General features: G+C 57.7%; 82 protein-coding genes, 1 tRNA gene and 1 pseudogene. 52 read left to right on the forward strand and 32 right to left on the reverse strand.

The annotated features are described in order from the left end of the window. Window positions 1-299: 299 nt before the first annotated feature. The 4 genes from msrA (at window position 300) to AO068_RS12705 (ending at window position 3,527) form a co-directional block, all read left to right on the forward strand. Window positions 300-806: a peptide-methionine (S)-S-oxide reductase MsrA gene (gene msrA, locus AO068_RS12690; protein ID WP_024663355.1), complete on the forward strand. Its 507-nt coding sequence runs from the start codon at window positions 300-302 to the stop codon at window positions 804-806. A gap of 498 nt (window positions 807-1,304) precedes the next feature. Then, window positions 1,305-1,898 (forward strand): hypothetical protein, encoded by a 594-nt coding sequence (locus AO068_RS12695; RefSeq protein WP_058408536.1) that lies wholly within the window; start codon window positions 1,305-1,307, stop codon window positions 1,896-1,898. Between the two features lie 8 nt (window positions 1,899-1,906). Further along, window positions 1,907-2,473, forward strand: coding sequence for an ImmA/IrrE family metallo-endopeptidase (locus AO068_RS12700; RefSeq protein WP_058408537.1), 567 nt, complete (start codon window positions 1,907-1,909; stop codon window positions 2,471-2,473). After that, window positions 2,460-3,527, forward strand: a complete 1,068-nt coding sequence (locus tag AO068_RS12705; RefSeq protein ID WP_058408538.1) for a beta family protein — start codon at window positions 2,460-2,462, stop codon at window positions 3,525-3,527. The genes AO068_RS12700 and AO068_RS12705 overlap by 14 nt, the downstream gene beginning before the upstream one ends. Here the strand turns inward: AO068_RS12705 and AO068_RS12710 are convergent. After that, window positions 3,516-4,124 carry a sce7726 family protein gene (locus tag AO068_RS12710; protein ID WP_058408539.1) on the reverse strand — a complete coding sequence of 203 codons (609 nt, stop codon included), beginning with the start codon at window positions 4,122-4,124 and terminating at the stop codon, window positions 3,516-3,518. The genes AO068_RS12705 and AO068_RS12710 overlap by 12 nt on opposite strands. An 899-nt stretch (window positions 4,125-5,023) precedes the next feature. Here AO068_RS12710 and virB5 point away from each other — a divergent pair. The 3 genes from virB5 to AO068_RS12730 all read left to right on the forward strand — a co-directional run bounded on the left by virB5 (window position 5,024) and on the right by AO068_RS12730 (window position 6,526). Further along, window positions 5,024-5,788, forward strand: a complete 765-nt coding sequence (gene virB5, locus AO068_RS12720; protein ID WP_083509076.1) for a P-type DNA transfer protein VirB5 — start codon at window positions 5,024-5,026, stop codon at window positions 5,786-5,788. 1 nt (window position 5,789) lies between these two features. Beyond that, a complete protein-coding gene (locus tag AO068_RS12725) occupies window positions 5,790-6,113 on the forward strand; it encodes a hypothetical protein (protein ID WP_236717211.1) in 324 nt (107 codons plus the stop codon). 158 nt (window positions 6,114-6,271) lie between these two features. Beyond that, window positions 6,272-6,526 carry an EexN family lipoprotein gene (locus AO068_RS12730; RefSeq protein ID WP_058408541.1) on the forward strand — a complete coding sequence of 85 codons (255 nt, stop codon included), beginning with the start codon at window positions 6,272-6,274 and terminating at the stop codon, window positions 6,524-6,526. A gap of 5 nt (window positions 6,527-6,531) precedes the next feature. Here the strand turns inward: AO068_RS12730 and AO068_RS29255 are convergent. The 6 genes and pseudogenes from AO068_RS29255 to rpsU all read right to left on the reverse strand — a co-directional run. Next, window positions 6,532-6,632 (reverse strand): annotated as a pseudogene (locus AO068_RS29255) (integrase); the annotation flags it as partial. A gap of 127 nt (window positions 6,633-6,759) precedes the next feature. Continuing rightward, window positions 6,760-6,836 (reverse strand) — tRNA-Ile (locus AO068_RS12735). A 15-nt stretch (window positions 6,837-6,851) separates the two neighbouring features. Next, window positions 6,852-9,329 (reverse strand): bifunctional diguanylate cyclase/phosphodiesterase, encoded by a 2,478-nt coding sequence (locus AO068_RS12740; protein ID WP_161936586.1) that lies wholly within the window; start codon window positions 9,327-9,329, stop codon window positions 6,852-6,854. A gap of 276 nt (window positions 9,330-9,605) precedes the next feature. Continuing rightward, entirely contained in the window at window positions 9,606-11,456 is a 1,851-nt protein-coding gene (gene rpoD / locus AO068_RS12745; protein WP_002551876.1) for an RNA polymerase sigma factor RpoD, read from the reverse strand. A 67-nt stretch (window positions 11,457-11,523) separates the two neighbouring features. Beyond that, window positions 11,524-13,479: a DNA primase gene (gene dnaG / locus AO068_RS12750; protein ID WP_058408542.1), complete on the reverse strand. Its 1,956-nt coding sequence runs from the start codon at window positions 13,477-13,479 to the stop codon at window positions 11,524-11,526. A gap of 508 nt (window positions 13,480-13,987) precedes the next feature. After that, window positions 13,988-14,203: a 30S ribosomal protein S21 gene (gene rpsU / locus AO068_RS12755; protein ID WP_002551877.1), complete on the reverse strand. Its 216-nt coding sequence runs from the start codon at window positions 14,201-14,203 to the stop codon at window positions 13,988-13,990. A 198-nt stretch (window positions 14,204-14,401) separates the two neighbouring features. On the opposite strand from rpsU, the gene tsaD reads away from it, so the two are divergent. Next, window positions 14,402-15,427: a tRNA (adenosine(37)-N6)-threonylcarbamoyltransferase complex transferase subunit TsaD gene (gene tsaD / locus AO068_RS12760; RefSeq protein ID WP_058408543.1), complete on the forward strand. Its 1,026-nt coding sequence runs from the start codon at window positions 14,402-14,404 to the stop codon at window positions 15,425-15,427. A gap of 35 nt (window positions 15,428-15,462) precedes the next feature. On the opposite strand, the gene plsY is transcribed toward tsaD, so the two are convergent. After that, window positions 15,463-16,032 (reverse strand): glycerol-3-phosphate 1-O-acyltransferase PlsY, encoded by a 570-nt coding sequence (gene plsY, locus AO068_RS12765; protein ID WP_058408544.1) that lies wholly within the window; start codon window positions 16,030-16,032, stop codon window positions 15,463-15,465. Between the two features lie 74 nt (window positions 16,033-16,106). Here plsY and folB point away from each other — a divergent pair, with 74 nt between their 5' ends. After that, a complete protein-coding gene (gene folB, locus AO068_RS12770) occupies window positions 16,107-16,460 on the forward strand; it encodes a dihydroneopterin aldolase (RefSeq protein ID WP_002551880.1) in 354 nt (117 codons plus the stop codon). Then, the gene (gene folK, locus AO068_RS12775) at window positions 16,451-16,975 is read left to right on the forward strand and encodes a 2-amino-4-hydroxy-6-hydroxymethyldihydropteridine diphosphokinase (RefSeq protein ID WP_058400997.1); all 525 of its coding nucleotides are present in this window, start codon (window positions 16,451-16,453) and stop codon (window positions 16,973-16,975) included. Before folB ends, folK begins: the two co-directional genes overlap by 10 nt. A 95-nt stretch (window positions 16,976-17,070) precedes the next feature. On the opposite strand, the gene AO068_RS12780 is transcribed toward folK, so the two are convergent. From AO068_RS12780 to AO068_RS12830, 11 genes are all read right to left on the reverse strand, one after another. Continuing rightward, on the reverse strand, window positions 17,071-18,300 hold the full coding sequence (locus AO068_RS12780; protein WP_058408545.1) for a multifunctional CCA addition/repair protein: 1,230 nt from the start codon (window positions 18,298-18,300) through the stop codon (window positions 17,071-17,073). A gap of 96 nt (window positions 18,301-18,396) precedes the next feature. Continuing rightward, window positions 18,397-19,959 carry a SpoVR family protein gene (locus tag AO068_RS12785; protein WP_044321427.1) on the reverse strand — a complete coding sequence of 521 codons (1,563 nt, stop codon included), beginning with the start codon at window positions 19,957-19,959 and terminating at the stop codon, window positions 18,397-18,399. After that, window positions 19,956-21,227, reverse strand: coding sequence for a YeaH/YhbH family protein (locus AO068_RS12790; RefSeq protein WP_005757952.1), 1,272 nt, complete (start codon window positions 21,225-21,227; stop codon window positions 19,956-19,958). The genes AO068_RS12785 and AO068_RS12790 overlap by 4 nt, the downstream gene beginning before the upstream one ends. A 121-nt stretch (window positions 21,228-21,348) precedes the next feature. Beyond that, window positions 21,349-23,271, reverse strand: a complete 1,923-nt coding sequence (locus tag AO068_RS12795) for a PrkA family serine protein kinase (protein ID WP_002551885.1) — start codon at window positions 23,269-23,271, stop codon at window positions 21,349-21,351. Between the two features lie 284 nt (window positions 23,272-23,555). Further along, complete coding sequence (glpE, locus tag AO068_RS12800; RefSeq protein ID WP_004660117.1) at window positions 23,556-23,876, reverse strand: thiosulfate sulfurtransferase GlpE; 321 nt, start codon at window positions 23,874-23,876, stop codon at window positions 23,556-23,558. Beyond that, entirely contained in the window at window positions 23,873-24,769 is an 897-nt protein-coding gene (locus AO068_RS12805) for a symmetrical bis(5'-nucleosyl)-tetraphosphatase (RefSeq protein ID WP_058400995.1), read from the reverse strand. Before AO068_RS12805 ends, glpE begins: the two co-directional genes overlap by 4 nt. Then, complete coding sequence (gene apaG, locus AO068_RS12810; RefSeq protein WP_058401035.1) at window positions 24,769-25,149, reverse strand: Co2+/Mg2+ efflux protein ApaG; 381 nt, start codon at window positions 25,147-25,149, stop codon at window positions 24,769-24,771. The genes AO068_RS12805 and apaG overlap by 1 nt, the downstream gene beginning before the upstream one ends. 114 nt (window positions 25,150-25,263) lie before the next feature. Further along, window positions 25,264-26,070 carry a 16S rRNA (adenine(1518)-N(6)/adenine(1519)-N(6))-dimethyltransferase RsmA gene (gene rsmA / locus AO068_RS12815; protein WP_058408546.1) on the reverse strand — a complete coding sequence of 269 codons (807 nt, stop codon included), beginning with the start codon at window positions 26,068-26,070 and terminating at the stop codon, window positions 25,264-25,266. Then, complete coding sequence (gene pdxA, locus AO068_RS12820) at window positions 26,067-27,056, reverse strand: 4-hydroxythreonine-4-phosphate dehydrogenase PdxA (RefSeq protein WP_058408547.1); 990 nt, start codon at window positions 27,054-27,056, stop codon at window positions 26,067-26,069. Before pdxA ends, rsmA begins: the two co-directional genes overlap by 4 nt. Further along, a complete protein-coding gene (locus AO068_RS12825) occupies window positions 27,053-28,375 on the reverse strand; it encodes a peptidylprolyl isomerase (protein ID WP_058408583.1) in 1,323 nt (440 codons plus the stop codon). Before AO068_RS12825 ends, pdxA begins: the two co-directional genes overlap by 4 nt. Then, window positions 28,356-31,136: an LPS-assembly protein LptD gene (locus AO068_RS12830; protein WP_058408548.1), complete on the reverse strand. Its 2,781-nt coding sequence runs from the start codon at window positions 31,134-31,136 to the stop codon at window positions 28,356-28,358. The genes AO068_RS12825 and AO068_RS12830 overlap by 20 nt, the downstream gene beginning before the upstream one ends. A gap of 129 nt (window positions 31,137-31,265) precedes the next feature. On the opposite strand from AO068_RS12830, the gene AO068_RS12835 reads away from it, so the two are divergent. The 3 genes from AO068_RS12835 to AO068_RS12845 all read left to right on the forward strand — a co-directional run bounded on the left by AO068_RS12835 (window position 31,266) and on the right by AO068_RS12845 (window position 33,796). After that, on the forward strand, window positions 31,266-32,291 hold the full coding sequence (locus AO068_RS12835; RefSeq protein ID WP_058408549.1) for an aminoglycoside phosphotransferase family protein: 1,026 nt from the start codon (window positions 31,266-31,268) through the stop codon (window positions 32,289-32,291). 65 nt (window positions 32,292-32,356) lie between these two features. Next, entirely contained in the window at window positions 32,357-33,028 is a 672-nt protein-coding gene (gene murU / locus AO068_RS12840; RefSeq protein WP_058408550.1) for an N-acetylmuramate alpha-1-phosphate uridylyltransferase MurU, read from the forward strand. Then, entirely contained in the window at window positions 33,029-33,796 is a 768-nt protein-coding gene (locus tag AO068_RS12845) for a TerB family tellurite resistance protein (protein ID WP_058408551.1), read from the forward strand. Window positions 33,797-33,829: 33 nt separating this feature from the next. Here the strand turns inward: AO068_RS12845 and AO068_RS12850 are convergent, their stop codons facing one another. After that, the gene (locus AO068_RS12850; RefSeq protein ID WP_058408552.1) at window positions 33,830-34,816 is read right to left on the reverse strand and encodes an alpha/beta hydrolase family protein; all 987 of its coding nucleotides are present in this window, start codon (window positions 34,814-34,816) and stop codon (window positions 33,830-33,832) included. 78 nt (window positions 34,817-34,894) lie between these two features. Here AO068_RS12850 and AO068_RS12855 point away from each other — a divergent pair, with 78 nt between their 5' ends. From AO068_RS12855 to trpE, 9 genes are all read left to right on the forward strand, one after another. Further along, on the forward strand, window positions 34,895-36,943 hold the full coding sequence (locus tag AO068_RS12855) for a sensor histidine kinase (protein ID WP_058408553.1): 2,049 nt from the start codon (window positions 34,895-34,897) through the stop codon (window positions 36,941-36,943). Beyond that, window positions 36,940-37,569 carry a response regulator gene (locus AO068_RS12860; protein WP_044343665.1) on the forward strand — a complete coding sequence of 210 codons (630 nt, stop codon included), beginning with the start codon at window positions 36,940-36,942 and terminating at the stop codon, window positions 37,567-37,569. The genes AO068_RS12855 and AO068_RS12860 overlap by 4 nt, the downstream gene beginning before the upstream one ends. 315 nt (window positions 37,570-37,884) lie before the next feature. Next, window positions 37,885-39,009 carry an ABC transporter ATP-binding protein gene (locus tag AO068_RS12865; protein ID WP_058400987.1) on the forward strand — a complete coding sequence of 375 codons (1,125 nt, stop codon included), beginning with the start codon at window positions 37,885-37,887 and terminating at the stop codon, window positions 39,007-39,009. A gap of 82 nt (window positions 39,010-39,091) precedes the next feature. Further along, the gene (locus AO068_RS12870) at window positions 39,092-40,126 is read left to right on the forward strand and encodes a polyamine ABC transporter substrate-binding protein (RefSeq protein ID WP_002551900.1); all 1,035 of its coding nucleotides are present in this window, start codon (window positions 39,092-39,094) and stop codon (window positions 40,124-40,126) included. A 77-nt stretch (window positions 40,127-40,203) separates the two neighbouring features. Further along, window positions 40,204-41,451 (forward strand): ABC transporter permease, encoded by a 1,248-nt coding sequence (locus tag AO068_RS12875; RefSeq protein ID WP_058408554.1) that lies wholly within the window; start codon window positions 40,204-40,206, stop codon window positions 41,449-41,451. Window positions 41,452-41,462: 11 nt separating this feature from the next. Then, window positions 41,463-42,284: an ABC transporter permease gene (locus tag AO068_RS12880; RefSeq protein ID WP_016982689.1), complete on the forward strand. Its 822-nt coding sequence runs from the start codon at window positions 41,463-41,465 to the stop codon at window positions 42,282-42,284. 126 nt (window positions 42,285-42,410) lie between these two features. Further along, window positions 42,411-43,085 carry a ribulose-phosphate 3-epimerase gene (gene rpe / locus AO068_RS12885; protein ID WP_005733270.1) on the forward strand — a complete coding sequence of 225 codons (675 nt, stop codon included), beginning with the start codon at window positions 42,411-42,413 and terminating at the stop codon, window positions 43,083-43,085. Further along, complete coding sequence (locus tag AO068_RS12890; protein WP_058408555.1) at window positions 43,082-43,900, forward strand: phosphoglycolate phosphatase; 819 nt, start codon at window positions 43,082-43,084, stop codon at window positions 43,898-43,900. Before rpe ends, AO068_RS12890 begins: the two co-directional genes overlap by 4 nt. 69 nt (window positions 43,901-43,969) lie before the next feature. Then, complete coding sequence (gene trpE / locus AO068_RS12895; protein ID WP_058408556.1) at window positions 43,970-45,451, forward strand: anthranilate synthase component I; 1,482 nt, start codon at window positions 43,970-43,972, stop codon at window positions 45,449-45,451. A gap of 935 nt (window positions 45,452-46,386) precedes the next feature. Here trpE and estP read toward each other — a convergent pair. From estP to AO068_RS12915, 4 genes are all read right to left on the reverse strand, one after another. Further along, window positions 46,387-48,309, reverse strand: coding sequence for an esterase EstP (estP, locus tag AO068_RS12900; protein WP_058408557.1), 1,923 nt, complete (start codon window positions 48,307-48,309; stop codon window positions 46,387-46,389). A 105-nt stretch (window positions 48,310-48,414) separates the two neighbouring features. Next, a complete protein-coding gene (locus AO068_RS12905; protein ID WP_003316268.1) occupies window positions 48,415-48,657 on the reverse strand; it encodes a pyocin activator PrtN family protein in 243 nt (80 codons plus the stop codon). A gap of 121 nt (window positions 48,658-48,778) precedes the next feature. After that, the gene (locus AO068_RS12910) at window positions 48,779-49,027 is read right to left on the reverse strand and encodes a DUF1654 domain-containing protein (RefSeq protein WP_058408558.1); all 249 of its coding nucleotides are present in this window, start codon (window positions 49,025-49,027) and stop codon (window positions 48,779-48,781) included. Between the two features lie 151 nt (window positions 49,028-49,178). Then, window positions 49,179-49,790: a LexA family protein gene (locus AO068_RS12915; RefSeq protein ID WP_058408559.1), complete on the reverse strand. Its 612-nt coding sequence runs from the start codon at window positions 49,788-49,790 to the stop codon at window positions 49,179-49,181. A gap of 190 nt (window positions 49,791-49,980) precedes the next feature. Here AO068_RS12915 and AO068_RS12920 point away from each other — a divergent pair, with 190 nt between their 5' ends. From AO068_RS12920 to AO068_RS13040, 25 genes are all read left to right on the forward strand, one after another. Continuing rightward, a complete protein-coding gene (locus tag AO068_RS12920; RefSeq protein ID WP_058408560.1) occupies window positions 49,981-50,424 on the forward strand; it encodes a hypothetical protein in 444 nt (147 codons plus the stop codon). 272 nt (window positions 50,425-50,696) lie between these two features. Next, window positions 50,697-50,891, forward strand: coding sequence for a Com family DNA-binding transcriptional regulator (locus AO068_RS12925; protein WP_058408561.1), 195 nt, complete (start codon window positions 50,697-50,699; stop codon window positions 50,889-50,891). After that, window positions 50,891-51,742, forward strand: coding sequence for a putidacin L1 family lectin-like bacteriocin (locus tag AO068_RS12930; protein WP_058402099.1), 852 nt, complete (start codon window positions 50,891-50,893; stop codon window positions 51,740-51,742). The genes AO068_RS12925 and AO068_RS12930 overlap by 1 nt, the downstream gene beginning before the upstream one ends. A 234-nt stretch (window positions 51,743-51,976) precedes the next feature. Further along, a complete protein-coding gene (locus tag AO068_RS12935) occupies window positions 51,977-52,366 on the forward strand; it encodes a hypothetical protein (protein ID WP_003411734.1) in 390 nt (129 codons plus the stop codon). After that, window positions 52,347-52,685, forward strand: coding sequence for a hypothetical protein (locus AO068_RS12940; protein ID WP_058408562.1), 339 nt, complete (start codon window positions 52,347-52,349; stop codon window positions 52,683-52,685). Before AO068_RS12935 ends, AO068_RS12940 begins: the two co-directional genes overlap by 20 nt. A 45-nt stretch (window positions 52,686-52,730) precedes the next feature. Continuing rightward, window positions 52,731-53,321: a phage tail terminator protein gene (locus AO068_RS12945; RefSeq protein WP_058408563.1), complete on the forward strand. Its 591-nt coding sequence runs from the start codon at window positions 52,731-52,733 to the stop codon at window positions 53,319-53,321. Further along, entirely contained in the window at window positions 53,318-53,506 is a 189-nt protein-coding gene (locus tag AO068_RS12950; protein WP_057455684.1) for a DUF2635 domain-containing protein, read from the forward strand. Before AO068_RS12945 ends, AO068_RS12950 begins: the two co-directional genes overlap by 4 nt. An 18-nt stretch (window positions 53,507-53,524) precedes the next feature. Continuing rightward, a complete protein-coding gene (locus AO068_RS12955; RefSeq protein ID WP_058408564.1) occupies window positions 53,525-55,021 on the forward strand; it encodes a phage tail sheath subtilisin-like domain-containing protein in 1,497 nt (498 codons plus the stop codon). A 60-nt stretch (window positions 55,022-55,081) separates the two neighbouring features. After that, complete coding sequence (locus AO068_RS12960) at window positions 55,082-55,429, forward strand: phage tail tube protein (protein WP_003316279.1); 348 nt, start codon at window positions 55,082-55,084, stop codon at window positions 55,427-55,429. Next, on the forward strand, window positions 55,426-55,722 hold the full coding sequence (locus tag AO068_RS12965; RefSeq protein WP_016982695.1) for a phage tail assembly protein: 297 nt from the start codon (window positions 55,426-55,428) through the stop codon (window positions 55,720-55,722). Before AO068_RS12960 ends, AO068_RS12965 begins: the two co-directional genes overlap by 4 nt. A 130-nt stretch (window positions 55,723-55,852) precedes the next feature. Continuing rightward, entirely contained in the window at window positions 55,853-57,997 is a 2,145-nt protein-coding gene (locus AO068_RS12970) for a phage tail tape measure protein (protein WP_058408565.1), read from the forward strand. Continuing rightward, window positions 57,994-59,418 (forward strand): DNA circularization protein, encoded by a 1,425-nt coding sequence (locus AO068_RS12975; RefSeq protein ID WP_058408566.1) that lies wholly within the window; start codon window positions 57,994-57,996, stop codon window positions 59,416-59,418. Before AO068_RS12970 ends, AO068_RS12975 begins: the two co-directional genes overlap by 4 nt. Window positions 59,419-59,421: 3 nt before the next feature. Continuing rightward, window positions 59,422-60,549, forward strand: coding sequence for a phage baseplate assembly protein (locus AO068_RS12980; protein WP_058408567.1), 1,128 nt, complete (start codon window positions 59,422-59,424; stop codon window positions 60,547-60,549). Beyond that, window positions 60,546-61,058, forward strand: a complete 513-nt coding sequence (locus AO068_RS12985) for a phage baseplate assembly protein V (RefSeq protein ID WP_058408568.1) — start codon at window positions 60,546-60,548, stop codon at window positions 61,056-61,058. The genes AO068_RS12980 and AO068_RS12985 overlap by 4 nt, the downstream gene beginning before the upstream one ends. Continuing rightward, window positions 61,055-61,453, forward strand: a complete 399-nt coding sequence (locus AO068_RS12990) for a phage GP46 family protein (RefSeq protein ID WP_005743973.1) — start codon at window positions 61,055-61,057, stop codon at window positions 61,451-61,453. The genes AO068_RS12985 and AO068_RS12990 overlap by 4 nt, the downstream gene beginning before the upstream one ends. Next, window positions 61,443-62,483 (forward strand): baseplate J/gp47 family protein, encoded by a 1,041-nt coding sequence (locus AO068_RS12995; RefSeq protein ID WP_058408569.1) that lies wholly within the window; start codon window positions 61,443-61,445, stop codon window positions 62,481-62,483. The genes AO068_RS12990 and AO068_RS12995 overlap by 11 nt, the downstream gene beginning before the upstream one ends. Next, on the forward strand, window positions 62,471-63,070 hold the full coding sequence (locus AO068_RS13000) for a YmfQ family protein (protein ID WP_058408570.1): 600 nt from the start codon (window positions 62,471-62,473) through the stop codon (window positions 63,068-63,070). Before AO068_RS12995 ends, AO068_RS13000 begins: the two co-directional genes overlap by 13 nt. A gap of 10 nt (window positions 63,071-63,080) precedes the next feature. Next, on the forward strand, window positions 63,081-64,955 hold the full coding sequence (locus tag AO068_RS13005; protein ID WP_058408571.1) for a hypothetical protein: 1,875 nt from the start codon (window positions 63,081-63,083) through the stop codon (window positions 64,953-64,955). Between the two features lie 10 nt (window positions 64,956-64,965). Further along, window positions 64,966-65,511, forward strand: a complete 546-nt coding sequence (locus AO068_RS13010; RefSeq protein WP_057403247.1) for a hypothetical protein — start codon at window positions 64,966-64,968, stop codon at window positions 65,509-65,511. Between the two features lie 112 nt (window positions 65,512-65,623). Then, window positions 65,624-66,169, forward strand: a complete 546-nt coding sequence (locus AO068_RS13015) for a glycoside hydrolase family 19 protein (RefSeq protein ID WP_058408572.1) — start codon at window positions 65,624-65,626, stop codon at window positions 66,167-66,169. Continuing rightward, window positions 66,166-66,675, forward strand: coding sequence for a lysis system i-spanin subunit Rz (locus AO068_RS13020; RefSeq protein WP_004660754.1), 510 nt, complete (start codon window positions 66,166-66,168; stop codon window positions 66,673-66,675). Before AO068_RS13015 ends, AO068_RS13020 begins: the two co-directional genes overlap by 4 nt. A 412-nt stretch (window positions 66,676-67,087) precedes the next feature. Then, window positions 67,088-67,687 (forward strand): aminodeoxychorismate/anthranilate synthase component II, encoded by a 600-nt coding sequence (locus AO068_RS13025; protein WP_058408573.1) that lies wholly within the window; start codon window positions 67,088-67,090, stop codon window positions 67,685-67,687. Between the two features lie 21 nt (window positions 67,688-67,708). Further along, a complete protein-coding gene (trpD, locus tag AO068_RS13030; RefSeq protein ID WP_058408574.1) occupies window positions 67,709-68,758 on the forward strand; it encodes an anthranilate phosphoribosyltransferase in 1,050 nt (349 codons plus the stop codon). Further along, complete coding sequence (gene trpC, locus AO068_RS13035; RefSeq protein WP_054097258.1) at window positions 68,755-69,591, forward strand: indole-3-glycerol phosphate synthase TrpC; 837 nt, start codon at window positions 68,755-68,757, stop codon at window positions 69,589-69,591. The genes trpD and trpC overlap by 4 nt, the downstream gene beginning before the upstream one ends. A gap of 29 nt (window positions 69,592-69,620) precedes the next feature. Continuing rightward, window positions 69,621-70,316: a lipoate--protein ligase family protein gene (locus tag AO068_RS13040; RefSeq protein ID WP_058408575.1), complete on the forward strand. Its 696-nt coding sequence runs from the start codon at window positions 69,621-69,623 to the stop codon at window positions 70,314-70,316. Window positions 70,317-70,327: 11 nt separating this feature from the next. On the opposite strand, the gene crp is transcribed toward AO068_RS13040, so the two are convergent. After that, on the reverse strand, window positions 70,328-70,972 hold the full coding sequence (gene crp / locus AO068_RS13045) for a cAMP-activated global transcriptional regulator CRP (RefSeq protein WP_005743964.1): 645 nt from the start codon (window positions 70,970-70,972) through the stop codon (window positions 70,328-70,330). 210 nt (window positions 70,973-71,182) lie between these two features. Here crp and AO068_RS13050 point away from each other — a divergent pair, with 210 nt between their 5' ends. Both AO068_RS13050 and speD read left to right on the forward strand, forming a co-directional pair. Continuing rightward, window positions 71,183-71,605 (forward strand): OsmC family protein, encoded by a 423-nt coding sequence (locus AO068_RS13050; protein WP_057404116.1) that lies wholly within the window; start codon window positions 71,183-71,185, stop codon window positions 71,603-71,605. Window positions 71,606-71,847: 242 nt separating this feature from the next. Beyond that, window positions 71,848-72,642 carry an adenosylmethionine decarboxylase gene (gene speD / locus AO068_RS13055; protein WP_002551946.1) on the forward strand — a complete coding sequence of 265 codons (795 nt, stop codon included), beginning with the start codon at window positions 71,848-71,850 and terminating at the stop codon, window positions 72,640-72,642. Between the two features lie 76 nt (window positions 72,643-72,718). Here speD and coq7 read toward each other — a convergent pair whose 3' ends face one another. The 5 genes from coq7 to hemJ form a co-directional block, all read right to left on the reverse strand. Beyond that, window positions 72,719-73,366 (reverse strand): 2-polyprenyl-3-methyl-6-methoxy-1,4-benzoquinone monooxygenase, encoded by a 648-nt coding sequence (coq7, locus tag AO068_RS13060; RefSeq protein ID WP_058408576.1) that lies wholly within the window; start codon window positions 73,364-73,366, stop codon window positions 72,719-72,721. 122 nt (window positions 73,367-73,488) lie between these two features. Then, complete coding sequence (locus AO068_RS13065; protein ID WP_004660762.1) at window positions 73,489-73,827, reverse strand: histidine triad nucleotide-binding protein; 339 nt, start codon at window positions 73,825-73,827, stop codon at window positions 73,489-73,491. Window positions 73,828-73,930: 103 nt separating this feature from the next. Then, the gene (locus AO068_RS13070; RefSeq protein ID WP_002551949.1) at window positions 73,931-74,707 is read right to left on the reverse strand and encodes an SDR family NAD(P)-dependent oxidoreductase; all 777 of its coding nucleotides are present in this window, start codon (window positions 74,705-74,707) and stop codon (window positions 73,931-73,933) included. A 63-nt stretch (window positions 74,708-74,770) separates the two neighbouring features. After that, window positions 74,771-75,679, reverse strand: coding sequence for a DUF805 domain-containing protein (locus AO068_RS13075; RefSeq protein WP_058408577.1), 909 nt, complete (start codon window positions 75,677-75,679; stop codon window positions 74,771-74,773). Window positions 75,680-75,787: 108 nt separating this feature from the next. Continuing rightward, window positions 75,788-76,216 (reverse strand): protoporphyrinogen oxidase HemJ, encoded by a 429-nt coding sequence (gene hemJ / locus AO068_RS13080; RefSeq protein ID WP_058408578.1) that lies wholly within the window; start codon window positions 76,214-76,216, stop codon window positions 75,788-75,790. Window positions 76,217-76,349: 133 nt separating this feature from the next. Between hemJ and argC the strand changes: the two genes are divergently transcribed. Beyond that, window positions 76,350-77,384, forward strand: a complete 1,035-nt coding sequence (argC, locus tag AO068_RS13085) for an N-acetyl-gamma-glutamyl-phosphate reductase (RefSeq protein WP_058408579.1) — start codon at window positions 76,350-76,352, stop codon at window positions 77,382-77,384. Between the two features lie 99 nt (window positions 77,385-77,483). After that, window positions 77,484-77,834 carry an iron-sulfur cluster insertion protein ErpA gene (gene erpA / locus AO068_RS13090; protein WP_002551953.1) on the forward strand — a complete coding sequence of 117 codons (351 nt, stop codon included), beginning with the start codon at window positions 77,484-77,486 and terminating at the stop codon, window positions 77,832-77,834. 62 nt (window positions 77,835-77,896) lie between these two features. Here the strand turns inward: erpA and AO068_RS13095 are convergent, their stop codons facing one another. After that, entirely contained in the window at window positions 77,897-78,991 is a 1,095-nt protein-coding gene (locus tag AO068_RS13095) for an anhydro-N-acetylmuramic acid kinase (RefSeq protein ID WP_058408580.1), read from the reverse strand. Between the two features lie 3 nt (window positions 78,992-78,994). Further along, window positions 78,995-80,413 carry a peptidoglycan DD-metalloendopeptidase family protein gene (locus AO068_RS13100; RefSeq protein ID WP_058402085.1) on the reverse strand — a complete coding sequence of 473 codons (1,419 nt, stop codon included), beginning with the start codon at window positions 80,411-80,413 and terminating at the stop codon, window positions 78,995-78,997. Between the two features lie 201 nt (window positions 80,414-80,614). On the opposite strand from AO068_RS13100, the gene tyrS reads away from it, so the two are divergent. Beyond that, window positions 80,615-81,826 carry a tyrosine--tRNA ligase gene (gene tyrS / locus AO068_RS13105; RefSeq protein ID WP_058408581.1) on the forward strand — a complete coding sequence of 404 codons (1,212 nt, stop codon included), beginning with the start codon at window positions 80,615-80,617 and terminating at the stop codon, window positions 81,824-81,826. Window positions 81,827-81,885: the final 59 nt, after the last annotated feature.

Genomic DNA, 81,885 nt, shown 5'->3' on the forward strand with positions numbered 1-81,885 from the left:
CTTTTTGGTCGGCATACATGCACCTCTAGCTACATGTTATGCCCGAACACAAAATTTCTGACAGTCTCACTAAACCCGATCACTGAGTTGTCAGCGATCGAGCCATCTTGGAAACGCTGACTCAAGCGCTCAAGCCAGCGGATTCTGACCCAACTGTAGGCAACGGAGCAAGGCACCGAGGCTTCTGTAGGACGTGTACTCGTTCCGCAACACGATCCGGTTTTTTACTTCATCCGGCTTGGTATTGCCCGACATCACCCCATAACTATCCCTGTCTCCATGAACCGCAAGGACAGACTATGACCAACTCAACCGAAACCGCCATCCTTGCCGGCGGCTGCTTCTGGGGCATGCAAGATTTGTTGCGACGCTACCCCGGCGTGCTGCATACGCGAGTCGGCTACACCGGTGGCGACGTACCGAACGCCACCTACCGCAACCATGGCAACCATGCCGAAGCGATTGAGATCGTGTTTGACCCGGCGGTAATCAGCTACCGGCAGATTCTTGAGTTCTTTTTCCAGATCCATGACCCGAGCACGCCTAACCGGCAGGGCAATGATCTTGGGCCGAGCTATCGTTCGGCGATTTACTACCTGAGCGAACAGCAACGGGATATTGCCGAAGATACCGCGGCTGACGTGGACGCCTCCAAGCTGTGGCCGGGGCGTGTGGTTACGCAAATCGAGCCCGCCAGCGAGTTCTGGGAGGCGGAGCCGGAGCATCAGGATTATCTGGAACGGATACCGAACGGGTATACCTGCCACTTCATCCGGCCAAACTGGAAGCTGCCCAAGCGGGCTTGAACCTGAATCTCACCGGGAAAGGCCGGGGTAGGGGAGAGCGCAAAGGCTGACCTGTATCTGAGAGATACCACCCAACAAACACAAAAGCCGCGCAATGCGCGGCTTTCAAAGGTGGTGGGCCCACACGGACTCGAACCGTGGGCCAAAGGATTATGAGTTGACTCGCGATTCTGCAAGCCAAGCAAAATCTGGCGTACGTTAGCACAGATACTACGAGCTGAACCTCCCGTATTTACTGATGTTCAGTGTATTTTACGGAAAACTGCGATAGCTGGGAGGTGTACCCTCGGTGTACCGAATGAGGGTTGCAAGACACGCAGCACTACGCACGAAAATCTTCAAGCGAGATTCTTAGCCAAGCGCACCGTGTGGATTGCGTAGACAGCTGGATTAGCTCGGCGGTAGCATCACTTTGCTACCTAGGCGATGTGTGGTGTCGGGTAGCTGCTTCTCGACCAGCGTGGTGGGTGTTTTTGGCTAGAGTGAATGGATTTCCAGATGAAGGATCTACTTGCATCAACCGTTATATCGACATGTATCGCTTTAATTGTGGTGCTGGCCGTACTTCATTTTGCGCCAGTGTCAGATATTTTAATCAGCCACTCTCAATTCGTACACGCTCGAGAAATAAAAGAGCTTGATACTTATGAGCAGTTGGTTGTAGAGCGAATGATTAGAGAAAAGACTCTGATCTCAGTGGATACGCTCTGGTCTCTGCAAGTATCTTTTTATCAGACAATGGTCAGTGTTTTGATTGCTTTGAACGCTGCCATTGTTGGTGGCGCGTTTGTTATTATCAGGAGCTCCTCTAGGGCAGAAGTTGTTAAAGAGTCAAAGGCTCACTTTGATGAATTTTCTAATACTGGCGGGCTTGCAAAAATAGTGGAGCGAAAGGCGAAGAAGGAACTTAATAAACTGAATGCTATTTATGGCGATTTATTCGACGGGTTGTCTGAACAAGATGCTATAGTTTCCGATCATGAAGCTAGGATCAAGGTGTCCGAAGATGCTATAATCCAAGTTAGCAGTCGGCTGGCAGAGCTAGACAAAGCTGAAACTTGTGCCAGTCGCGACGGTAAGATAACAGAGTAGGTAGGTAAATGGCTTTCATCCGAAAGAGTGGTAAACCCAAGTCGGCCGATGCTTCGCATCAAGGTGAAGTGTCTTCGGCTGATGAGAGGTTTACAGTTGATCAGTTGCTCGCTCTTGCGAAGCAATATGAAGTCGACGTATCTCCTTTGGATGTAAAAGCGCTATTGTCCGCTTTGGGTATTAGGCTCTTAAGCGTACCTATGAGTGACGACGTTTCAGGAATGCTGAGTCTCGCTGATAATGGTAAGGATTGGGTGGTGAAAGTAAATGCGCTGCATCACCCCAATAGACAAAGATTTACTATTGCACATGAAATTGCACATTTTTCTCGGCACAGATTCCAGCAGGTTGAGTTCAAAGACCTAAATTTTTTCAGGAATGGCGAAAGCAACCCAATGGAGGTTGAGGCCAATCGATTCGCTAGCGAGCTTTTGATGCCAGAATCGGCTTTTAGAGATAAGGTTAAAGTACTCTCCGGGAGTATTGAAGAAATCGCACTATACTTTAAGGTTTCAACCTTGGCAGTGCGCGTCCGAGCGAAAAATTTAGGAATGAAGGGACATGGATTGGAATAGTTTTATATATTTTCCCGTGCTTAAGACCAAAGATGCTGAGTTGAGAGCTATATCGGCCATAGACGTGTCTTATAGAAAGGACATGCTGCCTACTTACGAGATAACTAAGTCTAGGATTACAAAGAAAAACTCTATTGGCGATATTGTAAGGCGGCTTGAACAGATTAAAAATATTCAGGGCAAACTTCCTTATATTTTAGATGTGACAACCGACCCCAAGCAAAAAAATTCCCAGATAGAAAGTATATTGTCGCCAATCAATGGCTACGAATCCTGGAAGAGTTGGTTGGAGCTGAATTGTGGAGAACAGATAGTTCCCATGATTCACGTTAACTTTGAGTTGGATGAAGATTTGAGTGAGGCCAAGGCCTTTGTCGCTTCTGTGACGGCGAAATATGAAAGGATGGCTTTGCGTCTTCCTGCTGATCTGGAAGATGATGAATACGAAGATATAATAATTGATATCGTTTCAGCGCTGAGTGGTACTCGACTCTATATTCTCTTGGACGAAGGCTGTATCAGAGATCGAGCTAAGTCTAGCTTGGCACCAGTCACAAGCAACTATCAGCGAGCTTTCAATAAGATTTCTTCGTTGCCAGCTGCTGTTGAATGGCTGGAGAAAGTTGTCTGTGTTGCTGGCTCGTTCCCCTATCAAGTGTCTGCTGAGGGTAAAGACGATGAAGGGAACTTTGAAATCTATGAGCATTCTCTCTATCTGTCTCTAAAGCATAATCGACCAATGCTTCAGTTTGGAGATTATGCTTCAATAAATGTGAAGCAAATTGAAATGCGAGGCGGCACTTTTGTTCCGCGAATAGATTTTTGCACTTCGACAAGATTTTATTATTATCGAAAGCGACGGGATGTTGGTTCGTATATTTGGTGTGCGAAGCAAGTTGTGAAGAGTCCAGACTATGTTTCAAATGGTAGCTGGGGCGACAGTGAAATATCAAGTGCCGCAGCTGGAAGTCCCTCAGGGATTAGTCCGTCTTTCTGGATATCGGTCCGAGCATGCAACTATATGATTCGTAGAGTTAAAGAACTACGAATCTAACTTGTTTGGAGCTAAGCCCAAAGAAAAAACATCATCCAGAGTAAGTAGTCCGCCAGTCTCGTTTTTTATGTGATTGGTCTGGCTCCTATATTTTTGGATGATGTGTCGTCTGAATATATTTTTAATATCATCTTTTTTGTTAAGGCGAGAAATTTCTTCGCAAGTTTCAAGCTTTGACTTTTTTATAATTTTAAATTCTTTGCGCAATGTTTCAATAGGCATCGCGTCTAGCGTCACAATGGTGTTTGAGTTTTTTATTTGCTTGGGTTTTCGTATGCGCTTGACTCCGGAAGTTGAGCATAAATATATTCCGATCTTTTCAGGGGTAATCCTTCTTATCGAGGAAAGGTTTTTTGCATCGCATACTACATATACGTAGTCAAATAGCTGCTCATATGATTTAAGTTGCTCTGCCAATCTGTCTATTCGATCATAGGCGGATTTTATTTCATACCCTATGATCATTCCATCTTTCGCGGAAATAATGTCTGCACGTCGACGTCCAAAATGAAATGGATATTCAAAAAAAACAACGTCCGCACCTTCTTGTTTCAAAAGGTGATATCCAACAAGACGTTTTATTTCGGCTTCTTTCATATCATTCGATTTTTTAGGCTCTGTGTGTTTCAGAGCGCTGTAATTACAAGGCTTGTAGATTCTACACCACTTAACAGGTTTGGTCAGTAATTACTTTTCTGAACCGGATGTTGGCTTTTTATGGTTTGTAACTATGTTGGTTATGCCTGCGTCAGTTAAGATGTTCATGAGAATTGCCATTTCGTGTTCGGTACCTTTTGTTAATATGTCTTTGTATAGCTCAAGTGCGTATTCGTTATCTCTAGTGAGTACTTTTATTAAGTATTCTTGATGAGAAATATCTAGGGGGTGTTTCATGGTTAAGGGCTCGTGGTTATAGTCTGCATAATATTTAATGCGGCGGGTGGCAAGGTTTGATTTTGCCCATGTGGATGATCACCAGGACGCCGACACCCCTAGCTAGCTCAGCAGCGGACTTATGACCACAGTGGGACATCGTTGTTTCCTGACCGGCGCATACGTGCATATGTCCGCTCGTATGACGTGTTTGGGGAGATTCCTTTCCTCAAGTGTCGTGTGATCTAGCTAGGCATTTGCTGTTGATTCCGCTTCAAGAGGCGGCGGCGGCTTCGGGCCTCGCAGAGCAAGATGCCGTCGAACCGCAGGTGAGTAAGGGGCGGTGGTGGGGGGCGTAGCTGCGAAGCAGCGTAGGCCCACAACACACATCTTGCCGTCTCGTTGTAAGCGATTAAAGGAAATTTAAAACGCAAAATCTACCGTCTGCATTAATTTTCACTTAATTGCTTAAAGTTGCCTTAAGTTTCTTAAAGTTTCCTTGAGTTGCATATAGTTGCGTAGTCACCCCAAGAACGGCAACGCCGTGCCGGGTGCGATTCCTAAACAGATCGACAGGCCGGACAGACGGCCCAGCGCTCACCATTTCTAATGGAGAGGTGACTATGGATCTGTTTAAGTGTCCGGCTCGTATGGGCAAGCAGCCGCTTCGTATTGCTGCCGCATTTTCATCGTTGATGTGTGCGCAGCAGTGCTTTGCACAAATTCCTGTAACCGTTACCAGCCAGGTAACCGAATCCCCGATGACTATCGCTGAGTTTGCTTCTAACTCCACCCGTTGGAGCCAGCGGGTTCAACAGATGGCTTCTCAGATTGACCAGATGAAGCAGCAGTACGGGGCGATCACTGGCTCGCGAGGGCTCGGAAGAGTGTTCGATGATCCTCAGCTCCGAGAGTATCTGCCTCAAGAATGGCAAGCGGTGTATGACTCAGTGAAACGTGGCGGTTATACAGGCCTAGATGGCCGTGCGGAGACGATCTATGCAGATAACAAGGTGTTCGATGCATGCCAAAGTTTCGCTCAGGATGAACAACGTACTGCCTGCCAGGCGCAAGCCGTAAAACCATCACAGGACAAGGCTTTCGCATTGGATGCTTATGATCAAGCCAAAGGTAGGCTGCGTCAGCTCGATCAGCTCATGGGGAAAATTGATAAAACCCAAGACCCCAAAGGCATCGCCGAGCTACAGGGGCGCATTGCTGCAGAGCAAGCAATGATTCAAAACGAGCAGACCAAGTTGCAGATGTTCCAAATGGTGGCTCAGGCAGAGGACAAGGTACAGGAGCAGAGGCAGCGTGAATTGAATGCCCAGATTCTTGATAAGCGAGGATTCAAAACTCGCACCATGCTGAACCTGGGGGGAAATTGAAATGGTTTCGTACGCTCACATCCTCCCGATCATCGTTTGCTTCTTCATTCTCACGTCATTACGTAGATTCTGGTTGTCTATCGGCAGGTTCGGCGCTGTGAAAGAGGTGTCGCGGCGTGCCCCAGAACTGATTCAGAGTGATCTGCTCGCCGCCGCTGCGGCAGTGATGCCATTCCTCTTGGCGCTTGCTGATTGGCTCCAGATTGTCCCGCTTCGAGCAACAGGCCCGATTTCATCAACGCTTGCAGTTTTGATTTCATTTGCCTGCGCGCTTGCCTCGGCTCTTTTGGTTTCGAAGGCCGAAGCTCGCATTGCTGGTAGTTGAGCTGGTACAAGAGAAAGTGCCCTGCGCACGCTTGCCGCTTTGTAGATTATCGATACTGCCGAACTCGCTTACTCCCCTAAATACGCAGAACAGTTTCGAGCTAAGGCGCGTTGCGCATCGCCCCGGAACCTGAGCGTTGTCGAGCGGGAGGATCAGGAATGATTACCTCTCGTTGGTTGGTTTTGTTTCCCGTACTGCCAACAGGGTGCGGAGCGGATGAACCTGTCCGCTCTGTCGATTGGTACAAGGCTCATAACGCGGAAAGGGCGATCCATATTTCGGAATGTGAGCGTGATCCGGGAAGGCTTGCGTTGACGCAGAATTGCGTCAATGCCAAACAGGCCGAGAATGTGCTGCGGCTTGCCGAGCCAGGGTTCCGTAAGCGCGAGACTTTAGATTTGAAGGAGCAGTGACTATGCGCATCGCGCTTGATGCGGAAGGTTTTGGTTACTGTTGCCAGCCGGTTTTGCGGATCAAAGCCTTCCAAGTGCCGGAAGGAGTTTTGACTAATGTTGCCATCTGAAAGGACTCCAAAGGTGTACTGGCGCACCAGCACTGTACCGATTTTGTACCCTTGGACCATAGGACTGTATCAGTGGAGAACCACCCAGAAACGCGAAAGCCGCGCAATGCGCGGCTTTGGATGTGGTGGGCCCACACGGACTCGAACCGTGGACCAAAGGATTATGAGTCCTCTGCTCTAACCAACTGAGCTATGGGCCCTCAGTAGGCCGCGGATTATAACGGCGGTTTCGCGGCTGTGCTATCCGAAACGTCCGAAAGATTCATAAGAAGAAATCTCGCGCTGAATTCTTCGGGTTGAAGGGGCAGGCTGATGATGTAGCCCTGGATCTGTTCGCAGCCCTCGCGGGTCAGGAATTGCTGCTGTTCGCTGTTCTCTACGCCTTCTGCTATCACGGTCAGTTGCATGCTGCGCCCAAGGGCGATGATGGCGCGGACGATGGCGGCGTCGTGGGTGTCTTCGGGTAGGCCGCGAACGAAGGACTGGTCGATTTTGAGGATGTCCAGCGGCAGGCGTTTCAGGTAGCTCAGGGAGGAGTAGCCGGTACCGAAGTCGTCGATGGCCAGTTGCACACCGAGTTTCTTCAGTTTGTGCAGCACTGCCAGCGCTTCCTGGGTCTGGCTCATGATGAAGTTTTCGGTGATTTCCAGTTGCAGGCAGCCTGGCTCCAGGCCGTTGTCGGCCAGTAGTTGTTCGATGTGTTCGACAAGGTTCGTCTGGCGCAGTTGAGCGCCTGCAAGGTTGACTGACACTGGGCCGAACGGCTGGCAGGTTTTGCGCCATTTGCCCATCTGTTGGCAGGCCTGCTCCAGCACCCATTCGCCGATTTGCAGGATCATGCCGTTTTCTTCGGCCAGCGGTATGAAATGTTCGGGTGGCACGTCGCCGAAGGTCGGGTGGTTCCAGCGGATCAGCGCTTCTGCGCCTATCAGCGTGTGGGTCAGAAGGCTGATTTTGGGCTGGTAGGCCAGGGACAGCTGATTGCGGTCCAGCGCTCTTCTCAATTCCTGTTCAAGGGCAATACGTTCGCTGGCCTGTGTGGTCAGGTCGCAGGTGTAGCTTTCGACCCGATTGCGGCCCTTGGCCTTGGAGCGGTACATGGCGGCGTCGGCGTTTTTGACCAGTGTTGCTACGTCGGTGCCGTCAGTCGGGAAAACACAGCTGCCAATGCTCGGGCTGATGTAGAGCTCATGTTCGCCAGCTTCAAAAGGCGTGTTGAAGCAGGCCAGCAGTTTGTTGGCGATGGCTTGTGCGTCGCTGGGCTGCAGCAGGCCAGGTAACAGAACGATGAACTCGTCACCACCAAGGCGCGCGACCGTGTCTACATCGCGCAGGGTCTCCTTGAGCCGGTGTGCGATGCCCTTGAGCAGCAGATCGCCGACCGGATGGCCCAGGCTGTCGTTGATGTGTTTGAAGCGGTCCAGATCGAGGAACAGCACTGCGCCAAGGCTGCCGGATTCTTCGCTGTGCAGTAATGCCGATTGAAGGCGACTCTCGAACAGGGTTCGGTTGGGCAGACCGGTGAGCGGGTCGTGGTGGGCCTGGTAGTCGAGGCGCGCCTGGGCGTGTTTGAGGCTGGAGATGTCAGCGAAGACGGCGACGAAATGGGTGGTGAGGTTGGCTTTGTTGCGCACTGCATTGATCGTCAGCCAGCTTGGGTAGAGCTCGCCGTTCTTGCGTCGGTTGCTGATCTCGCCCTGCCAGTGGCCATCGGCTGCAAGTTGATGCCACATTGAGGCATAGAACGCGCTGTCATGCTGGCCTGAGGCGAGCAGGCGAGGCGTCTGGCCGATGGCTTCGCTCTCGCTGTAGCCGGTAATCTCAGTGAAGGCACGGTTTACTGCATTGATGCGCTGGTTGGTGTCGGTAATGAGCACGCCCTCGGCTGTGCTCTCGAACACCGTTGCAGCCAAGTGCAGTTTTTCCTGCATTTGTCTGCTTTCGGTTATATCCCGTGCAATCGTCAGCAGGCAGTCGTCGCCTGCGATGACGATCGGGTGCGAGGACAGTTCGCACAGTTTGATACTGCCATCAACATTACGAAGCCGGGCCCTGAAGTCCCGGACGGAGCCGTGCCGCTTCAGTTGCTCAATGAGCCTGGAGCGGTCGCCCAGATCCACCCAGACACCCAGGTCGAATGTCGAGTGCTCAAGGCAGTACGCTTCGCTATACCCCGTGATGCGGCAGAAACCTTCATTCACCTCCAAAAGCATCCCGTCCTGCTGGCGGGTGATAGCCAGCCCGTCAGGCGAGGCATGAAAAGCCTTGGCGAATTTTTCTTCGGAAAGTTGAAGTTGCTGCTGGGCCTGCTTGCGCTGGGTGATATCACGCACTATCACCAGTACGGCTGGCGTCGAGCTCTGGTCGAAAGGCTGGGCGGACATGAGCCCGGAAAAGGTTTCGCCGTTCTTGCGCCGAAAGGGTATCTCCAGGTTATGAATGTTGCCTGTCTGCAGTTGCTGCAAAACTTTTGGGCCTATACCTGGCACTGCCCACAAATCCAGTTGGGTGGGCGTTTTCCCAATCACTTCGTCAAGGGCGAGGCCGGTCCGTTCAACGAATGCCGCGTTGGCATCCATGATATGCCCGTCGGCAAGGCTTGCGATAATCATGGCATCCGGGCACTGAGCAAAGACCGAGGCGAATTTTCCCTCGGACAGGCACGACGCTTCCCGGTCATTGGTATCGATTATTACTTCACGCATATGCGGCTTACGTCCGTGTTTGACTATCGCTGATATTGTTGTGGCGTGAATTTGTAACAATCACTGGTCAAGGCTGGACTGAGAAGCGCTTGTGTCCTGTGTGATACATAGTTGTAGGTCAATTCGTTAGGGCCTGCAATTAGACCGACGTCTGACATCTGTTTGATTTGATCAATTGACGACTGGACCTGCAAATCCGGATTTCTTTTCCCGGAAACGCAAAACCCCCGGCAGGCCGGGGGTTTTGTTGACTCGCTGGTGCGATTACTCGTCGAGGAACGAGCGCAGGTGCTCGCTTCTTGTAGGGTGACGCAGCTTGCGCAGTGCCTTGGCTTCTATCTGACGAATCCGCTCGCGGGTAACGTCAAACTGCTTACCGACCTCTTCAAGCGTGTGATCGGTATTCATGTCGATGCCGAAACGCATACGCAGAACCTTGGCTTCACGGGCGGTAAGGCCCGACAGCACTTCGCGTGTCGCTTCTTTCAGGCTTTCAACAGTGGCGACATCGATTGGCGACTGCATGGTCGAGTCTTCGATGAAGTCACCCAGATGCGAATCTTCGTCGTCGCCGATCGGGGTTTCCATGGAGATCGGCTCTTTTGCGATCTTCAATACCTTGCGGATTTTGTCCTCAGGCATTTCCATGCGTTCGCCCAGCTCTTCCGGGGTCGGTTCGCGACCCATTTCCTGCAGCATCTGCCGGGAAATACGGTTGAGCTTGTTGATCGTCTCGATCATGTGCACCGGAATACGAATGGTGCGGGCCTGGTCGGCAATCGAGCGAGTGATCGCCTGACGGATCCACCAGGTGGCATAGGTCGAGAACTTGTAACCACGACGGTATTCGAACTTGTCCACAGCCTTCATCAAGCCGATGTTGCCTTCCTGGATCAGATCGAGGAATTGCAGGCCACGGTTGGTGTACTTCTTGGCGATGGAGATCACCAGACGCAAGTTCGCTTCAACCATCTCTTTCTTCGCGCGGCGGGCCTTGGCCTCACCGATTGACATGCGACGGTTGATGTCCTTGATCTCGGCTATTTTCAGGCCGGTTTCTTCTTCCAATGCCGACAGCTTCTGCTGGCAACGCTGGATGTCAGGCTGCAGACGACCAATGGCTTCGGCGTATTTGCTCTTGCCCTTGGCCAGTGCGTCAGTCCAGCTTTCGTCAACTTCGTTGCCCGGGAACTGGCGAAGGAAGTCGGCGCGCGGCATACGTGCATCACGTACACACAGCTGCATGATGGCGCGTTCCTGAGCACGAAGACGCTCAAGAGCACCCCGCACACGCTCTACCAGACCTTCAAACTGCTTTGGAACCAGTTTGATCGGCATGAACAGTTCGGCAAGTGCAACCATTTCGGCAATGGCGTGCTTGTCGTCGCGACCGAATTTCTTCAGCGCCTTGCGGGTGATTTCCATTTGATCGGAAACCGCACCGAAGCGCTGCTGGGCGATGACCGGATCGGGACCGCTTTCGACTTCGTCTTCGTCGTCGCTGGCGTCTGCCGATTCTTCCTCGTCGTCATCGGTGCCTTCGGCCTTGACGGCTTTGGGGTCGACAGGCGGAGGTACTTCGGCAGGCGGCGCAATGCCGTCGTCCGGGTCGATATAGCCGCTCAGAACATCGGAGAGGCGACCGCCTTCACTGGTGACACGTGTGTATTCGGAAAGAATATGGTCAACCGTGCCAGGGAAGTGCGCAATTGCGCCCATCACTTCACGGATGCCTTCTTCGATACGTTTGGCGATTTCGATTTCGCCTTCACGGGTCAGAAGTTCAACGGTGCCCATTTCACGCATGTACATACGAACGGGATCGGTGGTACGCCCGATGTCGGTCTCTACCGCTGCCAACGCTGCAGCCGCTTCTTCTGCGGCTGCCTCGTCGGTATCGGCGTCGGCCAGCATCAAGGCGTCCGCATCCGGAGCACTCTCGTGTACCGGGATCCCCATGTCGTTGATCATGCGGATGATGTCTTCCACCTGCTCGGGATCTGAAATATCCTCGGGCAAGTGGTCGTTGACCTCTGCGTAAGTCAGATACTTCTGCTCACGACCCAGGGTGATCAACTCTTTGATACGAGATTGCTGTTGCGCTTTTCCGGACATAACACCCTATCCACTGAAGGTCTTGGCGGGCAAAAAACAAGCCGAGGATTATACCCGAGCTATGACCTCACGCGCCAGTTGAGGTCGGGGTTTGTGCGGGAACATTGCGATTTAGCAGTTCCCTAAGCTGAATTTTCTCTTCTGCGCTCAACTCGGTTTGACGAGCCTTGCTGATCAGATGTTCCAGACTGCGCTCGCGTTGGCGAGCGGATAAGCTAGTTATAGTGTCGAAAAACTGTTGTTCAAGGTTGTCGGCCTCAATCAGCCATTCCTTTTCTGCCAGAGCGCGCAACAAACGGCCCTGTTCAGTCCCGTGCCACCTCGCTATCAACTGTAACGACCGCAGGTTGGGATTCTTTTGCCTGGCTTCGATAAGGGCGACCAGCAGTTGCGCGTTAGATTGGTCTTCTGCAGCGAAATGGCTGGCATTTTCGACCTTTTCGGCCAGTTCAGGGTGATGCAGCAATGTTCTCAGTGCGGCCTGCATGGGTGGCTCGACAGCGGTCGGTACACGCGGCGTTCGAGGTTCGAAGTCCTGGCGCTTGCCTTTTTTGCCCCAGGATTTGTTGTCCCATTTTTTTTGATTCTGACCGCCGGTTTTCTTTGGCGTCCATTCCTGCTGTGGCTCATAACCGCCTTGAGACTGGTAATCGGCAAAGTCAGGCATGGCGTCGTAATCGACATAGGGGTCGTAGCTCGGTGGCGCATCCACCGGCGCGCTCTGTACCAACTGACTGACGGCCTCGCCGGTAAGCCCGGTAATTTCGGTCAGGCGTTTGCGCATCAGAATGCGCAGGTTCGCCCCAGGCACTTTATCGATGAGTGGTGCCGCGAGGGTGGCCATGTGCGCCTTGCCTTCCAGCGAGCGCGGGTCAGACTCTTTGGTCAGTTGCTCGAAAAAATAATCGGCCAGTGGCTGGGCGTGCTGATTGATGCGCGCCTTGAACGCGTCGGTGCCTTCGGAGCGCACCAGCGTGTCCGGGTCTTCGCCCTCGGGAAGAAACAAAAAGCGCGCCCGACGCCCGTCCTGCAGGTTCGACAGGGTGGCTTCCAGTGCCCGCCACGCGGCATTGCGCCCGGCCTGATCGCCGTCGAAGCAGAACAGCACGTTGGGCACGACCCGGAACAGGCGTTTCAAATGCTCCTCGCTGGTCGCGGTACCCAGCGTGGCCACGGCATTGCGTAAACCTTGCTGCGCCAGGGCGATGACGTCCATGTAGCCTTCAACGACGATGATTTCATCGAGGTTGCGATTGAATTTGCGGGCTTCGAACAGCCCGTACAGCTCCTGGCCCTTGTGGAAAACCGGTGTTTCCGGCGAGTTCAGGTACTTGGGCTTGTCATCACCCAGTACGCGACCGCCAAAGGCGATGACGCGTCCGCGCGAGTCGCGTATCGGAAACATCACCCGGTCACGGAAGCGATCATAGCGTTTGCCGGTTTCGGCGTTCTCGATCAGCAGACCGGCATCGATCATGACCTTTTGCTGCAGTGAGTCGCTGCTCAGGTGCTTGTACAGGTTGTCCCAGCCTGGCGGAGCAAAGCCCAGACCAAAGTCTCTGGCGATTTCACCGGACAGCCCGCGGCCTTTGAGGTAATCCACCGCTGCCTTGCGCGATGGATGGCTTTTCAAGGCCTGGCGATAGAACTCGGCGGCGGCAGTCAGCAGCGGGTAGAGCGGGGAGTCGGTTGGCTGGCGGGGCTTCTGGCCTTTTACGCCCTGTTCGCGAGGCACTTCCATGCCTGCTGCTTTGGCGAGGTCTTCGACAGCCTGGGGGAAATCCAGATTGTCGTGATCCATGATGAAGCCGAGCGCGTTGCCGCCAGCGCCGCAACCGAAGCAGTAATAGAACTGTTTGTCCGGGCTGACGCTGAAAGAGGGTGTTTTCTCTTTGTGGAACGGGCAGCAGGCGGTGTAGTTCTTCCCGGCTTTCTTGAGCTGCACGCGCGAACTGACTATATCGACAATGTCGGTGCGGTTCAGAAGGTCGTCGATAAAGCTCTGGGGAATCAGCCCGGCCATGGCGTTCTCATCATTCAAGCGTGGTGCAAAAGTATCGGGAGACTCTACGAGCGTTCCGTCAGCCTGTCAGCCGTCTTTTTGAAGACGTGGGCAATCAACGGGCACGTCTTTGCATCCGATGGGCGGTGTGGGCCTGAAAGGGGAATAAACTTGAGCCTGCGGGCAGGTCATAAGGCTTCACGCTGGGTGTCCACCTGAGGGTGACAAAACCCGGTTACATAAGCCTGGGTGCCACGGAAGACGCTGCCTTGGCTGAGCTTCTTGCGAAGTCATCAAGGCATACTCGTCTTGTCATCGGCCGTCTGCTGCCCGAGTGGGCATGGCCAATGTAGCCTGTGAACAGGCTGGACGTGCTTGATTGAATGTCTGAGTCGCATCGGCGGCCTGGACGGGGTCAATCAATCTAGCTAACGCGCAATCCAGTTAACGCAAAAAAGCGAAGCTGGAACTGCCGACAGCCCGGCTGGTTGGCCGGGCAAGGCAGAAGCTTGCGACGAAGGTCTGTAAATTAATACAGACGAACGGCGCGGCGCTGTTCGCGCTGGACTTTCTTGGCGTGGCGTTTGACAGCAGCTGCTGCCTTGCGCTTACGCTCCGAAGTCGGCTTCTCGTAAAATTCGCGGCTACGAACTTCAGCCAGAACACCGGCTTTTTCGCAGGAGCGCTTGAAACGACGCAGAGCTACGTCGAAGGGTTCGTTCTCTTTAACTTTGACGGCTGGCATCCAGAGCTACCTTCATTCATTACCGGGGTCAACGCTTAGTGCAAACACTGCACAAAAGTACGTCGGTTTTTAAGGGTTGCGGATGTTAACCCCTCATTGAGAGGAATGCAAAGCCTCTGATCGAAAACCGCTGGTCGGCACCTCGGTCGACGACTATTATGCGCGCCTTCAAATCTGCCCCCTACAAGGCGCAACCCCATGCTAGTACTGGGATTAGAAACCTCCTGCGACGAAACCGGTGTCGCGTTGTACGACAGCGAACGCGGTTTGCTCGCGGACGCATTATTCAGCCAGATCGACCTGCATCGGGCCTACGGCGGTGTGGTGCCGGAACTGGCTTCGCGCGATCACGTCAAGCGCATGCTGCCGCTGATTCGCCAGACACTGGCCGAGGCGGACTGCGTGGCCACTGACATCGACGCCATTGCCTACACGGCCGGACCGGGTCTGGTAGGTGCATTGCTGGTCGGCACCTCGTGCGCTCAGGCGCTGGCATTCGCCTGGGATATCCCGGCGTTGGGCGTTCACCACATGGAAGGCCATTTGCTGGCCCCGATGCTGGAAGAAAACCCGCCACAGTTCCCGTTCGTCGCGTTGCTGGTGTCCGGTGGACACACGCAACTGGTCCGCGTCGATGGCATCGGTCAGTACGAACTGCTGGGCGAGACGCTGGATGATGCAGCAGGCGAGGCGTTCGACAAGACCGCCAAGATGATGGGCATGCAGTATCCAGGCGGCCCGGAGATTTCCAAGGCGGCGATGCAGGGCGTGGCGGGGCGTTTTGTCTTTCCCCGACCAATGACCGATCGCCCCGGGCTGGAATTCAGTTTCAGCGGCTTGAAAACTTCTGCGCTCAATACCTGGCAGCAATGTCAGGGCGCTGGAGACGACAGCGAGCAAACCCGCTGCGACATCGCTCTGGCGTTCCAGCAGGCGGTAGTGGAGACTTTGACCATCAAGTGCAAGCGTGCGCTCAAACAGACCGGCCTCAAGAGCCTGGTTATTGCGGGCGGCGTCAGCGCCAACAAGGCATTGCGGGCTTCGCTGGAAAGCATGCTCGGCGACCTGCGCGGCAATGTTTACTACGCACGACCCGAGTTCTGTACTGATAACGGCGCAATGATCGCCTTTGCCGGCTGTCAGCGTTTGCAGGCAGGGCAGAAGGAAGATTTGAGCATCAGCGTGCAGGCGCGTTGGCCCATGGAGCAGTTGCCGGGGCTGTGAGGGCAGGCGAGGGTGAAATGATTTCAGGTTGCCCCTCAGAAATGTCGTTCGCGCCCGGCGAGCAGGTCGCGTAGATTGCCGCGATGGCGCCAGACGATGAGCAGCGTCAGCACGCTCATCGGTAACAGCGCATGAGGTTCTTGCCATGCCAGTAATGGCAGGGTCAGCGGTGTGGCAATCAGGGCGGCAAGCGAGCTGGTGCGGGTCAGGTAGAGCGTCAGCAGCCAGGCGACTATCGCCAGGGCAGCGGCGGGCGGGTACAGGCCCAGCAGCACACCGGCGGCGGTCGCTACGCCTTTGCCGCCGCGAAAGCGGAAGTACAACGGGAACAGATGGCCCAGCACTGCACAGACGCCGATCCAGCCTTGTTGCGCGATGTTCAGGTTCCAGGCGCTGGCGATCAGGATCGGCAGCAGGCCTTTGCAAAGGTCGCCAAGCAGGGTCAGGATGGCCAGTTTTTTTCCGGCCAGACGCAGCATGTTGGTAGCACCGGCATTGCCCGAGCCACTGGCGCGCGGGTCTGGCCTGCCGCTCAGGCGGCTGAGCAGAATGGCGAAGGACAGCGAGCCAAGCAGGTAGGCGAAGGTGGCCAGTAACCAAAACATGCTAACCATTCCGGGCGAGGATGCCCTGATTCTAACGGCGCATCGCGCCCTTGTCGTGCAGTGGAGAGTAGTGCTTGGACAGAGTTTTCATCGAGGGCCTTGAGGTTGATACGGTCATCGGCGCCTATGACTGGGAGCGCGGCATTCGTCAGTGCCTGCGTCTGGACCTCAGCTTCGCCTGGGACAATCGCCCTGCAGCGGCAGGCGACGACCTGAGCAAGGCCCTTGACTACGCCAGTGTTTCGACACGTATTCAGGCTTTCGCCGAGCAGGCTCAGTTTCAGTTGGTAGAGACCTTCGCTGAGCGGCTGGCTGAAGTGCTGATGAGCGAATTCAATATTCCCTGGCTGCGTCTGAAACTGACCAAGCCGGGTGCCGTAGCCGCCGCTGCCGGTGTGGGCGTGGAGATCGAGCGCGGATGTCGCTGACGCGGATTTTCCTCGGCCTGGGGAGCAATATCGAGCGCGAACGTCATCTGCATGCCGGGCTGGATGCACTGGATGGCTTTCTGACTGACCTCCATTGCTCGCCGGTTTTTGAAAGCCATGCGGTGGGCATCAAGAGCGGTCCATTCTTCAATCTGGTGGTGTCGGCGCTGACCGACCTGCCGTTGATGGAGCTGGATCGCCGCCTGAAATTCATCGAAGCGGACAATGGCCGCTATGCCCCGGATCGCAAAGGGCTGCCGCTGGATATCGATGTGCTGTTGTATGGCGAGCAGGTCGGCAATTTCGACGGGCTGATTTTGCCCAGAGCGGAGATTCTGAAGAATGCCTTCGTGCTGTGCCCATTGGCATTGATTGCCCCTGAACGCCTGCATCCGGGTGTCGGTATTGCCTTCAGCAAGCTTTGGGCTGACGCGCAGATCGATCAGCAGCTCTGGCCGGTAGCGTTTGAGTGGCGCGGAGTGGGTCTTACGCCTGAGAGTCTGCTGCGTAGCTGAGTCGGTGTGTGGCTCTCGGGTGCTGAAGACCGGACGCAGAGCGTCCAGGGCTGCGCTACCACGCGGAGCGTGGAAGCGATAATAGTCATTTAGAGTCAGGCGACGTGCTCTGCCTTGTAGATTTTCAGCGCCTTGAGCCGTTCGTTCTTTAGCGCGTCGCCCAGTTCCTTGCCCTTGAGGCCTTTTTCCAGCAGCGGCTGTACTGACACCGTTCGAGCTGCCTGTGCTGCACCGCGCAGGTAATCAGCCTGTGGATAACTGCGTTGTTCGAAGCCGTGACGTCCTCGCGCGTCCATCTCGCACGCCGCAATGAACTCTTCAAAACGCTGCGGGCGGCGGTAGACGTCGAAACTTTGCAGCAGCTCCAGCAAAGTCGAGGGTTTCAGTTCCAGCGCCCGATGGCCGTGGGTGTGGTACTGGCCGACCAGTAGCGCCAGTTCCTGGCATTCCCTGGGTACCCGAAAACGCTCGTTGACCGCTTTAATCAGGCGCAGGCCGGTATGTTCATGGGCGATGTGCCTGGGCCATTCGGCTTCTGGCGTCAGCCCTTTGCCCAGATCGTGCAGCAGGCAGGCCCAGCGTACGGTCAGCGGGTGTTTGTGAATCGCAGATTGCTCTAGGACGCTGAGGACGTGTACGCCGGTGTCAATTTCCGGATGATGCGCAGCGGGCTGCGGCACGCCAAACAGCGCTTCAACCTCGGGCATCAGTTCCTTGAGCGCGCCGCAGTCGTGCAGTACCTGGATGAACACCTGAGGCTGCTCTTCCATGAGTGCGCGTGAGATTTCCTTCCAGCTTCGCTCGGCGGTCAGCGCCTTGAGTTCGCCGGATTCACTGAGCTGGCGCATCAGCCCCAAGGTCTCGGGTGCGATGGTGAAACCGTAACGTGCGTAGCGCGCTGCGAACCGGGCCACGCGCAAGACCCTAAGCGGATCTTCGGCGAATGCGGGGGAAACGTGGCGCAATATTCGCGCTTCAAGGTCTTTCTGACCGTTGTACGGGTCGGTCAGGTTTCCGTCCTTGTCTTCGGCCATGGCATTGATCGTCAGGTCGCGCCGAATCAGGTCCTGCTCAAGCGTTACCTCGGGGCTTGCATGAAAAACAAAGCCTCCATAGCCCACGCCGCTTTTGCGCTCGGTGCGCGCCAGCGCGTATTCCTCATTGGTCAGCGGGTGCAGAAACACCGGGAAGTCTGTGCCGACCGGGCGATAGCCCTTGACCAGCATGTCCTCAGTGCTCGCGCCGACCACGACCCAATCGATATCAGTGACAGGTTGACCCAGGAGGCGGTCGCGTACAGCACCGCCCACTTTATAAATCTGCATAAAAAGCCTCCGTAAGCGCGACAGGATAAACCTTGTGCCGTGCTTGCGGAGGCTAAAGCTGCATGAGCAGCCGTTTAAACAGCTTTTCCCTAACGCCTAAAGATGGACGACCGCCATATCAAGCCGGGGATACTCACTGTCGGCATGCTCGCCTTTTGGAGGTACGTGATGAGTCTTGACCACTTGATCGCCCTGCAGGGTTTCCAGATGGATATCAAAGCCCCATAGCCGGTGCAGGTGCTTGAGCACCTCGTCAGTCGAATCGCCCAGCGGTTTTCGATTGTGCTGTTGGTGGCGCAGGGTCAGCGAGCGATCGCCTCGGCGGTCGATGCTGTAGATCTGCACGTTGGGCTCCCGATTGCCCAGGTTGTATTGCGCAGCGAGAATCTCGCGAATGGTCCGATAACCGTTTTCATCATGAATGGCAGGCACCAGCAGGTCTTCCTGCTGGTCGTCGTCCATGATGCTGAACAGCTTGAGGTCGCGAATCACCTTGGGCGACAAGTATTGGAGAATGAAGCTCTCGTCCTTGAAGCTGGTCATCGCAAACTTGATCGCCGTCAGCCAGTCGGTGCCGGCAATTTCCGGAAACCACTGCCGGTCCTCATCGGTAGGGTTTTCGCACATCCGGCGTATGTCCTGATACATGGCAAAGCCCAGCGCGTAGGGATTGATGCCGCTGTAGTAGGGGCTGTCAAAACCGGGCTGGAAAATCACGCTGGTGTGCGACTGCAGAAACTCCATCATGAAGCCGTCGGTGACCAGGCCTTCGTCGTACAGGTCGTTCATCAGCGTGTAATGCCAGAACGTTGCCCAGCCTTCGTTCATCACCTGGGTCTGGCGCTGTGGATAAAAATACTGCGCGATCTTGCGCACGATACGCACCACTTCGCGCTGCCAGGGCTCTAACAGCGGCGCGTGTTTCTCGATGAAATAGAGAATGTTTTCCTGCGGCTCGGCAGGAAAGCGTGCGTTGTCCTCTTTGCTGCCTTTTTCAGCGTTCTTCGGAATCGTGCGCCAAAGATCGTTGATCTGGCGCTGAAGATGTTCTTCCCGATCCTTCTGACGCCGCCGTTCCTCTTCAGCGGAAATCGGATACGGACGCTTGTAGCGGTCCACGCCGTAGTTCATCAACGCGTGGCACGAGTCGAGTAAATCTTCCACGGCGTCGATGCCATGCCGCTCCTCGCATTGCATGATGTACTGCTTGGCGAACACCAGGTAATCAATGATTGAGCTGGCGTCGGTCCAGGTGCGGAACAGGTAATTGCCCTTGAAGAAGCTGTTGTGGCCATAGCAGGCGTGCGCAACGACCAGTGCCTGCATGCAGATGGTGTTTTCTTCCATCAGGTAGGCAATGCACGGGTCCGAGTTGATCACAATCTCGTACGCCAGCCCCATCTGGCCACGCGAATAGGATTTTTCAGTGCTGAGGAAGTGCTTGCCGTAGGACCAGTGATGGTAGCCCAAGGGCATGCCCACCGAGGCGTAGGCATCCATCATCTGTTCGGCAGTAATCACCTCAATCTGGTTGGGATAGGTGTCCAGAGCATACCGCTCGGCAATTCTGCCGATCTCACGGTCGTAGGCCCGGATCAGTTCAAATGTCCACTCTGACCCCGTGGAAAGGGGTTGGCGCTTCTGCTCTCTGGCGGTCATGACACTAACCTTCGCTGGAAGAGTTCGCGGAATACCGGATAGATATCACCGGCAGAGACCAGCTGCTGCTGGGCGAACGTGTCGGCGTAGTCTTCACCGATGCGCTCGTATTCGTACCACAAGGCCTGGTGCTCACGCGGCGTGATTTCCACGTACGTGTAGTACTGCACGAAGGGCATGATCTGTTTGGTCAGGATTTCCCGGCAAATGGGCGAATCGTCGTTCCAGTTGTCTCCGTCCGAGGCCTGTGCCGCGTAAATATTCCAGTCGCTGCTCGGGTAGCGTGCGGCCATGATTTCCTGCATCAGTTTCAAGGCGCTGGAAACGATGGTGCCGCCGGTTTCCCGGGAATAGAAAAACTCTTCCTCGTCCACTTCGCGGGCGCTGGTGTGGTGGCGAATGAACACAACGTCGATCTTGTCGTAATTACGCTTGAGAAACAGGTACAGCAGGATGAAGAAGCGCTTGGCGATGTCTTTGGTCGCCTGGGTCATGGATCCGGAGACGTCCATCAGGCAAAACATGACTGCTTTGGAGCTGGGGTTGGGTTGTTTGACCAGCAGGTTGTACTTGAGGTCGAACGTGTCGAGGTACGGTACGCGACGAATACGTGCTTTCAGTCGATCGATTTCTACTTCCAGTTCCTGAATATCGCCGAAGTTGTCGGGTTCTTCGCGCTTCATACGCTCAAGCTCGACAGTGGCCTCTTTGAGTTTTGCCCGGCTGCTGCCGGACAGCGCAATGCGTCGCGCATGCGCCGAGCGCAGGGTACGGATGATGTTGATGCGTGAAGGGTTGCCCTCGTTGCTGATACCCGCGCGCACGGTCTTGAAGGTGTCGGTACCGGTCAGGTTGCGCTTGACCAGGTTCGGCAGCTCCAGGTCTTCGAACATGAACTCGAGAAACTCTTCCTGAGTAATCTGAAACGAGAACTCATCCATACCTTCGCCGGAGTTGCCTGCCTTGCCAGGCCCTTTGCCGCCACCGCCGCCTTGAGGGCGAGCGATGTGCTCGCCGGTGGTGAACTCCTTGTTGCCTGGATGAACAACGGTCTGTTTGCCGCCACGACCGTGATGCAACACCGGTTCGTCAATGTCGCGTCCGGGAATACTGATCTGCTCGCCGTGTTCCATGTCAGTAATGGAGCGCCGGCTGACCGCTTCCTCCACTGCCTTTTTAATGTGGTCACGGTAACGCCGCAGAAACCGCTGCCGGTTTACCGTGCTCTTGTTCTTGCCGTTGAGACGTCGGTCGATCACATAGCTCATAGGCTCCTCCGGGGAGCTTCAAGTTGTAAGCTTCAAGCTGCAAGCGAGCGCGCCATCGATCCCGGAGCCGGGCCTCGATCGCTTTTCGCCTGCAGCTGATAGCTTGAAGCTTGCAGCTGCTTTATTGCGATTTCCGCACGCGCAGATACCATTCGGAAAGCAGACGTACCTGCTTGTCCGTGTAGCCCCTCTCGACCATTCGTGTGACGAAGTCGTTGTGCTTCTGCTGATCCTCCTTGCTGGCCTTGGCATTGAAGCTGATGACGGGCAGTAGGTCCTCGGTGTTGGAGAACATTTTCTTCTCGATCACCACGCGCAGCTTCTCGTAGCTGAGCCAGGTCGGGTTCTTGCCGTTGTTGTTGGCGCGGGCACGCAGCACGAAGTTGACGATTTCGTTGCGGAAATCTTTCGGGTTGCTGATGCCGGCCGGTTTTTCGATCTTTTCCAGTTCCTCGTTCAAGGCCACGCGGTTGAGAATCTCGCCGGTTTCCGGGTCGCGGTATTCCTGATCCTGAATCCAGAAATCTGCATACAGCACGTAGCGGTCGAAAATGTTCTGACCGTACTCGCTGTAGGATTCCAGGTACGCCGTCTGGATTTCCTTGCCGATGAACTCGATGTAGCGGGGTGCCAGGTATTCCTTGATGAAGCGCAGGTAGCGTTCACGCGTCTCTGCCGGGAATTGCTCCTGTTCGATTTGCTGTTCCAGTACGTACAGCAGGTGCACCGGGTTGGCAGCAATTTCGTGTGGATCGAAGTTGAAGACCTTGGACAGAATCTTGAACGCGAAGCGGGTAGAGAGACCGTTCATGCCTTCGTCGACGCCCGCACTGTCGCGGTATTCCTGGATCGACTTGGCTTTGGGGTCGGTATCTTTCAGGTTCTCGCCGTCATACACGCGCATCTTGGAGTAGATGTTGGAGTTGTCCGGCTCTTTGAGGCGCGACAGCGTGGTGAATTGTGCGAGCATCTTCAAGGTGTCAGGTGCGCAATGCGCTTTGGACAGCGAGCTGTTGAAAAGCAGTTTGTCGTAAATCTTGATCTCGTCGCTGACACGCAGGCAGTACGGCACCTTCACGATGTAGATACGGTCGATGAAGGCTTCGTTGTTCTTGTTGTTGCGGAAGCTGTGCCATTCCGATTCGTTGGAGTGCGCCAGCAGAATACCGGTGAACGGGATGGCACCCAGTCCCTCGGTACTGTTGTAGTTACCTTCCTGGGTCGCGGTCAGCAACGGGTGAAGGACCTTGATCGGTGCCTTGAACATCTCGACGAATTCCATCAGGCCCTGATTGGCCCGGCACAGTGCGCCCGAGTAGCTGTACGCGTCGGCGTCGTTCTGTGGGAATTCTTCCAGTTTGCGAATATCGACCTTGCCGACCAGCGCGGAAATATCCTGGTTGTTTTCGTCGCCGGGCTCGGTTTTCGCTACGGCGATCTGGTTGAGAATCGAAGGGTAGAGCTTCACAACCTTGAACTGGCTGATGTCGCCACCGAACTCGGCCAGGCGCTTGGTCGCCCAAGGCGACATGATAGTGCTCAGGTAGCGTCGCGGAATTCCGAAGTCTTCTTCCAGAATCGCGCCGTCCTCAGTGGCGTTGAACAGGCCCAGAGGCGACTCGAAGACTGGCGAGCCCTTGATGGCGTAGAACGGGACTCTTTCGATCAGTTGCTTGAGCTTTTCAGCCAGGGACGACTTACCGCCGCCAACCGGGCCGAGCAGGTAAAGGATTTGCTTCTTCTCTTCCAGGCCTTGGGCGGCATGGCGGAAATACGAAACAATCTGGTCGATGCATTCTTCCATCCCGTGGAAGTCGGCAAAGGCTGGATAGCGGCGTATCACCTTGTTGGAGAATATTCGCGAGAGCCTGGAGTTGGTAGAGGTATCCACCAGTTCGGGCTCGCCAATGGCCAGCAGAAGACGTTCTGCGGCAGAGGCATAGGCGCTGCGGTCCTGTTTGCAGAGCTCCAGATACTCCTGTAGCGAGAGCTCTTCTTGCCGTGTGCTTTCGAAGCGTTGTTGGAAGTGGCTGAATATACTCATGACGTCACCTCGCTCGATACGTGGAGCCGGCGGCGGATCGTCAGTCGATGCTGGCAGCGACCGCAATGCGGCCGCTGTTTCCCCCCAGAACACCTTAAAAGTAACTACCGATGACCCACGCGCCGGTGTACCGGCTCTCCCCTGAATACGGATGGCCTAGGCTAAGGATAGTTCGGATTCGGAAAGATAAAGAAGGGATGCGCGAGAAGACTGGCTGACCGTTCGTCAGATGGCTCGCGAGCCCGCGTAGAACGCGGGATCAGCTGTCATAAAAATATTTTTTATCAGCCTTGCACGGTTTCGTCAGGGTAAGTGGCGCGCCACAGCTCAAAGCCGCCGTCCACGCTGTATACGTCGGAGAAACCCTGGCCCACCAGGTAAGCGGCAGCGCTCTGGCTGGAGTTGCCGTGGTAGCAGACAACGACCAGCGGCTTGTCCAGATCGGCCTTGGCAATGAAGTCGGCAATCGAGTGATTGTCCAGATGCACGGAGTCAGGAATGTGATTGCTTTGAAAAGTCTGCGCATCACGAACATCGACCAGCACTGCACCTTGCTCGCGCAGTGCCTGTGCCTGTTCAGGTGGAATACGTTTGAATTCGGTCATTGCCTGGGCTCCTGAGCCTGGGGGTTAGTGGCGGTGCCGGCCTGTGCGCTTGTAACAAGCCCGTTGGCGGCCTGGCCGACAGCATCGCAATTGCATTGGTGACGTTCAAGGGTATCAACGTTGAGCAGCGTCATCGAGCCGCCCCAGACACATCCGCTGTCGAGGGCAAAGACGCCGGGCTCGTTGCAGCGACCCTCAAGCGCCGCCCAGTGGCCAAAAATGATTTTCAGCTCACGGGTCTTGCGTTTCGGGTGGCTGAACCAGGGCGCATAGCCAGGTATGGCGGTTTCAACGCCTTCCTTGCTCTTCAGGTCGAGCTTGCCGTCGCTGGTGCAGAAGCGCATACGGGTGAAGTAGTTGGTAATGACCCGCAAACGCGTGACGCCTTGCAGGTCGTTGTCCCACTTGGCCGGCTCATTGCCGTACATGCCGTCGAGAAAAGCGCCATACAGCTGGTCGTCCTGAAGTGCATGCTCGACTTCGGCTGCGTGCTTCAAGGCCTTTTTCAGCGACCACTGCGGCGCGATACCGGCATGCACCATGGCGACGTTGCGTTCTGCATCGTAGTGCATCAGCTTTTGCCGACGCACCCAGCCGAGCAATTCGTCACGATCCGGCGCTTCAAGGATTTCGCGCAGCGTATCGCCTTTTTTGAGCAGTTCGTGTTTACGGGCGACGGCAAGCAGGTGCAGGTCATGATTACCCAGCACACACACCAGCGATTCACGGAGGCCGTACAGGTAGCGAAGTGTTTCCAGCGATTGCGGACCACGGTTGACCAGGTCGCCCACCAGCCAGAGTCGATCATGCTCGGGGTTGAAGTGGACGTGCTCAAGCAGGCATTGCAGAGGTTCAAGGCAACCTTGCAGGTCACCAACGGCGTACACCGCCATCAGTGCAGCGAACCCGGGACGGCCAGACGAAAGGGCTCTATGACCGCCTCAAAGCGTTTACCGTCTTCAGCCAGCATCTGATAAGAGCCCTGCATATTGCCTACCCGGGTGGTCATTACCGTACCGCTGCTGTAGGTATGGCTTTTACCGACCTCGATCAACGGTTGCTGACCGACCACGCCCTCGCCGCGCACCTCTTCGACATGGCCGTCGCCGTCGGTGATAACCCAGTGACGCGACAGCAGCCTGGCAGGTAATTTACCGTTGTTGTGCACGGTGATGGTGTAGGCGAAAGCGAAGCGGTTCTGCTCGGGTTGCGACTGTTCCGAGAGAAAGCGTGTGACGACGCTGACGTCGACCTTGTAACGAGAATCGGGCATGCAATAGGCCTTGAAATCCATAACGAAAAAAAGGGCGTGTGCGGCAGGTAGACAAGTCTAGGACAAGTAAGCGGGAAATGACGACTGACAGTGCCGTTTACTTGTCCTCAGGGTTCACTCTGTTACAGCTTTTTCGCTGAGAGTGTCTGCCAGACGGACGAATGCAGCCAGATCGAGCTGCTCGGGACGCAAGCTGCCGTCTACTCCGGAAGCGGTAATCTCGTCGCTGGTCAACAGCAGCTTGAGCGTGTTGCGCAGGGTCTTGCGACGCTGGTTGAACGCTTCACGCACGATGCGCTCCAGCACACGGTGATCCTTGGCAGGGTGCGGCAGTGTTTCATAAGGGACGAGGCGCACAATGGCCGAGTCCACTTTCGGCGGCGGATTGAACGCCCCCGGTCCTACGTTGAACAGATGCTCCACGCGGCAATGGTACTGGACCATGATCGACAGGCGACCCCAGTCACCGCCGCCCGGACCTGCAGCCATGCGCTCGACCACTTCCTTCTGCAACATGAAGTGCATGTCGCGGATCAGGCTGGCGTTTTGCAACAGATGAAAAATCAACGGCGTCGAGATGTTGTACGGCAGGTTGCCCACGACACGCAGGCTGCGCGGTTCGGCGCCCAGACTGTTGAAGTCGAACTTCAGTGCATCACCCTGATGCAGGTTGAAATTCGGCTTGTTGCCAAACTGGCCGGTGAGGATCGGGATCAGGTCCTTGTCCAGCTCGACCACGTCCAGCTGCGCGCCGCTGTTGAGCAGCCCTTCGGTGAGTGCGCCCTGGCCCGGTCCGATTTCCAGCAGCCGGTCTTCAGATTTTGCACGAATGGCGCGCAGGATTTTGTCGATAACGCCTGCGTCGTGCAGGAAGTTCTGCCCGAAACGCTTGCGCGCCCGGTGTTGGTATTGCTCGGTCATGAATGGGTCTCGGCCATCTGGTAGGCGGTTTGCAGTGCAACGTGCAGGCTGCCGGTATCAATGTTCGCGCTGCCAGCCAGATCCAGCGCCGTGCCGTGATCGACAGAAGTGCGGATGATCGGCAGGCCGAGCGTCACATTGACTGCTGCGCCGAAACCTTTGTATTTCAGCACGGGCAAGCCTTGGTCGTGGTACATCGCCAGCACTGCGTCGCAGTGCTCCAGATATTTGGGGGTAAACAGAGTGTCGGCAGGCAGTGGGCCGCGTAAGTCCAGGCCCTCGCTGCGCAGGCGCTCCAGAGTCGGTTCGATGATGTCGATTTCCTCTCGGCCCAGATGCCCGCTTTCGCCAGCATGAGGGTTGAGGCCGCAGACCAGAATACGCGGGTGGGCAATGCCGAACTTGTTCACCAGATCGGCATGCAGGATGCGTGTCACGCGCTCCAGTCGGTCCGGTGTTATGGCATCAGCCACTTCGCGCAACGGCAGGTGCGTGGTCACCAGTGCCACGCGCAGGTCGCCGGTCGCCAGCATCATCACCACCTGTTCGGTGTGGGTCAGTTCGGCAAGAAATTCGGTGTGTCCGGAAAAAGCGATACCGCCGTCGTTGATGACGCCTTTGTGCACCGGGGCAGTAATCATCCCGCTGAACAGCCCGTCGAGACAGCCTTGGCCAGCGCGAGTCAGGGTTTGCAGCACGAACGCTGCGTTGGCCTTGTTCAGCACACCGGTTTCTACCGCAACTGCCAGGGGCGTATCCCAGACATACAGGCTGCCGGCAGGCGCAGGCAGGTCGGGAAGCGAATCAGGGGTGACGTCAAGCAGACTGACCGCCACACCCAGTTGCGCGGCCCGCTCAAGGAGCAGGTCACGGCTGGTGATGGCAATCAGAGGGTATGGCTGAGGCTGCGTGGCGAGCAGCAGGCAAAGGTCAGGACCAATGCCGGCCGGCTCGCCGGGTGTCAGGGCGAAACGCTTGGGTTTCACTGCGCAGCCTGGGTCGCGCCAGGGAGTTTGATTTCAACATAGGCTTCGTCACGGATCTGACGCAGCCAGGTTTGCAGCTCTTCGTCGTACTTGCGGTTACGCAGTACGTTCAACGCCTGCTGTTCACGAGCTTGGTCGGTAGCGTCCGTGGAGCGACGACCGAGTACTTCGAGAACATGCCAGCCATACTGGGTCTGGAACGGTTTGGACAATTCGCCTTGTGGCGTTTCGTTCATGACCTGACGGAATTCCGGAACCAGAGAGTTCGGATCAACCCAGTTCAGATCGCCACCATTGAGTGCCGAGCCCGGATCTTCCGAAAAGCTTTTCGCCAGTTCGGCGAAGTCTTCGCCATTCTGGATGCGGTCGTAGATTTTCTCGGCAAGACGCTTGGTCTCTTCTTCGTTACGGATTTCGCTCGGTTTGATCAGGATATGACGCACATGCACTTCATCACGCATTTGTGCCTGCCCCTGGCCGCCACGTTTTTCCAGTAACTTGAGGATAATGAAACCGCCCGGCGTGCGCGCTGGAGGCGTCACGTCGCCGACAGGCATCGCGCTGAGCATGTCACCGAACGGCGGTGGCAGTTGCGCAGCCTTGCGCCAGCCCATGTCACCGCCTTCCAGTGCATTTTCGCTGGAGGAACTGGTGGCTGCGAGTTGGGTGAAGTCAGCACCTTTCTTCAATTGGTCATAAATGCCCTTGGCTTTGACCGCAGCAGCCTGGATGGCATCCGAAGAGGCGCTGTCAGGCGTTGCGATCAGAATGTTTGCCAGGTGGAACTCTTCAGACAACTGAGCCTTGCCCTGATCAGAGGCGAGGAAGTTTTTCACTTCCTGCTGGGATACCTGGATACGTTCGGCCACCCGGCGCTGACGCACACGGCTGATGATCATTTCCCGGCGCACCTGCTCGCGTGCATCGTTATAGGACAAGCCGTCATGAGCCAGTGCGGCGCGGAACTGCTCCACGCTCATGTTGTTGCGCTGGGCAATGGTGCCGATGGCCTGATTGAGTTCGTCGTCGGAGACACGAATGCCGGACCGTTCGCCCATCTGCAGCTGCAGGTTTTCCAGAATCAGACGATCCAGAACCTGCCGTTGCAGATCTTTCGCAGGAGGTACGCCAGAGCCGCGCTTGGCAATGGTTTGCTGAACCTCACGTACACGCTGGTCCATCTGGCTTTTCATGATCAAGTCGTTGTCGACGATGGCCACGATACTGTCCAGAGGTTGAACCGCAGCATGCACTGCACCGCTCAGGAGTAACGCGCCCAGCATCAGCGGGCGCAGACAATCAGAAAGCTTGGTCTTCACGTTCACGATAACCTTGAATGCCTTTGTCGAGGAAGCTGTCTACCTTGGCGCCAGTTACACCGCCGAGCCCCTTCAACACGATTTGTAGGAATATGCCGCGGTCGCCTTTCTCGTTCTGAGGCGCTGCCTGGCTGAACTCGTCGTAATCGACCCAGTAGCGGTTGACCAGACGCATTTTCCAGCAGCAGTTGTCGTACTCGAACCCGCCGAAAGCTTCGATGGTGCGCGCACGGTTGTAGTCATACTGCCAGCGGCTGATCAGGCTCCACTGCGGCACGATTGGCCAGATGACCGAGAAATCGTGCTGCTGGATCTTGTAGTAGTCCTTCACGTAGTTGGCATCGCCCGGACGTCCGTAGTCGCCACCGCCCACGATCCAGCGGCCAGTGCTTTCGTCGTAACGAATCTGGTCGTTGCGATAGCGATAGCCGAGGTTGACGATCTTGTTCGGGTTGTCTTCAGGCTGGTAATGGAACATTGCGCTGCCCGAACGGGTGCTCTTGCTGTCCGGATCCCAGTTGAAATCGGAGTTGAAGCGCCAGTCGCGGTTGAAGCGGTATTCGTATTCCAGTGCATAAGGCGAAACGTTGGAACGCGCATCATCACGGTCAGCGAACACCACGCCAGGCAACTGCACCTTGCGGTCTTCGAAATACAGCGCCTGACCGATGCTGAAGCGTTGGCGTTCAAAGCCGTTGCTTTCAATCCAGCGGTTGGTGATACCCAGCGACAGCTTGTTCTCGTCGCCGATGCGGTCGGAACCGGTGAAGCGGTTGTCACGGAATAGCGAGGCATAATTGAATGTGCTTTCGCTGGTGTCGAATACCGGGATGTCAGTCTGGTCTTTCTCGGGTACATAGAGATAGAACAGGCGCGGTTCCAGGGTTTGACGGTAATCCTTGCCGAACCAGTTGGTGTTGCGGTCGAAGTACAGGCCGCTGTCGACGCTGAAGATCGGCACGCTGCGGCTTTGACTACTGCTGTATTCCTCGCCAGCCAGAAGCGAGCTTTTGCCCTGACTGTCCAGGTCTAGCGCGTACTGGGTGTAGACGTACTTAAGCTTCGGTGTCAGGAAACCATAGGTCCAGTTCATTGGCAGGCTGACGGACGGCGCCAGATTCAGGCGGTCCCCGTTTGCCCGGGCAAGGCCGGAGATGTTGTTGTCCAGGCGTGTCTCGGAGTTGCCATCTTCATCAATGAACGCGCCGCTGCGCAGATCACGTTCAAAACGGACAGCTTCTGTCTGATAATCGAACTTCAGACCACCCGGGTTGTACGGCAAGGTGCCGTTAAGCGTCAGCTGTGGCAGGCGGTTATAAGGTGTGATGTTCGCGACCGTCGCCAGCTTGTAAGCCTGGGCGTTGAGCGTTGCCACGTAACTGTCGCCACGGTAGGTCAAAGAGCCCTGCTGGTTGAGGAAATCCGTCCGTTTAACGCCGATCTGATCGGTTTCCAGATCCTGGAAGTAATACGGGTCGCTGATGTCGGTGTAATCAACCTGGGTCAGCCAGCGCGTATCAAGTCCGCCCTTGTGCTGCCAGTTGATCATCCAGCGAGTCTTGTCGTAGTCCGACTGCAGCTTGCGGTCGTCATTCTCGTCGTTCAGGTACGCGCCGCCAAACTGGCCTTCGCTGCCTTTGGTCAGGTAGCGGAACTCGCCTTCCATCAGCAGGCCGCGGTCAGCCATGTAACGCGGGTACAACGTGGCGTCGTAGTTCGGTGCCAGGTTGAAGTAGTACGGAGTAACGAGCGTGAAACCGTTATCGCCGCCTGCCGCAATGGACGGCGGCAGGAAACCGGACTGACGACGGTCGTCGATCGGGAAGTAGATATACGGCGTATACAGAACCGGTATGTCCTTGACCCGCAGGGTAACGTTGGTCGCTGTACCGAAGCCGGTGGCCGGGTTCAGCGTGATGTTGTTGCCTTTGAGCGTCCAGGCGTTGCTGTTCGGCTCACACGAGGTGTAGGTGCCGTCCTTGAGACGGATGATCGCGTTCTCTGCACGCTTGGCGTACAAAGCGTTACCGCGAATGTTCGACTTGTGCAGGACGTACTCGGCATTGTCGACACGGGCTTCGCCGGTATCGAGTTGCAACTCGGCCTTGTCACCGACGATCAGCGCGCCGTTGTCGCGCAGACGGACATCGCCGTTCAGCTCGCCACGGTTCTCGGCCTGATGCAGTGCGGCCTCCTGGGCCTGTACCTGCATGCTGCCCTGGCGCAACACGACATCACCTGCCAGCGTTGCGACCTGCGCTTCCTGTTCGTAACGCGAAGCCTTGGCTCCGACGAACATAGGCGCGTCTTTCATCGGCGTCTTGTCGTCCATGCCTGGGCGTATCGGCTCGACGTAGGCACCCGAGCAATACGGACCGGTCTCGGCCAGTTGTGCTGCGGTCAGCTTTTCGCGAGGAACCCAATCAAGGTGGCTGTAGTCAGCACTACGCGACCGCAGACCTTTGCCCTTGGCTTCGGTAACCAGTTGCGTACCTGCAACCTGCTCACCCGAAGAGGTGCCTTGCGAGGTGACTGTGCCGTTGGAACTGACCGACGTCGTGTCATGCACGGGGCGCGGAGGCAGGTCCACTGCAGCAGCATTGGATTTCGGCGCACAGTTCCAGGCACCCGAAGCAGAGACTGAGCAGTCATACTGTTCCGCGGCGACCACGAACTGAGTGGCCAGAGGTTGCATCGCCAGCAGACTGCCGGTTACGAGCAACGGAAATTTTTTACGAAACGCGGGGGATTTCAATGCCATCTTATTAGTCCGGGCTTCCTGCGCGCCATCTGCCCGCGGGGGGGCCGCACGCCTCTCGATGGGCTGAAAAAGATTCCGGATAATAAAGCATGACCCGCTTGACGGCTAGCGCCGTCGGAGACCCTTGTAATGTCAGATCAAGATATACGCCTGCAATCCCTGAAAGTTTGGCTCGATGAGCAGTTGCCAGCGCTGTTTGCGGCGCAAAATTGGGGCGCTGTACCCCCGGCCACATTGACTGCGGCCAGTAGTGACGCAAGTTTTCGTCGTTATTTTCGCTGGGAGGGCGCTGGCCGAACTTTTATTGTGATGGACGCGCCACCACCGCAGGAAAACTGCAAACCGTTTGTGGATATCGCCCATTTACTGAAAAAGTCGGGCATTAATGTTCCGGAAATTTATGCCGAAGACCTGAAGCAAGGCTTTTTGCTGCTCAATGATCTTGGTCGTCAGACCTATCTGGATGTGATTGACGCTGACAATGCCGATGCCTTGTTCGCCGATGCAATCCAGGCGTTGCTGGCCTATCAGCAATTGCCGATGGACGCGCCGCTGCCCAGCTATGACGTCGCGTTGCTGCGTCGTGAGCTGGAGCTTTTCCCCGAGTGGTACGTCAAGCGCCACCTGGGTATCGAGATGGACGAGGCGCAACTGAGCGATTGGCAGCAGGCTAGCGAGTTGTTGATCAACAGCGCTCTGGCGCAGCCCAAAGTGCTGGTGCATCGCGACTACATGCCGCGAAACCTGATGATCAGCGAGCCCAACCCAGGCGTGCTGGATTTTCAGGACGCTGTCTACGGCCCGGTCACCTATGACGTGACCTGCCTGTTCAAGGACGCGTTCCTGAGCTGGCCACAAGAACGCGTCAGCGACTGGCTCAGGACCTACTGGGATCAGGCGCGCGCCGTTGGTATCCCGGTGCAGGAGGATTTTGCCGCCTTCGAGCGCGCCAGTGATCTGATGGGTGTTCAGCGCCATCTGAAGGTGATCGGTATTTTTGCCCGCATCTGCCACCGCGATGGAAAACCGCGCTATCTGCAAGACGTTCCGCGCTTTTTCGCTTATATAGAGGCAGTTCTGTCGCGCCGCCCCGAGCTGGCTCAGCTCGGGCAGTTGCTCACCAGTCTGCAGCAACCGGTAGAGACGGCTGTCTGATACGGCAGAGACGGCCTGAAAAACGGCCATTTTGAAAGAAACCTGATTGTGTTGAAGAGGACTGCATGAAAGCGATGATTCTCGCCGCCGGTAAAGGCGAGCGAATGCGCCCGTTGACCCTGCACACGCCCAAGCCATTGGTGCGTGCCGGGGGGATGCCGTTGATCGAGTACCACCTGAACGCCTTGCGCGCAGCCGGGTTTCACCAGTTGGTCATCAACCATGCCTGGCTGGGGCAGCAGATCGAGGATTATCTGGGCGACGGTCAGCGTTTCGACCTGAGTATCCGTTATTCCCCCGAGGGCCAGCCGCTGGAAACAGGCGGCGGGATTCATCGGGCATTGCCATTGCTGGGCGTTGAGCCCTTTGTGGTGATCAATGGGGATATCTGGACGGACTATGACTTCAGCGCGTTGCGCGTGCCGCTTACCGGTCTCGCGCATCTGGTGCTGGTCGATAACCCGGCACATCACCCCACTGGCGATTTCTCGCTGGTCGACGGGCAGGTGCGCGATGACGATTCGGCAGGTCAGCGGCTCACCTACAGCGGTATCGCCATCCTGCATCCACAGTTGTTTGCCGACTGTGAGCCCGGTGCGTTCAAACTCGCGCCGTTGTTGCGTGAGGCCATGCATCAAGGCCTGGTAACGGGTGAGCACCACAGAGGGCGTTGGGTCGATGTCGGCACGCACGAGCGTCTGGCTGAAGTCGAGCACTTGCTTGCGGAGACCCGCTGAATGCTTTGGCCTGGCACATTGATCGGCGCGGGTGTCGGCTATGCAATTGCCAGCATCCCGGGCGCAATGCTGGGTGCTCTATTGGGGCAGGCGCTGGACCGGCGCCTGAAGCTGCAGAGCTGGGCGCACCTGCGTGAGCGTCTGGGCGGGCGGGCGGCGATACCTGCGGATGGCCTGCTGTTTGTATTGCTGGGCCGTCTGGCCAAGAGTGACGGACGTGTCCTGGCCAGCCATATTCATCAGGCCCGTACCGAAATGCGCCGTCTGAACCTGAACGAGGCGGATCAGTTGCGCGCCATCAACGCCTTCAAACGCGGTCGTGACGGTGCCGACGGCCTGCGCAGTTATTTGCGCGGTCTGCACGGGCAGCCGGACACCGCCGAGGAGTTGTTGCGTGCCTGCTGGCGCATGGCCTGGGCGGATGGCAAGGCTTCCCGGGTCGAGCGTGAGCTGATCGGAGTATGGGGCATGTGGCTGGGCTGGACAGGGCCACAAGTCGAAGCGCTGGCTGCCGATCACGACCCGATGAAGCGTTCGCCGGTCAGCAGCGGGGATGACTACAAAAGCGCGATGACGCTTCTGGGAATAAAACCGGACACCGACCCGTCGAGCATCAAGCGCGCCTACCGCCGGCTGCTCAGTCGGCATCACCCTGACAAGGTTGCCGGTTCGGGTGCCAACCCCCAGCAAGTGCGGGTGGCGACCGACAAGACCAGCCAGTTGCATAACGCCTATCGGGTGGTGAAGGCCCGACGCGGGTTCAACTGAGCCTGCTCGTGCGTCGGGTGCTTGGCGTGAAGCTTATTTTTCTTCCTTGGCGTCTATCCAGCCACGAACCCTGCGGAACAGTTGTTCTTGCTCGGTATCTTCATTGCCGACGATATTGATCAGACCAATCTGCGTAAAACCGGGGCCTTTGGCGCGTTTGCTGGCCTGCAGACGTGCTTTGGAGGCCTGGTCCGGCGAGTTTTTGTAGATGAAGTCGGCGGTCTTTATTTTCAGCTGAGGCACCATGTCCAGCAGCGAAGGCGCAGCATTGACCGGCTCGCGCGCAGCAAGCATCACCAGCTTCTGCACGGCAGGCGATGTGCGTTCATTGAGGAATCTGGCTGCCCAGTAGGCGCCGCTGCTATGGCCGATCAATACGATGCTGCGGGCCTTGTTCTGCTGCGCAAAGCTGATCGCGCTTTCGATCCGCGCGAAGATGCGCTCGGCCTGAGCCTTGTTGAGTTCCTCGTCGGCAGCTGCCTTTGCGGTTGCTGCGGCAGCCAGGGCCTCGGCTTCAGCTGCCGGGTCTTGCGCTTTCGCGCTGGCGTCCTTGGGGGATTCCTTGGGTTTGGCAGCGTTCGCGTCGGTCGGGGCGGCGTCGGGCTCGCGTGGCGTCAGGCTGTTGTCCATCGCATCCGGCAGGGTGATGCTCAGGCTTGACCAGCCGACATCCGGAAACTTCCTTCGCAACGGGCCGACGGCATCCGGCCAGTCCGGTGACTCGGCGTCGCCAGGCACAATAATCACCGCGCCTTGGGGGGCGTCACTGTTTGCGGGCTTCCAGAGGGCGAGAAAGCTTTCGTCACCCGCCTGAAGCTGCTGCTGATCCTCGCGAGGCAATTGACGCTCCAGCGCTATCGCGTCTTCCTGTGAGCGGCTGAGCAGCGGTGCCCGTTCTACCGGTGCTTCGGCGGCAGCGTCCTTGGGCGGGGCCGGGTCGGCTGCGAGTACAGGCAGTGCGCAAGGCAGGACCAATGACAGAAACAATGCAGGAAACGTTGCGCGAAAGGTGTAGGACATCGGATATTCCAAGCCAGAAACTATCCCGGCAGCCTAATGGGTTGATCGGCTTTTGTCAGGCCTGAGCCTGCGCGGCATATGGCCGTCATACGAACACACGAGAGCGACACATTGATGATTGGTCTTCTGCGCACCGGCTTTATCGGCTGCCTGGCTTTGCTCTTGATGGTTCAGATGGCCAGTACGCAGGCTGACGAGCCACAAATGCCTGCGTCTGCGCAGTTGAGTTCAGCACAGCGTAGCTGGCTCGACCAGCACGGTCCGCTGCGGGTGGGTCTGGTGTTGCGTGCGCCTTATGCTCAGTTCGATCAGCGTTTGCAGCAGTTGTCCGGAGCCAATGTCGACCTTATGAATGCGCTGGCTTCGATGCTGCCGGTCGAGTTGCTGTGGCGAAACTTTCCTGATCAGGCGGCGCTTGAGAAGGCCCTGGCCAATGGTGAAATCGATGTTGCGCCTGGCTTGATGCAGAGCCCGGCGGGCCTGCGTCTGTGGTTGTTTTCCGATCCGTATCTGCGTGTTTCGCAACTGTTGATCGGCGAACGTGATGGCAGCACTGCCGTGGACCTCGAGAAACTCGACAGCCTTTCGCGGGTTGCTGTACGCATGCCAGGCCCTGCCGCCGATTACCTGCGCAGCAACTTTCCGCACCTGAACCTGCAAGGCGTGCCGCTGGAGCGTCAGGCGCTGCAATTGCTGCTCAGTCAGCAGGCACGCTATGCCGTGGTGGACGAAGCGCAGCTCAGCCGCCTGCTCCGCGAGCCGGAATTTGCCGGGCTGGCGGTAGTGGGGGATATCGGGCTGCCGCAATTGTTGCGCGTGGCTTCGCGCCGTGACATGCCTGAGCTGGCCGCCATCGTCAGCGAAGCGTTGCGCGCGATTCCTGCCAAAGAGCTTGAGCAACTGCACGCGCGCTGGATGCCGCTCACCCCATCGCATTTCATCGAGTCGACCAAGCTCTGGAAAAACCTGTGCATTCTGCTGCTGGTGATGCTGCTGGCCTGTTTTGCGATCGTGGTCTGGCAGCGTCGCCAGCAGCAGGCGCAGGAGCAGGAGTTGCTGCGCGCGCGTGAAGAGCTTGCCCGTCGCGTTGAAGGTGAGGAGGCGCTGCGTCTGGCGCAATTCTCCATCGACCAGAGCACCGTCGGCATCCTTTGGGTCAATTGGGACAGTCGTGTGCGTTACGCCAACCGGGCGGCGGAATCCATGCTCGGCTACGCGCCGGGACAGGTGGTCGAGCGCCCGCTGATTGATTTCGAGCCCGGTCTGCATATGGACCGCTGGCTCAACCTGTGGAAGAACGCGCGCTCTCTTGAAGACAGCCCGCAGGTGTTCGAGACCCATTGTCTGCGTGCTGATGGCAGCCTTCTGCCTACCGATGTTTCGTTGAGCTTCCTGCGCTTTCGTGAGGCGGAATACCTGGTGGTGTTTCTCAGTGATGCCAGTGAACGACGCCGTGCGCATGATCAGCTACGTGAATTGTCAGCCCACCTGGAAAGCGTGCGTGAAGAAGAGAAGGCGCGTATTGCCCGCGAGGTGCATGACGAGCTGGGGCAGATGCTGACGGTGCTGAAGCTGGAAACGTCGATGTGCGAGCTGGCCTATGCTGATCTGGATCCCGGCCTTGGTGAGCGACTGGACAGCATGAAGCGTCTTATCGCTCAGCTGTTTCAACTGGTGCGTGATGTTGCCACGGCATTGCGGCCACCGATTCTCGACGCCGGCATTGCGTCGGCCATCGAGTGGCAGGCACGCCGTTTCGAGGCGCGCACGCAAATCCCTTGTCTGGTGCAGGTGCCGGACAACCTGCCAGTGCTTAGCGATGCCAGAGCCACAGGCATGTTCCGGATTCTTCAGGAAGCGCTGACCAACGTCATGCGCCACGCCCAGGCGCACACGGTGGAAATCAGCCTGACGTTGCAGGATGGCGTGATGTGCATGATCATCGCCGATGACGGGCAGGGGTTTGTCGTCGAGTCGGGCAGGGTGGTTTCATTCGGTCTGGTCGGGATGCGCGAGCGGGTGCTGATGCTCGGCGGCAGACTGGAGCTGGACAGCGAGGCCGGTGAGGGCACAACCTTGCGCGCCTACATCCCGTTGGACCCCGTCGCACAGGAGCGAAGCCAGTGATTCGTGTTTTGGTAGCCGAAGACCACACCATCGTGCGTGAAGGGATCAAGCAACTGATTGGTCTGGCCAGAGACCTGCAAGTGGTCGGTGAGGCCAGCAACGGCGAGCAGTTGCTCGAAACCTTGCGTCATGTGACTTGCGAAGTGGTTTTGCTGGATATCTCCATGCCCGGCGTCAATGGTCTTGAGGCGATTCCGCGAATTCGCGCACTGGCCAGTCCGCCCGCCATTCTGGTGCTGTCGATGCACAATGAAGCACAGATGGCGGCACGTGCGCTGAAAGTCGGCGCCGCAGGTTATGCCACCAAGGACAGTGACCCGGCACTGCTGCTGACGGCAATTCGTCGGGTAGCGGCAGGCGGGCGCTATATCGACCCGGACCTCGCCGACCGCATGGTCTTTGAAGTGGGCCTGACCGATAGCCGGCCTTTGCACTCATTGTTGTCGGAGCGCGAGTTCTCGGTGTTCGAGCGCCTGGCGCAGGGTGCCAACGTCAACGACATCGCTCAGCAACTGGCACTGAGCAGCAAGACCATCAGCACCCACAAGGCGCGGCTGATGCAGAAAATGAAACTCAACTCACTGGCCGATCTCGTCAAATACGCGATGGAGCACAAACTGCTCTGAGTCTGAAAACGACACTCCAGTTGAGTGTCGGGTCGGTGCTCTACTCACAACTATCGTGCGACGCTCCGCGTCGGCATGCCGTTCTGGACGCTCCGCGTCCTCTTTTGTGACGCAGAGCGTCACGCACTGCATTCCCACGCTGGAGCGTGCGGAACGATCAGGCTGGCCGACATATCCAATCGCGCCATCGCTGTAGGGCAATCCCTACCCCTGGCCTTCCAGCCAGCCTAGGCGATTCTCTCCCGGCCCCCGATTTGCCGGGGCTTCGGGCTGCTCTAGGCTTGAGCCCACGCAGACAAAACAAAGGTGTGGGTAATGAGCGACGTCGATACAAGCGCTGGAGCAAATGATGTTCTGGTCAGCTTTCGTGGTGTGCAGAAGAGCTACGACGGCGAAGCACTGATCGTCAAAGACCTTAACCTGGATATTCGCAAAGGTGAGTTCCTGACCCTGCTCGGGCCTTCCGGCTCCGGCAAGACCACCAGCCTGATGATGCTGGCCGGTTTCGAAACCCCGACTGCCGGCGAAATTCTTCTCGGTGGGCGCGCCATCAACAATGTGCCGCCGCACAAGCGCGACATCGGCATGGTGTTTCAGAACTACGCGTTGTTTCCACACATGACCGTGGCCGAGAACCTGGCGTTCCCGCTGTCGGTGCGTGGCATGAGCAAGACCGATGTTGGCGAGAAAGTTAAAAAGGCGCTGGGCATGGTCCAGCTGGACACCTTTGCACATCGTTACCCGGCGCAGTTGTCCGGTGGTCAGCAGCAGCGTGTGGCGCTGGCGCGTGCGCTGGTGTTCGAACCGCAACTGGTGCTGATGGACGAACCGCTCGGCGCGCTCGACAAGCAACTGCGCGAGCACATGCAGATGGAGATCAAACATCTGCATCAGCGTCTGGGTGTGACCGTGGTCTACGTGACCCACGATCAGGGTGAAGCCCTGACCATGTCCGACCGGGTCGCCGTCTTCCATCAGGGCGAGATCCAGCAGATCGCACCGCCCCGCAGCCTGTACGAAGAGCCGAAGAACACCTTTGTGGCCAACTTCATCGGCGAGAACAACCGCCTCAATGGACGTCTGGTCAGTCAGGACGGTGACCGCTGTGTCGTCGAGCTTGAACGTGGCGAGAAAGTGCATGCGCTGGCGATCAACGTCGGCCAGCCTGGCGGCCCGGTGACCCTGTCGATCCGCCCTGAGCGCATCAACCTCAATGGTCGCAGCGAGAATTGTGCAAACCGTTTTTCCGGCCGTGTGGCTGAGTTCATCTACCTGGGTGACCACGTTCGCGTGCGTCTGGAGGTAGCAGGCAAGAGCGACTTCTTCGTCAAACAGCCGATTGCCGAACTGGACCCTGGCCTGAGTGTGGGCGACGTGGTGCCCATCGGCTGGCAAGTCGAGCACGTTCGCGCGCTCGACCCCTTGCAGCAAGTGCATTGATCTACCGATAAAAGCAATAACAGAGGCGACCTGATCGCCCATCCCAATCGCTTACCAACACTGCTCGTGGAGAAAAGAACCTATGTTGAAGTCTTTGAAGTTCACCGCCATCACGTTGGGCCTCATGTGCGCCGCGCAGGCCATGGCAGCCACCGACCTGACCGTCATCTCCTTTGGCGGTGCCAACAAGGCCGCTCAGGAAAAGGCGTTCTACGCGCCGTGGGAAAAGGCCGGTAACGGCAAGATCATCGCCGGTGAATACAACGGTGAAATGGCCAAGGTCAAAACCATGGTCGACACCAAGAGCGTTTCCTGGGACCTGGTAGAAGTCGAATCGCCGGAGCTGGCCCGTGGTTGCGATGAGGACATGTTTGAAGAGCTGGACCCGAAACAGCTGGGCAATGCCGCTGACTTCGTGCCTGGCGCCATCACCACCTGCGGTGCCGGTTTCTTCGTCTGGTCCACCGTGCTGGCCTACAACGCCGACAAGGTCGCCACAGCTCCAAACGGCTGGGCCGATTTCTGGGACACCAAGAAATTCCCGGGCAAGCGCGGTCTGCGTAAAGGCGCCAAGTACACCCTGGAATTCGCCCTGATGGCTGACGGCGTTGCGCCGAAAGACGTTTATAAAGTGCTGGCCAGCAAAGACGGCCAGGACCGCGCGTTCAAGAAGCTCGATGAACTCAAGCCAAACATTCAGTGGTGGGAAGCAGGCGCACAGCCGCCGCAGTATCTCGCTTCCGGTGACGTGGTGATGAGCTCGGCCTACAACGGCCGGATCGCTGCTGTGCAGAAGGAAAGCAACCTCAAGGTCGTGTGGACCGGTGGCGTATATGACTTCGATGCCTGGGCCATCCCGAAGGGTTCGAAAAACGCCGATGCCGCGAAGAAGTTCATCGCCTACATGCTGAGCCCCGAGCAGCAGAAGACCTATTCGCAGAATATCGCCTACGGCCCGGCCAATACCCAGGCGGTCAAGCTGCTGGACAAGGAAACCCTGCAGAACATGCCGACCACGCCTGAGAACATCAAGGATCAGGTGCAGATGGACGTAGCGTTCTGGACCGACAACGGCGAATCCCTTGAGCAGCGTTTCACTGCCTGGGCTGCCAAGTAATCAGGCTGCATCACGTCAGATCCGGGCGCTCTCTGCTGTAGGGAGCGCCCTCTCGTTGAAAGATTCCGGAGTTCGCTATGGCCATCGCCGTGCCCCTGACTGAAGGCGCCAGCCCTAACTTGAAGCAACGTCTCGCTCGCGCCGAGCGGGTCAACCGCTGGAAGGCTCAGGCACTGATCGCGCCGTTGGTGATTTTCCTGTTGTTGGTGTTTCTGGTGCCCATCGCCGCGCTGCTCTACAAGAGCGTTGGCAACCCGGAAGTCGTGACTGCACTGCCGACCACTGTGGTCGAAGTGCAAAAGTGGGATGGAAAAGGGCTGCCGCCCGAGTCGGTCTACAAGGCAATGAGCCTGGACCTGGCCGAAACACGCAAGAATTCCACGCTGGGCGATCTGTCCAAGCGTCTGAACATGGAACTGGCCGGTTATCGCAGCCTGCTGAGCAAGACCGCTCGCGCGTTGCCGTTCAAGACTGAACCGGCCTCTTATAAAGAAGCGCTCGAAGCATTGGACGAGCGCTGGGGCGACCCGGCGTACTGGCAGGCGGTGCGCCGCAATACCAGCAGTGTTACGCCGTATTACCTGCTGGCGGCGGTAGACCATCGTATCGATGACCTCGGCGAAGTCGCGCCTGCAACCCCGGATCAGTCGATCTATCTGGATATCTTCGCCCGCACCTTCTGGATGGGCCTGGTGATTACCGCGATCTGCCTGGTGCTGGCTTATCCGCTGGCTTACCTGCTGGCCAGCCTGCCTGCGCGGCAGAGCAACCTGCTGATGATTCTGGTGCTGTTGCCGTTCTGGACCTCGATTCTGGTGCGGGTGGCTGCCTGGATTGTGTTGCTGCAGTCGAGCGGTCTGATCAACAGCGCGTTGCTGGCGATGGGCATCATCGATAAGCCGCTGGAGCTGGTCTTCAATCGGGTGGGCGTATACATCTCGATGGTGCACATCATGCTGCCGTTCATGATCCTGCCGATCTACAGCGTGATGAAGAACATCTCCCCGACCTACATGCGTGCCGCCATTTCGCTGGGCTGCCATCCGTTCACCAGTTTTTGGCGCGTGTACTTCCCGCAGACCTACGCCGGGATCGGTGCTGGGTGTCTGCTGGTGTTCATTCTGTCGATCGGCTACTACATCACCCCGGCCTTGCTGGGCAGCCCGAACGACCAGATGGTCAGCTACTTCGTCGCCTTCTATACCAACACCAGCATCAACTGGGGCATGGCCACCGCGCTCGGCGGGTTACTGCTCTTGGCGACCATCGTGCTGTACCTGATTTATAGCTGGCTGGTCGGCGCCAGCCGCCTGCGTCTGAGCTGAGGAGTGTCACCATGTTGAACCCCTACACATCGCCGATCGAACGCATCTGGTATTACGCCTTGCGCATCATCTGTGCGCTGGTGCTGCTCTTTCTCGTGTTACCGGTGCTGGTCATCGTGCCGTTGTCGTTCAATTCAGGCAGCTTTCTGGTCTATCCGCTGCAAGGGTTCTCGTTGCAGTGGTATCAGGACTTCTTCAACTCAGCCGAGTGGATGCGCGCACTGAAGAACAGCATGATCGTTGCCCCGGCCGCGACCCTGCTGGCGATGGGCTTCGGCACGCTGGCAGCGATCGGCCTGACCCGCGGCAACTTCCCCGGCAAGGCGCTGGTCATGGCCTTGGTGATTTCGCCGATGGTGGTGCCGGTGGTGATCGTCGGTGTCGCCAGTTATCTGTTCTTCGCGCCGCTGGGCCTGGGCAACAGCTACACCTCGCTGATTCTGGTCCATGCGGTGCTGGGTGTGCCATTCGTGATCATCACCGTGTCGGCTACCTTGCAGGGTTTCAATCACAATCTGGTGCGTGCGGCTGCAAGCCTTGGTGCCTCGCCACTGACCGCCTTCCGGCGCGTGACCCTGCCACTGATTGCGCCGGGGGTGATTTCCGGCGCGCTGTTCGCTTTCGCGACCTCGTTCGACGAAGTGGTGGTGACGCTGTTTCTCGCCGGACCGGAGCAGGCGACCTTGCCTCGGCAGATGTTCAGCGGCATTCGCGAAAACCTCAGCCCTACCATCGCTGCCGCCGCGACATTGCTGATCGGCTTTTCGGTGGTGTTGCTGCTGGTGCTGGAGTGGTTACGCGGGCGCAGTGAAAAACTCCGAACAGCTCAATAACCGGGCGCAGCAAGTTTCAATCTGCCAGCCAAGGCGAATCCATTGGCGTGCAGCTTGAGGCTTACCGCTCCAGGCGAAGCTTGGCGTACAATCCGCGCACCGTGATTCTGCTCAAACAGGTGCGTCATGCAGCCCTTCGTTATTGCCCCATCGATTCTTTCCGCTGACTTCGCCCGTCTGGGCGAGGAAGTCGACAACGTGCTGTCCAGCGGCGCCGACTTTGTCCACTTCGATGTGATGGACAATCACTACGTCCCGAACCTGACCATTGGTCCGATGGTGTGCAGCGCGTTGCGCAAATATGGCGTTACTGCACCGATCGATGTGCATTTGATGGTCAGCCCGGTGGATCGCATCATCGGGGATTTCATCGAGGCAGGTGCTACCTACATTACTTTTCATCCGGAAGCGACTCAGCACATCGACCGTTCGTTGCAACTGATCCGTGAAGGCGGTTGCAAGGCAGGTCTGGTGTTCAACCCGGCCACGCCGTTGAACCTGCTGGAGTACGTGATGGACAAGGTCGACATGATCCTGCTCATGAGCGTCAACCCGGGTTTCGGCGGGCAGAAGTTCATTCCCGGTACGCTTAACAAGCTGCGCGAGGCTCGCGCCTTGATCGATGCTTCCGGACGCGACATCCGTCTGGAAATCGACGGTGGCGTAAACGTCAATAACATCCGTGAGATCGCAGCGGCAGGTGCTGATACCTTCGTTGCCGGTTCGGCCATTTTCAACGCGCCGGACTACCGGGAAGTGATCGAGAAAATGCGTGCAGAACTGGCAGCATCCCGCGCATGAGCGGCTTTGAGCAGCTGTTTGCAGGCAAGTTGCCCAGGCTGATCATGTTCGACCTGGACGGGACCCTGGTGGACTCGGTCCCTGATCTGGCAGTAGCGGTGGATACCATGCTGGCTGAACTTGGCCGGCCAATAGCCGGGCTTGAGTCGGTCCGCGCCTGGGTCGGCAATGGCGCACCGGTGCTGGTACGCCGCGCGCTGGCCAACCACCTCGACCACAGTGGCGTCGATGATGAACTGGCTGAGCAGGGTCTGGAGATCTTCATGCGTGCCTACGCTCAGAAGCACGAGTTCACCGTGGTCTACCCCGGCGTGCGTGAAACCCTGAAATGGCTGCAGAAGATGGGCGTCGAAATGGCCCTCATCACCAACAAACCGGAGCGCTTTGTCGCGCCGTTGCTGGATGAGATGAAGCTGGGGCGTTTCTTTCGCTGGATCATCGGTGGCGATACCATGCCGCAGAAAAAACCTGACCCTGCCGCGCTGTTTTTTGTAATGAAAATGGCGGGTGTGCCTGCCTCGCAAGCACTGTTCGTGGGTGATTCACGCAGTGATGTACAGGCTGCCAAGGCGGCCGGTGTGGCCTGCGTCGCGTTGAGTTATGGCTACAACCATGGGCGGCCGATTGCCGAGGAAAACCCGGCGATGGTCATCGATGATCTGCGCAAACTGATTCCCGGTTGCCTGGACATGGACGCTGAGATACTGTTGCCCGACATCAAACGTCCCTCCTCAAGAGAATCCATCGTGGTGGTCACTCGCAAGCTCTGGATGAAAGTCATCAAGGCCCTGGCCCGCTGGCGTTGGCGCGCCTGACCTGATCCTGGCCAGCCTGCCGGCACGTTTGCCTGACTGACCGTTTTTCCTCAAACCACGAGGTTGCTCATGAACCGTGAAGAATTCCTGCGTTTGGCCGCTGAAGGCTACAACCGTATCCCGCTTGCCCGCGAAACCCTGGCCGACTTCGACACGCCGCTGTCGATCTACCTCAAGCTTGCCGATCAGCCCAACTCCTATTTGCTGGAGTCGGTTCAGGGCGGCGAGAAGTGGGGGCGTTATTCGATCATCGGCCTGCCATGCCGCACCGTGATGCGCGTTCATGGCCATCACGTCAGCGTGACCCACGATGGCGTCGAGATCGAAAGCCTGGATGTCGAAGACCCGCTGGACTTCGTCGAGACCTTTAAAGCGCGATACAACGTACCGACGATTGCCGGGCTGCCACGCTTCAACGGCGGGCTGGTGGGCTACTTTGGCTACGACTGTGTGCGCTATGTCGAGAAGCGTCTGGCCAACTGCCCGAATCCTGACCCGCTGGGCGTGCCGGATATCCTGTTGATGGTGTCTGACGCGGTCGTGGTGTTCGACAACCTGGCGGGCAAGATGCACGCCATCGTGCTGGTCGATCCGGCGCAACAGGATGCCTACGCACGTGGCGTTGCGCAGCTTGATGAACTGATGCATAAACTGCGTCAGCCGATCACTCCGCGTCGCGGGCTGGACCTGGACCGACCTCCGGCCGCCGACCCGGTGTTTCGTTCCAGCTTTACTCAGGGCGATTACGAGGCTGCGGTCGACACAATCAAGCAGTACATCCTCGCGGGCGACGTGATGCAGGTCGTCCCGTCACAGCGCATGTCCATCGATTTCAGCGCCGCGCCCATCGATCTGTATCGGGCACTGCGTTGCTTCAACCCGACGCCTTACATGTACTTCTTCAACTTCGGCGATTTCCATGTCGTCGGCAGTTCGCCGGAAGTGCTGGTGCGGGTCGAGGACAACCTGATCACGGTGCGTCCAATCGCCGGTACTCGCCCTCGCGGTGCCACCGAAGAGGCTGATCTTGCGCTGGAAGAAGACCTGCTGTCCGATCACAAGGAAATCGCCGAACACCTGATGCTCATCGATCTGGGCCGTAATGACGTTGGGCGGGTGTCCGAGATCGGTACGGTCAAACTGACCGAGAAGATGGTTATCGAGCGTTATTCCAACGTGATGCACATTGTTTCCAACGTCACCGGTCAACTGAAAAGCGGGCTGACGGCAATGGATGCACTGCGGGCGATTCTGCCGGCTGGCACGTTGTCTGGCGCACCGAAAATTCGCGCCATGGAAATCATCGACGAGCTGGAGCCGGTCAAGCGCGGCGTCTATGGCGGCGCGGTGGGGTATATGGCCTGGAATGGCAACATGGACACGGCCATCGCGATTCGTACTGCGGTGATCAAGAACGGTGAACTGCATGTACAGGCCGGTGGCGGTATCGTTGCCGACTCGGTGCCGGCACTGGAATGGGAAGAAACCCTGAACAAGCGCCGCGCCATGTTCCGTGCTGTAGCCCTGGCGTCGCAGCCTGCCGAGGGTTGAGCAGGCTTGCTGCTCTGGTAGTTAGATAGCTATCGTTCCTCATGCTCCAGCGTGGGAATGCCGTGGGTGACGCTCCGCGTCATAGATTTGCGCCGCGCTGCAGTTCTCAGGAGAGGACGCGGAGCGTCCAGAACGGCATGCGACGCGGAGCGTCGCACGATAGTCAGACCCCGAAAAAGCGCCACGTACGATAGTCGAGATCATCGTTCCTCACGCTCCAGCGTGGGAATGCCGTGGGTGACGCTCCGCGTCACAGATTTGCGCCGCGCCGCAGTTCTCAGGATAGGACGCGGAGCGTCCAGAACGGCATGCGACGCGGAGCGTCGCACGATAGTCAGACCCCGAAAAAGCGCCACGTACGATAGTCGAGATCATCGTTCCTCACGCTCCAGCGTGGGAATGCCGTGGGTGACGCTCCGCGTCACAGATTTGCGCCGCGCTGCAGTTCTCAGGATAGGACGCAGAGCGTCCAGAAAGGCATGCGACGCGGAGCGTCGCACGATAGTCAGACCCCGAAAAAGCGCCACGTACGATAGTTGAGATCATCGTTCCTCACGCTCCAGCGTGGGAATGCCGTGGGTGACGCTCCGCGTCACAGATTTGCGCCGCGCTGCAGTTCTCAGGATAGGACGCAGAGCGTCCAGAAAGGCATGCGACGCGGAGCGTCGCACGATAGTCAGACCCCGAAAAAGCGCCACGTACGATAGTTGAGATCATCGTTCCTCACGCTCCAGCGTGGGAATGCCGTGGGTGACGCTCCGCGTCACAGATTTGCGCCGCGCCGCAGTTCTCANAGCGTCCAGAACGGCATGCGACGCGGAGCGTCGCACGATAGTCAGGCCCCGAAAAAGCGCCACGCACGATAGTCAGACCCTGAAAAAGCGCCACGCACGATAGTCAGATTATCGTGCCTCACGCTCGCTCCTGCGGCCTGTCTAGAAACTCATACTCAACGCAACATTCACCCCTTGCTGGGTCACGTCGTCGTTCTTGCGCCAGTTGTAGTTGCCGCGCAGTGTCAGGTCTTGGGTCAGCTTCTGGCTGACGCCCAGCGTTGCCCGATTCAGGTCGCGTTGCGGTGTGTAACCTTCCAGCGTGAAACCCACTGACTGTACGCTGTTGAGCGCCATGGTCACGTCCTGCTGATCGGTCTCGAACTCCCTTTCATGGGCAACTTCTCCCCATACCTGCGTGCTCGGTGTCACCTGGAACTTGCCCTGCAGACCAACGCCTGCACGCCGCGACTTGCGGGTCTGATCACTGAAGGTCAGTGCCGTCGAGCGATCACCTTTTTCCGAGTAGCCATCGACATCGATATGCGCGTAGTCGGCGCTGACAAAAGGCGACAGATGCCAGCGGCTGGCAGCCCCCGCGATGTCGAAGCCGATTCGCCCGCTGGCCGCCCACATCTCGCCGTCGGTATCGCCTTTTTCCTGACCCTCGCTGACCCCCAGCGCGAACTTGCGCTCGGCATTTTCGTAATCAAGCTTGCCGCCCGACACCGCCAGATCACCCCACCAATGGTTGGCCTGATACTGCAGAAACGCGGTGGCGATGTAGCTGTTGAGTTTGTAGTCCGAGTCTCTTGGGCCGGCCTCAAGATTCTGGCGATAAGCCCCGGCAACAACACCGGTGCGCCAGTTTTCGGCAAACCGGTAGCTGCCGCCAATGGTCAGGTTATAGCCTCTTCCGTCAGCATTAGCCGAGCTGTCCTGCGCGTCGAAGTCCATTTTCTGACCGCCTGCCGAAAGCATGCTCTGCCACTGGCCGACACCTTGCCAGTTGCCCCAGTCGCTCAGCCACTGCGCGCGAATCTCGTCCTGATGCATCCGCAGCGTGCCATTGGCCATCTCCGGCAGCAGGGTTATTTCCCAAGGGGCCGAGAGCAGTGAATAGGCGTAGTCGGCCAGCAGTCGTTGTCCGGCTTCCGTCGGGTGGACGCGGTCGTTGAAAAATACCCGGCTCGGATTCGGCGTCGCGCTGGACCTGCCGTTGGCTGCGCTTTCTGTGCAGCTATTGCCGCTGAAACAGGTACTGACCAGATTCTCGTTGGGATCGAACCCGAAGCGTGCCGGTTCAGCGAGGACTTCATTGATCAGCAACGGAACATTCAGCGGAATGATCTGGGCATTGATCTGTGCCAGTCGGCTGACCAGTTGCTGATTGAAGCCCGCGCTGAGTGCGGAGGTCGCCGAAGCCAGTGGCGAACCGCTCAAGGCTGGCGTTTTACCGATATCGGGCAGCAACCAGACCATGATGTAGCGTGCACCGGCCTGTTGCAGGGCTTGCGCGCTGTCAGCCAACTGGTTGGCGGCTTGCACGGCGCTGCTGGCACTCACCACACGACCCTGCAGGAAGTCGTTGCCGCCTCCGGTCAGGTAATAAAGGGCATTGGGGTCGGCACGAAAACCGTTGGCGGGCAGGTAGCCGGTCCGGCTGCGCAGCAGTGTGCCGGTGTTCGGGTCGACAACGGTGGATTGCGAGTTGATCGATTCAAGAATCTGGTCGGTCCGATAACCGCCGACTGCCCAGTTATTGCCATCGGGTGCTCCCAGCGCAGCATTGACTGGCGACGTGGAGGCCGCCAGATCTCCTGCCGGAACACCGAGCATTCTGCCAATCAGCGTCGATGAGTTCAGATTGAACACTTCACCGCTGCCGTCCTGATACGTGGGGCCGACACGATTGGTGAACCTTAACGTGGAGCCCCTGGGCCCGGCGGTATCCGGAAACTGCCCGGCATCGGCCAGACTGTCACCGAACACCACCATGGTCGAATAGGGCGCGGCAGCAGCGGTGCCGCAGGCAAGCGATAACAGGCAGGCCGCGAAGGGCCAGCGCCTTGATGTCTTGTTCATGAACGGATCCCGGTTATTTTTGTTTTGTACCGGAAACGTAGCAAGATTTTTCATGACTGCAAAGTTCGATGAACATTATCGCGCTGCGGCGGTGTTTTTTTGACCTCAGGCAGCCCTGTTGGTCACGATGGCGCTCAGGTAGTTGGCCAGGTCATGCAGGTACACGAAGGGGTGACCCTGACGACTGCCGCCTGTGCGGCTGACTTTCAAGTCGATGCGTCCTGCGTTGATCTTGCGCAGCAGATTTCTGTCGTTCGACAGGTGCGAAAAATAACGCTCTCGGACGGCGCTCAGTGAAGGGCACGGCGTGGCGAATTCTTTGCGAAGTTGATCCAGTATTTCGTTCATTCCATGACTCCCTGTGGCTTGTATGTGAGTACCCGCGAGATGGGGTGCAAACAAACAATACGATATGTAGCGCGTCGTAACAATACAGTTTGTATTTTAAATACGTTCTGTATCATTTTCTTCACAGGGAATCGATGTACCAGGACACGTGGGCAGTGCCGTTTTCAGGGTTGCGGGTCACGGTGATGCCCTCGGCTTCGCTGATCAGGTCCACGATGTGCTCCCAATGGGCAACGGATTCGCCAGGCTCTCTGATCAGGAGCACCTGATGCTCGATCTGAGCCTTGTGGCTGGCAATAGCGTCCTGAATACGTTGTGCCAGGGCCAGGTAAGCATCGTGTTGCGAATGGTCGAGGGACGGATTAAGCATGCGTGAACTCCTTTTTACTGTATGCGCATACAGTAATTGAGAGGTGTTTCCCACGCAAGCTGCAAATGTTTCCGACATCATCGATTGTCAGGTGGGAAACGGCGCACATAAAAAAGCCCCGGCTATCGGGGCTTGGGCGAGGCATTGGGGGTCACAGGCGCATTGTCATCTGTCTGATGACGCCAATCAGCTTGCATTCTTCTGTCACTGCAAGGATGGGGTAGGCGGGGTTAAGTGGCTTGAGAAAATAGCGCCCGGCGTCTTCGACCAGTTTTTTGAACGTGGCTTCATTGCTTTCCGGCAGCTTGGCGATGACCAGCTTCCCGGCAGTGGGCTCGATTCCGGTATCGACCAGAATCAGCATGCCCTCTGGAATGCTCTGGCCTGCGGGCGCAGTCATCGAGTCGCCTCGCACGACCAGCCAGAAGGCACGGCCCTTGGCTTTGTAGTCGCTGATCTCGAAGGTGTCCGAATAGCCGGCAGGGTAGGGCTCGACGGCTTCACTCCAGCCACCGGCCTCAACCCAGCTTATGACCGGATAGCGATAGAAACGCGAGGGCTGCACCGTGGGTTCCACGTTGTGCATGCCGGGTTCGCTGGCCGGAATGGAGGTGGTCAGAATCGGCAAGCCGAGCTCGGTCAGGAATCGATTGATAACCTCGATCTTCGGCTCACGCTTGCCATTCAGCCAATGCCCCACCGCGCCGGGCGTCACGCCCATGCGCTCAGCCATCTCTTCCTGGCTGATCTGCTGGGTTTCCATGACCTGTCTTGCGACTTCATACCATTTTCTGTTCATGCGTCGAATCATACAGGCTGTAGGGTGTTGAGCAATATACATAATGTAATGCTTCGTTGTGTCGTAAAAATACAAAATGTATTGTGAGGCCTTGGCTGTGTCTGGCGGAAGAAGCCGGGCGCAGTTTTCAGAAAGATCCTACAGGAGAGACACGATGATCGAAAAAGTAGAAGCGGTGATGCAGCACTGGGGCGAGCAACGCATGCGCATTGGCCTGGGCGGCGGACTGAGCAGCCCGATGGCTGGGATCATGGAATGGGGCGCGTACATTCCGCGCCGCACACCCGGCTCGCGCGCACTGGTGGGTAATGGCAGCGGCCTGGACTATATAAGCAGTGAAGTCGAGGCGGCTGTGGCGCAGCTTTCGCGCAGCCCTGCAAAGAGCCGCGGGCCTGAACTGGCGCAACTGGCGACGTTGCGTTATGTCGAGTCGTTGCCGGTGCGCGAGCAGATGCGTCTGGTGGGCATCAATGAAGGCGCAGACCGCACCTATCGCAACTGGATCAACAAGCTTCACCAGCAAGTGCTGGCGATTCTCGCTGAGCGCAGCGCTTCCAGAAGCAACAACGCCGTCGCCGACAAGACTGCCCAAGGGTAAATGAAGACACGGTTTCACGCCGTTTATCCGGGTCGATTGCACAGCTGTGGCCGAACTCGTGTTGAACTCCGGTCAAACTCGACCCACCCCGAAACTGCCCCTTCCCAGGCTTTCCGGAGGGGGGTAAAAAGGTCCCACGATATGCGATTTGCGCCTCAGGGCAGCAGCCGGAAACAGGCTGATCAACAGCCACAACCGGTCACTCGCGACCCATCTCAAACCCCGCCTCGGCGGGGTTTTTTATTGGGCCAGGCACACGGAGGCCAGTGCACATGTTGAAGGACTATCGATGCGGGCAGTGCAAGAAGCTGCTGGCCCGCATGGGTGAGTACACAGAGCTCCAGATCAAATGTTCCCGCTGCGGAACGTTGAATCATGTGAAGGCCGCGAGCCTCGAGTTATCGCCGTTGAGCGACATAAAAGCGGAATCTTCCGCCAACAATCATTTAACTCAAAAGGTGAACTAATGCCCGCTTATTACCCGAAACATACTGATTCTTTCGTTCAGGTCGGAGCATCCAAGATGCCTGCTCTGCAGACTCTGGTTCAGGGCCAATACCTTCTTTCTCCAAATGGAAAATATCAACTTCTTTTACAAGACGATGCGAATCTGGCGATTTACGACCGAGAGACCGGAAAAGCTGTTTGGATCGCTGACGGCAATCAGCAGTACAGTCAGACGGTGGCACTTGAGGGGCCTATTGGCATGCATTTGCTCACGAACGGGAATATTTACCTGTACGACCCGATAAGAGGCCGGGTGTGGTCCACGAGGAACCTGTATGACGCAATCGAGCGTACTCAGCTTTCAATCCAGGATGACGGCAACCTTGTTGTTCTTGATATTCGAGCGTTGTGGTCGAGTAACGGCAGGCTTGCGTTCACGCCCGGCGCATTTGACGCAAAAGTCCTCAACGCTGATCAGTCGATGCAAATTGCCGTTCCGTATCCTGCTGGCGAGTTCAAGCTCATCTTCCAGGCTGATGGCAATCTTGTTGTATACGATCGAGATATGAAGGCGGTATGGAACGCGGGTACGCATAACAAGGGCGCTACCCGGGCTGTCATGCAGTCGGATGGCAATTTTGTCATCTACACCGATGCTGGTGTAGCGATCTGGAATACAGGTACCCAGGGAAACCCGGGTGCCTACGCTCAGATCCAGTCGAACGGTGCGTTTGTCATTGTTCAGGACAAGCCGGTCTGGGCGCGTTTCGGGTGGGCTCCTGAACCAGTCCGACCTCCACGCCGCGTATTTTATCCAGACCACAGCACCGGCCCGCTTCCGCTCTTTGGTGGTGTCGGCTGGGATTTCTAACTGACGATCACCTATCCACCACCCAGCTGATCTGCCTGGGTGGCGGATATTCGTTGGTCTGTCTTTGACGAGAAGTATCTTCGGGCAGGGTACTTATCCATTGCCCGGTCTATCTATACGAGATGCATAACTCAGTAATGATGAGTTATTTAAGCCGCTTTTACTGCCTTTCGCTATTTGAGAATAACTACAGTCAATGCCGCCATGAGCGGAATCTGAATTAATGGAGCACCAATGGACCCAACCGACCTAGGCCCAGGCACAGCTACCTGGCTGGGCGGCACGGGCACAATTCTGCTTGGCGGCTTTCTATGGCTGCGCAAGTTTCTTTCCAGAGATGCGACAGACCGGGCGATGGACAACGCGGACATCGGTACGGTGCGCCGCCTCAATGAACTGCTCGACTCCGAGCGCCAGGCGCGCAAGGAAGCTGAAGCGCGGGCTGATCAGTTCGCCAAGGAGCGCAACGAGCTCGCCGCAGCGGTTGGGCGGATGGAGGGCAAGATCGAAGCCCTCACCAGCCACATCGTTCAACTCACCGACAAGGTCACCACGCAAAGCGCCGAAATAGCCCGGCTGCGATCCCAACTCGGAGGTGCAAACGATGCACAGATGCGCAATTGATTTCATCGCTCGCCATTGGTGGCGGCGCCTGGAGGTCTGGCTGATTTCCGTGCTGCTGATCGCTGGCTGCCTGATGCTCGGTTTTCAGGCCGGGCAGTGGTCGGCGAATGCCGAGCATACGCAGCAGCTGGCCGAGGTTCGCGATGCCTACGACGCAGCACTGGGCAAGCGCGACCGGCGCCTGGACAGGCTGGCCGAAACCACCACCCAGGCGGCAGACAAGGTCGAGAGTGCTGCATCAATTGCCAGTCAGGCCGCTCACACGGCCAGCCGTGCTGCAGACAAGGCGGATGAGGCGCTGGGCAAGGCGAACCAGTAGGCATTCCTCACGCCGGATCAACCTTCAACACACGCGGAACCCCTTATGAAGATAACTCCGATAGTTGCCCATTTGCAGGCGACCTGCCCCAGCTTTGCCGGACGAATCAGTGCCGGTATCGACTGGGCTGCCGTCGCTCTGGGCGATCAGCTCGCTCACCCGTCGGCTTACGTGATTGCCACGGGCGATCAGTCCACCGCCAACGATTTGCAGAACGTCATTCGCCAGAACATCACCGACCGGATTGACGTGGTGGTGGTGCTTGATGGCGGTGACAAGCGTGGCCAGGAAGCCAGTGAGCAACTGCACACCCTGCGCGCTGAACTGTGGCGGGCGCTGGTGGGCTGGAACCCGGATCGCGATTACGACGCGATGCAATACACCGGTGGTGCGTTGGTGCAGATCAGCGGCGACCGGGTGACGTATCGCTTCGGGTTTGCAGCGCAGTTTCAACTGGGCCGCAACACCTCCGATCAGCCCGCCGAAACCTGGCATGAAGCGTATCTGGATGGTTTGCCCGGCTTTACCGGTGCCACCCTCGAGATGGACTGCGTTGACCCCGCAGATCCGAATCTGAAAACCCCCGGCCCTGATGGCCGTATCGAAGCGAAATTCACAGCAGAGGTAACCCCATGACTCAACGCATCACTGTAGTACCGGCCGAGGGCCGCACTGTGCCGGATCCGGAGGCGGGCGATTTGCTGCCCGTCGAAGGCCGGCAGGTGACCTTCAACGCCTGGTGGCAGCGTCGTCAGAACGACGGCGACATCACCCTTCAAACCGAGCAATCCACCACCACCCAACAAGCCTTCACGGCTTAACCAAGAGGAAGCCAAACAATGGCTATCAGCTTTAACAACATTCCATCCGATGTTCGCGTGCCGCTGTTTTATGCGGAGATGGATAACTCGGCCGCCAACAGCGCGTCGGCCAGCATGCGTCGACTGATCGTTGCGCAGGTCAACGACGATGTGTCCGGCCCCGAACTGGGTTCTCTGGTGCTGGTGCCAAGCGTGGCGCTGGCGAAAAACATCGGCGGTCAGGGCTCCATGCTGGCCTCGATGTATGAAACCTGGCGCAAGGCGGACCCCACCGGCGAAGTCTGGTGCCTGCCGCTGCTCAATACCGAAGGCGCCAAGGCCGGCGCGAAAGTCACCCTCAGCGGGGCGGCGACCGAAGCCGGTCTGCTGAACCTGTATGTCGGCGGCATGCGAGTGCAGGCCACTGTCGTTAACGGCGCAACCGCTGCCCAAGCGGCCACGGCACTGTCGGTGAAGATCAATGCCACGCCTGACCTGCCGGTCACCGCGGCTGTCGAAGCGGGTGTGCTGACCCTTTCCTGCAAATGGAGCGGGGCGAGCGGCAATGACATCCAGCTGGAATTCAACCGCCAGGGCAAGACCAATGGTGAAGTCATTCCGGCTGGCCTGACGGCAGCAGTCACTGCCATGACCGGCGGCGTGGGTACGCCTGATCAGCTCAAGGCACTGGCTGCGCTGGGCGACGAACCGTTCGAGTTCCTGTGCATGCCGTGGACCGACACCGCCACGCTGGATGCCTGGAAAGCGGCGATGGATGACAGCACCGGTCGCTGGAGCTGGGCGCGTCAGTTGTACGGCCACGTTTACACCGCCAAGCGCGGCACGGTCGGTACGCTGGTGGCTGCAGGTCAACTGCGCAACGATCAGCACATCACCCTGCAGGGTGTCGAAAACGGTGTGCCGCAACCTGTCTGGCTGCAAGCCGCTGCCCTGGCTGCACGCACGGCGGTGTTCATCTCTGCCGACGCCAGCCGTCCGACCCAGAGCGGCACCATGCCTGGCATCGATCCGGCGCCGGCCAGTCAGCGTTTCACCCTGACCGAGCGTGAGTCGCTGTTGCGTTACGGCATCGCCACGGCGTACTACGAAGGCGGTTACGTGCGCATTCAGCGTTCGATCACCACCTATCAGAAGAACGCTTACGGCCAGGCTGACAACTCGTACCTGGACAGCGAAACCATGCACCAGTCGGCGTTTATCATCCGTCGTCTGCAAGGCATCATCACCAGCAAGTACGGCCGCCACAAGCTGGCCAACGATGGCACGCGCTTCGGTGCCGGCCAGCCGATCATCACGCCGAGCACCATCCGTGGCGAGTTGATTGCGCAATACGCACGTCTTGAAGAAGAGGGTCATGTGGAGAACGCCGAAACGTTCGCCCAGCACCTGATCGTCGAGCGTGACGGCAATGACCCAAGCCGCGTGAACGTGATGTTCCCGCCTGACTACATCAACGGCCTGCGCGTGTTCGCGCTGCTCAACCAGTTCCGCTTGCAGTACGACGAAGCGGCATAAGCCTAACCAACCCTTTCAAGCCCGCCTCGTGCGGGTTTTTTCATTCTGGAGATAAACAACATGGGTCAGAAAGTTGCGGGTACCTGCTACATCAAAGTGGATGGCACCCAATTGACCATCAGCGGCGGCGGCGAAGCGCCTCTGATGAACATCAAGCGCGAGACCGTCGTGCCTGGTTACTACAAGGAAACCGAAAAGGCCGCCTGGTTGAAATTCACCGCCGTGCATACCGCGGATCTGCCGCTCAAGCTGCTCACTACCGGTGTGGATATGACCATCACCTGTGAGTTCAAGAACGGCAAGACCTACGTCCTGTCCGGCGCCTACCTGGTCGATGAGCCGAGCAGCAAGGCTGACGACGGCACCATCGAACTGCAATTCGACGGCAATCAGGGGAGCTGGCAATGAGTGAAGTCATCGACCTGGCCAGCCCGATCGAAGCGCACGGCGAAACCCTTTCGCAACTGACCTTCCGGCGCCCTACGACGCAGGAAGCGCGGGCTATCAAGGCCCTGCCGTACAGGATCGACAAGAACGAGGAAGTTTCCCTGGATCTGGACGTGGCGGCGAAGTACATCGCCGTCTGCGCCGGCATCCCGCCCTCGTCGGTCAATCAGATGGACCTGTGCGACATCAATACGTTGAGCTGGAAGGTTGCGAGTTTTTTCATGGCAGCGGCATCAGCAACCTTGAAGGACTGATCGCCGTCGTTTACGACCTCGCGTACTTCTGGAAGACCGATCCCGAACTGATGATGTCCAGGGAGCTGGACGTCATCACCGAATCGATCTTGCAGGCGCAACGCATCAACCAGATCCTGCAGGGGGAGTGATGGCAGACACTATCAGAACGCTGATTACCGGCGTCGACCAGCTGTCTCCAACGCTGGCAACTATCCGCAACAATGTCAAAGGCCTCGAGACCAGTCTGGGGGCCATAGACCTTGGCAAGGCAGTCACGGACAACGCTTTGGCGGGGCCTTTGATTGCCGGGGTAAAGGCAGCGATCGGTTTCGAGACCAGCATGGCCGGCGTGAAACGCTCGGTAAGCTTTGAAACACCGCAGCAGTTCCAGCAGATGGGGTCCGATATTCTGGATCTCAGTGAACGGCTGCCGGAAAGCGCCAATGGCATCGCGGCGATTGTTGCTGCCGGTGCCAAGGCCAATGTACCGCGTGAAGAACTGACCGGGTTTGCCAGCGATGCCGTGAAAATGGGTGTCGCATTCGATCAGACGGCGGCCGAGTCGGGCGACATGATGGCCTCGTGGCGCTCATCGTTCCAGATGACCCAACCGCAAGTCGCGGCGCTGTCCGAGAAGATCAACGTGCTCGGCGGCAACAACCTGGAAAAGAAAATCGCCACCATGGTGACTGCAATGGGCCCGCTTGGGCCGGTTGCGGGGATGGCCTCCGGGCAGCTGGCGGCAATGGGCGCCACGCTGGCCAGCGTCGATGTGCCGGCCGATGTGGCCGCCACCGGCATGAAGCGATTCATGCAGTCGTTGACCGAAGGTGGCGCGGCGAAAGCCGGGGCGTTCGAGGCGTTGCAGCTCGACGTCAATCAGCTGACCCAAGGCATGCAGAGTGACCCGTCCGGGACCATTGAAAAGGTTCTGACGGCGGTCTCCAGTGTTGACCCCGGCAAGCAGTCGGATGTCATCACGCAACTGTTCGGTGCCGAATCGCTGGGTGCTATTACGCCACTGCTGGCCAATCTGGATGTGCTCAGGTCCAACCTGGCCAAGGTCGGCGAGGGCGTGCAGAACAGCGGCACTATCGAGAAGGAATTCGCCGACAACTCCCAGACCACGGCCACGGCCATCAAAGAGATGACCAACCGTGTCGATCGTCTGGGCATCAATATCGGCAGTATGTTTCTGCCGGCGATGAACGAAGCAATGGCCGTGATCGGGCCGATGATTTCTCAGGTCGCCGCGCTGGCGGCCGAACACCCTGGCGTGATCAAGGGTGTGGTGGCCGCTGCGATTGCGTTCGGTGTATTGCAAGTTGCGGTCATGACCGCGACGACCGCCATGAGCGTACTTGGCGCGGTGATGGGCCTGTCACCGCTGGCCCTGATCGTGCGCGGCCTGGCGCTGGCGGCAGGTCTTCTGATTGCCAACTGGTCGACCGTCGCGCCTTATTTTCAAGCTGTCTGGGAAGCGATTCGTGGGCCGGCCATGGCGCTTTGGGACGTACTAAAGGCGGTATTCGCCTGGACGCCGCTCGGTATGATCGTCGCCAACTGGCAACCGCTGTCCGAGTTCTTTGCTGCGCTTTGGGACGTTATCAAGGCGCTGGCAAACCCGTTTTTCGACTTCCTGCAGACGCTGTTCGCCTGGACGCCGTTGGGCATGGTCGTGGCCAACTGGCAGCCAATCTCCGAGTACTTCGCCGGGCTATGGGAAACCATCAAGGCCGAGTCGCAGCCGTTTACCGATGTGCTGGCAACACTGTTCAGTTTTTCGCCGCTGGGCATGGTCATCGAGAATTGGCAGCCGATCAAAACCTGGTTCGCAGGTCTGTGGGCGGACATCAAGCCATTCATCGAACCGATCATGAGCTGGTTTGGTGGCGACACTGATAAGACCGTGCTGCAGAGGGCGACCGAGAAGGCCAATCAGTTCGCGGAAGAACAGCGGATACGCAATGCAGGGCCGGGCGGCGGGACCGGTGCGTTTCTGGCGGCCGGTGCCGTCGACAACGTTCGCATGAATCAGCAGTTGCTCAATCAGGCCACTGGCGTGCCGTCGACCAGCCAATTGCTCGGCGTACCCGCCCCACTGGTTCCCGGCAGCCTGTTGCTGCAGCAGGGCGCAGGCGGGGCCGGTCCGCGACTTGAAGGCGAGCTCAACATTCGCTTTGAAAACGCGCCGCCGGGCATGCGTGCCGGGCAAGTGCAAACCAACCAGCCGGGTTTGACGATATCGCCAAACGTCGGTTATCGAACCCTCGGCGCAGGAGCCGGATCATGAGTACATGGCGTGACAGCCTGCTGCCAGCGTCTTTTCGGGGCGTCGGTTTTTTCATTGAAAAAGCCGTCGTCCCGGCAGGCCGCAAGGGGCAGTTGCATGAGTTTCCACAGCGCGACGAGCCTTATTTCGAGTCGCTGGGCAAACAGTCGAAAGTTCATACGCTGACGGGGTTCATTGTCGGTCCCGACTGTTTCGAACAGCGAGACAAACTGCTTCAGGCGCTGGAGCAGGAAGGGGCTGGCGAGCTGGTGCATCCCTGGCTGGGTCGCGTGCAGGTTCAGGTTGGCGAGTGCGGCGTCACACACAACCTGAACGAAGGCGGGCTTGTCCGGCTGGACCTGAAGTTCTATCCGGCCAACCCGCTCAAGTTTCCGGTGTCCACGCTCAACACCCGGCGGCAGTTATTGGGCGCGTCCGAGAGCCTGCTGGACTCGGCGCTCAGGCGCTACCGTTCGGTGATGGCCACGGTGGACGCGGTGCGTATCAATATTCAGGCGCTACGCAGCACCCTGTCGGGTGTGTTCGCGACCATTCAGCGGCAGTTCGCACCGTTCATGGCGATCTATTCGGATGTCACCGCGCTGGTGCATTCGCTGGTCAACGCGCCGTTGACGGTCAGCACGCTGTTTACCACGTTCTTTGCCAGTTTCGATGGCGACAGTCGTCGAGCCAGAAGAGCGAACGGCACCAGCAGTATTGGCGGGGCGAGTACCGCAACGAATGTCGGGTCAGGTTCCGGTGGCTCGACAGGGGGCGGCTCAGGCAGCGGTTCCGCGAGTGGCAGTAACGGCACTGCTGCGAGCAGCACGACAGCAAGGTCCCGCAGCACTGGCGGCGTGTCCTCTGTTGAAACGGTCGATTACCGGTCAGTCATTTCCGAGGCCACACAACAGGCAGAGGCGGTGTCCGGTATCAATCTGGTCAGCCAGGGCAGCGGTCTTGATACCAGTATGACGGCTCAGGCCACTGCCAACCTGGTACAGGATGCGCTGTTGGTCAAGGTGGCGAGAATCGTCGCGAGCATGCCGATTGCGACGACGGTCACGCCGCTGAATGTGGTGCCCTCGCTTGATCAGCAGGTGACGCAAGCGCTGCAACGTGTGGATGTGCCGGTTGCCGATGACGTTATCGAACTGCGCGACACGCTGAGTTCGGCCATCTGGGAAGCGTCGTTGAAAGCCGACCCCGAACACTACCTGGCGCTGAACACTTTGCGTCAGGCCCTGGTCCGCCATCTCAATGCGGTGGCTGCGTCTGGGGTACGTCTGGTGGACATGAAGGTGTCCGAACCGCTGCCTGCGCTGGTGCTGGCCTATCGCCGATTCGGCGACGCCAGTCGGGCGCTGGAAATTGTGCAGCGCAACCGCCTTGCGCATCCTGGTTTCGTGCCGCCCGGCACGCTGAAGATCGCTCGGGAGTAACCCATGATCGACCCTAACGTTGTCACCCTGACGGTAGACAAGCACGACTATGCCGGTTGGAAATCGGTGGAAATATCTGCCGGGATCGAGCGTCAGGCCCGCAGCTTTGAGGTGAGTATTACCTGGCAGTGGCCGGGCACTGAAGTCGCGCATCCGATCACCCCCGGTGCCGCCTGCGAAGTGCGTATCGGCGGCGAGCTGATCCTGACCGGCTGGGTGTTTGCCGCGCCGGTCAGCTACGACGGCACGCAGGTCAAACTGACGATTTCCGGTCGCTCGAAAACCGCCGACCTCATTGACTGCTCGGCTATCAACAGGCCGAGCCAGTGGAAAGGCGTTGGGGTGCTGAAGATTGTCGAGGCATTGGCTGCTCCCTACAAGTTGACGGTAATCAGCGAAATACCGGAGACCTCGAAAATGGCAGATCACACCATCGAGCCGGCCGAAACCGTGTTCAAGTCCATTGACCGACTGTTGACCCTGTTCCGGATTTTTTCCACCGATGACGAGTACGGCAATGTGGTACTGGCCAGGCCGGGGAGTCGAGGGCAGAGCGCCGACGCGCTCGAGCTCGGCAAGAATGTACTCAGCGCCAGCATCGCCCGGGATTTTTCCGGACTCTTTTCCGAATACCGGGTGATTGGTCAGCAGACCGGTAATGACAAGACATTCGGCAAGGAAGCGTCGGAGGTGTCAGCCGAAGTCATCGACCTCAGGCATGACGACCCGGAGCATGAAAAACGTCTGCGTGTGCTGATCGTGCATGAGGACGCCCCGATCACTCCCGCGCTCGCCCTGAGTCGCGCCAATTGGGAGCGTGGTCAGCGGGCCGGCAAGGCACTGCTCACCACGTACAAGGTGCAGGGCTGGCGGCAGTCCAACGGCGCGCTTTGGCGGCACAACACCATGGTGCGGGTGATCGATCCGGTCATCGGTTTTACCAGCAGGAACATGCTGATTTCAGCGGTGACCTATTCCCTGACCGATAAAGGCACGATCACCACACTGGTGGTCGGTCCGCCTGAAGGTTTTCAGGCCGAGCCGGGTGACCCCAACAAGCGCAGCAAGGTGCAGGTCAATCAGGACGCTTACTCCTGGCTGCTGCCCATCGACGAGGAAACAACCTCATGAGCTTACTCAATCGCATGCTGGTGCGCGGCACGGTGGTGCTCGCCAGGGCCAGCAGCAAAATGCAGGCGCTGCAAATGCGCCTCACCGCCGGAGAGGTCAAGGATGACATGGAACACTTCGAACCCTACGGCTTCACCAGCAATCCGCTGGCTGGCGCCGAGGGCATTGCCGCCTTTATTGGCGGCGACCGATCACACGGGCTGCTGCTGGTGGTGGCTGATCGTCGTTATCGCCTCAAGGGCCTGGAGTCGGGCGAAGTGGCGATCTACACCGACGAGGGCGACAAGATTCACCTCAAGCGCGGCAAGGTCATCGACATTGAAACCGACACCTTGAACATCAAGGCGGCCGTAGCGGTGAACTTCGACACACCGCAGATCACCCAGACCGGAAAGATCGTGTCCCAGGGCGACCAGCTTGCCGCTGGCATCAGTCAGATCAGCCATCTGCATGGCGGTGTTCAGGCAGGTAACGGCCAGAGCGGACCGCCTGCTGGAGGTGCCGGATGATTATTGAAGGCTCTCTGCAGGCGTCCTTGCTGCGCTCGGTGGTCATCAGCCTGTTCACCTGGCGTCGCGCCGAAGCGGACGATCCGTTCGACGATGCCGAACGTTTTGGCTGGTGGGGCGATACCTACCCGGCGCAGGCCAACGACCGTATCGGCTCCAGGCTGTGGCTGCTGCGCAGGGTCCGGCTCACTGCGCAGACCCAGCGCGACGCCGAGTTCTATGCGCGCGAAGCGCTTGCCTGGCTGATCGACGACGGTCAGGTCAGCAACATCAACATCCTTACCGAACAGGTTCAGAGCAATCGCCTGAACCTGGGCGTCGAGCTGGTCGTTTCGGACGGTCAGATCGTGCGCTTCAACCCTTCTGAACAGTGGCAGGTGATTTATGCCGTTTGAAACACCTACGTTACCGGCGCTGATCAACCGAACCCAGGTCGACCTCGCCGACGAAGCGCTGCGTCAGTCCGATGCCCGGGTACTGTCCCGTGCACACAGCGGTGCGGCCTACGGGCTGTACGGCTATCAGGACTGGATCGCCGACCAGATTCTGCCGGACACCGCCGACGAGGAGACCCTCGAGCGGCAAGCCATCCTGCGCCTGAGGCAGCCACGCAAGGTTGCCCAGGCCGCCACTGGCTCCGTGCGTTTTACCGCCGCTGCCGGTGCAGTGCTGGATGTCGACACGGTTCTGCAATTCACTGACGGGCGCTTCTATCGAGTGACAAAAGGCGTCACCACGGTTGCAGGCAACAACACAACCACGGTCGAAGCCGTGGATGCAGGCGTGCTTGGTAACGCAGATGCCGGTCTGGTCATGACTGCCGTGCAACCGGTCGAAGGCATCGACAGTACGTTCACCGTCATCGGCGACGGTCTGACTGGCGGCATCGCGCAGGAAAGTATCGAGTCGTTGCGTGCTCGTGTGGTGCGCTCCTACCGGGTCATTCCTCACGGCGGCAATCAGGACGACTACGTGACTTGGGCGCTGGAAGTGCCGGGCGTGACGCGCGCCTGGTGTGTGCGTCGCTTCATGGGGCCGGGCACGGTGGCAGTGTTCTTCATGCGTGACGATGAGGCTGACCCGATTCCTGACGCCGAGCAACTGGCTGCGGTGGCTGCTTACATAGAGCCGCTGCGTCCGGTTACTGCCGATGTATATGTGTTGGCGCCAGTGCAGAAGCCTGTGATCTACACGATCAGGCTCACGCCTGATAGCTCTGCCGTGCGATCAGCGGTTGAGGCTCAATTGCTGGACCTGCACAACCGTGAGGGCGGACTGGGCGAAACCCTGCTGCTGACGCACATCGCCGAGGCCATCAGCCGCGCGACCGGCGAAACCGATCATGTGCTGATTGCTCCTGTTGCCAATGTAGCCGCAGGCCCTAACCAGTTACTCACGTTCGGGGGCATTCAATGGTCGTCATAAGAACTGCCGAGCACTACGCCGGGCAATTGCAGGCGCTGTTGCCACCCGGGCCTGCGTGGGACCCGGAGCGCGTACCGGAATTGCAGCAGGTCATTACCGGCCTGTCCCGCGAGTTCGCGCGCATCGATGGCCGTGCGTTCGACCTGCTCAACGAGATGGACCCTGCAACCGTCAGTGAACTGGTACCGGACTGGGAGCGGGTCATGAACCTGCCGGATCCGTGCCTGGGGCTCAAACCCTTGTTCGCAGATCGACGCTTGTCAGTGCGCCAGCGGCTGGTGGCAACAGGAGGGCAGAACGCAGCGTTCTACATCGACATTGCCGTCAGCCAGGGCTACCCCGACGCCACCGTCACCGAATTTCGAGCGCCCCGTATGGGGCGTTCGCGTTTTGGCCAGGCGCACTTCGGCACCTGGAACGCGCAGTTCATGTGGACCCTGAACACCGGCGGTCGCCAGCGGCTGGGGCGGCGCTTCGGGGCCAGCTACTGGGGAGAGCGATTCGGGGTCAACCCCGGGCTCGCTATCGAATGTTTGATCCGTCGAGCTGCACCGGCGCATAGCGTCGAATTCGTTAACTTCAACTGAGGAACACAACGTGGATTATCCCAAGAGTGTGCCAGGCGTAGGCTTGGCAAGCGGCAAGTTTGTAGATGAAAACCCGGCAACCGGCACACCCGGCTCGCTGATCCCTGCGGCATGGGGGAATTCGGTGACGCAGGAGATTTTGAACGTCATCCTCGGCGCTGGCCTGGTGCCGAATGAGGAAGATGTCACTCAATTGCACAGGGCCATTCTCGGGCTCGCCGCATCTGACTATAAGAAAGCAGTGCGTTGCGCCACGACAGTCTCCATTGGGCTGAGCGGTTTGCAGACCATTGATGACGTCACGCTGGTGGCCGGTGATCGGGTGCTGGTGAAGAATCAGGACACTGCGTCGCAGAACTGGATTTACGTGGCCGCGGCAGGCGCCTGGGCTCGTGCGCAGGATGCGAACGAAAGCACCGAATGCACGCCGGGTCATCTGGTGCCGGTGCAGGCCGGCACGAAAAACGCCGGGACTGTATGGCAACTGGTCAATACGACAGTGCCGGTGTTGGGTACAACTGACCTTGCGTTCGAGCGTCTATTGGGACGCAGTGGTGTTGCTGCGGGTGATTACACCCGGGTCAAGGTCAATAAGTTCGGGCAGGTGGAAGAGGGGAGCAACCCTACAACACTTAGCGGTAATGGTATTTCGGATGCGTATACCAAGGCCGAGGCCGATCTGCGCGATCTTCAGCGGCCGCTGCGTGATTCCATCACGCATGTAGGTCTTTCCAATAACAAGCCTGATGCGCCTTATATGCGCCGTGAGTCCGATGGCGCCTTGGTTTCCCTGCAACCGAACCTGGGTTTTACTCCGGTGCAACAAGGAGGGGGGACCGGTCAGCTCGACAACAAGGTGAAGATCGGCTGGTCGAATAACGGCCTCAAGGCGATGGTCGATGCTACTGATCTTGGCAATATCTGGTATGCGAACAACTTTAATCCAGCCACTAAAGCTGACTGGGGCACTACGCTGGCGTCTTATAAAATTACTGACGCTTACACCAAGGCTGAGGTGTATGCCAAAAGTGAAGTGGATACGCGACTGGCCAGTAGGGCGTTGGCGGACGCTATCTCTTATGTAGGGCTGGCCAGTGGGGATCTAGGGCAACCCTACATGCGGCGTGTTGCAGACTCTGCTATTAGCTGGCTTCAGACAAAGTTGGGGTACACGCCCGTCCAGCAAGGTACAGGCACAGGTCAATCCAATAACGTTGTGAAGATAGGCTGGTCTGATAACGGCCTCAAATTGACCGTGGACGCTACCGATTTGGGACGCGTTTGGTATGCGGCTAACTTTGATCCCAACGGCAAGGCCAACTGGGGCACCACGCTTGCTGCATATGGCATCACCGATGCTTATACCAAGGCCGAGACGGATGCTCGTGATGCGCAGCGACCCACAGCGGACTCCATAACTGTTCTCGGCTTTGCCGGTAATGACGTAAACCTGCCTTATATGCGCAGAGCCTCTGACGGTCAGGTCTATTACCTGCAACCGCGTCTTGGCTACACGCCAGTCGAGCAGGGCGGCGGTGCCAACATGTCCGCTAACAAGGTTCGCCTTGGCTACAACGGTGCCGGTAGTTTGCGCCTTCAGGTCGACAGCTCTGACTTTGGCGACATGATCAACGATCAGAATTTGCCCGCAAAAGTTGCCGCACTGGGGCTCGGTGGCATCGGCTCCTATGCATTTGCACGTGTCATCAATTCCCAAGGGCTGGTTAATCAGGGAGGCATGGTATCCGGCACCAACCTGATCTATAGCTCTACAAACGGTAGCGATGGTGCCGGTAACAATTCTGGCCTTATTGGCGGAGGCACCTGGCGTGCACACGGCGCTTTTTCGGGCAGCGAACGTACACTCTTTCAACGAGTTGGATAAAGGTAGTTATATGAACACAGTAATAAGTGCACGAAACCCTCGCTGGTCCGATCTGGCCCATACCTCCATCGTCCTGTCGGTGATTTTCGAGGAAACAAAGGATGTTTTCGGTGAGGTGCCTTTTGGTGCCTCTGCCCATGACCCTGAGCCACACGGTGTAGATCTTTTCAACCGTGCAGTTGCCGGCGAGTTTGGCGAGATTCTCGAACCCACCGAGCAGATGGTTCAGGCGCAGGTGATGTGCCAGCGTGGTATTTACTCGGCCGAGGTCACTGCGAAAATCAACGGATTGGTTGCCGATCTGGATATGTTGCAAGATGCCATAACGTTGGATATGGCCACTGACGATCAGCGTAAATCACTGCCTGCTGTAAACGCCGAGCTCGACGCGCTACGCCTGTATCGAGTGCAACTTGCCCAACTCGAGACATTGCCAGGCTATCCAATGTCGTTCGATTGGCCGGTGCCGCCTGCGACGCCATTTGTATATGTTAAACCGTCTGCAGCACCGCTGTTATCAATAGGCGTAAGTGAAGACGAACTGCCCAAGCCATAACGCCCCGCACTGACGGGGCGTTGTTTTATCTGCCGTTCAACTTGCTTTTAAACAGGGGAACTTTATCGACTCAGGGGGCGGGTTAGTCCTGTAACCCCTAATAGGAGGACCGATGCCTATCAACCAGCAACAACTACTGCAAATCCTCCCCAACGCCGGCCCTAAAGCCGGCGTTTTTGTTCCTGCTCTCAACACCGCCATGACCCGCTACACCATCAACACCCGCCTGCGTATCGCTGGGTTCATCGCTCAGATCGGGCATGAATCCGGGCAGCTTCGTTATGTGCGCGAGCTGGGTAGCGACAGCTATCTGGCCAAGTACGACACCGGGCAGTTGGCGCTGCGTCTGGGCAACACGCCAGAGGCAGATGGCGACGGTCAACTGTACCGGGGCCGCGGGCTGATTCAGGTGACGGGGCGGGCTAACTACGAAGCGTGCGGGGAGGCGCTGGGGCTGGACTTGTTGCGCCAGCCGCAACTGCTTGAACAGCCGGAGCATGCCGCCATGTCGGCAGCGTGGTTCTGGGACCGTGCCAACCTCAACGCGCTGGCAGACAAGGGTGATTTTCTGATGATCACCCGGCGTATCAACGGAGGCACCAATGGCCTGGCAGATCGGCAGGCGCTTTACCAGAGGGCATTGGAGGTGCTGCCGTGAAAGTGCTGGATATGCGATTCCTGATCCTCGCATTCGTGCTGGGGTCAGGGCTGGGTACATGGGCCGCTTGGCAGTGGCAGGCGGCTCACTATGGTCTGCAACTGTCTACGCAAACGCTGGCTTGGCAGCAAGAGCGCGAGCAGGCGGCGCTGGCGGTCGTCGACTGGCAGAACGCTGAACAAGCACGAAGGCGGGCGCTGGAACTCCGTCTGCAAGATAACGATACAACCATTCATAAGGAATTGAGCGATGCACAGACTTCTCAGGCTCGCTTGCGTGATCGTCTGGCTACCGCTGATCTGCGGCTGTCAGTCCTCCTTGCCAGCCCCACCGCTGGCGATGGAATGCCAACCGCCTCCGGTTCCGGCGGCGTGGTTCATGGAAGCTCGCGAGGCGAACTTGACCCAGCGGCTGCTGGACGAATTGTCGCCATCACCGACTACGGCGATCAGGGATTGATCGCTTTGAAGGCCTGCCAGGCCTACGTGCGCGAGATTGCGCACTGATGTTCCCTCCGGCACCCCACCTTTGGCCATCGTGCCCCTGCCTGAAACCCGCCTCCACAAGGAGGCGCGGCCCTCTTTTCAGCCTTTAACCGCTTTTCAATCGGCGCAGCCCGGTACATTCATATTGCACCGGTCGGTTCGGTACGCTAATGTCCCGAAACGTACCGATGAGACCCCTTCCGTGACGACTGTCAGCAAACTCTTGATGCGCGTTATCAAGGCTCACGCCCGTTGGCGTTGGCGCGCCTGACTATTTCCTTGCCGGCCCTGCCGGACCCGTACCTGTATGCCTTCGATATATGATGCCTTTGCCTCTGTCACCCCCAGCGTTGTGGCTGAAGAGGGGACGCATGGGCGAAGTGGAATCCGGAAGGCCTGAATCAAGTCAGTAAATCAAAAGGTTGATAGCAAAATGCTGCTGATGATCGATAACTACGATTCGTTCACCTACAACGTCGTGCAGTACCTCGGTGAGCTGGGGGCCGATGTCAAAGTCATTCGTAACGACGAACTGACCATTGAACAGATCGAAGCCCTGAACCCTGAGCGCATCGTGGTCTCGCCTGGCCCGTGCACACCCAATGAAGCCGGTGTCTCGCTTGAAGTGATCAAACATTTCGCGGGCAAACTGCCGATTCTGGGTGTGTGCCTGGGGCATCAGTCCATCGGGCAGGCCTTTGGTGGCGATGTGGTGCGTGCGCGCCAGGTGATGCACGGCAAAACCAGCCCGGTGGTGCATGAGGACGGCGGCGTGTTCGAAGGCCTTAATCATCCACTGGTGGTAACCCGTTACCACTCGCTGGTGGTAAAAAGCGATACCTTGCCCGAGTGCCTGGAAGTGACCGCCTGGACTGCGCTGGAAGACGGCTCGGTTGACGAGATAATGGGCCTGCGTCACAAAACGTTGAACGTGGAAGGGGTACAGTTTCACCCTGAGTCGATTCTGACCGAGCAGGGCCACGAGCTGTTCGCCAACTTTCTCAAGCAGAGCGGCGGCCATCGTCAGGGCTAAGGATTTTTTATGACTACCCCCATGAACATCAAAAGCGCGCTGAACCGCGTGGTCAACCAGCTGGACCTGACCACTGACGAGATGCGCGACGTCATGCGCGAGATCATGACCGGCCAATGCACCGAAGCGCAGATCGGTGCGTTTCTGATGGGCATGCGCATGAAGAGTGAAACCATCGATGAGATCGTCGGTGCTGTTTCGGTCATGCGTGAGCTGGCCAGCAGTGTCGAGCTGAAAACACTGGATGGCGTTGTAGACATCGTTGGCACTGGCGGTGACGGCGCGAATATTTTCAACGTGTCCACGGCGTCGGCTTTTGTCATCGCAGCTGCTGGCTGCACGGTGGCCAAACACGGCAACCGCGCCGTGTCAGGCAAGAGCGGCAGCGCCGACTTGCTGGAAGCCGCCGGGGTTTATCTGAACCTTACGCCTGTTCAGGTGGCTCGCTGCATCGACAGCGTGGGCATCGGTTTCATGTTCGCCCAGTCCCATCACAGCGCAATGAAGCACACTGCCGGGCCGCGCCGCGAGCTGGGGCTGCGCACACTGTTCAACATGCTTGGCCCGCTGACCAATCCGGCTGGTGTTCGCCACCAGATCGTCGGCGTGTTCAATCAGGCGTTGTGCCGGCCGCTGGCCGAAGTGCTGCTGCGGCTGGGCAGCAAGCATGTGCTGGTGGTGCACTCGCAGGACGGCCTGGACGAGTTCAGTCTGGCCGCGCCGACCTTCGTTGCCGAGCTGAAAAATGGCGAAGTGACTGAATACTGGGTACAGCCCGAAGACCTGGGCATCAAAAGCCAGAGTCTGTATGGCCTCGCTGTGGAAAGTCCGGCAGTTTCGCTGGAACTGATTCGTGATGCGCTTGGACGACGCAAGACCGAGAACGGGCAGAAAGCCGCGGAAATGATCGTGCTTAATGCCGGCGCCGCGCTCTATGCTGCCGATCATGCGACCAGCCTGAAAGAGGGTGTGGCCTTGGCACACGATGCCCTGCACACCGGCCTTGCGCGGGAAAAGCTGGAAGAGTTGGGTGCCTTCACGGCAGTATTCAAACAGGAGAACGAAGCATGAGCGTGCCAACCGTACTGGAAAAGATTCTTGTTCGAAAGGCCGAGGAAATTGCGGCCCGTCGAGCAATTGTCAGCCTCGCCGAACTTGAACAACAGGTCGCCAGCGCCGGTGCGCCACGTGGCTTTGCCAACGCGCTGATCACTCAGGCCAGGTTGAAGCAGCCTGCCGTCATCGCAGAAGTCAAAAAGGCGTCTCCAAGCAAAGGCGTTATCCGGGAGAATTTTCTGCCGGGCGAGATCGCCAGAAGTTATCAGGCGGGAGGCGCTACCTGTCTTTCAGTGCTCACTGATGTCGATTTCTTTCAGGGTTCCGATGCCTATCTTCAGGAAGCGCGGGCGGCGTGCAATTTGCCGGTGATCCGCAAGGATTTCATGATCGATCCTTATCAAGTGGTCGAGGCTCGCGCGCTGGGCGCAGACTGCATTCTGCTGATCGTGTCGGCACTGGAAGACGCGCAAATGGCTGAGCTGGCCGACGTTGCCAAGCGTGTCGGGCTGGACGTACTGGTCGAGGTGCACGACGGCGACGAGCTGGAGCGCGCACTCAAGACGCTTGATACACCGCTGGTGGGTGTGAACAATCGCAACCTCCACACCTTTGAAGTGAGCCTGGAAACCACGCTGGAGTTGCTACCGCGCATCCCGCGTGATCGCTTGGTCATCACCGAAAGCGGCATTCTCAATCGTGCGGATGTCGAGTTGATGGAAATCAACGATGTCTATTCGTTCCTGGTGGGCGAGGCTTTCATGCGCGCCGAACACCCGGGCGCCGAGTTGCAGCGGCTGTTCTTTCCGGAGCGCAAGCTTGCGGCGAGCGGCCCGTCCATCGACTGACTGAACTGAACACCACGCTGAGGTCCGGCATGCAAGACTCGATCATCGACATCTGCGTCGAACAAGGCTTGCAGGCCGAGCAGGACCTTCTGGCGGCTGTGTGCTCCGGCGCTGCCGATCATGGGTTGCTGTTCTGGCGACCCAATGACCGGGCGCTGGTCGTGCCGCGGCGCATGAGCCGCTTGCCGGGTTTTGTCGAGGCAAGCGAGACCCTGGCTGACAATGGATGGCCCGTGTTGTTGCGTGAAACCGGTGGTGAGCCGGTGCCACAATCCTCTGCCACGGTGAATATCGCGCTGGTCTATGCACAGCCCGTTGCTGATGTTGATCGTGATCGTATAGAAACCGCCTACCTGCGCTTGTGTCAGCCGTTGCTAAACCTGTTGATCGAGTTGGGCGGCCAGGCTTCATTGGGCGAAGTGGCGGGTGCATTCTGTGACGGCCGTTTCAACGTCAACCTCGATGGTCGCAAGATGGTCGGAACTGCCCAGCGCTGGCGGCAGAGTCAGGGCGGAACGCGTCCTGTAGTGTTGGCCCACGGCGCATTGCTGCTGGATGATGAGCGTGTACAGATGGCGGGAGCGGTCAACCGCTTCAATGAGCTGTGTGAACTTGAGCCACGTGTTCGGGCCGAAAGCCACATTGCCTTGCACGAAGTGTTTCCGGATGTCGACGTTCTGCCGCGCTTGGCGCAGGCCTATCGGCAGCTGCTCGCTGAACTCTGACTGGCAGAGGTTCAGCGCGTACCGTACACCACCATCGTTTTTCCCTTGACGTTGACCAGGCTCTGTTCTTCCAGGGCCTTGAGCACGCGCCCGACCATTTCTCTTGAACAGCCTACGATGCGTCCGATCTCCTGGCGGGTAATCTTGATCTGCATCCCGTCCGGGTGGGTCATTGCATCTGGCTGCTTGCACAGTTCAAGCAACGTGCGAGCTACTCGCCCGGTAACATCGAGAAACGCCAGATCACCGACCTTGCGTGTGGTGTTGCGCAGGCGCTCGGCCATCTGACTGCCCAGAGCGTAGAGAATTTCCGGCTCCTGGCGGGTCAGCTCGCGGAAGGCGCCGTATGAAATCTCGGCCACTTCGCATTCGGTCTTGGCTCGCACCCATGCACTGCGCACGGATTCGCGTCCCGGCTGCTCAAACAGACCCAGTTCACCAAAAAAATCCCCGCTGTTGAGATAGGCGACGATCATCTCGCGTCTTTCGTCATCTTCGATCAGAACCGTGACTGAGCCCTTCAGGATCAGAAACAGCGACTCAGAGCGATCACCCGCATTGATGATGTTGCTTTTGGCGGGGCAGCGGCGGCGTTCTGCATGGGGCAGCAGCTTGTCGAGACTGTTTGCTTTGGGCGTAAATGTTATTGCGACCATGCGTGACTTCCGAAAATAAGATGTATGGCCAAATGGCATACCTGTAGGTATCGGCTGCGCCTGCATTCTCACCAGCTTTTCCAGACGTGTAGGAAGCTATTTGCGAATATTCCTACGCGTTTCCTACAAAAAGCATTGTTTCAATGCGTCCAGGCAGGGTTTGGCGCTGTGCTAAGCTGGCGACCCCTTTTTTACAGTGGAGTCCTGGCGATGAAGGCACGCATTCAATGGGCTGGCGAAGCCATGTTCCTCGGCGAATCCGGCAGCGGACATGTGGTAGTGATGGACGGCCCGCCTGAAAGCGGTGGCCGCAACCTGGGTGTACGCCCGATGGAAATGGTGTTGATCGGCCTGGGCGGCTGCAGCAACTTTGACGTGGTGAGCATCCTGAAGAAGTCGCGCCAGCCAGTGGAAAGCTGCGAGGCATTTCTTGATGCCGAGCGCGCGGATGAAGATCCGAAAGTGTTCACCAAAATTCATCTGCACTTCGTCGTCAAGGGTCGCGGTCTGAAAGAAGCTCAGGTCAAACGGGCTATCGAGCTGTCGGCGGAGAAATATTGCTCTGCCTCTATAATGCTCGGAAACGCGGGTGTGAAGATCACTCACGATTATGAAATTGTCGAGTTGACCTGAACGCCAGACATCCAACGATCATAAAAACGGCGCACACTCTGGCAGACGGCTTCGGACGTCTGCATAATGCGCCACTTTTTCAGGGCGCAGCATGTACTGGTTTTCTGCTGCAGGCCCGAACAGACAACCAAAATCGCCAACGCGAAGAGGTGTTAACCGTCCTACGCAGATGAGCCGGACTCAACTGACGGGCATGCTTGATCACGCGGCTGGCGCCGCACCCATATAGAGAGTTTTTAACGGTGAAAAGCAAACTCAAGCTCCACGGGTTCAATAACCTGACAAAGACCTTGAGCTTCAACATTTATGACATCTGCTATGCGGAAACCCCGCAGGACCAGCAGGCGTATGTCGAATACATCAACAGTGTGTACGACGCAGAACGCCTGACGCGGATTCTGACTGATGTTGTCGATATCATTGGTGCCAACATCCTGAACATTGCACGTCAGGATTACGATCCACAAGGTGCCAGTGTGACCATTCTGATCTCCGAGCAGCCGGTGACGCCTACCGAAAGCCAGATCGAAGAGTCGCCAGGTCCACTGCCGGAAACCATCCTGGCGCACCTGGACAAGAGCCACATCACGGTTCATACCTACCCGGAAATTCATCCGGTAGATGGCATCGCCACGTTCCGCGTGGATATCGATGTGTCGACCTGTGGCGTTATTTCACCGCTCAAGGCGTTGAATTACCTGATTCACAAGTTCGAGTCGGATATCGTGACCGTCGATTATCGCGTGCGCGGCTTTACCCGTGACGTGGAAGGCAAGAAGCACTTCATCGATCATGAAATCAACTCGATCCAGAATTACCTGTCCGAAGACACGCGCAACGGTTACCAGATGACCGACGTGAACGTGTATCAGGAAAACCTGTTCCACACCAAGATGCTGCTCAAGCAGTTCGAACTGGATAACTACCTGTTCGGCGACGCGACCAGCAACTTGTCTGCAGAGCAGCGCGAACAAGTGACCGCCAAGGTCAAACACGAAATGCTGGAAATCTTCTACGGCCGTAACGTAGCCGTATAAGCCCGGATTCCGGACATTAAAAAGGCGCCTGTTGCAGGCGCCTTTTTTATTCGTCCTTATCCATCCGGTTGCGTCGTCAGATGCGATAAGTCGACTTGGTCATGACCTTGGCCAATATGCTCATGCCAAACTTGACCGGTGCCGGGAAGCGAAAGCCGCCTGCTTCCAGCGCTGACTCGGCATGGTGTTCTTCATCACTGAGCATCTGTTCCAGAATGGCCCGCGACTTTCCGTCCTCGCTCGGCAATTGCTCAAGGTGTTCACTCAGGTGCTTGCAGACCTGATCCTCTGTCGCCGCGACGAAACCCAGGCTGACCCGGTCGCTGATAACGCCGGCTACCGCGCCGATCCCGAAGGACAGGCCGTAGAACAGCGGGTTCAGTACGCTGGTATGGCTGCCAAGCTGATGAATGCGCTGTTCACACCACACCAAGTGATCGATTTCCTCTTCAGCCGCATGCTCCATCGCCTTGCGCACCTTGGGCAGCTTCGCTGTCAGCGCCTGTCCCTGGTACAGCGCCTGAGCGCAGACTTCACCGGTATGGTTGATGCGCATCAGGCCTGCAACGTGGCGAGTGTCGACGTCGCTCATCTTGTGATCGGGCTGGACGACCGCAGGGGAGGGGCGTTGCGGATGTGCGCTCAATGGCAGCAATGTACGCATTGCGCTATCGGCTTGCAGTAAAAGACGGTCGAGGGGGGAATAGTGACGTTCGGTAGCCATGGGCACCTCCGGAAGATCATGCGGGCAGTTTACCCGAATCGGCCGCAGGCAGCAGGGCTTGTGTCGGCGCGGCCAGCGAACATAACGGCCGCTGGCCGGCTGCAAAGCCCGGAAACGCTGGATCAGCCCGGCGGCCAGTTCATCTGACGCTGACCGAGTACATGCATGTGAATGTGATAAACGGTCTGTCCGCCCAGATCATTGCAATTCATGACCACGCGGAAGCCTTCTTCACAACCCAGTTCAAGGGCCAGACGCTGCGCCGTGAACAGGATATGCCCCGCCAGGCCTTTGTCTTCTTCGGTCAGATCGTTCAGGGTCCGAATGGGCTTTTTCGGGATAACCAGAAAATGCACGGGTGCCTGTGGGGCGATGTCGTGAAAAGCCAGTACCTGGTCATCTTCGTAGATGATCTTCGCCGGAATTTCCCGATTGATGATCTTGGTAAACAAAGTTTCCACAGCCGTTTGCTCCTTGTCGGTTGATGGTCGTCGCAGGGTATCGCTGTGCAGCAGTGCGCCTGAGTGTACTGAGCGAGGCGCCGCTCGCCCAGTCGTTTGTCTGTCAGCGTGGGCAGTACTTCCTGTTGATGTAGCCGCTGATCTGGCGGGCCAGCCAGCGCGAGACCAGGCGCGGACTGAACGTCCATAGCCGGGTGCTGAAGCCGGGGATGATCACCGCACGGTCCTTTGCCAGTGCGCGAACGGTATACAGGGCCACTTCTTCGGGGCTCATCAGGTTGTCGACATTGACCTGCAACTGCGCGGTACGGAAAAAAGCCGTTCGGGTCGGGCCGGGGCACAACACCGAGACCTTCACCCCGGCCTTCTTCACTTCCTCGCGCAGCCCCTCGGAAAAATGCAGTACATACGCTTTGCTCGCGTAGTAGGTACTCATCCACGGCCCTGGCTGGAAAGCCGCCACCGAGGCGACATTGAGTATCTGGCCACCACCTTGAATGGCCATAAGGTTGCCGACGGTATGGCACAGGCGAGTCAGTGCGAGGATGTTCAGGTCGATCAGGTCCTGCTCGGCGCTCCAGTCCTGCGCCAGAAAAGGTCCGCACGTGCCGATGCCCGCTGCATTGACCAGCAGATCAATCTGATGCGCGCCGTCTTCCAGTTCCAGCAGGAAGCCCGATAGTCGCAGCGGTTCGCCCAGGTCGCATGCACGAAACAGCACTTCCACGCCAAAACGCTGAGTCAATTCCAGTGCAATTGTTTCCAGCAGGTCGCGTTGGCGGGCGACCAGAATCAGGCTGCGACCACGGCGTGCCAGCGCCTCGGCCATCGCCAGGCCTATGCCGCTGGACGCGCCGGTGATCAGGGCGTAACGGGTCATGCATTTCTCCATTGAGCATATTGCGCCCGGCAGTCTGCCGAACCGTGAGCAGTCTATTACGTGTCACTGTGTTTCTTTGAGCTCTTTGTTGACATCCACCGGCACGACCAAGGCACTGTCCTGGTCTTGTTCATCGTCGTACGGGAGGGATTGCTCGTACTCGTCTGTCTGCAGTTCCAGCTCGTCGCGCAGCATGCCTGCGCCTCCGGCAGTGAGGCCAATCAGAATAATCGGTAGCAGCAACAGCCACAGAATGGCCAGCGTCTTTACGCCTTTCGAGTTCGGCGGTGGCGGCGGGCCGAACTGATTGGGGCCTTTTGTCCCCGGCAGCAGGACCATGAGGAACGGGAAGACGCTGCCTATGAAGGGCACCATCGTCAGCAGTAAAAGCCAGCCCGACCAGCCCAGGTCGTGCAGCCGTTGTATACCGATCTGTGCACCGATGACTGCAAACACCACGAGCACCACCGCGCTCAGTAGCCCGCCAGCGACCAGTGACTCGTTCATCGTCAGCAGGCACACGGCAACCAGCGCCAGTGCCGCTGCGCTCAATACCAGGCTCCAGGCCAGATAGCGCAAACGCCCGATGCGCCCGTTTATGCTCAGGACTTTTAGAGTCGAATGCTCCGGCTGATCACCGCCAACCTGTGCTTTGGGCGGCGCATAGGGCGATATTTCCAGATGCGCGGGTTTTTGTGGTGGCGGGCTCGCTATTTCATTGAGGCTCAGGCTGATGTCGCTGTCCGGTTCGATGCGTGCTTCGACACCTGCATCGTTAAGTGCCTTCAGGTAGCGCTCTGCATCTGTGTGGGTCAGCCCGCGCTTGAGCGCAACGGGCTGGCCGTTGAACAACTTTTGCACTGCGCGAGCTTCGCTTTTGAACAACCCCGCAAGGTTGGCCTTCGCGGTATCAAGCTCGACGCCTTCACGCACCTGTCCTTCAAATACAATCTTGAAGAGGGAATCGGCCATACAGGGCTTCCTTGTCTTGGGGGGGGGAACAGTACCGGGCGCTTGCGTTACACATTGCGTAAAGCCGAGCGCCCTGTTGTGTTGCTGGAGAGGCCGAATGCTTTCCGGTCAGAAGGGTTTGACGATGACCAGAATGACGATAGCGATCAGGATCAGCACAGGAATCTCGTTGAACCAGCGATAGAACACATGGCTGCGGCCATTTTCTCCGCGGGCAAAGCGTTTGACCTGTGCGCCACAGACATGGTGATAGCCGATCAGCAGGAACACCAGTGTCAGCTTCGCGTGCATCCAGCCCTGACTGAAATAACCGCTGGCATCAAAGCTGATCAGCCAGCCGCCGAAGACCAGCGTTGCGATCATCGCCGGGGTCATGATGCCACGGTAGAGCTTGCGCTCCATCACCATGAAGCGCTCACGGCTGACCGTGTCCTCACTCATCGAGTGGTAGACGAACAGTCTTGGCAGATAGAACAGGGCTGCAAACCAGCAGACCATTGAAATGACATGCAGCGCTTTGACCCATAGATAGAGCATTTTTGATTATTCCCAGGTTCACGGTGGCCGAATAGTAGTGTCTTGTGCGTCCGTACGTCACGTTGTCGGTTGTCGCAGAAGCGATAGGCTCCTATTATCGACCGCTTTCCAGTTGTTTCGTTGAGGGCAGGTTATGGTCAAGGTCGGTATTGTCGGCGGCACGGGTTACACCGGGGTCGAGCTGCTGCGTCTGTTGGCACAGCATCCGCAGGCAGAAGTAGTGGTCATTACCTCGCGCTCGGAGGCCGGCATGCCAGTCGCCGAGATGTACCCGAACCTGCGAGGTCACTACGACGGCCTGGCTTTCAGCGTACCTGACGTGAAAACCCTGGGTGCCTGTGATGTGGTGTTCTTCGCCACGCCTCACGGTGTCGCTCATGCCCTGGCCGGTGAACTGCTCGCGGCAGGCACCAAGGTGATCGACTTGTCTGCCGACTTCCGTCTGCAGGACCCGGTCGAGTGGGCCAAGTGGTACGGCCAGCCTCATGGCGCTCCGCAACTGTTGGAAGACGCGGTGTACGGGCTGCCGGAAGTCAATCGCGAGCAGATCAAGAATGCGCGGCTCATCGCCGTGCCGGGTTGCTATCCGACGGCTACCCAATTGGGTTTCCTGCCACTGCTTGAGGCGGGGATTGCCGATAACACTCGCCTTATTGCCGACTGCAAATCTGGCGTGAGCGGTGCCGGGCGTGGTTTGAGTATCGGCTCTCTGTATTCGGAAGCCAATGAAAGCTTCAAGGCCTATGCCGTAAAAGGCCATCGTCATCTGCCTGAAATCACCCAGGGCCTGCGTCGCGCTGCGGGCGGTGATATCGGCCTGACGTTCGTTCCGCATCTGGTGCCGATGATTCGTGGCATTCACTCCACGCTCTATGCGACGGTCACTGATCGTTCGGTGGACCTGCAGGCGCTGTTCGAGAAGCGCTACGCCGACGAGCCTTTTGTGGACGTAATGCCCGCAGGCAGCCACCCCGAGACCCGCAGTGTGCGCGGAGCCAACGTTTGCCGCATCGCGGTGCACCGTCCGCAGGGCGGCGATCTGGTTGTCGTGCTGTCGGTTATCGACAATCTGGTCAAAGGTGCGTCAGGTCAGGCGGTTCAGAACATGAACATCCTGTTTGGTCTTGATGAGCGTGCCGGTTTGTCTCACGCGGGCATGATGCCGTAAGGACTGGCGCCGTCCAGCAAATAGTTGACCGATTTTCTAGGAGAAGCGGATAATGCCGTCATTACGCATTACGACGGCTAACGCCGGGAGATATCTGACATGAGTGTCGAATCCTTCACGCCTACCGCTTTGGAGTTCACTCCAAATGCAGCGCACAAGGTGAAAACCCTGGTCGACGAAGAGGGCAATGATCGTCTCAAACTGCGTGTATTCGTTACAGGTGGCGGTTGCTCAGGTTTTCAGTACGGTTTTACTTTCGATGAAGATGTGGCAGACGATGACACCATCGTCGAGCGCGAGGGCGTAAGCCTGGTTGTCGATCCAATGAGCTTTCAGTACCTGGCTGGCGCAGAAGTCGATTATCAGGAAGGGCTTGAGGGGTCGCGATTCGTGATCAAAAACCCGAATGCTTCCACGACCTGTGGCTGTGGCTCCTCGTTCTCGATCTGATCGAAGCGTGCTGTAAACAAAAACGCCGCTCATTGAGCGGCGTTTTGCATTGTGGCATGGCGTCAGGCGGGGTAGATCGCGCCCAGAACACGTCTGCCTTTGGCGCCGGTTACCGTTGGGCGGTTGGCCGGTACGCCTTCGAGGCAGCAATGAGCCAGCCAGGCAAACGCCATGGCCTCAACCCAGTCAGGGTCTACGCCGAACTTCTCGGTACTGTTGACCTCGGTAGTGGGCAATAGCTCTGCAAGGCGTTTCATCAGCGCCTTGTTATGTGCGCCGCCGCCACAGACCAGAAGCTCCTTGGTGACCGCTTGTGCCGATTGCAGCGACTCTGTGATGGTCAGTGCAGTCAGTTCCAGCAGCGTGGCTTGCACGTCTTCAGCAGTCAACGTTGGCAGCTGGAACAGATGATGGTGCACCCAACCCAGGTTGAATACTTCCCGACCGGTGCTTTTTGGGCCTTTGGTCAGGAAGAACTGATCGCTGAGCAGTTTCTTGAGAAGGGCTTGATCAACCTTGCCGCTCGCCGCCCACGCCCCATCCTTGTCGTAGCTTTCATGGCGCTGGGATTGTATCCAGGCATCAAGCAGTACGTTGCCGGGTCCACAATCGAAGCCTTCGACCGGGCGATCGGACTCTATCAGGCTCAAATTGCTGAAGCCGCCGATGTTCAATACGGCGCGGTGATCTTTGTTATCGTCGAACAGTGCTTCGTGGAAGGCGGGCACCAGCGGCGCACCCTGTCCACCTGCGGCGATGTCGCGACGACGAAAATCACTTACCACGGTGATCTCGGTCAGCTCTGCCAGCAGCGCCGGATTGCCGATCTGAATGCTGTAGCCGCGCGCAGGTTCATGACGAATAGTCTGGCCGTGGCTGCCAATGGCGCGAATCTGAGCGGGCACCATGTTTTGATCTTCCAGCAAGGTCTGCACGCCCTGTGCGACCAGCCTGCACCACTTCTGCTCGGCGATTGCTGCGCGTGCAAGCTCATCGGCACCACTGGAGCAAAGCCCCAGCAGTTCGGCATGCAGATCTTCCGGCATAGGGATGTAGTGAGTAGCCAGAAGCCTTGATCGGTCATCCTGCTTCAAAAGGGCGATATCAATCCCATCGAGACTGCTGCCGGACATCACACCTATATAGAAGAAGTCCATGGATTACCTTTTATTCGAGGCCAGCGTGGTGGCCTTTTCCTGATCCATGCGCGCCATCAACGGCTGGCTTTGCTGCATGAACCGCTGTTTTTCGGATTTGGCGATCGGATCCGCCATCGGAAGCTTCTGGCCCAGCGGGTCTACGTGAACGCCATTGACCTGAAATTCATAGTGCAAGTGCGGGCCAGTAGACAAGCCGGTAGTTCCAATATAGCCGATTACCTGACCTTGCTTAACGGTTCCGCCGGTTTGTATGCCTTTGGCAAAGCCTTGCATGTGACCGTACAGCGTGCGGTAGGTATCGCCGTGCTGGATGATGACGGTATTACCGTAACCGCCGCGACGGCCAGCGAGCAGAACCTTGCCATCGCCGGTCGCCTTGATCGGCGTACCGCGTGGCGCTGCATAGTCGACGCCCTTGTGCGCGCGGATCTTGTTGAGGATCGGGTGTTTGCGACCCATCGAGAACATGGAGCTGATGCGGGCAAAGTCTACCGGGGTACGGATGAATGCCTTGCGCATGCTGTTGCCGTCGGCCGTGTAGTAATTGGTATTGCCTTGCTTGTTGGTGTAACGAACGGCGGTGTAGGTCTTGCCACGGTTGGTGAAGCGAGCGGACAGGATATTGCCTGTGCCGACGCTTTTGCCGTTGACCAGTTTCTGTTCGTACACCACGTCAAATTCGTCACCCTTGCGGATGTCCTGCGCGAAGTCGATGTCGTAGCCGAAGATGTTGGCCATGTCCATCGTCATGCTATGAGTCAGGCCGGCGCGCTGTGCTGACTGTGAAAGTGAGCTGTTGATCACCCCGTGGACGTAGACGTTACGCACGTTGGGCTTGCTGATTTCGCGATTGAAAACGAAGCCGGAAGCCGATTTCGACAGGCTGATGGTTTCAAGTTCGCTGAGTTTGGTATGCAGTTGCTTGAGCTGGCCGTCCGGCGATAGCTCGAACTGCAAGGCTTGCCCGTTCTGCAGCTTGGTGAACTGTTTGGCCTGCTTGTCGCTGGCCAGCACTTCATGAACGGTAGCGGCTGGCAGCCCGACTTTTTCAAACAGAGTCGAAAGCGTATCGCCCTTGCTGACGATCACTTCCCGATGGTTAGGGTCTTTGGCCGGCGCCGGCTTTTCTGCTTCAGACTGTGCTGTGGCGGTGTCTTGGGCCTGGTCATCGGCATTGTCGATCTGGGCAAATGGCGATTCAGTGGTTTCAGGTGTGGCTTGAGCAGCGTCTGGAGCGTCTTGGTCTTGTGCGTCCTGATCCGGCATCTCCAGATCAAGGGAAAGATTCGTTCGTTTGGCTTCAACTTCGCTGGAAGGAAAAACCAGGAGAGCCAGGCTCAACAATGCGGCAATGCCGCTTGCAGCGAGCAGGTGACTCTTCGGATAAAGCGGGGGCGCTTTAGGCGGTGTGTCTTTCATAGGTAATTTGACTTTGAAAAAGGTGAAATGGAAAAGATGAATGACATGATGAAGATGAAATAACTGTATAAAATATAACCAAAACCTGCTCGAAGCAACCCTTCCCGCGTATCAGTCACTGATTCGCAGGCGAACGCTGGGCAAAACTTGTAATTGGGCTCTGATCTTGTAAGGTTGGTTCCCTTTGAATTGGGGGCTGAAATGAAGTCGGTTGAAGAACAGCTGGCGCTGATCAAGCGCGGTGCAGATGAACTCCTGGTCGAGGCCGAACTGGTCGAGAAGCTGAAGCGTGGCCAGCCACTGCGTATCAAGGCTGGTTTCGACCCGACAGCGCCCGATCTGCACCTTGGACACACCGTGCTTATTAATAAGCTGCGGCAGTTTCAGGACCTGGGGCATCAGATCATCTTCCTTATCGGTGACTTCACCGGCATGATCGGCGACCCGAGCGGCAAAAGCGCGACGCGCCCGCCGCTCACCCGTGAGCAGGTTCTCGACTACGCCGAAACCTACAAGTCTCAGGTCTTCAAGATTCTCGATCCGGCCAAGACCGAAGTCGCGTTCAACTCCACCTGGATGGACAAGCTGAGTCCGGCTGACTTCATTCGCTTGTCTTCGCAGTACACAGTCGCCCGTATGCTTGAGCGTGACGATTTCGACAAGCGCTATAAAAGCAATCAGTCCATCGCCATTCATGAATTCCTTTACCCGCTGGTGCAGGGTTATGACTCCGTGGCCTTGAAGGCTGACGTCGAGCTGGGTGGTACTGATCAGAAATTCAACCTGCTGATGGGGCGCGAGCTTCAGCGTGCGTATGGGCAGGAGCCGCAATGCATTCTGACCATGCCGCTGCTGGAAGGCCTGGATGGCGTGAAGAAGATGTCCAAGTCGTTGGGCAACTACGTTGGTATTCAGGAAGCGCCGGGCATTATGTACAGCAAGCTGGTATCGATTCCGGATTCGCTGATGTGGCGCTACTTCGAACTGCTGAGCTTCCGTTCGATGGAAGAGATCAATGGCTTGAAGGCTGATTGCGAAGCGGGTGCCAATCCGCGTGATATCAAAATCAAGCTGGCCGAAGAGCTGGTCGCCCGTTTCCATGGCGAAGAAGCTGCCGCCAATGCGCATCGTTCTGCGGGCAACCGTATGAAGGAAGGCGAGCTGCCAGACGATCTGCCAGAGATTTCCGTAGCTGCTACAGAGGATATGCCGATCTCGGCCGTCCTTAATAAGGCGGGGCTGGTAAAGAACGCTGCTGTCGCTCGCGATCTGCTGGCATCTGGCGGTGTGCGTATAGATGGTGGGGTGGTGGATCGCGGCTTTGTATTCAAGCTGGGTGCGACTCACGTCTGCCAGGCTGGCAAGAAGGCTTTCGGGCGCGTTACCCTGGTTTCTGAAGAAAGTTCAAAATAACGGTTGACGCCCTCTGTGATCTGTCTATAATTCGCCCCACTTCCGGCGCAGACGGAAAC

It is taken from the genome of Pseudomonas sp. ICMP 3272 (genome assembly GCF_001466905.1).
Classification (GTDB): Bacteria; Pseudomonadota; Gammaproteobacteria; order Pseudomonadales; family Pseudomonadaceae; genus Aquipseudomonas; species Aquipseudomonas amygdali.

Bases quoted from the DNA above. Each gene is read 5' to 3' on its own strand.
- AO068_RS12955 (WP_058408564.1), top strand. From the start codon at position 53,525: ATGGCTATCAGCTTTAACAACATTCCATCCGATGTTCGCGTGCCGCTG.
- trpC (WP_054097258.1), top strand. From the start codon at position 68,755: ATGAGCGTGCCAACCGTACTGGAAAAGATTCTTGTTCGAAAGGCCGAG.
- AO068_RS12970 (WP_058408565.1), top strand. From the start codon at position 55,853: ATGGCAGACACTATCAGAACGCTGATTACCGGCGTCGACCAGCTGTCT.
- plsY (WP_058408544.1), bottom strand. From the start codon at position 16,032: ATGTTTTGGTTACTGGCCACCTTCGCCTACCTGCTTGGCTCGCTGTCC.
- AO068_RS12845 (WP_058408551.1), top strand. From the start codon at position 33,029: ATGCTTTGGCCTGGCACATTGATCGGCGCGGGTGTCGGCTATGCAATT.
- erpA (WP_002551953.1), top strand. From the start codon at position 77,484: ATGAGTGTCGAATCCTTCACGCCTACCGCTTTGGAGTTCACTCCAAAT.
- trpD (WP_058408574.1), top strand. From the start codon at position 67,709: ATGAACATCAAAAGCGCGCTGAACCGCGTGGTCAACCAGCTGGACCTG.
- AO068_RS12980 (WP_058408567.1), top strand. From the start codon at position 59,422: ATGATCGACCCTAACGTTGTCACCCTGACGGTAGACAAGCACGACTAT.
- AO068_RS12990 (WP_005743973.1), top strand. From the start codon at position 61,055: ATGATTATTGAAGGCTCTCTGCAGGCGTCCTTGCTGCGCTCGGTGGTC.
- AO068_RS12920 (WP_058408560.1), top strand. From the start codon at position 49,981: ATGATCGAAAAAGTAGAAGCGGTGATGCAGCACTGGGGCGAGCAACGC.
- AO068_RS12850 (WP_058408552.1), bottom strand. From the start codon at position 34,816: ATGTCCTACACCTTTCGCGCAACGTTTCCTGCATTGTTTCTGTCATTG.
- AO068_RS12830 (WP_058408548.1), bottom strand. From the start codon at position 31,136: ATGGCATTGAAATCCCCCGCGTTTCGTAAAAAATTTCCGTTGCTCGTA.
- AO068_RS12905 (WP_003316268.1), bottom strand. From the start codon at position 48,657: ATGAACGAAATACTGGATCAACTTCGCAAAGAATTCGCCACGCCGTGC.
- AO068_RS13070 (WP_002551949.1), bottom strand. From the start codon at position 74,707: ATGACCCGTTACGCCCTGATCACCGGCGCGTCCAGCGGCATAGGCCTG.
- AO068_RS12915 (WP_058408559.1), bottom strand. From the start codon at position 49,790: ATGGAAACCCAGCAGATCAGCCAGGAAGAGATGGCTGAGCGCATGGGC.
- AO068_RS13050 (WP_057404116.1), top strand. From the start codon at position 71,183: ATGAAGGCACGCATTCAATGGGCTGGCGAAGCCATGTTCCTCGGCGAA.
- virB5 (WP_083509076.1), top strand. From the start codon at position 5,024: ATGGATCTGTTTAAGTGTCCGGCTCGTATGGGCAAGCAGCCGCTTCGT.
- AO068_RS12835 (WP_058408549.1), top strand. From the start codon at position 31,266: ATGTCAGATCAAGATATACGCCTGCAATCCCTGAAAGTTTGGCTCGAT.
- glpE (WP_004660117.1), bottom strand. From the start codon at position 23,876: ATGACCGAATTCAAACGTATTCCACCTGAACAGGCACAGGCACTGCGC.
- rpsU (WP_002551877.1), bottom strand. From the start codon at position 14,203: ATGCCAGCCGTCAAAGTTAAAGAGAACGAACCCTTCGACGTAGCTCTG.
- estP (WP_058408557.1), bottom strand. From the start codon at position 48,309: ATGAACAAGACATCAAGGCGCTGGCCCTTCGCGGCCTGCCTGTTATCG.
- AO068_RS12795 (WP_002551885.1), bottom strand. From the start codon at position 23,271: ATGAGTATATTCAGCCACTTCCAACAACGCTTCGAAAGCACACGGCAA.
- AO068_RS12965 (WP_016982695.1), top strand. From the start codon at position 55,426: ATGAGTGAAGTCATCGACCTGGCCAGCCCGATCGAAGCGCACGGCGAA.
- AO068_RS12710 (WP_058408539.1), bottom strand. From the start codon at position 4,124: ATGAAAGAAGCCGAAATAAAACGTCTTGTTGGATATCACCTTTTGAAA.
- AO068_RS13075 (WP_058408577.1), bottom strand. From the start codon at position 75,679: ATGGCCGATTCCCTCTTCAAGATTGTATTTGAAGGACAGGTGCGTGAA.
- folK (WP_058400997.1), top strand. From the start codon at position 16,451: ATGTCGCTGACGCGGATTTTCCTCGGCCTGGGGAGCAATATCGAGCGC.
- AO068_RS12890 (WP_058408555.1), top strand. From the start codon at position 43,082: ATGAGCGGCTTTGAGCAGCTGTTTGCAGGCAAGTTGCCCAGGCTGATC.
- AO068_RS13040 (WP_058408575.1), top strand. From the start codon at position 69,621: ATGCAAGACTCGATCATCGACATCTGCGTCGAACAAGGCTTGCAGGCC.
- AO068_RS13095 (WP_058408580.1), bottom strand. From the start codon at position 78,991: ATGGACTTCTTCTATATAGGTGTGATGTCCGGCAGCAGTCTCGATGGG.
- AO068_RS12730 (WP_058408541.1), top strand. From the start codon at position 6,272: ATGATTACCTCTCGTTGGTTGGTTTTGTTTCCCGTACTGCCAACAGGG.
- AO068_RS13100 (WP_058402085.1), bottom strand. From the start codon at position 80,413: ATGAAAGACACACCGCCTAAAGCGCCCCCGCTTTATCCGAAGAGTCAC.
- murU (WP_058408550.1), top strand. From the start codon at position 32,357: ATGAAAGCGATGATTCTCGCCGCCGGTAAAGGCGAGCGAATGCGCCCG.
- AO068_RS12985 (WP_058408568.1), top strand. From the start codon at position 60,546: ATGAGCTTACTCAATCGCATGCTGGTGCGCGGCACGGTGGTGCTCGCC.
- AO068_RS12870 (WP_002551900.1), top strand. From the start codon at position 39,092: ATGTTGAAGTCTTTGAAGTTCACCGCCATCACGTTGGGCCTCATGTGC.
- AO068_RS12940 (WP_058408562.1), top strand. From the start codon at position 52,347: ATGCACAGATGCGCAATTGATTTCATCGCTCGCCATTGGTGGCGGCGC.
- AO068_RS12780 (WP_058408545.1), bottom strand. From the start codon at position 18,300: ATGCAGATTTATAAAGTGGGCGGTGCTGTACGCGACCGCCTCCTGGGT.
- AO068_RS12805 (WP_058400995.1), bottom strand. From the start codon at position 24,769: ATGGCGGTGTACGCCGTTGGTGACCTGCAAGGTTGCCTTGAACCTCTG.
- AO068_RS13025 (WP_058408573.1), top strand. From the start codon at position 67,088: ATGCTGCTGATGATCGATAACTACGATTCGTTCACCTACAACGTCGTG.
- AO068_RS12945 (WP_058408563.1), top strand. From the start codon at position 52,731: ATGAAGATAACTCCGATAGTTGCCCATTTGCAGGCGACCTGCCCCAGC.
- AO068_RS12785 (WP_044321427.1), bottom strand. From the start codon at position 19,959: ATGACCGCCAGAGAGCAGAAGCGCCAACCCCTTTCCACGGGGTCAGAG.
- dnaG (WP_058408542.1), bottom strand. From the start codon at position 13,479: ATGGCCGGGCTGATTCCCCAGAGCTTTATCGACGACCTTCTGAACCGC.
- AO068_RS12950 (WP_057455684.1), top strand. From the start codon at position 53,318: ATGACTCAACGCATCACTGTAGTACCGGCCGAGGGCCGCACTGTGCCG.
- coq7 (WP_058408576.1), bottom strand. From the start codon at position 73,366: ATGGCTACCGAACGTCACTATTCCCCCCTCGACCGTCTTTTACTGCAA.
- AO068_RS12910 (WP_058408558.1), bottom strand. From the start codon at position 49,027: ATGCTTAATCCGTCCCTCGACCATTCGCAACACGATGCTTACCTGGCC.
- AO068_RS12930 (WP_058402099.1), top strand. From the start codon at position 50,891: ATGCCCGCTTATTACCCGAAACATACTGATTCTTTCGTTCAGGTCGGA.
- tsaD (WP_058408543.1), top strand. From the start codon at position 14,402: ATGCTAGTACTGGGATTAGAAACCTCCTGCGACGAAACCGGTGTCGCG.
- AO068_RS12790 (WP_005757952.1), bottom strand. From the start codon at position 21,227: ATGAGCTATGTGATCGACCGACGTCTCAACGGCAAGAACAAGAGCACG.
- AO068_RS12880 (WP_016982689.1), top strand. From the start codon at position 41,463: ATGTTGAACCCCTACACATCGCCGATCGAACGCATCTGGTATTACGCC.
- AO068_RS12925 (WP_058408561.1), top strand. From the start codon at position 50,697: ATGTTGAAGGACTATCGATGCGGGCAGTGCAAGAAGCTGCTGGCCCGC.
- AO068_RS12705 (WP_058408538.1), top strand. From the start codon at position 2,460: ATGGATTGGAATAGTTTTATATATTTTCCCGTGCTTAAGACCAAAGAT.
- hemJ (WP_058408578.1), bottom strand. From the start codon at position 76,216: ATGCTCTATCTATGGGTCAAAGCGCTGCATGTCATTTCAATGGTCTGC.
- AO068_RS12700 (WP_058408537.1), top strand. From the start codon at position 1,907: ATGGCTTTCATCCGAAAGAGTGGTAAACCCAAGTCGGCCGATGCTTCG.
- AO068_RS12935 (WP_003411734.1), top strand. From the start codon at position 51,977: ATGGACCCAACCGACCTAGGCCCAGGCACAGCTACCTGGCTGGGCGGC.
- AO068_RS12875 (WP_058408554.1), top strand. From the start codon at position 40,204: ATGGCCATCGCCGTGCCCCTGACTGAAGGCGCCAGCCCTAACTTGAAG.
- AO068_RS12695 (WP_058408536.1), top strand. From the start codon at position 1,305: ATGAAGGATCTACTTGCATCAACCGTTATATCGACATGTATCGCTTTA.
- AO068_RS12960 (WP_003316279.1), top strand. From the start codon at position 55,082: ATGGGTCAGAAAGTTGCGGGTACCTGCTACATCAAAGTGGATGGCACC.
- AO068_RS12725 (WP_236717211.1), top strand. From the start codon at position 5,790: ATGGTTTCGTACGCTCACATCCTCCCGATCATCGTTTGCTTCTTCATT.
- AO068_RS12855 (WP_058408553.1), top strand. From the start codon at position 34,895: ATGGCCGTCATACGAACACACGAGAGCGACACATTGATGATTGGTCTT.
- rpe (WP_005733270.1), top strand. From the start codon at position 42,411: ATGCAGCCCTTCGTTATTGCCCCATCGATTCTTTCCGCTGACTTCGCC.
- AO068_RS13000 (WP_058408570.1), top strand. From the start codon at position 62,471: ATGGTCGTCATAAGAACTGCCGAGCACTACGCCGGGCAATTGCAGGCG.
- rsmA (WP_058408546.1), bottom strand. From the start codon at position 26,070: ATGACCGAGCAATACCAACACCGGGCGCGCAAGCGTTTCGGGCAGAAC.
- tyrS (WP_058408581.1), top strand. From the start codon at position 80,615: ATGAAGTCGGTTGAAGAACAGCTGGCGCTGATCAAGCGCGGTGCAGAT.
- AO068_RS12975 (WP_058408566.1), top strand. From the start codon at position 57,994: ATGAGTACATGGCGTGACAGCCTGCTGCCAGCGTCTTTTCGGGGCGTC.
- AO068_RS13015 (WP_058408572.1), top strand. From the start codon at position 65,624: ATGCCTATCAACCAGCAACAACTACTGCAAATCCTCCCCAACGCCGGC.
- crp (WP_005743964.1), bottom strand. From the start codon at position 70,972: ATGGTCGCAATAACATTTACGCCCAAAGCAAACAGTCTCGACAAGCTG.
- argC (WP_058408579.1), top strand. From the start codon at position 76,350: ATGGTCAAGGTCGGTATTGTCGGCGGCACGGGTTACACCGGGGTCGAG.
- AO068_RS12995 (WP_058408569.1), top strand. From the start codon at position 61,443: ATGCCGTTTGAAACACCTACGTTACCGGCGCTGATCAACCGAACCCAG.
- trpE (WP_058408556.1), top strand. From the start codon at position 43,970: ATGAACCGTGAAGAATTCCTGCGTTTGGCCGCTGAAGGCTACAACCGT.
- AO068_RS13010 (WP_057403247.1), top strand. From the start codon at position 64,966: ATGAACACAGTAATAAGTGCACGAAACCCTCGCTGGTCCGATCTGGCC.
- AO068_RS12865 (WP_058400987.1), top strand. From the start codon at position 37,885: ATGAGCGACGTCGATACAAGCGCTGGAGCAAATGATGTTCTGGTCAGC.
- msrA (WP_024663355.1), top strand. From the start codon at position 300: ATGACCAACTCAACCGAAACCGCCATCCTTGCCGGCGGCTGCTTCTGG.
- rpoD (WP_002551876.1), bottom strand. From the start codon at position 11,456: ATGTCCGGAAAAGCGCAACAGCAATCTCGTATCAAAGAGTTGATCACC.
- apaG (WP_058401035.1), bottom strand. From the start codon at position 25,149: ATGCCCGATTCTCGTTACAAGGTCGACGTCAGCGTCGTCACACGCTTT.